Source organism: Paraburkholderia phenazinium (genome assembly GCF_900100735.1).
GTDB classification, from domain to species: domain Bacteria; phylum Pseudomonadota; class Gammaproteobacteria; order Burkholderiales; family Burkholderiaceae; genus Paraburkholderia; species Paraburkholderia phenazinia.
In genome coordinates, this window is sequence record NZ_FNCJ01000003.1 from 628,834 (window position 1) to 718,070 (window position 89,237).

Consider the following 89,237-nt stretch of genomic DNA (forward strand, 5'->3'; position numbering starts at 1 on the left):
TGGCCGTCGAGTAGTTGGTCTGCCCGAACTGGCCCTTCTGCCCATTCACCGACGAGATGTTGATCACGCGCCCAAAGCCGCGCTCGACCATGCCGTCGATCACCTGCTTGGTGACGTTGAACAGGCTCGTCAGGTTGGTGTCGATCACCGCCGTCCAGTCTTCGTGAGTCATCTTGCGGAACACGACGTCGCGCGTAATGCCCGCATTGTTGACCAGCACGTCGACTTCGCCGACTTCGGATTTCACCTTGTCGAACGCCGCCTTGGTCGATTCCCAGTCGCCGACGTTACCTTCCGAGGCGATAAAGTCGAAACCGAGCGCTTTCTGCTCTTCGAGCCACTTCACACGACGCGGAGAGTTCGGGCCGCAACCAGCGACGACCTTGAAGCCTTCCTTATGAAGACGTTGGCAAATGCTCGTGCCGATGCCGCCCATTCCGCCCGTTACATACGCAATTCGCTGTGCCATAAACCACACTCCATTATCGTTTTTCCGAGGCGCCGACCGGCAGCCCCTTTCCTCGCCTTTACTGCATCATCTCCACTGCCGCCGGGCGACCGGCTGGCGAGGCCGCCAACACACCGCGTGCCGCGAGCCGCTTCATCTCTTACCACGGATGAATCGCACGCGGCACCCCTGCTTCGCTCAGAAGCGTTCGACTGCCAGCGCCACGCCCATGCCGCCGCCGATACACAGCGAGGCCAAGCCCTTCTTGGCGTCGCGCTTCTGCATTTCGTGCAGCAGCGTGACGAGAATCCGGCAGCCGGACGCGCCGATCGGATGGCCGATTGCAATCGCGCCGCCGTTCACGTTGACCTTCGAGGTGTCCCAGCCCATTTGCTGGTGCACGGCAAGCGCCTGAGCAGCGAAAGCCTCGTTGATTTCCATCAGGTCGAGGTCGGCCGGCGTCCAGCCTGCGCGCTCGAGACAGCGGCGCGAAGCCGGCACCGGGCCCATGCCCATCACCTTCGGATCGACACCGGCGTTGGCGTAAGCCTTGATCCGTGCGAGCGGCTTGAGGCCGAGCGCTTCGGCCTTCTTGGCCGACATCACCACCACCGCAGCCGCGCCGTCGTTCAGGCCCGATGCGTTCGCCGCCGTCACCGTGCCTTCCTTCGAGAAGGCCGGTTTCAGACTCGCGAGCGACTCGGCCGTCACGCCGTGACGCACGAATTCGTCGGTGGCAAAGCGCAGCGGCTCGCCCTTGCGTTGCGGGATCTCGACCGGCACGATCTCGTCGTCGAAACGGCCAGCCTTCTGGGCCGCTTCCGCCTTGTTCTGCGACAGCGCCGCAAACGCGTCCTGCTGCTCGCGGGTGATGCCGTATTCCTTGGCGACGTTCTCAGCCGTCACGCCCATGTGGTACTGGTTGTACACGTCCCACAGGCCGTCCACGATCATGCTGTCGATCAGCTTGGCGTCGCCCATGCGGAAGCCGTCACGCGAGCCCGGCAGCACGTGCGGTGCGGCGCTCATGTTTTCCTGGCCGCCAGCCACCACGATGTCGGCGTCGCCGGCAATGATGGCGTTGGCCGCCAGCATCACGGCCTTCAGACCTGAGCCGCACACCTTGTTGATCGTCATGCCGGGCACCGACAGCGGCAGCCCCGCCTTGATTAGTGCCTGACGTGCAGGGTTCTGGCCCGAGCCTGCCGTCAGAACCTGGCCCAAGATGACTTCGCTGACCTGCTCGGGCTTCACGCCCGCGCGTTCGAGTGCAGCGCGAACCACCAGGGCGCCGAGATCGGGTGCGGCGATTTTCGCCAGCGACCCACCGAATTTGCCGACTGCCGTACGCGCGGCCGATACGATCACTACATCAGTCATTTCAATTTCCTCCGGACTTTGCGGCCAATCGCTCCGCCGCCCGTCAAGTTAAAAATCCATTCACCTGCACAGTGCCGCTCTAACCTACAAACCCTCTAACCGCTCCAGCCGCTCTAGCCGGCCACTACGCGGCCATTCGCATTCGGCGTGTCATTCGCGTTGCATCACATACCGCCCGGGCGCTGCCTCGATCACCGGGAAGTCGGTCGAGCCCGCAGTAGCGCGCGCCTTGACCTTCTTGCCACCATACTGATCGAGCCAGCGGGTCCACTCGGGCCACCAGCTGCCGGGTACTTCCGTTGCCTGTTCGAACCAGTCATCCGGATTCTCCGGCAAATGCTTGTCCTCCGTCTGCAGCACCCAGTAGTTACGCTTGTTCTTGGCAGGCGGATTGATCACGCCCGCGATATGCCCGGACGCGCCGAGTACGAACTCGAGCGGGCCGCTCAGCAACGGCACCGAAGCGTAGGCCGTGCGCCACGGCACGATATGGTCTTCGCGTGAACCGTAGATGAAGGTCGGCACATCGATCAGCGACAAGTCCACTTTCTCGCCGCACACCGTCAATGCATTCGCCTCGCGCAGACGATTCTCCAGATATGTATTGCGCAAGTACCAGACATACATCGGGCCAGGCAGGCTCGTCGAATCGCTGTTCCAGTACAGCAGGTCGAACGGCATCGGCGTGCGACCCTTTAGATAGTTGTCGACGACATAGTTCCATACGAGGTCGTTCGGGCGCAGGAACGAGAACGCATTGGCGAACTCGATGCCACGCATCAACCCCGGTTGCGCGCCGTTCTTGCCGCCGATGGTCTGCTCGCGCATCTGCACATGCGCTTCGTCGACGAACACATCGAGCACCCCTGTGTCCGAGAAGTCGAGCATGGCGGTGAGCAGCGTCATCGAAGCAGCCGGATGTTCGCCGCGCGCTGCGGCCACTGCGAGCGCTGTGGCCAGCATCGTGCCGCCGACGCAGAAACCGAGCGTATTGATCTGCTCGCGCCCGCTGATCTTGCGCACGGCATCGATCGCGGTGAGCACGCCTTCTTCGGTGTAGTCGTCCCACGTCTTATGCGCAATCGACGCATCGGCGTTGCGCCACGAAATCAGAAACACCTGATGCCCGGACTCGAGCCCGTGAGCGACGAGCGAATTCTCCGGCTGCAGATCGAGGATGTAGTACTTGTTGATGCAAGGCGGCACGATCAGGAGCGGCCGCTCGCGCACGCTCGCCGTGCGCGGCTTGTACTGGATCAACTGGATCAGGTCGTTCTCGAACACCACCGAACCTTCTGTGTTCGCGAGGTTCTTGCCGACCACGAAACGCGACTCGTCGGTCTGCGAAATCTTGCCGCGCTGCAGGTCGTTCAATAGATTGGCAACGCCTTGCCGCAGACTCTCGCCGCGACTCTCGAGCAAGGTCTTCTGCGCTTCCGGATTGAGGGCAAAGAAGTTGCTCGGCGAGGCCGCAGCCGTCCACTGCTGAACTGCGAAGCGAATCCGCTCACGCACCTTCGGCTCGGCGTCGAGCGCCTCGACCAGCTCCTGCAGATAACGTGCGTTGAGCAGATACCACGCGGCCGTGAACGCATGCGCCGGCGAGGCGCTCCATGCGTCCGCGCTGAAGCGGCGGTCTTTGAGTTCAGGAATCTTCGGCGTGGCGTCGCCCGCCTGCTGGATCAACTGCATCGCTTCGCGCGAATAGTCGGCTTGCAGCTTCTGCAGACGCTCCGTGGGAATCGCCGCCGTCGGCAACTTGAGACCGGCAAACGGCGCCATCGCTGCGGCAGCATTGCCGAAGTCGGGCATGGCTGGCATGGGCGGCATCTGGAAAGCGCCGGCATTGCCCGCACCGGGCACACCAAGGGCGCGCCATGCGCTCATCCATGCGTCGAATAACTGCAGCGGTCCGGCGGAGCCTGCACCGGCCTGCTGCTGGGTACGCTCCGTCGTGGAGTCCGTGCTTGAGGAAGTCGAGGAATGTTGAGATGCTGCCATACCTGCTTTTGACCGGTGAGTCCTGACGGACGGTTGAGAGGCAGGTTTCCAGCGCACGTGGGCGATTGCTCGCGACCTCGTCACGCCCTGTCCCGTGTGTGGGGGACATTCTTGCTCCCCATCGCAAGGCATGTCAATGCTTGTTCCCGATTTTGCCGCAGTGCGATAGTTTTTTAATTATCGTTTTCCCCATGTATTTCATCGCGCTATTGAGATGAGCTTGAACGAATGGGCAAGAAACGTAAAAGGCCCATATTACAGGGCCTTTTCTGGATTTAACGTGACGAATCGGGCCGATTCTCGATGCTTCCGATTCAGTCTGCTGCATTGGGCGCATGCGCTTTGGCGGCGCAACAAAAATGCCCGCTGCGCCCCCGAACAAACCCTTATGCGCCGTGCGTGCTCTGGGCGGCAGCGGTGCGCGCAGGGCCGCCCGTTAGTCTGCGAGCCAGATCATTGCAGCCATGCGGCCCGTCACGCGATCACGCCGGTACGAATAAAAGCGTTCGCGCTCAGTCACCGTACATGCGTCACCGCCGCTAATCTCCGTCACGCCGAGGCGCTGCAAGCGCAAACGCGCCAGCGCGGGAAGATCGGCGAGATATTTACCCGGCGCATCGGGCCGTGGCACGAATGCTTGCGCAGTGGCTTCACGTTGTGCAGCGTCGACGCCATTCATGAAGGCGTCACGCACGTCTGAACCGACCTCGAAGGTCTGCGCTCCGATGGACGGCCCAAGGTACGCGCGCAAGGAGCCGGCTTGCGTGCCGGCGAGTTCGGCCACGCGCTGCGCGGTCTTCTCGACGACACCCGCTGCGAGGCCGCGCCATCCCGCATGCGCGGCGCCCACCGCGCGGCCCTCGGCGTCGCACAAAAGAACCGGCATGCAGTCGGCGATCATCACCACGCAGATCGTGCCCGGCCGGTTGGTCACACTGGCATCGGCGCGCACGAGCGGCGCGCCCTCCCGGGCTCGCATCAGCACTTCGTGCGCATCGACAACCCCCGCGCCGTGGACCTGCTCGAGCCATGCCGCCTCGGCGCCACCCGTCAAAGCCATCAGACGTGCGCGGTTCTGCTCGACGCAAACCGGGTCGTCACCGGCCAGCCGGCCAAGGTTCAGGCCGCCCGGCTGATCGGCGCCATCGCGCCAGCGGCCGTACGGCGGCAAGCTTACGCCGCCGTTGCGCGTGGTCACCAGCGCGCGCACCCGTGGCGCGACCTGCCAGCCGGGTTGCAGCACATCGGCGAGCGTCAGCGCAGGCACCGTGGACTCATCCTGGGCGGACCCATGCAACGCCGCTTCGGGCCGGCTCGATTCAGGCTGCGTCATGCGCGGTCATCCTCATCGTCGTCTTCAGCATCGAGCCCCTCATCGAAAGACGCTTCGTAACCTTCCGCTTCCTCATCTTCGTAATACGACTCATCGAACTCGCCTTCATCGTCACGACCGAGTCCAAGCGCAGCCGACAACGCTGCCATGTCTTCCGGCACCTCGGCGCGCCATTGCATCTCGCGGCCGGTCTGCGGGTGAATCAGGCCAAGGCGCCATGCATGCAGCGCCTGGCGGGCGAAACCGTCCGGCAGCGGCGTGACCGAACGCTTGCCGCGCGCGCGTCCATAGACCGGGTCGCCCAGCAGCGGATGACCGATGTGCGCGCAATGCACGCGAATCTGGTGAGTGCGCCCCGTTTCCAGGTCGCAGTGGATCGCCGAGACCGGCTGGCGCTGCCAGATCGCCGTATCGACACGCCGGAAGTGCGTGCGCGCGGGTTTGCCCGATGCACTCGTGACGACCGCCATGCGGGTGCGCTCGCGCGGATCGCGGCCGATCGGCGCATCGATCGTGCCCTCGTCCGGCATGGTGCCCCATACCAGCGCCAGATAGCGGCGCTTGACGGTGCGGGCCTGCAATTGCCGCACGAGGTCGGTCTGCGCCTCGAGGGTGCGCGCCACCACCATCAGCCCGGAGGTTTCCTTGTCGAGCCGGTGCACGATGCCGGCGCGCGGCAAGCCGGAGGCCGCCTCGCCATAGCGATGCAGCAGGCCGTTCAGCACGGTGCCGCTCCAGTTGCCCGCGGCGGGATGCACCACCATGCCGGCGGGCTTGTTGATCACGACGAGCGTGTCGTCCTCGTAGACGACGTCGAGAGGCACAGGCTCTGGCGTAAACGCGAGCTGCTCGGGCAGCAGATCCGGCACGAGCTCGATGCTCGCGCCAAGCGGCACCGGCTGGCGAATCTTTGCGGGCACGCCATCCACCCGCACGCGCTCCTCCTCGATCCAGCCTTGCAGCCGGTTCCGGGAGAATTCGGGGAACACCTTGGCAAGCACCTTGTCGAGCCGCTCGCCGGCCATTTCGTCGGGCACGATCACCACGCGCGGCGTGTTGTCCACGGCTTTGCTGGCCACGGTCGGCACCTCGCTCGCGGCCTCTTCGGGCGCGAGCGCGTCGCCGTCGAGATCGTCGTCTAACGAATCACTACCCAACGCGTCGGAGGGGTCAGCGCTTGGGCTATAATCTTTGTTGCTATTCCGGGTACCAGTAGCGGGAACCGGATTATTTGAACGGGTCATTGAGTCTGGGTCACCTGGACGTAAAGCTAGACTGGAAAATGCGAGCCTTGAATATCATTACCGAATTGGCCCAAAAGACGGCGGCCCTAAAGACAGCGGCCCTGCAGACGGCCGCCCGGGCATCAGCCCGAAGCAGCGCCGCCCGAGTGGCGCGCTATTTTGCCTGTCTCGCGGCCGTCGCGGTTGTGGCGGCCTGTCATGGTCTGCCGGAAAAGACTGATGAGACGGCAACCTGGGCGAACAACAAATTATATACGGAGGCGCAGGATGCCCTGTCCGGTGGCGACTGGGGTAAGTGCGCGAAATATTTCGAGATGCTTGAGGGGCGTGATCCGTTCGGCCACTTTGCCCAGCAAGCGCAGATCAACGTCGCCTACTGTAACTGGAAAGACAGCGAAAACGACGCCGCCAACCAGGCTATCGACCGCTTCATCCAGTTGCACCCGGGTCATCCTGATATTGCCTACGCGTACTACCTGAAGGGCATGATCAACTTCAACGACGACCTCGGTCTGTTCGGCCGCTTCTCCGGCCAGGACATGAGCGAGCGCGATCCGAAGTCGCTGCGCGAATCGTATGACGCGTTCAAGGTGGTGGTCGACAAATATCCGAACAGCAAGTACGCACCGGATTCGGCACAACGCATGCGCTATATCGTGAACGCCCTGGCGTCGCACGAAGTCCACGCAGCGGACTACTACTACCGCCGTGGCGCGTACGTTGCGGCCATCAACCGCGCGCAGCTCGCCATCAAGGATTACCGCAATGCGCCGGCTATCGAAGACGCACTGCACATCATGATGCTCTCGTATCAGAAACTGAATCAGCCGCAACTGGCTGACGATACGAAGCGCGTGCTGGCCGGCACCTTCCCGGATAGCCCGTACATCACCGGTCACGCCCGGCCGGGTCAGCAAAAGTCGTGGTGGCAGTTCTAAGCCTCACGCCTGACAAACAAAAAACGCCACGATCCTGAAAATCGTGGCGTTTTTGTTTGTGCAGCGGTTTGTGCGGCGTTCGTGCGCAGGCGTGCGTGCGACTGACGGCCGCAGAGCCGTCAGCCAGTCACCCGGTCAATCGCGCTCGAACAGCGCAATCGACTCCACATGCGAGGTGTGCGGGAACATATTGACCACGCCCGCCCCCTTGAGCCGGTAGCCGGCTTCGTGGACCAGCAAACCTGCATCGCGCGCGAGCGTCGACGGATTGCAGGACACGTAGACGATGCGTTTGGGCAGCGGGCCGTCGCCGCTTTGGGCAATCTCGGCGAGCGCCTTCGACACCGCCAAGGCGCCTTCGCGCGGCGGGTCGATGAGGAATTTCTCGAAGTGGCCGAGCGCGCGCATATCGTCGGCGGTGACCTCGAACAGGTTCCGGCAGGCGAACGACGTGTGCCCCGCCACACCGTTTTCCTCGGCGTTCGCGAGCGCGCGCGTGGTCAGGACCTCGCTGCCCTCGATACCCACGACTTCCTGCGAGATCCGCGCGAGCGGCAACGTGAAGTTGCCGATGCCGCAAAACAGATCCAGCACGCGATCAGTGCGCGAGGGCGCCAGCAGGCGCAGCGCGCGGCCCACCAGCACGCGGTTGATCTGGTGATTGACCTGGGTGAAGTCGGTCGGCTTGAACGGCATGCGGATGTTGTATTCCGGCAGCGTGTAGTCCAGGCGGGCGTCGAGCGGATAGAACGGCGCCACCGAATCCGGTCCCTGCGGCTGCAGCCAGAACTGCACATTGTGCGCATCGGCGAACTCGCGCAGCAGTTGCTCGTCGGCTGCATTGATCGGCTCCAGAATGCGCAGCACCAGCGCCGTCACCGTCGAGCCGACCGCGAGTTCGATCTGCGGCATGCGCTCACGAATCGACAACCCCTCGACCAGCCGGCGCAGCGGCACCAGCATCGCCGAGACGTGCGGCGGCAGCACCTCGCATGTGGTCATGTCGGCAATAAAGCTACTCTTGCGCTCGTGGAACCCTACCAGCACACCGCCTTTCTTGGCCACGTAGCGCACGGTGAGACGCGCCCGGTAGCGATAACCCCATGACGGGCCGTGAATCGGCCTGTACACGGTCTCCGGCCGCAGCTTGGCCAGATGCGCCAGATTGTCCTCGAGCACGCGTTGCTTGACGGCGATCTGCGCCCTCACGTCGAGATGCTGCATCGAGCAGCCGCCGCAGGTGCCGAAGAACTGGCACTGCGGCTTGGTGCGGATCACGCTCTCGCGCAGCACATCGACCACTTCCGCCTGTTCGAAACTCGGCTTCCTGCGATAGCTCAAATAGGTGACACGCTCGCCGGGCAACGCGCCCTCGACGAAAATCACCTTGCCCGGCGTGCCGTCTTCGTTGACGGTCCGGCCTACGCCGCGCGCTTCCATGTCGAGCGATTCGACTTCGAGAATCGGGGCTATAACAGGCACGGCGGACGCGTTGGACGCACCGGCTCCGGCGGACGCTTTTTTCTTGCCTCTGGACGAGCGGTTCGAGGCACGATTGGGGGCAATCTGAGACACCTGCGGCTTCCTGACAGACTGTGGGGGAAGGCGAGATTGTAGACGAACCACAACCGGCGACGGAGATTTGACGATGCGACTGATGAACTGGAATGTCCAGTGGGGACGCAACGCCGCGGGCGAGGTGGACCTCGCGCGCACGCTCGCCGAGGCGCGCCGCCTGGTCGACTTCGACGTGCTGTGCCTGCAGGAAGTCACGCGCGGCTTCGGCGCGCTGCCGGGGCATCCGGGCGACGATCAGTTCGCCGAACTGGCGGCGGCCCTGCCCGGCTTTAGTGTATTCGAGGCGATCGGCGCCGATCTTCCGCCGCCCGCATCTAGCAAGGCTGCGGGCCTGCACCGCCGACAGTTCGGCAATGCGCTGGCGACGCGCCTGCCAGTCGAACGCGTCACCCGCCACGCGCTACCGTGGCCCGCCGACCCGGCTGCGCCGTCGATGCAACGCGCGGCGCTGGAAGTGATGCTGCAAGCACCGGGCGGCCCGCTGCGGGTGCTGGTGACGCATCTGGAGTTCTATTCGCTGACCCAGCGGCTGGCGCAAGTCGACGCGCTACGCAGACTGCAACAGGAGGCGGCGGGCCATGCTGCGCATCCAGCACAAGCGGAAAACGCCGAGGGGCCGTTCACGGACACCTCCCGGCCGGCCAGTGCGATCGTCTGCGGCGATTTCAACAGCGCGTTTGGGAGCGAGGCCTATCAGCGGATGCTGGAGCCGCTGCCGGGCAGCCCTGCTTTCATCGACACGTGGATAACACTGCATCCGGGCGAAACGCCTCCGCCGACGGCTGGGGTTTACGACAAGGTGCAGTGGTCATCCGGCCCGCTGACCTGTGATTTCGTCTTCGTCACCGAGGATCTGCGCGGCCGGCTGCGCCGCTGCGAGATCGACGGTATGACGCAGGCATCGGATCATCAACCGATCCTGCTGGAGCTGGATTAAAGACAGCGAAAAACGATAAGCGCCGGCTACTTGTCGAAGGCCGTCAGATACTCGGCCCAATGCGCCGCCGGCTCCTGCGCGAGCGAGCTTTTCACCAGTGCGATTTCGTCTGCGTATTCCTCAGGGGAAAAGCCGCCGCGCATCAACTGAAAGCGGCAATACAGCAGGTACGTGTTGACCACGTCGGTCTCGCAGTAATTGCGAATTTCCTCGATCTTGCCTGCCTGGAACGCATGCCACACCTGGCCGCCGTCCATGCCGAGCTTGCCGGGAAAACCGCATAGCTTGGCGAGCGCATCGAGCGGCGCGTTCGCGCGCGCCTGATACATTGCCAGCACGTCCATCAGGTCCGTGTGGCGCGCGTGGTAGCGGCTGATGTAGTTGTTCCACTTGAACTCGCGGTCGTCCTCACCCAGGTCCCAGAAGCGGCTCGCCGGAATCCCGTTGACCAGCGCGCGGTAGTTCAGCACCGGCAAATCGAAGCCGCCGCCGTTCCACGACACCAGTTGCGGTGTGTACTTCTCGATCACCCGGTAGAACGACTGCACCAGCGCCGCTTCGCCGTCTTCCAGCGTGCCGAGCGAGCGCACCCGAAAGCCGTTGTTGTCGCGAAACACACAGGAGATCGCCGCGATCCGTTGCAGGTGATGCGGCAGGAAATCGCTGCCGGTCTTTTCGCGGCGCGCGGCAAAGGCGTGCTCGGCGACTTCGGTGTCAGTGAGCGTGGCAGGCAAATCATCGAGGCGGCGAATGCCGGCGACATCGGGAATCGTCTCGATGTCGAAAACAAGAATCGGTGTCATCGGTTTTATAAAACGGCGTCCTTGCGCACACCGTTGGAGGCAAAGAAGCGCTTCAGGCGAACCAGTGCTTCCTGCTGGATCTGGCGCACACGCTCGCGCGTGAGGCCCATTTCATCGGCCAGCTCTTCGAGCGTGGCCGGCTCGATATGATTGAGGCCGAAGCGGCGCTCGATCACGTGGCGGTGCTTGTCGGACAGGCGGGCAAGCCACGCGCGCGTCAGCGTTTCCAGCTCGCGGTGCTGCACCTCGGCATCCGGCGACTGGCTCTGGTCGTCGGACAGCAAGTCGAGCAGGCTGCTCGCCGGATCGAGATCGAGCGGTGCGTCGAGCGATGCCGTGTGCTCGTTCAACGCGAGGATGTCCGTGACTTCGTCGGTCGTCTTGCCGGTCAGGTAGGCGATGTCGTCGATGCTGGCGTCGCGGCGGTCGGCCGCTTCGCCGGAGTTCATCGAGTTCTTTTCCAGATGGCGCTTGGCGCGCAACACCTGGTTGAGTTCGCGAATCACGTGCACCGGCAGGCGCACGGTGCGCGCCTGGTTCATGATGGCGCGCTCGATGCTCTGACGGATCCACCAGGTGGCGTACGTGGAAAAGCGGAAGCCGCGCGTAGGATCGAATTTCTCGATGGCGTGCATCAAGCCGAGGTTGCCCTCTTCGATCAGATCGAGCAGCGGCACGCCACGATTCAGATAACCTTTCGCGATACTGACGACGAGACGCAGATTGCGCTCGATCATCACTTGCCTCGCTTCGAATTCGCCGGCCTTGGCGAGCCGCGAATAACGCTGCTCTTCTTCCACCGTCAACAGCGGCTTGACGCTGATCCGGTTCAGGTAGTGCTGAATCGTGTCAGCGGTCAGTTCGGCCTGCAGCAGCGCACGGAAATCGTCGGCGTCGGGCACCGCATCGGCCACGCCTTCGCGCGCTTCGCCGCCCTCTTCTGCACCGCTTTGGCGCTCGTCGATGTCGCGTGCGTTGTCGAGATCGTCGACGCTATCGTCTTCGATCTCCGAAGCACCGCCGTCCTCCACCGTGACATGCGTGGCGCGGCTGATCTTCTCAGACTCGGCTTGCGGCGGGCGGCGCTTCGATTTCGGCATGGTCGTATCGCTTATTGCGGCGGCAAATACTTCAGTGGGTCGACAGGTTTACCCTGCCGGCGAACTTCGAAATGCAACATCACACGGTCCGAATCGCTATTGCCCATTTCGGCGATCTTCTGCCCCTTGGTCACCGCGTCTCCCTCTTTTACCATCAAAGCGCGGTTATGTGCATACGCCGTCAGATAAGTTGCATCATGCTTGATGATAATGAGATTGCCGTAACCGCGCAGCCCATTTCCAGCATAAACGACGCGACCATCGGCAGCCGCTTTCACCGGATCGCCGGCAGCCCCGCCGATATTGACGCCCTTGTTGCTCGAATCGTCGAACGTGCCGAGGATCGGACCACGCACCGGCCATGCGAACGCGAGGTTGCTGGCGGGTGCCGCGCTCGTGTCGCTGGCGCCGGTTTGCGGCGGGATCGTGGTGGCGCTCGAACCCGCGCCGTAGACCGGCGGCACCGAGGCCACACCAGCCGCACCGCCCGGGGCCGGAGCCGGCGAGCCGCCGAGCGGCGCCGTTTGCACAGCACCGCCGACAACTGGCGCAGTGGCCACGCCCGGCGTCAGCGCCGCGACGTTGGCGCCCGGCGGCGCCACGCGCAGCAACTGATCGACTTCGATCTGGTTCGGGTTGGTCAGGTTGTTCCACGTCGCGATGTCGCGATAGTTCTGGCCGTTCTCCAGCGCGATGCGGTACAGCGTATCGCCCGGTTTCACCCGGTAATAGCCCGGAGGCGGCGGGCCGAGCGGCACGGGTGCCGCCGGCTGCGCGGCCTGGGTGCCGAGATCGCCGGATTTATCGACGACCGGCGCGTTATCGAGCCGTGTCGCACAGGCCGTCAACAGGGAGAGCGCGACCACGCACACGCTACGCTGGGCTACGGTCAGGTGGACATTCAGGCTGGTTTTTTGCATCGCGCGCAACTTACTCATGGTCATCGGTTTCAGATCACTCCGGATTTTAAGGGTACAAAGAAAACGCGATCAAGCCGCGACTCGCGCCACTGCGCCGGTCCGGTGCGCTCGACGAGCGTGAGTACCTGCTGCGTCTGGCCGTCCTGCGTGCCGACCGGCGCGACGAGGCGCCCGCCGATGGCAAGCTGCTCGAGCAAGGCCTGCGGCACATCGAGTCCGGCCGCGGCGATCACGATCGCGTCGAACGGCGCCGCCGCCGGCAAACCGATGCGGCCATCACCGTAGTGCAGCCGGATGTTCGGAATGCGCAGCGGACGCAAGTTTGTCTTGGCGCGCTCGTAAAGCGGTTTGATGCGTTCAATCGAATAAACATCGCGTGCGACCTGGCTCAGCACCGCCGCCTGATACCCGCAGCCGGTGCCGATCTCCAGCACGTTCGTCAGCGTGCGGCCGGCTGCGGCAAGCTCGATCATCCGGGCCACCACCGAAGGCTTGGAGATGGTCTGGTGATGACCGATCGGCAAGGCCGCGTCCTCATAGGCCTGGGTGGCGAGTCCCGGATCCACGAACATATGGCGCGGCACCACCGACATCGCATGCACCACGCGCTGATCGGTAATGCCGTTTGCCCGCAGGCGTTCGACCATGCGTTCGCGAACCCGTTCCGAAGTCAGCGCAAGCGCGCCGTTCAACGGCACATTGGGCGCGGCGCTGCGTTCGGCAGGCCTCGCGCTCGGACGCGTCGCAAGAGGCTTGGGTGCGGGGCGGTTGCCGGGCGATGCGGCGGCCAAGGTCGGGCCCGCTTTGTTGACGGCAGATGCCGGCGTCTTTGCCCGCGCCCCGCTTGCACGCGACTCGGTGGCGGCGGCGAGATTCGCCGCGCGCACCTCGCCGGGACGCCCTTCGGGCCGGCGTGGCTCGCGCACCAGATCCTCGAGACCAAGCGGAAAGCGCTTTGCGCGCTCGTTGGTCATGAAGCGCCGCTCCCGGCGCGTAGCCAATCGCGCGCCGCGGGCAACATGTCGGTATGGGTCAGATCGAGTTGCAGCGGCGTGATCGACACGTGGCCGTTGGCGACAGCATGGAAGTCTGTGCCCTCGCTCGCATCGCGCGCAGCGCCGGACGGGCCGATCCAGTAGATCGGCTCGCCGCGCGGGTTGGTCTGGCGGATCACCGGCTGCGACGGATGCCGCTTGCCGAGACGGGTAATGCGCCAGTCGCCGATCTGCTCGTAGGGCAGATTGGGAATATTGACGTTCAGCAACGGGGTCCCGGGCAGCGGATGCTCGAGATAATGGCCGACGATTTCCGCGGCGACACGCGTCGCGGCATCGAGATGCCCCCAGTCCTTGTCGACCAGCGAAAACGCAATCGCGGGCACACCGAACATGATGCCTTCGGTGGCCGCGGCGACCGTGCCTGAGTAAAGCGTGTCCTCACCCATGTTCTGGCCGTTGTTGATGCCGGAGACGACCAGATCGGGCGTGTGGTCCAGCATGCCGGTCAGGGCGATGTGTACGGAATCGGTTGGCGTGCCATTCACGTAATAGAACCCCGTCGACGAGCGCAGCACCGATAACGGCCGCGAGAGCGTCAATGAGTTCGAGGCGCCGCTGCAGTTCTGCTCGGGCGCCATCACCGTGACATCGGCAAATGCCTTGAGCGCTTCATAAAGCGCAGCGAGGCCTGGCGCCAGATAACCGTCGTCGTTGCTGAGTAGGATTCGCATCCGGCGATTGTAACCGAGGAAAGAAGACGCGCGAACGACAGCCAGGGCATCGCGAATCAGCCGTGTGCTACGCGACAAAAACGCACGGTCGTTCGGCTTGATTTACACTTCAGAATAGCTTGCCGAACCCCGACCAAAATGGAGACAAAATGCGCGCGATTCGCTGCAACCAGTACGGCCCGCCGGAGAGCCTCGCGCTCGTCGATTTACCCGACCTCACGCCGCAGGCTGGCGAAGTCGTCATCGACGTCAAGGCGGCCAGCGTCAATTTTCCCGACGTGTTGATCATCGAGAATAAATACCAGTTCAAGCCGCCGCTGCCGTTTACGCCGGGCTCGGAAGTGGCTGGCGTGGTGCGCGCGGTCGGCGCCGGAGTGACGCAGTTTCAGCCGGGTGCGCGGGTCGTGGCGTTCACCGGTCAGGGCGGGTTCGCCGAGCAGGCTATCGCGCCCGCGGTTGCCTGTGTGCCGCTCGCCGAGGGTTTCGACTTTTCGGTCGCGGCGGCCTTCACGCTCGCATATGGGACATCGCACCACGCGGTGGTCGATCGCGGCGCGCTAAAAGCGGGCGAGACCATGCTGGTGCTGGGTGCGGCCGGCGGCGTTGGACTCGCGGCAGTGGAAATCGGTAAAGCGCTTGGGGCGCGCGTCATCGCCGCGGCCTCTTCCGCAGAAAAACTCGCCATCTGCGTGAAGCACGGCGCCGACGCGACCATCAACTACAGCACCGAAGACCTGCGCGAACGCATCAAGGCGTTGACCGACGGCAAGGGTCCGGACGTGATCTATGACCCGGTCGGTGGGATCTACGCCGAGCCGGCGTTCCGCAGTATTGGCTGGCGCGGCCGTTATCTCGTGGTGGGCTTTGCGAACGGCGAGATTCCCAAATTGCCGCTCAATCTGACGCTGCTCAAAGGCGCGAGTCTCGTCGGCGTGTTCTGGGGCGATTTCGCCAAGCGCGAGCCGCAACACAATGCGGCGGCGTTCAAGCAAATGACCGGATGGATTAGCGAAGGCAAGCTGCGGCCGTACGTCTCGGCGCAGTATCCGCTCGAGGAAACCGGGCGAGCGCTGCGGGAGATGGCCGAGCGCCGCGTGGTCGGCAAGGTGGTGATTACGCCGTAGGGTGGTGTGTGGTGGCCTGTGACCTGAGGCCTCGGTGCCTCGATGGCGCAGTGGCTCGATGGCGCGGTGGCTCCGTGGCTCTGGGCTCCGTGGCTCTGGGCTTGAGAGACCGCTGGCTCGTTGGCTTTTGCGCGCGGAAACGGAAAACGGCGTGCGCTCGTTTGAGCGCACGCCGTTCTTGTTCGCTCGCGCTCTCAGACAATCTGCTGCGCGTGCAAGCTGGCAATCTGCTCGTCGTCATAGCCGAGCGAGCGCAAGACCTCATCTGTGTGCTCGCCTAACTCCGGGCCCAGCCAGCGCGTTTCGCCGGGCGTCTCGGAAAGCTTCGGCGTAACCGACGGCAAGGTAATTTCCTTGCCGTCCTGCCATTTGAAGCGCTGGATCATCTGTCGCGCCATGAACTGCGGATCGGTGAACATATCCGCCACGCTATAGATACGGCCCACCGGCACATCAGCGGCATTCAGGACGTCGAGCGCCTCGTCGATCGTGCGGGTGGCCAGCCACGTAGCAATCGCAGCGTCGATTTCCAGGGTGCGCGGCACCCGGCCGTCGTTATGCGCAAGCGAGGGATCGTTGGCGAGATCTTCGCGTTCGATGGCGAGCATCAGACGCTTGAAAATCGGATCGCTATTGCCGCCGATCACGATGCTGCCGTCGCGGCACGGATACGTGTTGGACGGCACGATGCCCGGCAGCGACGCGCCGGTGCGCTCGCGCACCATGCCGTAGACGCCGTACTCGGGCACCACGCTCTCCATCATGTTGAAGACGGCTTCGTAAAGAGCGACATCGACCACCTGCCCTTTGCCGCCGTTCACCTGCCGGTGATGCAGCGCCATCAGCGCGCCGATCACACCATGCAGCGCGGCAATCGAATCGCCGATCGAAATGCCGATGCGCGGCGGCGGCAAATCCGGGTAGCCAGTGATGTGGCGCAGCCCGCCCATCGATTCGGCAATCGCGCCGAAGCCCGGGCGGTCGCGATACGGTCCGGTCTGCCCATAGCCGGACAGGCGCACCATCACAAGGCCGGGGTTTTCGGCCGACAGCACGTCGTAGCCAAGGCCGAGCTTCTCGAGCAACCCGGGGCGGAAATTCTCGACCACGATGTCGGCTTCTTTCGCCAGCCGCCGCACGATCTCCTTGCCCTCTTCGGCTTTCAGGTTGATCGTCACGGAGCGCTTGTTGCGGGCCTGCACGGCCCACCAGAGCGAGGTGCCGCCGACTTCCGGATACAGCTTGCGCCACTTGCGCAGCGGATCGCCGCCCTTCGGGTCCTCGATCTTGATCACGTCGGCGCCGAACTCGCCGAGAAAGCGCGCCGCGAACGGGCCGGCGATCAGCGTGCCGAGTTCGAGCACCTTCACGCCCGCGAGCGGGCCGGTAGGACGTGTCGCGTCAGGGGGTGCGCTCATGGTCTGTCCTCATTCTGTGCGAAGCGCGTGCTTGCGGATCGTGCCGGGTTCACGGCTTGAACGGGTGGCGCAGATGCTGCGTGCAGCGCGGGTTGCGGTGCCTGCCCGCTGCGTCGCGCTCCGCGCTACAGCGAGCGCCGGTCGAGCATGGCGCGGGCAATCGTGCCGGCGTCCACATACTCGAGTTCGCCGCCTACCGGCACGCCGCGTGCGAGGCGCGTCACGGCTAGCCCGCGAGCCTTGAGCGTCTGCCCGAGGTAGTGCGCCGTCGCTTCGCCTTCGTTGGTGAAATTGGTCGCGAGCACGACTTCCGTGACGATGCCATCGGAGGCGCGCTTCACGAGCCGGTCGAAATGGATCTCCTTCGGACCGATGCCGTCGAGCGGGCTCAGCCGCCCCATCAGCACGAAATACAGACCGCGATACGTCATGGTCTGTTCGAGCATGATCTGGTCCGCAGGCGTCTCGACGACGCACAGCAGCGTCGGATCGCGTTCCTCGTCGCTGCAGACCTCGCAAATCTGCGCCTCGGTGAAGGTATTGCACTTCTCGCAATGTTGCAGATGCTCGGTCGCGAACAGCAGCGAATGGCCGAGCTTTTCCGCGCCCTCGCGGTCATGCTGCATCAGATGATAGGCCATGCGCTGCGCGGATTTCGGCCCGACACCGGGCAGCGCGCGCAGCGCTTCGACGAGCGCCGACAAGGCGGAGGGTTGTTTCATGCGGAATCGGCGGCGTCGAAGTGGGTGTGACCTGGGTGTGACTCTGCGCTTAGAACGGCAGCTTGAAGCCCGGCGGCAGCGGCATGCCTGCGGTCATGCCACCCATCTTTTCCTGGGCGGTGGCTTCGGCTTTACGCACAGCGTCGTTGAATGCAGCGGCGACGAGGTCTTCCAGCATGTCCTTGTCGTCGGCGAGCAGGCTCGGGTCGATCGAGACGCGGCGCACGTCGTTCTTGCACGTCATCGTCACCTTGACGAGACCCGCACCCGACTGCCCTTCCACCTCGATCTGCGCGAGCTGGTCCTGCATCTTCTTCATGTTTTCCTGCATCTGCTGAGCCTGCTTCATCAGCCCGGCGAGTTGGCCTTTCATCATGGACGTGCTCCTTCTTGATAGCGTGAAATTTGACGGTGTGGCGCTATGATGCGCCGCAAATCAATGGGTTGTTGACGAGGGGCCGCCGGCAGCGTCGGGCGCGATCGGCCGGATCGAGCCGGGCACGATGCTCGCGCCGAACTCGCGGATCAGCGATTGGACGAACGGGTCGGCGCCAATCTCGCGCTCGGCGTCCTTCTGGCGCTGCGCGCGGGCGGCGGCATCGAACGTCGCGGCGGTGCGGCGCGCCGGCCCGACTTCGACCAGCACGTCGACTTCCTTGCCGAGCCGCTCGGCGAGCGCCACCTTGAGCTTGGCGACCTGCGAGGCTTCGGCGTACTGCGGGACCGGCACGTTCAGTTTGAGCGTGCCGCCTTCCAGCGCCATCAGTTCGCTGTTGAAGGCGAGCTGATAGGAAATACCTTTGAGCGCGAGGCCCACGGCGAGTGCCGGCCAGTCGCCGTCGAAGCCGATGGCGTCGAGCGGAATCGCAGGCGGCAGAGGGCGCGTGTCGACGGGCGCCGGCGCGGGCGTGGCGGCCGGCAGACGCACGTCGTCGGGGCCGACGTCGAAGACCGGCATGTAGCCGTCGTCAGGCGGGCCGAAGTAATCGTCCTCGGCCGACAGCGGCACGTAGTCGTCGGGCGGCATGTCGTCCCACGGCGCCACGGGCGGCAAGCTCTCCCCGGTCTGTCCACCATACGCGCCTTGCGCTCCGTTACGCGCAGCCGGCGCGGCCGGACCACGCGCGGGCGCGGCTTCCTGGGCGCGGCGTGGCGCACCGGGGGTCGGCACCGGCACGTTCACGCGCGGGGCGGCGGGCTTCGGCGCGGCGGCTGGCGCGGGTTTGGCCGCAGCGGCGGGCGCGGCGGACGGCGCACGGCCGCGATCGGAAGACACTTTCAGGCCCGCGCTGCGCAACACGTCGAGCGCGGCACTAGCGCCGCCAGCGCGGCGCGGCGCGGCTTCGGCGATGGGAGCGGCCTGGGCGGCGGACACGTTCTCGCGGGCGGCAGGCGTGACTGGCTCGGTCGGCGCGGCCGGGCGGGATACGGCCGCAACTGGCGCCTCAGCAACCGGGGCCGTCGGCACGTCCACATCAGGCGTTACCGACGCACTTGCAACCGGGCTGGCGGCCGGCGTTGCGGCGGCAGTCGCGAGCCCCGAATCTGCAGTTGCCGCTACGGCCGCGCTCGCGGCTACGTTGGCGGCAGCAGGGGCAGCGGAAGCCTCAAGGGCTGCCGCAGAAGCAGAGGCTGGGTCAGCCGGCGTATCGGCAGTAGCGAATTCCGTCGCGTCGCTTACCGCGCCTTGCTGCGTCGAGATAGCAGGCTCGCGGCTCGGCGCAGCTTGCACCGATGCGCTAGCAGCCACCGCAGGGCTTTCAGCTTGATCGTTGGAGGCACCCGGGATATCCCAAGGCGCCGAAACCTCGGCGGCACCCGCCTGCGTGTGCGGATGAGCGGCAATTTGATCCACAGCCTGCCCGGTTTCCTGAGCAGGTTCGGCAGCCGCTTCAGCGCGCGCCGTCGCAGGCGTTTCGACACTAACCTGCCCGGCGTGGGCGGACTGCGTCGGCGCGCCCTTCGCATTGACGCTCGAGGCGGCGGCGGCAGGCGCGGTTGGGGCCACCTCGAATGCCGCATTGCCCGCACCAGCAGCCTGCGCTTGCATAGGCGCCAGCGCTCGCGCTGCAGCCACAGCCGGCGCGCCGCTACGCTTCACACCACCCGCCCCCGGCGCACCCGCCGGACGTGCCGCGCCCGTTGCACCGCCGCCACCGCCGGTCGGCGCCGGCTCAAACGCCAGCATGCGCAACAGCGTCATCGTGAAGCCGGCGTATTCGTCCGGCGCGAGGCCAAGCTCGCTACGGCCAATCGTCGCAATCTGATAGAACAACTGCACCTGCTCGGCGCTCAGCGCCTCGGCGAAGCGCCGCAGATCGGTCGCCTCCGGCCACTCGTCCAGCACCGACGACGGCGCAAACTGCGCCCACGCGATCCGATGCAGCAAGCTCGCCAGATCCTGCAGCGCGGTCGAGAACGACAGGCTGCGCAGCGACATCTCGTCGGCGACCGCCAGCACCGCCGGACCGTCGCCGTCGGCAAGCGCGTCGAGCAGACGGATCAGATAACTCTGGTCGAGCGCACCGAGCATGCCGCGCACCGCTTCTTCGGTCACCTGGTTAGCCGAATAGGCAATCGCCTGATCAGTGAGCGACAACGCATCGCGCATCGAGCCGTCGGCCGAGCGTGCGAGCAAGCGCAAGGCCTGAGCCTCGAACGGAACGTGCTCTTCGCCGAGAATGTGCTCCAGATGCGACACGATGTGCCCAGCCGGCATCTGCTTCAGGTTGAACTGCAGACAGCGCGACAACACGGTGACCGGGATCTTCTGCGGATCGGTGGTGGCGAGGATGAACTTGACGTGCTGCGGCGGCTCTTCCAGCGTCTTCAACATGGCGTTGAACGCGTGGTTCGTGAGCATGTGCACTTCGTCGATCATATAGACCTTGAAGCGCGCATCGACCGGCGCATAAACCGCACGCTCCAGCAGTGCGGCCATTTCGTCGACACCGCGATTACTCGCCGCGTCCATCTCCACATAGTCGACAAAGCGCCCTTCGTCGATCTCGCGGCACGCGCGGCACACGCCGCACGGCGTCGAGGTCACGCCGGTTTCGCAATTGAGCGCTTTGGCAAAGATGCGCGAGAGCGTCGTCTTGCCGACGCCGCGGGTTCCGGTGAACAGATAGGCGTGATGCAGGCGCCCGCCGTCGAGCGCGTGCGTGAGCGCGCGCACCACGTGCTCCTGTCCGACGAGCGAAGCGAAATCCTTCGGCCGCCATTTGCGTGCGAGAACTTGATAGGTCATCAGGAAATTGTATCAGTAACGATAGCGCGCCAAGACGAATCGACCGCGCATAAACACACGCCGCCGCCTCATTGAAAACAGCTAGCGAAACGCCAGGAACAACCAGTGGGATGTGACACAGGATAAAGCGTGAAGTGCAGAAACGCGAAGCAGAGGCCGGAGCAATGCGACAAAGCGCATAAGACTGCGGAGTGGCAACAGCGGGTAACCGAAGCCGACTGCAAAAACGCTTGGGGAGAACAACAGAAAAAAGGAAGGTGACGAGCCCGACCCTCGGCACTGGTGGAAAACGGCTGTGGCTGCTTCGTTCCCGACCTGACCAGGTTGACCGCCCCTCCATGCGAGGAGGCCCGTCACGAAAGATTCTACCATCGGTCGGCACGCCGCGCGACTGTTAATGTGAACAAAGTTAGACTGAGGCCCACTTGTGTTCTCTCTCGCCACCACCAGATACGGTATGCAATCGAAGTGGGCACCCTACCGGCAGGCCTTGTCCCTACTGCCTGTATGAGTACTATCACCACGGGCAACACATAGCAATTTAGGCTAAACTGCCGTACGAATGTCCCGCAAAGCCGAGCATTCTGCGCATTCCGGAGCGCTTCGAGAGGATCGCCCGCGAGTGTTTGAGCGCGGCTCCCTTTGCGGCAACGCGAACGGAAGTTTTCTTAGTTTGATGTATCGTGGCAAGCAATCCAGGCGGCCTCGATCCGAGAGAGGTATTCATAAATGAGCGAACAAATCAAGCATATCAGCGACGCATCGTTCGAACAGGACGTCGTTAAATCCGACAAACCGGTGCTGCTCGACTTCTGGGCAGAATGGTGCGGTCCGTGCAAAATGATTGCGCCGATCCTCGACGAAGTCGCGAAGGACTACGCTGACCGCCTGCAGATCGCCAAGATCAACGTGGACGAACATCAGTCGACGCCGGTCAAGTTCGGCGTGCGTGGCATCCCCACGCTGATCCTGTTCAAGAACGGCGCAGTCGCGGCGCAGAAGGTCGGCGCCCTGTCGAAATCGCAACTCACCGCGTTCCTCGACGGCAACCTGTAATTTGCTTTAAACCAAAGCACCAGTTTGCGTGTTGTCGCCTGACAACACGCAAACTGAGAAGATGCTCATACGCCGCGCTGGCAGAAATCGGCCTGTGCTATGCTAGAATCCGCAAAACGTCGAAAAGACGCTTAAGTCCCTGAGCGGTTCCGCTCACTCTCCTCCCAGATTTCATTTCAGGTCGCACCTTCTCCTGCGGGTTCTCCGTATGCATTTATCCGAGCTTAAGACTCTGCACGTGTCCGAATTGATCGAGATGGCCAATGGCCTCGAGATCGAAAGTGCGAACCGCCTGCGCAAGCAGGAACTGATGTTCGCCATTCTTAAAAAGCGCGCCAAAACTGGCGAAACGATCTTCGGCGACGGCACGCTCGAGGTGCTGCCTGACGGCTTCGGCTTCCTGCGTTCGCCGGAAACCTCGTATCTGGCGAGCACGGACGACATCTATATCAGCCCGTCGCAAATCCGCCGCTTCAATCTGCATACCGGCGACACGATCGAAGGTGAAGTGCGCACGCCGAAAGACGGCGAGCGTTATTTCGCGCTGGTCAAGGTAGACAAGGTCAACGGCCAGCCGCCGGAAGCCTCGAAGCACAAGATCATGTTCGAAAACTTGACGCCGCTGCACCCGAACAAGGTGCTGCTGCTCGAGCGTGAGATGCGCGGCGAAGAAAACGTGACCGGCCGGATCATCGACATGATCGCGCCGATCGGCAAGGGCCAGCGCGGCCTGCTGGTCGCCTCGCCGAAGTCCGGCAAGACCGTGATGCTTCAGCACATCGCCCACGCGATCAAGCAGAACCATCCGGACGTGATCCTGTTCGTGTTGCTGATCGACGAACGCCCGGAAGAAGTGACGGAAATGCAGCGGTCGGTGGCCGGCGAAGTGATCGCCTCCACGTTCGACGAACCGGCTGCGCGTCACGTCCAGGTCGCCGAAATGGTGATCGAAAAGGCCAAGCGCCTCGTCGAAATGAAGAACGACGTGGTGATTCTGCTGGACTCGATCACGCGTCTCGCACGTGCGTACAACACCGTGGTGCCGGCTTCCGGCAAGGTGCTCACGGGTGGCGTCGACGCCAACGCGCTGCAGCGTCCGAAGCGCTTCTTCGGCGCGGCACGTAACATCGAAGAAGGCGGCTCGCTCACCATCATCGGTACGGCGCTGATCGAAACCGGCAGCCGCATGGACGACGTGATCTACGAAGAGTTCAAGGGCACCGGCAACATGGAAGTGCACCTGGAACGCCGCCTGGCTGAAAAGCGCGTCTACCCGTCGATCAACCTGAACAAGTCCGGCACGCGTCGCGAAGAACTGCTCATCAAGCCCGAGATCCTGCAAAAGATCTGGGTGCTGCGCAAGTTCATCCACGACATGGACGAAGTCGAGGCGATGGAATTCCTGCTCGACAAGATCCGCCAGACCAAGAGCAATTCCGAGTTCTTCGACATGATGCGTCGCGGCGGCGGCAGCTGATACTGCCCAACACCCGCTCTGCGCATTACCGGCACACGGCACGCTGCACGCGTTGCTCGAGCCGCAAAACCGCCCGCCTCCCGCGCGGGCGGTTTTTTTTCGCCCCTTGAAAACGTGGTGCCAGCGCAGCGGAACAGGCGCGCAGACCGATTGGGCGAATCACCGCGACAGGGCAGGCCCCGATCAACATGTACGTGAACGTACACGTTATACTATAATGGCTGCCACCTTTCCCAGCCTCACGCCATCATGTCGCAAGAGCCGCCTGTCCTGCTGACCGTGCGCGACGCCGCCGAGCGGCTCAACGTCACCCCGCGCACGCTGAAGTACTACGAGGAACGCGGCCTCGTAACGCCTACGCGCAGCGAGGGGCGTTACCGCCTCTACGACGAAAACGACCTCGAACGTTTCGGCCGCATTTTGCGGCTGCGCTCACTTGGCTTTTCGCTGCACGGCATCATGGAGATGCTCAAGCGCCCGCTCGAACCTGGCGAAGGCGGCCGCAACCGCTATTCCACCGAGTCGCTGCAGGAGATTCGCAACGCGCTCACGCAACAGGCTAGTGCGCTCGACGCACGCATCGAAGCCATGCGCCGTGAGTTGAAGGAAGCGCAAACCCTCAAGAGCGAACTCAGCCACGACCTCGACTATGTGGAGCGGCGCCTCGCTGGCGAAAACGCCGATACGCTACTCAAACAACGCCGCGAAGCCCACGCCAAGCGTGCATTGAAGAAGTCCAAAACGCGGGACGAACCGGCATGAGCGCCGCCGCGCCGCGCGCGCCGCTCTTTAGCGTGGAGAAGTTGCGCGGCGACTTCTTCCCCTGGGTGCTGGCGGTCGTCACCGGTCTCGACTATTTCGACAACGCGATCTTCTCGTTCTTCACCAGCTACATAGCCGGCGGCGTCAATGCCTCGCCCGATGAACTGGTGTGGTCCTCGAGCGCCTATGCCGTGGCCGCCGTGCTCGGCATCCTGCAACAGCAATGGTGGGTGGAGCGCCTCGGCTACCGGCGCTACGTGGCGGGCTGCATGCTGCTGTATTCGGCCGGCGCAGTCGCGGCGGCGCTATGCGAAACCTCGTTCGAACTGGCCTTTGCGCGCGGCTTCCAGGGCTACTTCATCGGTCCGATGATGGGCACCTGCCGCATCCTGATCCAGATGAGCTTCACGGCGCAGCAACGCCCCGCCGCCACTCGCGCCTTCCTGATCCTGATCGTGCTTAGCAGCGCACTGGCGCCGCTAGTCGGTGGGCAACTCGTCGCGCATTTCGACTGGCGCGCGCTGTTCGCCTGCACAGCCCCCGTGGGCGTGCTATTCGCCGTGCTGGCGCTGCTCGCGCTGCCCAATTCAGGCGACCGCCAGCCCGAAGAACGCGGCTCGGCGCACTTCTGGCCATACCTGATTTTCGCCTTCGCCCAAGGCGCGCTGCAGATCGTCATGCAGCAACTGCGCTTCCAGTTGTTCACCAGTTCGCCCGGTCTGATCCTGCTGACCATCCTCGGGGTCGGCGCGCTTGGCTGGTTTGCGTATCACCAATGGCATCATCCGAACCCACTCGTGCGTCTGCACGCACTGCGCGAGAAGACCTTCCAGGTCGGCATCGTGCTCTACATGTTCTATTATTATCAGTCGACCGCCTTCAGCTATCTGATCTCGCGCTTCCTCGAAAGCGGCCTCGGCTATCCAGTGGAAAACACCGGGCGCCTCGTCGGCGTGACCTCGCTGATTTCCGCCAGCGCCCTGTTCGTCTACCTGCGCTACTCCAAGCTGTTGCCGCGCAAGAAGTGGATCATCGTGCCGGGCTTTGCCCTCGCCGCCTTCGCCGCGGCATGGATGACGCGCATGGAACCCGGCGTTGGCGAAGAGGCGCTGCTCGTGCCGTTGCTGCTGCGCGGCCTGCTATTGCTGTTTATCGTGCTGCCGGTTGCCAATCTGACGTTTAGAATCTTTGCTATCGAGGAATTCACGCACGGCTACCGGCTCAAGAACATCGTGCGGCAATTGACGATCTCGTTTGCCACCGCGTCCATGATCATCATCGAGCAGCACCGTGAGGCGCTGCATCAGGCGCGCCTCGCCGAGTTCGTGAATCCGTTCAATCCGGTGTTCCAGAACACGCTTGCCACGCTGACCAACGGCTTTGCGGCGAGCGGCCGCTCGCTCGCCGAAGCGCATGCGCTGGCGCTCGGTCAGATCGCCCGGATGGTCGCGCAGCAGGCGAGTTTCCTGACTTCGCTCGATGGTTTCTATTACCTGATTGGCGTAGCAGTCTGCGGCGGGATTTTCGCCGCGTGGCAAACACAGATCGACTGAGCGATGCTATCCAAACTCACTAACTGGCTTGGCTCGCGCCGCCGCGAGCGCGCGCTGCGCAACCATCCGATTGATGAACCGCTGTGGCAGGCAACGCTGGCCGGCCTGCCGTTCCTGGCTTACCTGGAAGCCGCGGACCTTGCGCGGCTGCGCCAACTGACCAGCCTCTTTATCGCCCAAAAAGAATTCTCCACGGCGCACGAACTCGAGCTGACCGACGCGATGACGGTCGCGATTGCCACCCAGGCATGCCTGCCGGTGCTCAACCTGGACCTGGACCTGTATCGCGGCTGGGTGGGCGTGATCGTCTATCCGGGCGAATTCGTGATCCGCAAAACGGTCGAGGACGAAGACGGCGTGGTCCACGAAGTCGAGCACGACGCCAGCGGCGAAGCCTGGGAAGGCGGCCCGGTAGTGCTGTCGTGGGAAGACGCGCAGATGACGGACCCGGAGGACGAGAAGGACGCCTACAACGTGGTAATCCACGAGTTCGCCCACAAGATCGACATGGTGAGCGGCGAAGCCGATGGTCACCCACCGCTGTTTCGCCGCTGGCATGCGCCGCTCGACCCCGCCGCCTGGGCCGATGTGTTCGACCAAGCCTACGATCACTTCTGCAAGAGAATCGACGCCGTGCCCGAGCGCCGCTGGGCGCGCTTCGAGCGGGAATCGCTGATAGACCCGTACGCCGCGGACCATCCATCGGAATTTTTTGCCGTTTGCAGCGAGGCGCTGTTCGTCCAGCCGCACGCCTTCGAGGCCGAGTATCCGGAACTGTACCGCCTGCTGGCCCGCTACTACCGGCAGGATCCGGCGCGGGTGGGCGCGCTGCAGGGGCAAACCGGCTAGTCGCTGCTGGCCGGGCTGAGCGGCCGGGAGACCAAGGGGTCAGCGTCACCCCAGAATGGGAAAAAACTCCTCCGAAAGTCGTCAACCGCCTGATTTTCTGGCATAATCGCCGTTTTTCGACCTTAGGCAAGTGGCTCGCGCCAAAATGCTTTCGCAAATCAGGTGATCTTGCGGCTGCACGCGGGTTGGCTACCGCCAGACTAAAGGAATTACCATGAAAGAAGGCATTCACCCGAATTACCGCGAAGTCCTGTTCGTCGACATGTCGATCGACTTCAAGTTTGTGACCCGCTCGACCATCCAGACGCGCGAAACCGGCGAGTTCAACGGCAAAGAATACCCGCTCGCGAAGATCGAAGTGTCGTCGGAATCGCATCCGTTCTACACCGGTCAGCAAAAGATCATGGACACGGCAGGCCGCGTCGAGAAGTTCAACAAGAAGTTCGGCACGCGCGCTACCGGCAAGGCAGCCAAGTAATACCCGCCTCGTCACCGGCTGCACGCCGGACGGAAGCACAGAAGGGCAGCGTAAGCTGCCCTTTTTTGTCGCCTGCCTTTGTCGCTGGACATTGCGCAACATGTCCGCCCCGCTGGGCCCTTACCCGAACCCTTTGCGCATGGTTACCGAACTTCGCGCAACGTTGCGCTCTATTACCGGCGCGTGACGCGCGCTGCGCGCCACGTCTACAATGCCGGATGCCGCGAATCGGCCATGCTGCCGGGCACCCTGCCCGGCGCCGGCCGAAGCGCCTATCCGAGATCAACAAATCCGCATGAGATCAGTCGTTCGCCTCACTGCATCCGCCACGAGCGCCCTGCCGCGCTGGCTGTTGCTGACCATCTGTATTGTCTACGCAGCGTTCGGCCTGTTCGGCCGCGATCCGTGGAAGAACGAGGATGCGGCCGGCTTCGGCGTCATGTGGACGATGGCCAGCGGCAACGCCCACGACTGGCTCCTGCCGAATCTGGTCGGCAAATACCTCACTGACAACGGCCCGCTTGGCTACTGGCTCGGCGCCCTTTCGATTCGCGCGCTGGCGCCCTGGGTCGATGCGAGCGACGCCTCGCGCGTCTTCACGGGTCTGATGTTTTGCGGCGCGTGCGCGTTCGTCTGGTACGCCGCCTACCTGCTTGGCCGCCGCCCCGAGGTCCAGCCGTTCAAATACGCCTTCGGCGGCGAGCCGGAACCGCGCGACTACGGCCGCACCCTTGCCGACGGCGCGCTGCTGATTCTGCTCGCCTGCTTCGGCCTTGCCGAGCGCGGTCACGAAACCACCCCGCAACTCGCGCAGTTCGCCTGCATCGCGATGCTTGTCTACGGGCTGGTGCGGATGATCGACAAGCCGGTGCAAGGTGCGCTGGTGTGGGGCCTCGCGCTCGGACTGGTGGCGCTGGCCAGCAACCCGGTGCTGGTGGGCGCCTTGCTGGTCGGCACATTCGTGATGGCGATCGTGGTGCCCGAGGCGCGTACGCGCTGGCTGCTGCTCGCCGGCCTGCCGGTCGCCCTGGTGCTGTCGATGTCGTGGCCGGTGGCGGCCCTCTCCGCCTATCCCGAGGATGCCGTCTGGTATCTCAATCAATGGGTAAGCAGCAGTCTCAACGCGTTTGCCGGCCCGCCCGGCTCGGTGGCGCGCTATGCGCTGAAAAACCTGCCGCTCTTCACCTGGCCCGCCTGGCCGCTGGCGATCTGGGCTTGGGTTAGCTGGTCCGGCCTGCGGCGCGCGCCGCACGTGGCGATTCCGCTCTCGGTGATCGCGCCGCTCCTGATCCTCGTCGTGCTGCAGAGCCATCAGACCAACCTGCTGTTCATGCTGTTGCTGCCGGCCCTTGCGGTACTGGCGGCGTTCGCGCTGCCTACGCTCAATCGCGGCACCATCAACGCCATCGACTGGTTCGCGCTCCTCAGCTTTACGATCCTTGGCAGCACCGTGTGGCTGTTCTGGATCGCCGGCCTCACCGGCTTCCCGGCGCCGCTCGCCCGCAACATGGCCCGTTACGCGCCGGGCTTCGTGCCGCAGTTCAAGCTGCTCTCGTTCATCTGCGCGGTCGCGGTGACGGTGTGCTGGTTCGTGCTGGTGCGCTGGCGCCTCGCGCGCCACCCGAAAGTGCTATGGCGCAGCGTGGTGCTGTCCTCCGCCGGCACGACGCTGATGTGGGTGCTGGTGATGACGCTGTGGCTGCCCATCGTCAACTACAGCCGGACCTATAAGGACGTGGCCGAGCAGATCGCGAGCCACCTGCCGGACGACTATAGCTGCATCTCGCCGGTGCGCCTCGGCAATGCGCAGATCGCGACGTTTGCCTACTTCGGCCACATGCATTTTTCGTTCGATCAAGACTGCGATGTGATCCTGCGCCAGGACACGCAAGACTACGGCGAACCCAGCTCGATGTCGAACTTCGTCTGGAAGCTGGTGTGGGAAGGCCGCCGTGTGGCCGACCGTGACGAACGCTTCCGCCTCTATGTGCGCATCGACCGGCCGAAGCCGCCTGCCAAACATCGCGCCTGGCGCCCCCGACAAGCCGCTCCGGCCAACCAGGGCTGACGATGTTCGCCGATGTGCGCAAAATCGCCGGGCTCGCGTGGCCCGTGCTGATCGGCCAGTTGGCGATCATCGCTTTCGGCGTCATCGACACCGCGATGGTCGGCCGCTACTCGGCGGTCGATCTGGCCGCGCTCGGCCTTGGCTCGTCGATCTACATCTCGGTCTTTATCGGCCTGACGGGTATCCTCACCGCACTGCAGCCGATTGCCGCGCAGCTCTACGGCGCGCGCCGCTACACCGAGATCGGCGAGCAGGTGCGCCAGTCGCTATGGCTCGCGCTCGCGCTGATGACGCTTGGCTTCCTGGTCCTGTATTTTCCCGGCCCGCTGCTGCATCTGGCCCGCGTGCCGGCCGCGCTCTATGAACGCACGGTCGCGTATCTACAGATCCTCGCGTTCGGCTTGCCGGCGAGTCTCGCGTTTCGCGTCTACGGCTCGACTGCCAACGCGATCGGCAAGCCACGGCTCGTGATGATCCTGCAGATCGGCGCCCTGCTGCTGAAGATGCCGCTCAACACCTGGTTCATCTTCGGCGGCCTCGGCGTGCCGGCGCTCGGCGGCCCGGGTTGCGCGCTCGCCAGCATCATCATCAACTGGGTGCTGGCGGTAGTCGGCATGCTGTTGCTCAAGCGTCTGGACGTGTTCCAACCGTTCGAGATCTTCAAGCATTTCTGCTGGCCGGTGTGGCGGCTCCAGATCGCGCAGTTGAAACTCGGCATTCCGATGGGACTGTCGTACCTGATCGAAGTCACCTCCTACACCTTCATGGCGCTGTTTATCGCGCGCTTCGGCACCACGACGCTCGCGGGACATCAGATCGCGGGCAACGTGGGCGCCGTGCTGTATATGACGCCGCTGTCGATCGGCATCGCCACGTCCACTCTCGTGGCGCAGGCGCTCGGCGCGCATCGGCATGAAGCGGCACGCACCCTGGCGCGGCACGGCGTTCTGATGGCGGTGATGATCGCCTGTAGCTATGGGGTCATTGTGCTGGCGCTGCGCCCGTTCATCATCGCGGGCTACACGCCGAACGCCCAGGTCGTGGCTGCGGCCATGCCGCTCGTGTTGATCGTGGTGTTCTACCACGTGTTCGACTCGATACAGGTGACGACGGCTTTCGTGCTGCGCGCCTACAAGGTGGCGGTCGTGCCCACTGTGATCTATGCGGTCGCGCTATGGGGCGTGGGCCTTGGCGGCGGGTACCTGCTCGGCTTCGATATCGGCGGCTCGATCCCTGTCTGGTTGACCGGCGCACGCGGCTTCTGGGTCGCCAATATGGCGAGTCTCGCGATTGCCGGTTGCGGCTTGTCGCTCTACTTGCACAAGGTCAGCCGGCGCTATCTGCAGCCTGATCTGCAAGCGCAGGCAGATAGGGTGGCGTAGGGTTGGCGCAGGATCACCCCGCTATCAAGTTGCTTCGCTCAACGCCTCGCCGCAGCGCTCTTGCGCATCGTGCCGCTCGAACACCTCGCGCGCCGCAAACAGCGCATTCAGCGCCGCCGGAAACCCGGCGTAAAGCGCCATCTGCATAAACACTTCGACGATCTCGTCACGCGTACAGCCGACGTTGAGCGCCGCTTCGATATGCACTTTCAGTTGCGGCTGCGCACAGCCGAGGGTCGCCAGCGACGCAATCGTCGCAATCTCGCGCGCACGCAGATCCAGTTGCGGCCGGCTGTAGATATCGCCGAAACCGAACTCGATGAGGAGCCGCCCGAAATCCGGCGCGATCGGTGCGAGCGCGGCGATCACCATTTCGCCGGCAGCGCCGTCGATCTCCTTCAGCTTGTTCCAGCCCCGGGTGTAGCGGTCGTTTTGTGCGTATTCCATGGTGAGTCCCTATCTGGTTGAGTGTTGTCGGTCTGTCGTGTCACCGTGCGCTCAGCCGCCTCGTAGTACGCGATCTTGTCGACGATCGCGCCCAGGTTGGTCTGCAACTCCGCGATATGCGCGAGCACCGTATCGCGATGCGTCTCCAGCATTGCGCGCCGCGCGCCGATCGTCGCCTCGCCCTGGGCCCGCAACGCGGCGAACGCCTGCATTCCGGCGATCGGCATGCCGGTCGCCTTCAGGCGCATCACGAACTGCAGCCAGTCGAGGTCCGTGGGCGAATAGAGACGGTGACCTGCCTCGGTACGTCCGACGGCCCGGATCAGGCCCGCCTGCTCGTAATAGCGCAGCGTGTGGGTGGAGACGCCGGTGGTCGCGGCGACCTGGCCAATGGTGAGTGCTTGTGACATGACGGAACTCAGGTTAGGACTTCGAGTGCACTCTAAGTCAAGCGGCTTGTGATGTCATTCGTGATTCTCTACCGGGATGTCTGGAGGCCACACAAGGTTGGGGATACTGAGAATCGTCCGGTAGAATCGCCAGCAATCTGAAAGCAACAGGAGCGCAGTCGATGCGAAGCGGCACCCTCAAGCGGAAGTGGATGTGGGCAACGGTAGCGGCGCTCGGCTTGCTGGCCGCGTCTTCGTGGCGAGCTGATGCAGCACGCATCACCAGCGTCTCGCCGCAAGGCAAGGTCGCGCAGGTCCGGCAGGTGGTCGTCAAGTTCGACGAAGCAATGATCGCGTTCGGCTCGGCCGCGGCCCCCGCTCCCGCTCAGGTGCATTGCAACGACGCGGCTGCCAGCAGTGGCCAGGCTCATTGGGTCGACGACAAGACCTGGGCGTGGGATTTCGCTGCCGACCTGCCGCCCGGCCTCTCCTGCACAGTCGATCTCAACGACGGGCTGAAGTCGTTTGCCGGCCACGCCATCACGGGCCCGCACCGCTACGCGTTTCAAACGGGTGGTCCGTTCGTGCAGGAGATCCATCCGGACGACGGCGAGATCGAGGAAAATCAAGCGTTCGTGCTGCAGTTGAACGGACCGGCCACGGACGCATCGGTGCACGATCATGTGTGGTGCGAATCGAGCGGTCTCGGTAATCGCATCCCCGTCAAGAAACTCGACGACACTGCACGTGCGGCGCTGCTCAAGCACTTCCGCCTTAAGAAGGACGCCGCTCGCGTCCTGACACTGCAGTGTCAGCAGACGCTGCCCTCCGCCACCAAGATGCAACTGGTCTACGGCGTGGGCGTGGCGAGCCCGAGCGGCCTTGCAAATGACGTTGAGCGCCGCTTCGACTACACCGTGCGCGAACCGTTCGCGGCCAGCTTCTCTTGTGAGCGCGACAACGCCAAGGCGCCGTGCACGCCGCTGCGTCCGGTACAGGTACGCTTCAACGCGCCCATTAGCCGCGCCGACGCCGAAAAGCTCACGCTCAAGGGACCTGGCGGCACGATTTCACCGACCTTCAAGCCCGACGACAAGGATCCCGAAACATCGACGGTTGAGTTCGCCGCACCGCTGCCCGAGCATGCCGAACTCACCATCGACGTCCCCGGCAACCTGAAAGACGTCAGCGGTCGCGCGCTCACCAATGCCGACCTGTTCCCGCTCAAAACCACCACGGCGCCGATGCCGCCGCTCGCCAAGTTCTCATCGGGGACCTTCGGCATTGTCGAGCGTTTCGCGGAACCGGACATGCCCGCGCTCGTGCCGGTGACCTTGCGCAACGTCGAAGCCGACCTGCATGTGGCGGGCCTCAACGCAGGCAACGCGCAGTTCACCAAGCTGCGCGTCGATGCGGACACCGATATCCGCAAGTGGATGCGTCTGGTCGATCGCTTCGACGGCTATTCGATGAACCGCTCGCAGATCGACTCGGAGATGCCCGGACTGCTGCAACGCTCGAAGCATCCGGTGTATGTGCAGCGCTCGCCCGACGAAGCGGCCGACGACCAGAACAAGAAAGACCCCGAAATCGATATCCGCTCGCTGTCGCTGCTCGCCGGACAACGCGGCGTCGAAACCCTCGCATTGCCGAAGGAAGACCCGAAGGCCCTGCGTCCGTTCGAAGTGGTCGGCGTGCCGGTGACCAAGCCCGGCTTCTACGTGATCGAACTGGCCTCCCCCGCGCTCGGCGCCTCGTTGCTCGGCAAGCCAGCGCCTATGTACGTGCGCACCGCGGTGCTCGTCACCAATCTGGGCGTGCACTTCAAGCAGGGACGCGAAAACAGCGTGGTATGGGTGACCTCGCTCGACAAGGGCCAGCCGGTGCCGAACGCCGCCATCCAGGTGAGCGACTGCAACGGCGCCCTGCTCGCTACCGGCAAGACCGACGTGCACGGCGTACTGAACATCGACAAGGCGCTCGCGCCGGTGAAGGAATGCGGCGACGCGAGCTTCGAAGGCTACTTCGTCTCGGCGCGCGTCGACGACCCGAAGACCGGCGCGGACATGGCGTTCGTGCGCTCGGACTGGAATCGCGGCATCGAGTCGTGGCGCTTCAATGTGCCCACCGACACCAGCATCGAGCAGACGGTTCGCGCCCATACTATCTTCGACCGCACGCTGTTGCGCGCCGGCGAGACTGTGTCGATGAAGCACGTCATCCGCGTCGAGACGCTGCATGGTTTCGCCTATCCGCAGAAGTATCCGCCCCGGGTAACGATTCGCCATCTCGGCAGCGGCCAGACCTATCATCTGCCGCTCAAATGGGCGGCCGACCATAGCGCCGATTCGACCTTCACGATTCCCGTGGCGGCGAAACTGGGCGAATACAGCGTCACGCTCGACGATGGCGATCCGAACGCGACGGCGTCCGACGACGCTGCGAGCGGCAACAACGATGGCAACAGCGACGCTGGCGACGACAGCGACAACAGCGGCTCATCCAGCGCCTCGCCGCATATGAGCTACGACTCCGGCAGCTTCCGTGTCGAGGAATTCCGCTTGCCGGTTTTCAAGGGCACGATTGCCGTGCGCGACGAAAAGGCCCATCCGCTGGTCGCCGCGAAACAGGCGCCGCTCTCCCTGCAGATCGACTATGTGTCGGGTGGCGCGGCGGCGAATCTGCCGGTGCAGGTGTCGGCCTTGCTCAAGAGCACGACGCCCGGCTTCACCGACAATTTCCCCGACTTCAGCTTCACGCCCTACACGCCGCAAACCGGCGACGACACCTCGGCCTCGGACGACGAAGACAGCGACTCGCAACAACCCGCCGACGACGGCGCCAAGCTGATCGCCGACAAGGAAGCGCTCACGCTCGATCGCAACGGTTCCGGCGGCCTCACGCTGAAGAACCTGCCGCACGTCGACGCCCCCAAACGCCTCGCGCTGGAGGCGACCTTCGCCGATCCGAACGGCGAGGTGCAAACCATCTCCGGCGGCGCGACGCTGTGGCCTGCCGCCGTGGTGGCGGGCATCAAGTCGGGGCAATGGGTCTCGGTGGGCAACACAGTGCCGGTCAAGGCGCTTGCGGTCGACCTGCAAGGCAGGCCGCGCGCCGGCGTGGCGCTCGACGTGCATGGCTACGCGCGCATCACGACGACCGCGAGAAAGCGCATGGTCGGCGGCTTCTACGCCTACGACAACCATACCGAGACCAAGGATCTCGGGTCGCTGTGCAGCGGCAAGAGCGACGACCACGGCCTGCTCGCCTGTGACGCCAAGCTGCGCGACGCGGGCAACATCGACCTTGTCGTCACGGCCAAGGACGGCGACGGCAATGTGTCGACGGCAAGCAGTTCGGTTTGGGTCACGCGGGAAGACGAGTTGTGGTTCGGCGGCGAGAACACCGACCGCATCGACGTGCTGCCGGAAAAACCATCGTATGAACCCGGCGAGACGGCGCGCTTCCAGGTACGCATGCCGTTCCGCTTCGCCACCGCGCTGGTCGCGGTCGAACGCGAAGGCATTCTTGAAACGCACGTCGTGCAACTGGATGGCAAGGATCCGACCGTCGAGCTGAAGGTCAACGAGGCCTGGGGACCGAACGTGTATGTCTCGGTGCTGGCCTTGCGCGGCCGGATTCACGAAGTGCCGTGGTACTCGTTCTTCACGTGGGGCTGGAAAGCGCCGCTCGAATGGGCGCGCGCGTTTTGGTACGAGGGCCGTCAATACGAAGCACCGACGCCGCTCGTCGATCTGTCGAAGCCGGCCTTCCGCTACGGCATGGCCGAAATCAAGGTCGGCACGGCCGCGCACAAGCTGACGCTCAGCGTCACGCCGGATGCGAAGTCCTACACGGTGCGCGGCAAGGCGCACGTCAAGGTGCACGTGCAGATGCCGGGCGGCAAGCCCGCGCCGGCCGGTACGCAAATCGCCGTGGCGGCCGTCGACGAAGCCCTGCTCGAGCTGATGCCCAACGATAGCTGGGACCTGCTCGACGCGATGCTGGAGCGGCGCGCCTATGGCGTCGAAACCTCGACCGCACAGATGGAGATCATCGGCCGCCGCCACTTCGGGCGCAAAGCCGTGCCGGCCGGCGGTGGCGGTGGCCACAGCGCGACGCGCGAACTGTTCGACACGCTGCTGCTGTGGAACCCGCGCGTGACGCTCGATGCGAACGGCGACGCCACTCTGGACGTCCCGCTCAACGACGCGCTGACGAGCTTCCGGATCGTCGCGATCGCGGCGGTCGGCCCGGGCATGTTCGGCACCGGTAGCACCTCGATTCGCAGCACTCAGGATCTGCAACTGATCTCGGGCCTGCCGCCGCTGGTGCGCGAAGGCGACGTGTTCCGCGCGCAGTTCACGCTGCGCAACACGACCGCCCGCGCAATGAAAGTGGTCGTCACGCCGAACGTGCCGGGCTTGACGCTCGCCACGCAAACGGTGGATCTCGCCGCGGACTCGGCACGCGAAATCGCCTGGACCGTGACGCCGCCCGACGGCCTTGCGGATACGCCCGCCGGCGCCCTCACGTGGACCGTGACAGCAGCCGAGCAAGGCGGCCCGCATGCGAGCGATGCGCTGAAAATCGCTCAGCACGTCACCGCCGCCGTACCGGTTACCGTCCAGCAAGCGACGCTCGCACAAGTCGACGGCACGCTGTCGCTGCCGGTGGCCGCACCGCGTGACGCCAGTACGACCCAGGCCGGGGCGATCCGCGGCGGTATCGCGGTGTCGCTGCAGTCGAAGCTGTCCGACGGGCTGCCCGGCGTGCGCCGCTGGTTCGAACGCTATCCGTACAACTGCCTCGAACAGCAAACCTCGCGGGCCATCGGCCTGCGTGATCCGGCGCAGTGGCAAGCGGTGGTGGCGCGCATGCCGGTGTATCTGGACCGCGACGGCCTCGCCAACTACTTCCCGCCGAGCGACGACAGCGCCAACCACGGCAGCACGACACTAAGCGCCTATCTGCTCGCCGTCACCGACGAAACGGCCAAGCTCGATCCGCGCTTCGCGCTGCCCGACGATGTGCGTGGCAAACTCGAAGCGGGCCTCATGAGTTTTGTGCAAGGCAAGATCCAGCGCGATGCCTGGGCGCCGCGCAAGGACCTCGACCTGCGCAAGCTCGAAGCGCTCGAAGCCTTGTCGCGCTACGGGATGGCGCAGCCGAACATGCTCGAATCGATCGAGATCGCGCCGAACCAGTGGCCGACTTCGGCGCTGCTCGACTACTACGCGATCCTGTCGCGCGTGCAGGGCATTCCCCAGCGCGAGGACAAGCGCGCCCAGCTCGAACAGATCCTGCGCGCACGGCTCACCTATCAGGGCACCCGCCTCACCTTCTCGACCGAGGCCGACGACGATCTCTGGTGGCTCATGACCAGCACCGAAGACAACGCGGCCCGCACCGCGCTGACTTTCGTCGACGCGCCCGCGTGGAAGGACGAAATGCCGCGCCTCGTCGCCGGCCTGCTGGCGCTGCAACGCAATGGCGCGTGGCAGACCACCACTGCCAACGTGTGGGGCTCGCTTGCAGTGCAGCGCTTCTCGCAGGTCTTCGAGAGCACGCCCGTCACCGGGCAGACGAGGTTGCAACTCGGCACGCTCGACAAGACGATCTCGTGGAGCCAGAGCGCGGCGCCAGCAGCGAATGTAGATACATCCGCCGCCTCCGCCACCCCGGTCACGCAAACCAGGGACAGCCATAGCCAGCTTCTGCCGTGGCCAGCCGCGAACCAGGCCACCGCATCGCCGTTGACCTTGACTCACGACGGCACAGGCAAGCCATGGGCGACCATCGAAAGCCTCGCCGCCGTGCCGTTGAAAACGCCGTTCGCAGCCGGCTATCGCATCACCAAAACGGTCACGCCGCTCGACCCGGCCGTGAAGGGCGTCTACACGCGCGGCGACGTAGTGCGGGTGCATCTGGACATCGATGCGCAGACCGACATGACCTGGGTGGTCGTCAACGATCCGGTGCCGGCTGGCGCGACGATTCTCGGCTCGGGTCTGGGACGCGACTCGGAGGCGGCAACGCAAGGAGAAAACAGCGGCGCAGACGCCGACCGTGGCGCATGGCCGGCGTTTATCGAACGCGGTTTCGACGGCTACCGGGCGTACTACGACTATCTGCCGAAGGGCAAATTCTCGGTGGAGTACACGGTGCGGCTCAACAACGTCGGCGCCTTCGGCCTGCCGCCGACGCGCGTCGAGGCGCTCTATGCACCGTCGACCTTCGGCGCCTTGCCGAACGCGCCGCTCGTGGTGCAGCCTGCTGCGGGCACCACGCCTGCGGCTGCGAAGTGAGGCGAAGCGTGTCGCTCGTGCTTGCCCGCATGGCCGTGTGCGTCAGCCTCGTCGGCATCTCGGCGAGCGCGTTTGCCCTGCCCTCGTTCGAGCAGGTCCACGCCCGCTGGCGCAGTTCCGACTGGGTGCTGCTCGCACGCGACGGCGAACCGCTGCAGCGCACGCGCATCGACAACACCGAGCGGCGCGGCGACTGGGTCGCGCTCGCCGATGTCTCGCCGGCGCTGCGCGAAGCGATCGTGGTGTCGGAAGACAAACGCTTCTACGAGCATAGCGGCGTCGACTGGCGCGGCGCGGCCGGCGCCGCGTGGGCCAATCTGTGGAATACGCGTACGCGCGGCGCCTCGACCGTGACGATGCAGTTGACGGGTCTGCTCGACGACGACCCGCAACGTTCAGGACAACGTTCGATTGCGCAGAAAGCCGGTCAGGCGGTCAATGCGCTGTGGCTCGAGCGGACCTGGCGCAAGGACCAGATCCTCGAGGCCTATCTGAATCTGGTGCCGTTTCGCGGCGAGACGATCGGCTTGTCGGCGATCTCGATGACGCTGTTCGGCAAAGCGCCCTCCGGGCTCGACGAACGCGAAGCGGCGGTCGCCGCTGCGCTGATCCGCGCACCGAACGCCCCCTACGCAAAGGTCGGCGCACGCGCCTGCCGGATTCTGCGCGATATGCAGGCGGGCAGCCAATGCGCGAATCTCGGCGGCTTCGTGCAACTGGCATTCGCCCGTCCCGCCCCCGCTTCACTGTCGCTTGCAACCGACAACGAGTCGCTCGCGCCGCATTTCGCACGGCGCGTGGCGGCCGAGGTGCATCCGATGGCCGGCGACCGCGTCACGTCGACGCTCGACGCGAACCTGCAACGCTTCGCACGCGACACGCTCACCCGCACCCTGCTCGAACTGAACGCGCGCGCGCATCCACGCAACGTGCAGGACGGCGCGGTCGTGGTGCTCGATAACGCGACCGGTGAGGTACGTGCCTGGGTCGGCTCGTCGGGTGCGCTATCCGGCGCCCGCGAGGTGGATGCGGTACTCGCGCTGCGCCAGGCCGGCTCGACGCTCAAGCCATTCCTGTACGCTCAGGCGCTCGACGAGCGGCGGCTCACTACGGCGTCGCTGCTCAACGACGCGCCGCTCGATCTGGCCACCGGTGGCGGCCTGTACATTCCGCAGAATTACGACAAGGACTTCAAGGGCTGGGTCAGCGTGCGCACGGCGCTCGGTTCGTCGCTGAACGTGCCGGCGGTGCGCACGCTGGTGATGGTGACGCCGCACCGCTTTGCGAAGACGCTTACCGCACTCGGATTACCGCTCACGCAAAGCGGCGACTATTACGGCTTTAGCCTCGCGCTCGGCAGCGCCGACGTCACCCTGCTCGCGCTGACCAACGCGTACCGCGCTCTCGCGAATGGCGGTGTCGCTGCGCCCACCGTGGATCTGCCGCGCCGTCCCGGCGCGCCGGCTGACGGGCAGAATAAAGCAGGAGCGAAGACAAGCCAGCGTGTCTTCAGCGCCGACGCCAGCTATATCATCACCACCGTCCTCGCGGACAACAACGCGCGCACCCGTACCTTCGGCTTCGACAGCCCGCTCGCCACGCGCTTCTTCTCCGCCGTCAAAACCGGCACCAGCAAAGACATGCGCGATAACTGGACGATCGGCTTCACCTCCCGCTATACGGTGGGCGTGTGGGTCGGCAATGCGGACGGCACGCCAATGTGGGACGTCTCGGGTGTGACCGGCGCAGCGCCGGTGTGGGCCGCGCTCGTCGGTTATCTGCATCGGCGTTTGCCGAGCTCGCCGCCGGCCATGCCGCCCGGCGTGATCGAGACGCGTGTCACGTTTGAAAACAACGCGGAGCCCTCACGCAACGAGTGGTTCTTGCGCGGCACCGAGACCCCGCTGGTCGGACTGGCAGCGGATGCGGACGCCGCCGCGCGCCGGGTCTCGACACGCGGCGCGGCGCAGATCGGCACGCCGACCGACGGCACGATCTTCGCGCTCGACCCCGATATTCCCGCGGCGCGCCAGCGTATTTCATTCGAGCGCGCGAGCGGCGCCTCGACGCTCAGTGCATGGCGGCTCGACGGCAAGACGCTCGGCCATGCCTCACGGGTGCCGTGGCTGCCCTGGCCTGGGCATCACCTGCTGGAACTCGTCAATGCCGATGACAGCGTCGCCGATGCGGTGCACTTCGAAGTGCGCGGCGCGGTGGCGCGCACCGCCCAGGCACCCGGCGCATCAAAACCGCCTCCAAAATAGGCAAAAGGTTTAAATACTGTCCAAGTGATTTACTTGTCACGAATCGATCGGTATAAATCGTCGGCTTTCGTCAAAAGGGTGGGCAATTTATCCTATGCTTAAGCGCAGTCTGCCTGAGCATCGCCCTGCCGTATCGCGACACCCCTGCCGCACTACGTCCGCTGCCGCGCAACCGCGCGGCGTTTTCACCCGCCGGCGTCTGAACAGAACGCTGGCATTCAAGAGAGACCGTCATGAGCCTACTCGACACCCTCGGATCCCTGCTCGGCCAGTCGCCCGAAGGCGGCGGCAACCAGCAGGCCCTCATCAGCACCGCGCTTGAATTCGTCAACAATCAGCCGGGTGGCCTGAACGGCCTGATCCAGCAGTTCAAGGACAAAGGCGCCGGCGACATCATCAGTTCGTGGGTCGGCAACGGCGAAAATCAGCCGATTTCGGCGGATGCGCTGCATAGCGTGCTCGGCTCGGATACGGTTGCCAATCTCGCGGCCAAGGCCGGCGTGCAGCCCGACCAGGTCACGGGACTGCTGTCGCAGATCCTGCCGCACGTCGTAAATGCGGCCACGCCCAATGGCGAAGTGCCCGCCGCAGGCCAGGTGGATACCAGCAACGTGCTCGGCGCGCTCGGCAGCCTGTCGTCGCTGTTCGGCAAGGGCAACGCGTAACGCCGAATGTATAGACCGCGGCTGCGCCGAGTCAGGCGCGCGGCGGCAAATAAAAAGGGCAACGAATCGCAAGACTCGTTGCCCTTTTTCATGCGTCAGTCAGACGCGGCTCAATCACTACCGCCCTGGCGAACCTGCGGAACTTGCCATACGCGCCACAGATGTAACGCGTGTCGCTCAACCCCGCTTAGTGCACCACGCGGTCGAACACCAGCTTGCCGTCGTCCACTTCGACCGGAATCACATCCTTCGGGCCGAACTTGCCGGCCAGAATCAGCTTCGCGACCGGATTCTCGATCTCCTGCTGGATCGCGCGCTTCAACGGCCGGGCGCCGAACAGCGGGTCGTAGCCGACCTTGCCGATCAACTCCAGCGCTTCATCCGACACCACCATTTGCATGTCGAGCTTCGCGAGCCGCTCTTGCAGCCGTTGCAACTGAATCTTCGCAATCGACTGGATGTTCGAGCGATCGAGCGCATGGAACACCACGACGTCGTCGATCCGGTTGAGGAATTCGGGGCGGAAATGCAGCTTCACTTCTTCCCACACCGCATCCTTCACGGCTTCCTGCGGCTCGCCGACCATCGACTGGATCACCTGCGAACCGAGGTTCGAGGTCATCACGATCACCGTGTTCTTGAAGTCCACAGTACGACCCTGGCCATCGGTCATGCGGCCATCGTCGAGCACCTGCAGCAGCACGTTGAACACATCCGGGTGAGCCTTCTCGATCTCGTCGAGCAGGATCACGCTGTACGGTTTGCGGCGCACGGCTTCGGTCAGGTAACCGCCTTCCTCATAGCCGACGTAGCCCGGCGGCGCGCCGATCAGCCGCGCGACGCTGTGCTTCTCCATGAACTCGCTCATGTCGATGCGGATCAGGTGATCTTCCGAATCGAACAGGAACGACGCCAGCGCCTTGCACAGTTCGGTCTTGCCCACGCCCGTCGGGCCGAGGAACAGGAACGAGCCGTACGGACGGTTCGGATCGGCGAGACCCGCACGCGAACGGCGGATCGCATCGGCCACCGCCGAGATCGCTTCGTCCTGGCCGACCACGCGGTCGTGCAGTTTTTCTTCGATCTGCAGCAGCTTTTCGCGCTCGCCCTGCATCATCCGCGACACCGGAATGCCGGTTGCGCGCGACACCACTTCGGCGATTTCCTCCGCCCCCACTTGCGTGCGCAAGAGACGCGGACGGGTCGGATTGTTCTGCTCGCGCGCTTCGGCCTGGGTGACTTCCTTCAGTTGCGCTTCGAGCCCCGGCAGCTTGCCGTACTGCAGTTCGGCGACCTTCTCCAGCTTGCCTTCGCGTTGCAACCGAATGATTTCCGCGCGGGTCTTCTCGATCTCTTCCTTCAGTTGCGCACTGCCCTGCACCGCGGCCTTTTCGGCGGTCCAGATTTCTTCGAGGTCCGAATATTCGCGGTTCAGGCGCTCGATTTCTTCCTCGATGAGTTGCAGGCGCTTCTGCGACGCTTCGTCCTTTTCCTTCTTGACGGCTTCGCGCTCGATCTTCAGCTGGATCAGACGGCGGTCGAGCCGGTCCATCTCTTCGGGCTTCGAATCGATTTCCATCTTGATCTTCGAGGCAGCCTCGTCGATCAGGTCGATGGCCTTGTCCGGCAGGAAACGGTCGGTGATATAGCGATGCGACAGTTCCGCCGCCGCGACGATTGCCGGGTCGGTGATATCCACGCCGTGGTGCAGCTCATATTTTTCCTGCAAACCGCGCAGAATGGCGATGGTCGCTTCCACCGAAGGCTCGTCGACCAGCACTTTCTGGAAGCGCCGCTCGAGCGCCGCGTCCTTCTCGATGTACTTTCGATATTCGTCGAGCGTGGTGGCGCCAACGCAGTGCAGCTCACCGCGCGACAAAGCCGGCTTGAGCATGTTGCCCGCGTCCATGGCCCCTTCGGCCTTGCCCGCGCCCACCATGGTGTGGATTTCGTCGATAAAGACGATGGTCTGGCCTTCGTCCTTGGCGATATCGTTGAGCACGGCTTTCAGGCGCTCTTCGAATTCACCGCGGTACTTGGCGCCGGCCAGCAATGCCGCCATATCGAGCGAGAGCACGCGCTTGCCCTTGAGCGTCTCCGGCACTTCGCCGTTGACGATACGCTGCGCGAGCCCTTCGACGATGGCGGTCTTGCCCACGCCCGGCTCGCCGATCAGCACCGGATTGTTCTTGGTACGGCGCTGCAGGATCTGGATCGACCGGCGGATCTCGTCGTCACGGCCAATCACCGGGTCGAGCTTGCCCGCGCGGGCGCGCTCGGTCAGATCGACGGTGTACTTCTTCAGCGCTTCGCGCTGGCTTTCGGCGTCCTGGCTGTGCACCTGCGAACCACCGCGCACGGCGGCAATCGCCGATTCCAGCGACTTGCGCGACAGGCCATGCTGACGCGCGAGGCGCCCGGCCTCGCCCTTGTCGTCGGCGACCGCGAGCAGGAACATCTCGCTGGCAATAAACGTGTCGTTGAGCTTCTGCGCTTCCTTGTCAGCCTGATTTAGCAGGCCAGTCAGATCGCGGCCAATCTGGACGTTGCCATCCGTGCCCTGGACCTGCGGCAAACGTGTGATGGCGTCATTCAGCGCGGTTTGCAGCGCCTGAACATGCACCCCAGCGCGCGATAGCAGCGAGCGCGCCGAGCCGTCCTGTTGGGCGACCAGCGCCGCGAGCAGGTGGACCGGCTCGATGTACTGATTGTCATGGCCGACGGCCAGACTCTGCGCATCCGCCAACGCTTCCTGGAATTTAGTGGTGAGCTTGTCGACTCTCATCAAGAGACCTCCAATTTTCGAATATCACCAAAATGAGGCGTTTTTTGCGGGTTTCAAGCGCTTTTTTGCATCCGACAACAAGTATTTAACAATTGAGACGAACAACCGCCTGTTCCGGTCAATCGGCCGGCGCCGCCTCGCCGTCGCCGGGAACGGCCAGCGAGATCGGAATGATCGGCCCAATGCCGAGCAGCGCCGCCAAGGGACCTTTAGGCTCAGCCAGCTCCCCGATCGTATGCCGGTCGAGTTCGGACAGAAATGCATGGCGTGCCACCTCCAGCACCCCCTTCAAGCGGCATTGCGACTGGATCACGCAATGCCGGTGGCTGCCGCGCTCGTCGGGAAAACAGCCCACCAGCGCGAAATCGCTTTCGGTTGCCCGCACTACCTCGCCCACCGTCAGCGAGCCCGAGTGCTCGAAGAGCCGCAGGCCGCCGTTGCGGCCGCGCACGGTTTCGACCCAGCCGAGTTCGCCGAGCCGTTGTACGACCTTCATCAAATGGTTTTTCGAAATGCCGTATGCATCCGAGATATCCTGGATCGTCGACAAGCCTTCGCCGCGTACTGCCAGATATAGCATGACGCGTAGTGAATAATCCGTGTAGTCGGTCAGTCTCATAGTTGCACAGTCTTGAAGGGCGACGACGATCCGCTAGAAGACCTTGTCGGCGCGAGGGTTGTCGGCCTGGCCGCGACGCCATAACATGCGGGAGTTGTGCATGTTAAATCGCGGACTTTCCGTAATCTTTCTCATTCTGAATGGTATCGTTTGCGAGCGCGTTGTTTTTCTGATTAACGCGATTGGAACACGTATTTTCGTGAGGCCCCTCGCGTCCGAGTTTCTCCGTGGTCACCGCATGAACCCAACCTTTACGCCAGCGGCTGCTGCGCCGCGACACGCCGTACCCGACGAAACCAATATCCGCGAACTCGTGTACGCGTTTTACGACCGGGTGCGTGCCGATTCACTGCTCGGTCCGGTCTTCGAGCAAACACTGGCAGGACGCTGGGACGAGCATCTGCCCAAGATGTGCACGTTCTGGGCGAGCCTCGTGCTCGGCGCGAAACAATATCGCGGTAATGTGCAACAGGCGCACCAGCCGTTGCCCGGCATCGAGCCGCAGCATTTCAGTCACTGGCTGTATCTCTTTCTCGATACGGTGGAGTCACGCTACGAACCCGCGGCCGCGATCCGTTTCATGGAACCGGCTTTGCGCATCGCACAAAGCCTGCAATTGAGCCGCTTTGGGTGGGACTACACGATACCGGCGGAGCAACAGGCATTGCTGGAGCGGGTTGCGCCGCCCAAACGCGAGCGCGACGAACATGTCCGCGCACACGCTGCGGCACAACCAGCGGCAAGCACGCGCGGCGAGCCGTTTCCGGCGAAGATCATCGGGCAGTCAAGCGGGGACTGAAGCAGCGCGACGCCAGCGAACTCGGCGCGCCGCGAGACGCGTTATTCGGTCTTCGCGGTCTTCGCGGGCTTCGTATCGATCGGGGCAATACCCCAACGCGCGAGCGCGGCGTCATCGGTGACGCGGGCGTCGACCCAGCGCTCGCCCTGCTCGGTCTTTTCCTTCTTCCAGAACGGCGCCGCGGTTTTCAGGTAGTCCATCACGAACTCGCACGAGGCAAACGCATCGCCGCGATGCGCCGCGGTGGTCGCCACCAGTACGATCTGATCGAGCGGCAGCAGCTTGCCGACCCGGTGGATGATCAGCACCTCGATGCCCGGCCAGCGCCCACGTGCGGCCTCGACGATCGCCGCAAGCGACTTCTCCGTCATGCCCGGATAGTGCTCGAGCTCCATGGTTTCCACGGCGCTGCCGTCGTTCAGATCGCGCACCGTGCCGACAAAGCAGGCCACCGCGCCGATCTTCGGGTTTTGCGCGCGCAAGGCCGCCACTTCAGTGGTGAGGTCGAAGTCTTCTGTCTGGACGCGAACGGTCATGGCATCTTCCCTTATTAGCCCTTAGCCGCCGGTGACAGGCGGAAAGAACGCCACTTCGCAGCCGTCGGTAATGCGCGTGCCGGCGTCGGTCATCTCGTGGTTGCAGGCCATGCGCAGCGCGCGGCCCTCGGCGAGCGTCTCCGCCCAGATGCCGCCGCGCACGCGCAGCCACATCCGCACGTCGCCCACGGTGGCGACGCTGTCGGGCACCTGGACCGTCTCTTCGGCCGTACCGAGCGCTTCGCGCACGCTGGCAAAATACTTCAGATCAATCTTCATTGGGCTCGCCGCCGGATGCTACCGGCGTCAGTTCAACAGTTCGGAAAACGGAATAAAGCGCACGGTCTCGCCAGCGCTGATTGCGTGATTGGGTGGATTATCGATCAGGCCGTCGCCCCACACCGTCGAAGTCAGCACGGCCGAGCTCTGGTTCGGAAACAGATCGAGACCGCCCGCCGGATTGACGCGCGCGCGCAGGAATTCGTTGCGCCGGTCGGCTTTGGATTGCGTGAAATCGGCGCGCAGCGACAGCGCGCGCGGTGTGACGGTGCGCACACCGGACAGGCGCAGTACGAACGGCCGCACGAATAGCAGGAAGGTGACGAAGCTCGACACCGGATTGCCCGGCAGGCCGATGAAGAAGGTTTCGGCCGCACCCTCAGCGCCCGCTGCACGCCGCACCGCGCCGAACGCGAGCGGCTTGCCCGGCTTCATGGCGATCTGCCACATCGACAGGCGCCCTTCCGCCTCGACGGCCGGCTTGACATGGTCTTCCTCGCCCACCGAAACGCCGCCGCAGGTGAGGATCAGGTCGTGCGCCTGCGCGGCTTCGCGCAAGGTCTCACGGGTCGCGTCGAGCCGGTCGGCGACGATGCCGTAATCGGTCACGTCGCAGCCGAGCTTTTCGAGCAGCCCGCGCAGCGTGAAGCGATTCGAGTTGTAAATGGCGCCGGGCTTGAGCGGCTCGCCGGGCATGGTCAGCTCGTCGCCGGTGAAGAACACCGCCACCTTGACGCGCCGTACCACCGGCAGTTCCGCGCAACCGACCGATGCCGCCAGCCCCAAAGCCTGCGGGGTCAAGCGCGTACCCGCCGGCAAGATCACCGAGCCGCTGCGGATGTCCGCGCCCTGCGCCGTGATCCACTCGCCGGCCTTCGGCATATGCAGGATCGTCACCGCGTCGCCGCTGGCTTCAGTCTGCTCCTGCATGACGATCGCATCGGCGCCCGGCGGCACCGTCGCGCCGGTGAAAATGCGTGCTGCCGTGCCGGCCGCGAGCGGCTGCGGCGCGTGACCGGCCGGGATGCGCTGCGAGACCGGCAAGCGCCGCTCGCCCTGGGTGAGGTCGGCAATCCGCACCGCGTAACCGTCCATCGCGCTGGTGTTCATCGGTGGCACGTCGAGCGGCGAAATCACGTCGGCGGCCAGCACGCGGTTCAGCGCAGCCAGGGTAGGCACCGTTTCTGTGCCGGCCACCACGGTCGCTGCGCCGAGCAGCGTGGCGAGGGCGTCGGCAGTCGAGAGCATCGGGGCGCGGGGCGCGGCAGGCGCGGATGAAATGGGCGTGGACATCGAGGGGAAGGCCCGCAGAACGGAAAAGAATATTGTAGCGGGCTGTGGGGATAGCCGGGGTGGCCCCGCCTTATGGACAGGTTTTGCAAAGGCGCCGGGAAAGCGGGGGCCGCGCCAAAAGCACAACGGCCATGGCGGGCGTCCCTGCCAGCAGGGGCTGCACCATGGCCGTCGTATCAAGCGTGTCCGAACGAGCAGAGACATCGCGCCAAGCGACGCCTCGTACGGGAGGACGCGAAGCGACCGCCAGGCCGCCTCGTTATGGTCCCGCCACCGCCCCTTGTCGGAGCGTTAAGCGCCCGTATGCGCCACCACGAAGTCCTTCACACGCTGCACGTCCGCCGGCAGCACTTCGAAGCGCTGCGGCAGCGATTCGATCCCGGAGAACGCCGCCGGCCGCTCCGGCTCGCGCAGCAGCGCTTCGCGGATCGTCTCGCCGAACTTGATCGGCTGCGCCGTCTCCAGCACGATCATCGGGATGCCCGGCTGCAGATGCTCGCGCGCCACCTTCAGGCCGTCGGCCGTATGGGTGTCGATCATCGTGTCGTAGCGCTCGAACACGTCGCGGATCGCCTCGACGCGGTCCGCATGGCTGCTGCGGCCCGACACAAAGCCGAACTCCTGGACCCGCGCGAAATCGCCGCTTGCCGCCAGATCGAAGCCGCCCTTCTCTTCGACATCGCGGAACAGTTGCAGCACCCGCGCCGGATCGCGCCCCAGCAGATCGAACACAAAACGCTCGAAGTTCGACGCCTTCGAAATGTCCATGCTCGGGCTGCTGGTGTGATATGTCTCGGCCGCCTTGCGAACACGGTAGATGCCGGTGCGGAAGAACTCGTCGAGCACGTCGTTTTCGTTGGTGGCGACCACCAGCTTCTCGATGGGCAAGCCCATCATCCGCGCAATGTGACCGGCGCAGACATTGCCGAAGTTGCCCGACGGCACCGTGAACGAGACCCGCTGGTCGTTCGACCTGGTCGCAGCGAAATAGCCCTTGAAGTAGTACACGACCTGAGCGACAACGCGCGCCCAGTTGATTGAATTGACCGTGCCGATCTTGTACTTCGCCTTGAACGCGTGATCGTTCGAGACCGCCTTGACGATGTCCTGGCAGTTGTCGAAATTGCCTTCCACAGCCAGGTTGAAAATGTTCGGATCCTGCAGGCTGTACATCTGCGCCGTCTGGAACGCGCTCATCTTCAGGTGCGGCGACAGCATGAAGACGCGAATGCCCTTCTTGCCGCGCATGGCGTATTCGGCCGCGCTGCCGGTATCGCCCGAGGTGGCGCCGAGGATGTTCAGCGTCTCGCCGTTCTTCTCCAGCGCGTACTCGAACAGGTTGCCGATCAACTGCATCGCCATGTCCTTGAACGCCAGCGTCGGACCGTTCGAGAGTTCGAGCAGCGAGAGCGGCGCGCCGTTCTCGACACCCAGCGTCTTGAGCGGCGTGATCTGCTCGGCGCTTTCGTCGTCGCGCACGTTGCAGTAAGTCGCCGCCGTGTAGGTGCGGCGCGTGAGCATGCGCAGGTCTTCGGCGGGAATGTCGTCGCTGAATTTCGACAGAATCTCGAAGGCGAGATCCGCATACGGCAGCGTGCGCCAGCGCGTCAGTTCGTCGGCCGTTACCCGCGGATATTCCGCGGGCAGGTACAAGCCGCCATCGCTGGCGAGACCGCCCAGCAGGATGTTGGAAAACGTATGGCGCTCGCCGGCTCCGGCGCCGCGCGTGGAAAGGTAGTTCATATCAGTCTCTGGCCTAGTTCAGCGCTTCCATGCGCAGCTTGGTCACTTGCGAAACGACGGTCTTCAGTGCTTCGATGTTCTTGATGGCCGCGTTCACGTGCTTTTCGACGGTTTCGTGCGTGATCAGGATGATGTCGGTCTCGCCCTTGCCGTTGGCGTCGACCTGCTCCGACTCCTTCTGCAACAGCGCGTCGATCGAGATGCCCGTGTCGGCGAGGATGCGGGTGATATCGGCGAGCACGCCGGTCACGTCCGCCACCCGCAGGCGCAGGTAGTAGCCGCTCGTCACTTCGTCGATCGGCAGGATCGGCGTGTTCGACAGGCTGTCCGGCTGGAACGCCAGATGCGGCACGCGATGCTCCGGGTCGGCGGTATGCAGACGCGTCACGTCGACCAGATCCGCCACCACGGCCGAAGCCGTCGGTTCAGCGCCCGCGCCCTTGCCGTAGTACAGCGTGGTGCCGACCGCGTCGCCATGCACGACCACCGCGTTCATCGCGCCTTCCACGTTCGCCAGCAGGCGTTTTTCCGGAATCAGCGTCGGATGCACGCGCAGTTCGATGCCTTTATCCGTGCGGCGCGCAATGCCCAGCAGTTTGATACGGTAGCCGAGTTCTTCCGCATATTTGATGTCGATCGCCGCCAGCTTGCTGATGCCCTCGACGTAAGCCTTGTCGAACTGCACCGGCACGCCGAACGCGATCGCGCTCATGATGGTCGCCTTGTGGGCGGCGTCCACACCTTCGATATCGAAAGTCGGATCGGCTTCGGCGTAGCCCAGTTCCTGGGCGGCCTTCAGCGCGGTCGCAAAGTCGAGCCCGCGGTCGCGCATCTCTGACAGGATGTAGTTCGTCGTGCCGTTGATGATGCCGGCAATGTACTGGATCCGGTTGGCCGTCAGCCCTTCGCGCAGCGCCTTGATGATCGGAATGCCGCCGGCTACCGCCGCTTCGAACGACACCATCACGCCGTTGGCGCGCGCCGCTTCGAAGATTTCGGTGCCGTGCACCGCGAGCAGCGCCTTGTTGGCCGTCACCACGTGCTTGCGGTTGGCGATGGCGCGCAGCACCAGTTCGCGCGCAATGCCCGTGCCGCCGATCATTTCCGCGACGATGTCGATCGACGGATCGTTCACCACGGCGTCGAAGCTATCGGTGATCTCCACCGTGCCGGCCGCGCTGCCGAGCGCCGCCGTGGCCTTGGCCGGATTGCGCACGGCAATGCGCACAATCTCGATGCCGCGCCCGGCGCGTCGTTTGATTTCTTCCTGGTTGCGGCGCAGTACCGTGAAGGTGCCGCTGCCCACCGTGCCGAAGCCCAGCAGTCCAACTTTGATCGGTTCCATGCAGCGTGTGTTTTCGAGTAAGGATTAAGGGAAACGTTTGTCAGCGTCTACTGTAGTCAGGCCGCGTGACGTTTGCGGTAGCCGTCGAGGAAGCGGGCGATCCGGTTGATCGAATCGGCCAGGTCGTCGACATTCGGCAAAAACACGACACGGAAGTGATCCGGCGTCTTCCAGTTGAAACCCGTGCCTTGCACGAGCAGCACCCGTTCGGCCAGCAGTAGCTCCAGGATGAACTGCTGGTCATCTTCGATCGGATACATTTTCGGGTCGAGGCGCGGGAACATGTACAGCGCCGCTTCCGGCTTCACGCAGGTGACGCCGGGAATCGCCGTCAGCATGTCATACGCGAGTTGGCGCTGTTTGTACAGGCGGCCACTCGGCACGATCAGGTCGTTGATGCTCTGATAGCCGCCCAGCGCGGTCTGGATCGCATACTGGCCGGGCACGTTCGGGCACAGGCGCATCGAGGCGAGGATGCCGAGTCCCTCGAAATAATCCTTGGCACGGCGGCGGTTGTCGCCCGTCAACCCGGAGATGAACATCCAGCCGGCGCGATAGCCGCACGAGCGGTAGCTCTTGGACAGGCTGTTGAAGGTCACCGTCAGCACGTCTTCGGAGAGCGCCGCCACCGACGTGTGCGTCTTGCCGTCATAGACGATCTTGTCGTAGACCTCGTCGGCGAAGATCACAAGGCCGTGCTGGCGCGCAATCTCGATCAGGCCGAGCAGCAGTTCGTCCGAGTACAGCGCGCCGGTCGGGTTGTTCGGGTTGATGACCACCAAAGCGCGCGTGTTCGGCGTGATCCTGGCGCGGACATCGTCCAGATCCGGCATCCAGCCGTTCGATTCGTCGCAGATGTAGTGCACCGGCGTGCCGCCCGACAGGCTCACGCCGGCCGTCCACAGCGGATAGTCCGGCGCGGGCAGCAACACTTCGTCGCCGTCGTTGAGCAGGCCCTGTAGCGCCATCACGATCAGTTCCGAGGCGCCGTTGCCGATGTAGATATCGTCCAGCTCGACACCATGCACGCCCTTTTGCTGGGTGTAATGCATGATCGCCTTGCGTGCGGCGAACACCCCTTTCGAGTCGGAATAGCCCGACGAGCCCGGCAGATTCAGGATCATGTCCTGAATGATCTCGTCGGGCGCCTCGAAGCCGAACGGCGCGAGATTGCCGATGTTCAGCTTGATGATGCGATGGCCTTCTTCTTCGAGCCGCTTCGCATGTTCGAGGACAGGCCCGCGGATGTCGTAGCAGACGTTCAACAACTTGTTGGATTTTAGAATCGGTTTCACGGCGGGCACTTCATCCTGGGTGAGTAAGGGGCTGCCAGCAACACCGGTTGCGGGCTGGGAAGCATCTGAATGCGGAGCGGCCGATTCATGCGCGCTCCCGCGGACTTGTCTGATTGGCGCTCGCGGCGGATTGCGCCGGGTGCGGCCAAGGTGCTGAAAGGGAAATATCCAGGGCACCCTAAGGGGTCTCAGGGAACCCTCAGGGAACCTTAAGCGGCGCCTGGTAAGCTGCCTGGCGATGCGCTGACCCGGTGCATTGCCCAGTGTCGGGCAGCAGCTTCGAGTGCGGCTTATGGCGGCACACGAAGCGGGGGGCGCCGCTCCCCGGCTAAAAAGTTATAATTTAGCGGATTTTGGCCGACTTCCGCAATGCACCAAGTGCATGCGGAAGCCCTTTCGGCCCCCTCGTATCCATTGCGCGACGCCTTTCCGACAGGTTTTGGGGGCACTCAACTCGGCAAGAACGACTTCGGAACACGAATTTGAAATTACACCAGGATTCGAGCGGCGCCCTGAACACTGTGACCGGCTACGGCGCCGGCTATGTCGAAATCAATCTGCAGCGCCACCAGGGCAGCATCCTCGTGATGCCCGAGGCAGCCGTCATTCCTTGGCCGGTGGCTTCGTTCGAAGCGCTGACCCCGGAGCATTTCGCGATGCTGGTCGAACCAGCGCCCGAAGTGGTCATTTTCGGCAGCGGCGAACGGCTGCGTTTTCCACATCCGCGGCTCACCGCGGCGCTCGCGGCTCATCGGATCGGTGTCGAGACGATGGACTTCAAGGCCGCCTGCCGCACCTACAACATTCTGATGGCCGAGGGCCGCAAGGTTGCGGCCGCCTTGCTGATCGAAGCGTAAGCGGCGCAATTCACCTGCTGCCTGATCGCGCGGCGCCGCGTCAGTATCGTAAACTGCGCGTCAGCCGCCGACGGTGGGCCTTGGCAGATCCCGCCGCGCGACTCGCCGTCCGCAGCCGGCCGAAAGCGGCCCTCCGCAGCCGGTCGCCCGCAACAGGCGCTCCGCTCCTAACAACACCGACACGCCGCGTGAGCGGCGTCGCAAAAGAACAGGCTAACCACCCATGAACGATACGCCGTCCCGGCTACCGCTCAACCGCACCGCCCTCCTGCTGCTGGTGCTCGCCCTTGCCCTGATCTGGTTCGTGCCGCTCGGCTGGCGCCATCTGCTGCCGAGCGACGAGGGCCGCTACGCCGAAATGGCGCGCGAGATGTTCGTCACCGGAGACTGGATCACGCCGCGCTACAACGGCTACAAGTACTTCGAGAAGCCGCCGCTGCAAACCTGGTTGAATGCGCTGACCTTCGCGTGGTTCGGCATCGGCGAATGGCAGGCGCGGCTCTACACGGCGCTTACTGGCTTCGCGGGCGTCCTGCTGCTCGGCTACACCGGCGCACGCGTGTTCAACGCCGCCACCGGTGTGTTCGCCGCGATCGTGCTGGCGACCTCGCCGTACTGGAACCTGATGGGCCACTTCAACACGCTGGACATGGGCCTGTCGTTCTGGATGGAGCTGACGCTGTGTGCGCTGTTGCTGGCCCAGCGCCCCAACCTGCCTACCGGGCAGGTGCGCCTGTGGATGTGGATCTGCTGGGCGTCGATGGCGCTGGCGGTGCTCTCCAAGGGCCTGATCGGCGTGATCCTGCCGGGCGCGGTGCTGGTGCTGTACACGCTGATCGCGCGCGACTGGGCGGTCTGGAAACGCCTGCACCTGATCGGCGGCCTGATCCTGTTCTTCGCGATCGCCACGCCCTGGTTCGTGCTGGTGCAGCAACGCAACCCGGAATTCCTGAATTTCTTCTTCATCGTTCAGCAGTTCAAGCGCTATCTGACACCGGAGCAGAACCGCCCGGGCGCGTTCTACTACTTCGTGCCGGTGATCCTGGTGGGCTTCCTGCCGTGGCTGTCGGTGAGCGTGCAGAGCCTGCGTCACGCATTGCGCCTGCCGCGCCAGCCGAACGGCTTCGCCCCGGTCATCATGATGCTGGTGTGGACGGTGTTCATCTTCCTGTTCTTCAGCGCGTCGCATTCGAAGCTGATCTCCTACACGCTGCCGATCGCCCCGGCGCTGGCGCTCCTGATCGGCATGTACCTGCCGCTCGTCACGCCCGCCATGCTGCGCCGCCACCTGGTGGGCTACGCCGTGTTTCTGCTGGTCGCGGCGCTCGGAGCCATGTTGTTCATGGGCCGCCTCGGCGACGCCCGCAACCCCACCGAGCTGTACGTCGCCTACCGTGGCTGGGTAGTGGCCGCGCTCGGCGTGGGCTTCGCGCTCACGCTCGCCGCGCTCTGGCTGAACCGCCGCAGCCGCGGCGGGATCGGCGGCGCGGCCGCCATGTTCGGCGCCGCCTGGCTGCTGCTCGCCACCATCGCCGGCACCGGTCACGACGTGTTCGGCCGCCTGAGTTCCGGCGCCCCGCTCGCCCCGGCCATCAAGGCGGCGCTCGCCAAACTGCCGCCTGACACGCCGTTCTACTCGGTCGGCGTGCTCGATCACACGTTGCCGTTCTATGTCGACCACACGATGATCATGGTCGAACATGCCGACGAGCTGGCATTCGGCGTCTCCGTCGAGCCGCAAAAGTGGGTGCCGACGGTGGCCCAATGGGTGCAGCGCTGGGACGCCGACCGTTATGCGCTCGCGCTGATCCCGCCGGATCGGTACGAACAGCTGCTGGCTCAGCATGTGCCGATGCAGGTCGTCACGCGCGATTCGCGGCGCGTGATTGTCGAAAAGCCCGGCGTCGCCCAGACTGGCGCCGCACCAGCCGATGCGGCCAGCCCGGCCCTGGCAAAACCGCAGCAATGACCCCATATCAGGACCTGAACCCTTGATGAATCCGATTTCGCTCTTTTGTATCCTCGCGGGCGTCGCGCTGAACGCCTGCGCGCAGTTGTTGCTGAAGGCCGGCACGAATGCCGTTGGACACTTCGAATTCACCCGTGCGAACATCCTGCCCATCGGCCTCAAGCTGGCCACGCAATTGCCGATCATCGGCGGGCTGGGCTGCTACGTGATCAGCGTGGCGGTGTGGGTGGTCGGGTTGTCGCGTGTGGATGTGTCGATTGCCTATCCGATGCTGTCGCTCGGTTATGTGGTCAACGCGATCGCCGCCTGGTATCTGTTCGGCGAGGTGCTGTCGATCCAGCGGCTCGTCGGTATCGGCATCATCCTGATCGGCGTGGTCGTACTGGCGCGCAGCTAGGCTGCTACGCCAATGCCGGCTCGCGTGGGCTTATGTCAACGTGGCATGCTGTCTATTACCGTTTATTGCCGGCGAGGCATGCGGCAGGCGTAAGGGGCTGTAAGCACGACGCGCGGGGGACTTAAACTCTCGCATAACGCCGTCCCGTCCTGCCGAAGTATCCTTGCCGGTTTGTCGCCCTTTTTGGTGCCGCCCTATTTCTTTCGAGCGAAGCATTCATGAGCCAGTCATCAGTCCCGTTTTTGCCGTTTGTCCGTCCGGAAATCGATGAAGAGACCATCCAGGGCGTCGCCGAGGTGCTGCGCTCCGGCTGGATCACCACCGGTCCGCAGAACCAGAAGTTCGAAGCCGCGCTGTCGGAATTCTGCGGCGGGCGCCCCGTGCGCACCTTCAATTCCGGCACGGCCACGCTGGAAGTCGGTCTGCGCATCGCCGGCGTAGGCGCTGGCGACGAAGTCATCACCACGCCCGCCTCGTGGGTTTCCACCAGCAATGTGATCTACGAAACGGGTGCGACGCCGGTGTTCGCCGACATCGATCCCATTACCCGCAACATCGATCTGGATCTGCTCGAGAAGGCCATCACGCCGCGCACCAAGGCGATCATCCCGGTGTATCTGTCCGGCCTGCCGGTCGACATGGACCGCCTCTACGCGATCGCCCGCGCCCATAACCTGCGCGTGATCGAAGACGCGGCCCAGGCATTCGGCTCGACCTGGAAAGGCGAGCGCATCGGCAAGCTGGGCGACATCGTCTCGTTCAGCTTCCACGCCAACAAGAACCTGACTTCGATCGAAGGCGGCGCGCTGGTGCTGAACAACGAGGAAGAAGCCATCCTCGCCCAGAAGTACCGCCTGCAGGGCATTACCCGCACGGGCTTCGACGGCATGGACTGCGACGTGCTCGGCGGCAAATACAACCTGACAGATGTGGCCGCGCGCGTCGGCCTTGGCCAGATGCCGCATCTGGAGCGCTTCCTCGCGCAGCGCAAGAAGCTCGTGCGCGCCTACTTTGCGGGTTTCGAAGGCGGCACGGCAGTCAAGCTGGGCATGGGTCTGCCGCTTGCTGACTTTGAAAACAGCAACTGGCACATGTTCCTGATCACGCTGCCGCTCGAAAGACTGTCGATCGACCGCGCCGGTTTCATGGGCCAGTTGAAAGAACGCGGCATCGGTTCGGGCGTACATTACCCGGCGATCCACCTGTTCTCGCTGTACCGCGCGCGCGGCTTCAAGGAAGGGATGTTCCCGCACGCCGAGCGCTACGGCGCCACCACGGTCACGCTGCCGCTCTTCACGCTGATGAACGAAGGCGACGTGGCGCGGGTCTGCCACGCGGTCAATGAAATTTGCGAACAATACGGAAAATAAGCGGAAATGAGTCAAACGGAACATCGCTCTCCGATGTCTGATACGCCGGAAGTCTCGGTCATCATCCCGGTGTACAACGAGGAAGCCGGGCTGGCGGCGCTGTTCGAGCGCCTCTATCCGGCGCTCGACGCGCTCGACACCGGCTATGAAGTGATCTTCATCAACGACGGCAGCCGCGACAAATCCCCCCTGCTGCTGGCCGACCAGTTCCGCAAGCGGCCGGACACCACCCGCGTGATCCTGCTGAACGGCAACTACGGCCAGCACATGGCGATTCTTGCGGGCTTCGAACAGTCGCGCGGCGAGATTGTCATCACGCTCGACGCCGACTTGCAGAACCCGCCGGAAGAAATCGGCAAGCTGGTCGAGAAGATGCGCGAAGGCTACGACTATGTGGGCACGATCCGCCTTCAGCGTCAGGACACCCTGTGGCGCCGCAAGGCTTCGCGTGCGATGAACCGTCTGCGCGAGCGCATCACCCGCATCAAGATGACCGATCAAGGCTGCATGCTGCGCGCCTACAGCCGCCACATCATCGACACGATCAACCGCTGCGGCGAAATCAACACGTTCATCCCGGCGCTGGCCTACACGTTCGCGCAGAACCCGGTTGAGATCGAAGTCGCGCACGAAGAACGCTTTGCCGGCGAATCGAAGTATTCGCTGTATTCGCTGATTCGTCTGAACTTTGACCTCGTCACCGGCTTCTCGGTCGTGCCGCTGCAGTGGCTGTCGTTCATCGGCGTGATCCTCTCGCTCGGCTCCGCTGCGCTGTTCGTGCTGCTGCTGATTCGCCGCTTCATCATCGGGGCGGAAGTACAGGGTGTGTTCACCCTGTTCGCTATCACGTTCTTCTTGCTCGGCGTGATCATCTTCGCGCTCGGGCTGCTCGGCGAGTACATTGGCCGGATCTACCAGCAGGTGCGCGCCCGCCCCCGCTATCTGGTGCAAAAGATTCTCGAACAGCGCAACGGCGCCGCCGTCGCCGAGGCGCCGCGGCAGACCCTGGTGCAGGCCGTCCAGCCCGCGCCGTTCATCGATCAGGGACCGAACTCATGAAGCCACGCGCGGTGGTATTCGCGTATCACAACGTCGGCGTGCGCTGCCTGCAGGTACTGCTCGCGCGCGGCGTCGACGTGGCGCTGGTCGTCACTCACGAGGACAGCCCGACCGAGAACATCTGGTTCGGCAGCGTCGCCTCGGTGGCGGCAAGCTACGGCATTCCCACTGTGACCCCAGCGGATCCGAAGAGCGATGAACTGCGCGCCGCGCTCAGCGCCGCGCGGCCCGACTTCATCTTCTCGTTCTATTACCGCCACATGCTGCCGGTCGAGCTGCTCGCGCTGGCCGCGCGCGGCGCCTACAACATGCACGGCTCGCTGCTGCCCAAGTACCGCGGCCGCGTGCCGACCAACTGGGCGGTGTTGAAGGGTGAAACCGAGACCGGCGCGACCCTGCACGAAATGGCCGCCAAGCCCGATGCGGGCGCGATCATCGCGCAAACGCCGGTGCCGATCCTGCCGGACGACACGGCCGCGCAGGTATTCGACAAGGTGACGGTGGCCGCCGAGCAGACCCTCTGGCGCGTGCTGCCCGCGTTGCTCGCCGGTGAAGCGCCGCATCTGCCGAACGATCTGGCGCACGGCAGCTACTTCGGCGGGCGCAAGCCCGAAGACGGCCGGATCGACTGGAGCCAGCCGGCCCAGGACGTGTACAACCTGATTCGCGCGGTGGCGCCGCCCTATCCCGGCGCCTTCACCGAGATCGACGGCCAGCGGTTTATCGTCGCGCAAGCGCGTCTCGCCCGTCCCGGCGCGCTCCGCTCGGATTTGCCCCTGGGCCTCCACGTAAGCGATAATGCCGTTTTTGCGGTGTGCGGCGATGGCCGCGCCATCGCCATCCACGAATTGCGGCGCCAGCACGATGGCCAAGAGTCCGTCGTCTCCCCTGCCGAATTCACCCAGCTCATTCAATCTTCCCGTCATTCATGAAAAAAGTCCTGATTCTGGGTGTCAACGGCTTCATCGGCCATCACCTGTCCAAACGCATTCTCGAAACGACCGATTGGGAAGTGTTCGGCATGGACATGCAGACCGAGCGCCTCGGCGACCTCGTCAATCACGAGCGGATGCATTTCTTCGAAGGCGATATCACGATCAACAAGGAGTGGGTTGAGTATCACGTCAAGAAGTGCGACGTGATCCTGCCGCTCGTCGCCATCGCCACGCCGGCGACCTACGTGAAGCAGCCGCTGCGCGTGTTCGAACTGGACTTCGAAGCGAACCTGCCGATCGTGCGTTCGGCTGTGAAGTACGGCAAGCATCTCGTGTTCCCGTCCACCTCCGAGGTGTACGGCATGTGCACGGACGAGCAGTTCGACCCGGAAGAGTCACAACTGTCGTACGGCCCGATCAACAAGCCGCGCTGGATCTACGCGTGCTCGAAGCAGTTGATGGACCGCGTGATCTGGGGCTACGGCATGGAAGGCTTGAACTTCACGCTGTTCCGTCCGTTCAACTGGATCGGCCCGGGCCTCGACTCGATCTACACGCCGAAGGAAGGCAGCTCGCGCGTGGTCACGCAGTTCCTCGGCCATATCGTGCGCGGCGAAAACATCAGCCTCGTCGACGGCGGCGCGCAAAAGCGTGCCTTCACGGATATCGACGACGGCATCGGCGCGCTGATGAAGATCATCGAGAACAAGGACGGCGTCGCCACCGGCAAGATCTATAACATCGGCAACCCGACCAACAACTTCTCGGTGCGTGAGCTCGCGCACAAGATGCTGGCGCTCGCCGCGGAATTCCCGGAATACGCGCAAACCGCCAAGCAGGTGCAACTGGTCGAAACCTCGTCGGGTGCGTACTACGGCGCAGGCTATCAGGACGTGCAGAACCGCGTGCCGAAGATCGACAACACGATGCAGGAACTCGGCTGGGCGCCGAAGTCGACCTTCGACGAAGCGCTGCGCAAGATTTTCGAAGCGTACCGCGGCCATGTCGCGGAAGCGCGCGCTCTTGTCGAACAGCAATAATTAAAGGGCTGATCCTTGGCTCGTATCGTTCTGAAGATCGACGTCGACACGCTGCGCGGCACCCGCGAAGGCGTGCCGAATCTCGCCCGCATCTTCGACCGCTTCAAGGCGCGCGCCACCTTCCTGTTCAGCCTCGGGCCCGACCACACCGGTTGGGCGATGCGCCGCGTGCTGCGGCCCGGGTTTCTGCAGAAGGTGTCGCGTACCTCGGTGGTCGAGCATTACGGGATCAAGCAGTTGATGTATGGCGTGCTGCTGCCGGGGCCGGATATCGGTGTGAAAAGCGCCGCGGAAATGCGCGCGATTCACGAAGCCGGCTTCGAATGCGGCATCCACACGTGGGACCACGTTTATTGGCAAGACAACGTGCGTTCGCAAGACCGCGAGTGGACCATCAAGCAGATGCAGAAGAGCTACAACCGGTTCGTCGCGATCTTCGGCGCGCCGCCGGTCACGCACGGTGCGGCGGGCTGGCAGATGAACGGGCATGCATTCGAGCAGATCGACGCGTGGGGCATGCATTACGCGTCCGACGGGCGCGGTCACTCGCCGTATCTGCCGGTGGTCGGCGGCAAGCAACTGTCGCACGTGCAGATGCCCACCACGCTGCCCACGCTCGACGAAGTGCTGGGCGTGGATGGTGTCGATGAGCACAACGTCGCTGCATCGATATTGAAGCGCACCGAAAACAATCCGCACGATCAGGTGTTCACGCTGCACGCGGAACTCGAAGGACAAAAGCTCGCGCCGATTTTCGAGCAACTGCTGGACGGCTGGCGCGCGCAAGGTCACACGTTTGCGACGATGGGCGACTATCACGCCACGCTGGACCGCGACACGCTGCCATCGTACCCTGTCACCTGGGGTGAAATTCCTGGCCGTTCCGGCGAGTTGATCGTCCAGCCGTCGTGAGCCGGTCGCGGTAGACCGGCTCGACTGGCGCCGCTACCTCACAACTAGTCACCTCCCCCTAGCCTCGATGCCAGGTCCGACGATGTCGCCGCAAGGCGGTGTCGCCGGCCATAACAACCGGAGAACCACACGTGCCCATCGCAGTCGACCAACCCGTCCCCGACTTTACCGCCCCCGCAACCGGTGGCGATATCACGCTGTCCAGTCTTCGGGGCAAGAAGGTGGTGCTGTATTTCTACCCGAAGGACAACACGCCGGGCTGCACGACCGAAGGTCTCCAGTTCCGCGACCTGTATCCCAAGTTCAAGAAGGCCGGCGCCGAAATCCTCGGCGTCTCGCGCGACAGCCTGCGCTCGCATGACAATTTCAAGGCGAAGCTCGAATTACCGTTCCCGCTGATCTCCGATCCGGAAGAAAAGCTCTGCACGCTCTTCAACGTCATCAAAATGAAGAAAATGTATGGCAAAGAAGTACGGGGAATCGAACGATCCACGTTTGTCATCGACAGCGAGGGCGTCCTGCGCCAGGAGTGGCGTGGCGTGAAAGTACCAGGTCATGTCGATGAAATTCTGGAGGCTGTACAAGCGCTGTGAGGCGCGTTATATTGGGCTGCAATGAGTGCCTGCCCACCCCATTCTTTCCGCGGCTGCGCCGCATATCACGCCTCTGTGGTTGAGGCAGTGAGGCGCAACGCGATGACCGAAGTCGAGCCGCTTGCCCCGTTTGCCGGGGCGGCGGCTTTTTTAATTGCGCGAAGCCGTTCATTTCTTCGGCCACGCGCTCTCGTCAAGGAGCCGATCGAAAACCAGGCGAACCGGCATTTCTAGACCGAAAGCGCGCCTCCGGGCGCAAACTGCGTGAGCCTACCCGGCTCACCGGCAGAATGCGACAGGCGGCGCACGATATGTGACCCGATTATTTCGAGGGAAACCATGCCTTTGCCTACCGCACCCAGCAAGCTCGGCAATCTCTTACCGGCTGACGAATACAAGGCCAAAGCCACGCCGGCCCGCTCCGCCAAAAAACAGGCGGTCGAAGGGGAGCAAGCAGAGTCGGCCGATTTCGGCCAAGCCAGCGTCGCCACGCCTATGGCACGCGCGGCCAACGCCGCCACTACCCTGCGGCCGGTTCCAGCCTCTTCTCCTGCCGACACCGTCGAGCAGGCCGCTCCCGCACGCAGCCGCAAAAGCAAACAGACCGCCGCGTTGCTGCAACCGGTGCCGGCGCCTGCAGCCCGTCAGGAATCGGCACGTGCCGAGCCCGCCCAACCTGCAACGGCCGAACCGGTCGTGGCACGCGCCGGCAAGCAGCCGGCCACGAGCGCCACGGCAACCCCGGCGGCAGCGACCCGCGGCAGCGCCAAAAAGCGCAGCGGCGGGGCCGATCAGGTCGAAACCCGCAAGCTGTTCGTGCTCGACACGAACGTGCTGATGCACGATCCGACTTGCCTGTTCCGTTTCGAGGAACACGACGTCTATCTGCCGATGATGACGTTGGAAGAACTCGACAACCACAAGAAGGGCATGTCGGAAGTCGCGCGCAACGCGCGTCAGGTCAGCCGCACGCTGGACGCACTGGTCGCCAACGGCGGCAATATGTCGGACGGCATTTCGCTGTCGCGTCTCGGCAGCCGCGAGGCCGCCGGACGCCTGTATTTCCAGACCAAACTGACGGATATCGAGCCGGTTGAAGGCCTGCCGCAAGGCAAGGCGGACAACCAGATTCTCGGTGTGGTGCGCGCACTGCAACGCGACCGCTCGGACCGCCAGGTCGTGCTGGTGTCGAAAGACATCAACATGCGCATCAAGGCGCATGCGCTGGGCCTGCCCGCTGAAGACTACTTCAACGACCAGGTTCTCGAAGACAAGGACCTGCTCTATTCCGGTATCCGTGCACTGCCGCAGGATTTCTGGACCAAGCATGCCAAGGGCATGGAGAGCTGGCAGGACACCAAGACGGGCACCACGTATTACCGTGTGACCGGGCCGCTGTGCGCCTCGATGCTGGTCAACGAGTTTGTCTATCTGGAGCCGCAGAACGGCGAGCCGGCGTTTCATGCGCTGGTGCGCGAGCTGAACGGCAAGACCGCGTTGCTGCAAACCTTGCGCGACTACGGCCACCACAAGAACAACGTGTGGGGCATCACGGCGCGCAATCGCGAGCAGAATTTCGCGCTCAACCTGCTGATGAATCCGGAGATCGATTTCGTCACGCTGCTTGGCCAGGCCGGTACCGGCAAGACGCTCGTCGCGCTGGCGGCGGGTCTCGCGCAGGTGCTCGACGACAAGCGCTACAACGAGATCATCGTGACGCGGGCGACCGTGCCGGTCGGTGAGGACATCGGCTTTCTGCCGGGTACCGAAGAGGAAAAGATGCAGCCATGGATGGGTGCATTCGACGACAACCTCGAAGTCCTGCAGAAGACCGACGATGCGGCCGGTGAATGGGGGCGTGCAGCCACCCAGGAACTGATCCGCTCGCGCCTGAAGATCAAGAGCATGAACTTCATGCGCGGCCGGACTTTCGTCGACAAGTACCTGATCATCGACGAGGCGCAGAACCTGACGCCCAAGCAGATGAAGACGCTGGTCACGCGCGCCGGTCCGGGCACGAAGATCATCTGTCTGGGCAACATCGCGCAGATCGATACGCCGTATTTGACGGAAGGCAGTTCGGGGCTCACCTACGTGGTGGATCGCTTCAAGGGCTGGGCGCATAGCGGGCATGTGACGCTGGCGCGCGGCGAGCGTTCGCGCCTGGCGGATTACGCGTCCGATATTCTGTAAGCTGCTGAGCGTTTTACGGCTTGGGTTGTACAAAAGCCGCGCCTGGGTCACACCAGGCGCGGCTTTTTTTTCGTCTGTAGTTCGGCCAGTGCGCGGGCTTTGGAGAGGGGCGGAGGACCAGCGGTTACGCCCCTGCCAAACCACACTTAGCGCGTAAACTTCAAGTAATTTATCAACTTTTCTTGCCTAGGCTATGCTGGAGCAGCTACCATCCCGACATCGTCCGCTTTAAGCGAGTGTTTACGCTCGCCTTGTCTGTATGCGCCGACTTGGGCTTTCGCTGCTGATCCTTCTGCTGCTCGCCGCGTGTTCCAGCGCGCCGCAGCGGATTTCGCGCAGCTCGAATGGCTCTTCGTCCGCGTCTAACGGCGCCTGGCGCACCACCCCGCCCGGTTTCCCGAACTTCGTCGATCACAGTGTCGGACGCGAGGAAATCTCCATTCAGGCCATGAGCCTCGTCGGCATTCCATACCGCTGGGGCGGCAATACGCCCGATAGCGGTTTCGATTGCAGCGGCCTGGTTCGCTATGTCGTGGCGCGCGCGGCCTCGGTGAATCTGCCGCGCACCACCGCGGACATGAGCGGGAGCGGTGAATCGATCGAGCCGGATGAAGTGGCCCCCGGCGATCTGATCTTCTTCAACACCACCGGACGCCCGCATTCGCATGTCGGCATTTATGTCGGCAAGCTGCGCTTCGTCAATGCGCCGTCGACGGGCGGCACGGTGCGCATCGATTACCTGACCAATCCGTATTGGGCGAAGCACTTCGACGGCATTCGCCGGGTCGCTGCGCCGACCCACGCGCCGACGCCGTTCGAAACGCCGACCTATCAGGCGTCGAATCCGCCGGAGAAGATCGCGCCGGTGGTGCGGCAAGCGTCTTATGCCGGTGCGGCGGTGATCCCTGCGCAGCAGGCGGCGGAGCCGCAACCTGCCTATGCGGCGGCCGCGCCTGCGGCTGGCGTCCCGATGCAGCAACAGCAGCAACAGCGAGTTGCAGCCACGATGCGCGCCCCGCTGACGACGACTGCCGCCCAACCGGCTATCGCGCCTGCGGCGGCCCCTGCCGATGCATTCGAGCCGCCGCCTCCGGTGATGAGCGCCGCGCAGATGCAGGCGCGTGACGCCGGCGCCGTCGCACCGGCCACGGTTCCTGCCGAACGGGCGCCGGCCGACGCAGATGCCATGGCCGCGGCCTCTTCCTCGGGCTACGCACCCGTGCGCTCCGCCGCGCCCGCAAGCGTGGCCCGCGCCCCGGACGCGATCGATGCTGCGGCCGACGCCTTCGAACCACCGCCACCTGCCTCCGTCGCGGTTCGCCAGGAGCAGCAAGCCGGCACCGCTGGCTCGTCCGGCGGCGTGCAGATCATGCGGGCGTCGACCGGCTCGCGCGGCGTCCCAGCCCCCACGCAGTCCAGCGACGACCCTATCGCGCATTTCGCCAACGGCAACTTCTGACGCCCTCAAGCGCGCAGCAAGGCTGCGTCAAGCGTTCGACTGGTACAGATCGGTGCCTGGATCACTTCAGCAATGCACCGGGCGCCCGTCCCGTTTTTGATGGCTTGGCTGGCTGCAAACGCATATCTGAATAGTCGCCAAACGTTTGATCGCAATCCGGCGCCCATCAGGCCAAACCTGCGACAATTCGGGCTTCCCGTTTTGCAGCCCGGTTATGAAGTGGTTCAAGATACTGCAACAAGGTCACATTGAGGTATCAGGTGTGACCTACAACCTTGCGCACCTGCTGGCCAGCTCCTTCACGCTGGCCATTCCCGCTTCATCTAGATATCCCGCAGCCGTCGCCACCCTTCAGGTTGAGTACACGTCACATTGCGTCTCGTTCGGGCCAGAGAACGAACATACGCCGCTCGACTTCAAGGTGCTCGATGGGGACCGTCGAATTCTCGATCACCGGGAGATCGCCCGCGCTTTCTGTTTCGACCGTCATCGCTGATCGCTAAGGTTGCCCGCCATCGTCACGCAGTTGAAGGACCAAAAATGTTACTTCACTGGCCATGCCAACTGGCTGGTCATCGAAGATATTCAGGACAACGGCATAAGGGTTGAGTACGAGGTGTTTTTTCGTCTGCGTCGCGCCGATACAAAAACCTTGCGTCTCGTCATCGGGAGCGCGTATGTGCGCGATCCGGCAAAGACATTGCGAGGGGAAGCTATCCGTAATCCCAGCCACAATCAACGATGAACTGGGCACGGCAGGCCAGAAATAGGTGAGGCCCCGCGTGGGGGCCTTATAACATCGCGAGCGCTCTCGTCGGCCAAGCCAACTTAACCAGCACGGCTGGTCCCCGGTTCAGGTTTCTTTCCAAAACGATTCCCAAGGGGCAGATGGACGCCCTTGCGGGCCTCGATATATCCATCTGCGGACATCATAGACTTTTTTATATCCATTAGTAACGGTTTGGTCAGTATCTATTACTTCTTCCGCCGGGCGAAAACCCAAGGATACCCCCGCGGGCAAAGCCCGCTTTCCTGACCGCACCTGTTCAGCTTGCTCCCTGGAGGGACTGGCGGGGAAACCAGACTACCTTTCCAAGCCACTCACCTGCCTTTGCGCGCCGTGCCGGCGCTGCGCGCTCCCGCTTGCCAGTCCAGACCGACGCCCCCCTCCGAGCAGCCATTCGCCCCCGTCGAACACGCAAAACACCCAGAGCACGCAGGACTGAGCTATCTGCTATCGTCTCCGATATTCCTTAGACGGCGGGTGCTCACGATGGAACTTGGACTGAAAGACAAAGTGGTGCTGGTCACGGGCGGCAGCAAAGGGATCGGTCTAGCCTGTGCACGAGCCTTCGCGCTGGAGGGCGCCAAAGTCGCGATCGTCTCGCGCGATCCGGCCAATCTCGCCCGCGCCCGCGAGCAACTGGCGAGCGAGGGTCTGCAGGTGCATCTGACGCGTGCGGACCTGCACGAGGCGCATGGCGCGGCCGATATCGTCGAAGAAGTCAGCTCCGCGGTGGGCCCGATCGACGTGCTTATCAACAGCGCCGGCGCTGCCCGCCGCTACGACCCGGAAACGCTGGACGCCGCCGCGTTCCGGGCGACCATGGAAGCCAAATACTTCCCCTACATTTACCCGCAGCAGGAAGTACTGCGCCGGATGGCCGAACGGGCGAAAGCGGACCCCAGCGCCGAGCCGGGCACGATCGTCAACATCATCGGCATGGGCGGCAAGATGGCGAGCGATATCCATATCGCCGGCGGCGCCGCCAATGCCGCGCTGATGCTGGCGACGGTCGGCCTCGCGCATTACTACGCCCGCTACGGCATCCGCATCAACGCGATCAATCCGGGCGCGACCTTGACCGAGCGCGTTGAGGAAGCGCTGAAACTGGACGCCGACAAGCAGGGGGTGGATACGGCGGAGGCGCTGGCGCGCGGTCAGGCGAAGGTGCCGCTTGGCCGTTACGCCAAACCCGAGGAAATCGCCGACGTTGCGCTGTTTCTGGCAAGCCGCCGCGCGAGCTATGTGACGGGCGCGATCGTGCCGATGGACGGAGGCAGCACGCCGCTCATCTGAACACGGCGCGCCAGCCTCGCAAGGAACGTCAAATCACAGGAAGTGGTGACCGAGCCACCAGCCCGCGGCGGCGAGCGCCGCTGAGGCAGGAATCGTCAGAATCCACGCCCAGACGATATTGCCGGCCACGCCCCAGCGCACCGCGCTGAGTTTCTGCGTTGCGCCGACGCCGACAATTGCGCCGGTGATCGTATGGGTGGTGGACACCGGGATACCGAGGAACGAGGCGACAAACAGCGTAATCGCCCCACCCGATTCCGCGCAAAAGCCGCCGACGGGTTTCAGCTTGGTGATCTTCTGGCCCATCGTACGCACGATGCGCCAGCCGCCGAACAGCGTGCCCAAGCCCATCGACAGATAGCAGCCGCCGATCACCCACAGCGGCGGCGCATCGGCAAGCGACGACGCGTAGCCCGTGGCAATCAGCAGCATCCAGATGATGCCGATGGTTTTCTGCGCATCGTTGCCGCCATGGCCGAGGCTATACATGCCCGCCGAGATCAGTTGCAAACGGCGAAAACGTCCGTCGACCTTGCTGGGCGGAGTGCGAAAGTAAATCCACGACACCGCCAGCATGAAGAACGAGCCGAGCACGAAGCCGAGCAGCGGCGAGATAAAGATGAACGCGACGGTTTTCATCAGCCCGTCGAAGTTGAGCGAGTGCCAGCCCGACTTCGCCAGCGCCGCGCCCACCAGGCCGCCGATCAGCGCATGCGACGAGCTCGACGGGATGCCGTAGTGCCAGGTGACGATGTTCCAGCCGATCGCGCCGACCAGCGCGCCGAAAATCACATAGTGGTCGACGATGGCCGGGTCGATGGTGCCCTTGCCGACCGTTTGCGCCACTTTCAGGTGGAAGATGAAATAGGCAATGACGTTGAACGCCGCCGCAAAGGCAACCGCCTGTTGCGGCTTGAGGACGCCGGTCGAGACAACCGTGGCGATCGAATTCGCCGCGTCGTGAAAGCCGTTCATGAAGTCGAACACCAACGACACGGCGACCAGGAGGGCGACCGCCCAGATGGCAAGTTGTATCGCTTGCATTATGCGTTTTCCAGCACGATGCCTTCGATAATGTTCGCCACGTCCTCACATTTGTCGGTGATGGTTTCGAGCAGCTCGTAGATTGCCTTCAGCTTGATCAGCGTCTTGACGTTGTCTTCCTCGCGGAAGAGCTTCGACATGGCCGAGCGCAGCACGCGGTCGGCTTCCGATTCGAGACGGTCGATGTCTTCACAGGCCTTCAGGATCTGGCTCGCCTGCTTCATGTCGGACAGCAGGCTGACGGCGAACTGCACGCGTTCGGTGGCCGCGGTGCAGATATGCGCCAGCTGGCTCGCCTCGGACGTCACGGCCTGCACGTCGTACAGCGAAATGGCGGTGGCGACGTCCTCCATCAGGTCGAGGATGTCGTCCATCGTGGTGATCAGTTTGTGGATTTCGTCGCGGTCGAGCGGCGTGATGAAAGTCTTGTGCAGCAGGTCGATCGCTTCGTGCGTGAGCTTGTCAGCGGCCTTTTCGGCGACCTGCACCTTCTGCTTATGCGTCTCGGCGTCCTGCAGGTTGTCGATCAGCAGCTCGAGTTCGTGGCTGGCCGAGAGGATGCACTTTGCGTGCGCATTAAAAATTTCAAAGAACTTGCCCTCGGTGGGCATGAATCGACCGAACATAGGAGATAGGATATCGAAGTTATATTCAATTTAATCAGATAGTTACCGAAGCACCCCATCCCAGCCCCACCTGCTGTACGGAGTCGGTACGAAATTCAATACGAATCGCATCTGACTGTGACAAATTTGTGATAGACGGGATTCTATAGGAAAGCGACTGCGGCAGCCCTATGACTTGCGACGCACGCGCGGAGCCCTAGTGCTGGTCTTCGCGTATCCGAAAGCATCGTTCATCGTTGTCTTAATCACGCTCGCACTGACAAACTCGACCGGGTCTACTTGCAATATGACTATGCGAGCGAAATGGAAGGCGCGTGGCGGTTACTCCGTGAGCGACTTGCGACCTTGATGCGCAACGAATGTGCAGCCGTTGTTCCAACATAGGCTGCCACGTGTTTCGTGGGTTGCTGCCAAAACTACATTGCTCGCGAAATGGTGCGCAAAGATTAGGTCGCCCCCCCACTGCCCGCGTGGAGTCTGCGACGCCGAAGTTGCGCACAGCATCAAGCGGCTTATGCCCGTGGCGCTCTGTTTAACAAGCCCGCCGCTCTGATGCAGGACTGGGCAGCATTCACACTAGCGAGTAGCCAGCCAGCTTCCTGACGCCCCATCGATCACTGTTGTCTCAATGCAAAAGTCGGGTTTTGGCAAGATTGCCTGAATGCCAAAAGACGGTAGAATCTGACTCCTGCCTAACGCGGTCGTCTGCGGATACGACCGGCGTTGAAGACCTCGCAGCCAAGGAATTGGGTCAGGCACAGTAATTCCTGTATCACTCACCCGCTGTACGCGCGGCAACGATATGCGCAGTACAGCTCCAGGTGTTTCAGTAGAGCGGCCGGACGCGCTCACATGCCACTCACGAGTCAGTGAGCGATGGCATGTGCCTGAGTGATACAGGATGAAACTCGCGTCTGGAAATAATTGTCGGCATATCACTTCGATGCCATCCCAATTCCTGAACGCGATGCGCACACCCAAACACACTGCTGTAACGCCGCCTGTTTGTGCGGCCCCAATCTACCGCGATGCAAATTCCGCGTCGGCTGACGTACCGCCGACGATCAACGTCGTGTCCGGCACGGCCCAGACTCCGGTCAAGTTCGACGACCTGCCGCGCGACATGCGCCGCCGCATCAATTCGAATGAGCGCCCGAAAAATCCCATGTCGGACAAAAACATGGCGGCGAGCAAAACGCCGACTCTGTCCGCATCGGACCGCATCATCCGCTTGCCGGAACTGCTCGCGATTTTGCAGATCAGTCGCACTGTAGTCTACGATTTGCAGAAGAAAAAGATACTGCCGCATTCCGTTTCGATCACCGGTGGACGTGCGGTTGGCTGGAAACTTAGTGATATCGACCGCTACCTCGCTTCATTGAGCAAGGAGGCGCGCGATGACTGATGCGACTAACGTCGATGGTAAGTCGGTCAGCGGCGAACCCAAGACGGACATATCCCCAGCATCGGTATCTGAGTCGGTGCCGGGCGGCAACCGCAATGCCGAAAAGCAGGAAAATACCAGCGCGGCGCAATCAACGCGCCAGCCTGACGTCGAAGCGATCGCAACCGCGTACAACCCGCAGGGCCAGCAACCGCGTTGCGTAGTCGACTTCAACCACGGTTCCGGCTACCGCGCGCGCCGTCTGTTGCCGGTGCCCGCGTTCGCATCAGCCAAGCGCGCACGCGACGCCTTGGCCAAGGCGGGCATCCCGCTCGCCATTGCGTCTGATGACGCGATGCTGGCGGCGATTGTCAATGGACCGCCCCAGGCCACTGGCATGTACAACGTGCAGCATGGCTGGTCGCATGGTTGCGATGTAGGCGCGATTTATCGGTATGGCGATACGGCGTATTCGTCGTCAGGGCCAATCACCGTCTACGCCGATGGCCTCGTGCCCGAACCACAGCAAAACAGCGACATCAGCAAGCTGACGGAGGCGTTGATGGCCGACTGCTCGCTAGGCACCGTCATTGTGATGGCGATCCACCTCGCGAGCCCGCTAGTGCATCTGCTCGGCTGCAAACCCATCGTGATCGTTGTATCCGGCGTATCGATTCTGGAAGCTGAACGCCTCGCGGCGCTTGCGGACTCCGCATTCGATACCACGCCCACGGCTATACACGCGCGCCGCAAAGATGCGGGCGATGCGCTCGTTCAGTTCGTGAGCGTGAAGTCGCGCAAGCAGGCATTCGCTCATGCGCAGACCCCGCTCGAAGCTGGCGCAACTGGAAAAGGTCGTGACAACAAGATCGGTCGCACGCACGCGCCGGTTACGCTGATCCTCGCGACGGAGACGGACTCGCCTCGCAATCTAGCGTCGCCGACGCCGCCGCCCGGCTGCATCGAGATTCACCTCGGCGCGTCGAGTCCGGATGTCCCGAGTGAAACCGCACACGCGCCCTCGCATAAGGCCGTGCAATGCAAAGTGGGCGCAACCAAAGCGTACATCGAGGCCGTACTCCGCGTGCAAGACGCAGTCGCTCGCAATGCCGATACGAAGTTGCCGAAATTCGTTGAACGCTATTGGGGAATGGTGAAGGGCCAGCCAAACGATGGTGCCGTTTCCGCCGCCATTCACGTGTTCGCGGTGCTGCGCTATGCGCTCAGGTGTGGTAGCCGGTTGAACATTCTTCCGTGGAGCGGCGAGACTGTTGACCGCGTCATGGATGCGAGCGTGAAGCAATGGGCAGAACGCCGTCGTGAGCGCGTGACAGCGTTCGATTGCCATGTGATCAATGCTGTAAAGAAGCTGGCCAATCCGGGCAACCCCAGTCAGCGCGCAACGTTCAACGACCGCGAAGTCTGCTTTAACACCGTAAGCGGTCGCGACCTGATGTTGATAGAGCCCGGCACTTTCGACACGTATGTCGTCGCCACTCTCGACAAGGCTCGTGTACTCGACACGCTCCGAAAGCGTAGGCTGCTCGTGACAAATGGTGACGGCGCGCAGTTCCAGAAGCGCGTCGGCAGCGGTCGTCCGCGCTTCTACGCCATCGATGCATTGGCCCTCCAAAAAACGTAAGCGCCCAAAGGCGGTCGTATGGCCGCCCCCTTCCTTCCTAACCAATACGGCCAGTGCTCCGGCGGCGATGCGTCCTTGACGTCTTCGACGCATCGCCTTTCGGACCCGAATTCGATGAAAACACTTGAAGAAAAATCGCACGCCAAACTACCCGTCGAGGTGCGCAGCGCGTTAGACGCCATCATGCGCAGCGTCATGGCCTTCGATCGCCTGACGCTCTGGATTGACCATCCAGCTCCCGACGTACCGGTTGCCCGCATTGCGCCCCACTGCAAAGAAATACAGGTCCTCACCTGCCAGTCGTTACGGTTCCAACCCACGTGGCAGACGCAAGTCAGGCTTCTGCAACCGGGCCGTCAAGCCCTGATTGAACTGCTGCATGCGCTCAGAAGCCGTCATCGCGCGCGCCTGAGCTATATCGAGCCCGCGCTCGACTGGCCGGTCGCGGATCGCCCTACCGCGCAAATGCTTGAACGCTTCTTGCTCAAGCATCTGCGCGTGACATATATGCGCCAGGCCGTCGAGTTCGAAGAGGGCACCGCCTACTTCGCGCGCCGCGCCGATCACGACGGCATGAAGAACGCGCGCAATATCGTTCTGTATGCCGATCGCAAGAGCAAGCTCTGGCCCGCGCGCGATAGCAACTCCTCGTGCTGCCATGTTGAATATCGGTTCCAAGGTTTCGGCACGCTCGCCGAACAAGGGCTTGCAAGCCTCGAAGATTGCATCAACTTTGACCATTACACGTTCTGGGTCGAAAATCTTCGCCTCTTCCGCTTGCCATCCAACGTCGAACTCGGACGCTGGCTCAACCCCAAAAATCCTGAAGTAACCGGCAGTGCACTGGGCAAGCGCGCAAACCTGTTCCTTGACAACTACCGGCACGGCAACGCCTTCGTGCTGCAAAACTGCTGGCGCGAAAACGCGTTCATCGCTAATGCAGTAACGCCTCTCGACAACACCTTGTTTCTGAAGCATGTGACGCTGTGACAACGTGACAGGAAGAGATTCGGGAGCGCAATGATATATAGCCCGAATATTCTCTTACTATCCTTCATTCACACCTCATCACAAAACCCATTTTTAGCGATATGTATAGCGTTTTATGCATCTTCGGACCTGCTCCGCAGCACATTTTCAAGCGGAATATTCACAACCTCACGCCCAGTAACCGCCCCTTGATGCATGTCACGCTGTCACATGTCGCGGGCGAATAATCATGAAAAAAGTCACGTTCACCGCCGAGCAGACCGCGATCATCACAACGACGAACGCGCGCGCAATTGTGCGGGCCTGCCCCGGTAGCGGTAAGACTTACACCCTATGCGCGCGCGTTCGTCGTCTCGTTGATCTTGGCGTGCCGCCGGAATTCATCCTCGTGCTGTGCTTTTCGAACGCTGCCGTTGACGAGTTAAAGCAGCGCCTGCCTGATGGCGTACGCGTGCAGACATTCCATGCGTACGCGCTGAGCCTCGTGCGCAACGCTGCCAGTACGAAAAGTCGCCATCCGGTATTGCTTACGCCAACCCGCAGCGTGCAATTGCTGTCGAGCGCGCTGAAATCATGTCCGAATGCTTGTAGTTCGGTTCGCCAGAAAGCAGGCATCACGCTGCGTTCTCTTGTCGAAACTAAAGGGCTCGCGGCATTCATTCGACAGTGCAACGGTAGCGACGAAGTTGCCGCGCGTCTCGTTCAGGACGGCAAGTTTTCGCCCTACGCGGACGTGCTTGCCGAGTTGCGCACAATTCGTGGCGCGTACGACAAGCTTGTCGAGAAAACGGGCGCTGTTGACTATCCCGGTATGCTGCGTCGCGCGCAGTCTTTAGTTCAAACCGCCCCGCTTCGTTATACGCATTTGTTCGTGGACGAATCGCAAGACATGGACGCGGCGCAGGCCCAATTGCTGATGGGGCTCGCGGCCCAGATACAAAACTTGATGGTGTTCGGCGATCCGAATCAGGCCGTGTTCGGTTTCATCGGCGGCAAAGCGCGCGACATGGGCGATGTGATGCGTGACGCCGTGACAATGCGGCTTACCCGTTCATTCCGGTTAACGCATGAAAACGCAGCGCTTGCCAACGCGATAATGGAAGGCGGTGGCAGTCAGATTGTTGGCGTCCGTCACGGTGTCACGCCGTCACTGGTTGCATGCGATTCCGTGATCGCGCAGGAAGATAAGGTCGTTAATCTGGTTGAGCAACTGAAAGCCAACCGCCCCGGCGAGAGTATCGCAATACTGACCCGAACGAAAGCGCCGGTCCGCGCCGCAGAGCAGGCGTTGCTTGCCGCCAATGTCGAGACCGATTCAATGTACAGTCCGCGTCTACCTATGCATGTGGACCGGGTTCTCGACATGCTGTCGCTGGTCCAGATGTGCGTCTTCACCGCAAAAGCCGGTCGCAAACCGAAGAAAATCTGGCGCACGCGTCGTCTGCAAGAAGTCATTGGTCAGCCCGTACGTCCTGTCGTTGTCGCCGACTGTTTGCGCATGCTGGCGAAAGCGGCTCGTATCCCTTCGTTTGAAGGCCGCTACGTCATGGCAACGCGCATCTATCTGCGTCTGGCGAGAGCAGCAGGCGACATGCCGAAGAATCTGGCGAGCGAACTTGGCCGGTGGCAGGCAACCAGTCGACGGTTCCGGACGGTTGCGGCGCTGCGTGCCCACATCAGCGAACTGCGTGAGCAGGAGCCTGTTGTGACGTCAACCATACACGGCGCGAAGGGCCGCGAATGGGACCACGTGATCGTTCTCAACGTCACTGAGGGTTCGATTCCTTTCTACCGCGAGGTCGATCGAAACGAAACCGATGAAGAACGAAGGCTCTTCTACGTGGCCGTGACACGTCCGCGGAAAACTTTGCATCTGCTGCAGGCACCGTTTGCTCATGCGCCGTCAAGAAAGCAACATGCTGAGCCGTCACGCTTCCTGACGGAATCGGTGCTGGAAACGCTGTCTTAACGCGGAGATCGTGCCGCGACCGACTACGAGCCAAGGCGCGCTCACTAGCAACGGACTAGTGAGCGCGCCTTGGTCCGCTTTGACTCACAACCACGATTCTCGACAGGACGTTCAAGTGCTTCCATGGGTAGTGGGTCACGTGGTGTACCGTGTACGCCGGGTCGGCCCGTCGAGCGAAGCCACTCATCAAGGAGCGCGATCTTGGTTGGAGACGAATTCTTCGTCGATTGTCCGACATAGTGATAGGCCAGGTCGGCTATTTCTCCTGGCGCTTCAACAGCATTCCGTCCCCAGTACCAGAACGGGTCGAAAACCAGCCCGTTCACCCCGTTGCAATCGCGAGCACGGCTATCTTCCTCGCTGTGGTATTCCGGCAGGAGCGAGATAAAGGCGGTCTGCCCGTCGGCGAGAACTTCTGCCCTGTATACCGCGTCCCGTCTGCCTCGATATCTTTTCTCGTAGTCACCCAAGGGGAGCACCGCTGAAACCTGACCAGCGTACGCGACCTTGCCTCCGAGCGCCGTTGGCTCGAAAGCGACGACCCACTCGCCGACCTTTGCGTATCTCCGAATAATCGGCTTACAGCAAGTCAAAGTCAGCATACCGTCTTCACTACACGGTGCCATGCCGTTGTCGGTTCTAAGCACATATCGCCAGACGCGGCTCATTGAATGTTCTCCGTTAATAATGCTGTGAGCCAAGCATGAACTTCAGGGCTGGGCTCCGGATTGGCGACAAATTCCTGCCCGCGCGCGGCGCATCGGACTATCCCATCCGCCGACCATCGTTCCGGGCTGTGGTACGTCATCCCGCATCCGCCTTGCAACGGATTTAGCCAATCCGGAGAACGCCAAACCGATGGCGTCGCGCTACCGTGTGACAACCTGTATCCCTTATTGAGGGTGCCGCATCCCGCAAGCGGGAGTTCTTTGCTTCCGATCACAAGTTGATCGGCGGCGACGTAGAGGACGTTCTGTGCATTCCATCCGGCACGGACATGCGGGTGATCCACGAGCCACGGCCTATCATTTAACGCGTGCGATCCATCGGGGCCGAGATCAATAACCTCCCCAACCTGCAACCATCCCCAAACGCGGTGCTCGCGTTCGCCGACAAAGGTCCATCGCTGGCGATGCTCAACGGGCCGGAACAACCCCCAAAAGATGAACAGATCGCCGACACCAACCACCTGCTTCGCGAGGTGCCCTTGCGCGGCAGCTACCTGGCCAAGCGCGCCGCGCCATCCGGGGCGACGCGGAAGGGTGTCTTGCACTATGTCAGGGTCGAGATGACACCAGCTTGCAGAAGACAACCGCCCACCAGTCAGGTCAGTAACCAGTGCGCCATACGCTCCATCGAGGTCGCCGAACCGCGTTGGCGTCGGCATTTTCGACGGAATCGGTAGCGACAATGGTTGTCCGTCAACAATAGGGCTTGGACACCCTCCAGCGGTGCCGTCAAAACCCTTACGACTGAAGATAATTTTCAAGAAATACTCCCCCGGTCAACCACCTGTTTTTCGACAAGAAGCGAAAGAACCTGAGCGAATTCGGCGCGAGTGAGCAAAATACACAGGTCGAGGCACTGCTCCGTGAGGAGCGGCCAATGCTGCAGCTAGATTAGACAAAACCGTGGGAAAGGACCGTTGACTCACCGGCTATTTATAGACGATGTGCGCGAGCCATTCGACGCTGGTTGGTTGCGCGCTCGCCCGAAGAAGCGATCGGGCGTATCGCTTCTTCGGCAGTCCCGGGCTGATTTCATGCGACCATGGTCTAGGCGGCGATGATACGAGTATGCGCGTCGTCAAATGGCTCGTCGAGACAGACCTAGATTCGGGTCGCAAATTCACCGCGCACGACTTTCACTTCATTGTGCACAGCGCGAACCCTGTCGGGCGGGAAAACATCAAGGGATTACTAGATTCCTACCTGCGCTCACAAGCCTCACTTCGCTTCCCGCGCGCTCGACACGCTAACGTATTTCGAGAAGTCTCCGGAATAGGTTGCAGGGCCGCTGATGGAATTGCCGAGCACCTGCTCTTTCGGCACGCTCAGTGTGACGCACGCTAATGCGTCGGCCTTGGCGGGATCATCGGCACGCAGTTGTTCCAGCAGCATCGAATTACACCGATACCAACTCGCGATATGTTTTTCCGCTAGCGCGTCGGCTGGCAGCGCCAGCGTTCTGTATTTCACTTGTGGCTCCACCACCGTGGTGACGCCAGACGCCTGTTGACTGAACTGCGCCGTTTTCGGCAGTTTCGAGGGCTCTGCAGTTTTTCGCACCTGCAATTCGACCAGAACCGTTGATCCGAGTCGATTCAGAATGTTGACATTCGTGATGCCGATGCTGGTGTCCTTCTTCGCATCACAGTAGACGCCATATGAAGCTAGCGTCGAACATTCCAGACCCGAAAATGCAATATCCGTTGCATGCACGTTTCCGAAGCCGAGCGACTTGACGACGATCTTCGGAAGAAGTGTCGCATTGTCGCTCTGAAGCGGGACAATAACGAAAACGATGGCGAACGTTGCGACGCAGAGCCAGGCGCGTTGCCCCCAATCCCGTGCGGCAAACGCACCACAGTTGAGCATGATCAGGTAACTCCCGCCAACAAATGCGGTCACAGTCTGCGTGTGAAGCGGACTGGCATCGACAACAATGCCAAAGAACAGAAATATCATGAATGAGCAAAAGCAGAAGACAAACGAGGCAGCGATCTTCGCGGCCACTAGCTTGCACGAGTCGTTCTTGAAAAACGGGCGCGGCGTGCCTCCCGATCTGTTGGCGCTTCGGCGCGCGCGAGTAATACGAGCCAGAATGGGCGCGCCGGACGCGGCAGCAATTGCGACTGTCAGTGCCGTGACGATGAGCCAGTCTCCCAGCAGGCGCGCGGATGTATCGCTTACCCAGACGCTCACGTCGCGGAACGAATCAGACGTGGAGGAAGGCTGCATCTGAACAGTAGGTGACTGGACCGCGTAGCCGTCCAAGTAAGCGATCGCCAATACGGTGAGAAACGCAACCGAACCCGCGAGAGACGCAAACAGCGTGTATTTCAGAAGGCGCCATCCGCGTCGCCAGTCGACCAGCACCAGCAGAGCGACCGAGGAGAGCGAGAGCGCATAGGCCCACCGCGCGATGCCCGGATGCTGCGGGGCCAACCAGCTATCGAAAGATTTCGTCGCTAGGCCAAACCATGACAGCACGCTGAAGATCGTCACGCCGACAATAAAGTTACCCCTGATCAGGTAGTGATGGGTATCCAGCGCGACGGGTGACGGAGCATTGCTACTGTCCGACACTGCGATGTGCGGATCGGGATAGAAGCCGTTCACTGCTTTCCGGGCTGCAAACCCGGCGAAAAGCAGATAGACGACCATTACGGTTCCAACGATCATCTCTGTAAGGAAAGATGCGATGAGCACTCCCGTCAGGTCGCCTAGCGAAAAATCCGGCAGTTGACCAATGCTCATTGAATATATGTACAGTGGAATTGCGCCGAGCAATGGCACTGCGATCGAAAGCGCCCATATTTTGTTCTCTCGTGCGAAGTCCGAAAACCAAGTTATCAATCGTTTTGAGTTCGCCATTCCGTGCTCTTTTAGAGATTTCTAACCTAGATGGGATCGCCGCGATCTGCCGCCGTGCGACAACACTTCCGATCCACTGTCAGGCCTGAAGACACGCGCCGTACCCGAAGACGGCGAGATTTCAAGCCATGTTGCCCATATTCGCCTTGCATATAGAAATCGCGAAATGGCTGGCAGCTTCCACACTGTTCTGTTTGCCAATCTGGCATTGAACTCTGCAAAGATGCGCAACCGACGCAGATAACTGGAAAGGCAGGCCCGACCGATATAACGGACTTAATCGCGACATTCTTTAGCAATGCGCTGGAATTCAACCCGCGCAGTGCTCAGTGAATCGTGGGTAGATACCGGAGCCACTACGCTCCAAGGTAAATCGGCGTAAAGCTCAACCCATAGCGATGAGGCAGTCGCGCCGCTTTCCGGACCGTTATGTTAGGTCGATGGTGCTTTACCATGTCTACGATCTCCTGCCCCCCGGGGCACGAGCAACCGACAACGATTGCCGTCAAGGCTCCATCGGAAATATCTAAGTGACCGCCCTTCGTGACTACCAGTCCGCGCGTGCCATATCCTTCTCTATTGGCTATCAACCGCCGCTCCTCCTCGTATGACCACGCCGATGACTTTGTCAGAAGCGCCGTTTCCGCAGTGGCATCGTCATCTGCCGTCAGGGGCGCGCGCGGCAATTCCGCTTCGTATTTAACTTTGTAAAGCGCCCGAGCAATGGACGGTGCGCGCGCGTCAAACTGCAGGCATATCCCTTTGTGTGATTCACCATAGTGCGACCACATCAAAAGGTTGGCGTCAGATGGTGTCAGGCAGTACACCCGGTACTCACGGTCAATCTGTTCAGCCATTTCACTAGCGCAGTCAACTACCATTTTCTGGAGGAACAAGGGATTGTCACGCATAAATTGGGCGCGGTTAGGATCGGTGTCGTTTCCAAGTCGCATGAAGTATTCGATGTGTTCGTCGCGAATCTTTGGGTCTTCGAGGCACTTGAGGTCAAAGAACGGCTTGCAGTCCCACGGATCGTTGAACTGACCAGGTATTGAAAGATAGATGGTCTGATCGCGCAACGTAGCTTCAAGACGTTCTTTGCACTTTGGATCAGTCCATGCCTGATAGTGGAACAGGTCTTGGCTGTCCGGAACGTCGATCGTGAGTGACATGGATACTCCCGTGCCGCATGATGGGGCATTTGCGATGACCTACGGACGTTCAACCATGTAGCGCTGAACGTCTCCGGATAGCCGCGTCTCGTTCGTTGAAAATGTCGCCAAGTGTTGGGGGTGCTTTAGAGGATGCGCAAGTTGCGGATTCGTCCAATCGTCGGCGAACGCTGCTGAATAAGATCGGCGAGGAATTCGGGTAGCAAGGCACGTGGCACGGTCACAGGAACATCGGCGACCAACTGCGACGGCACCTGAACGATGAAGTCGTTCGGTGCGCTCGCGAGGCTGTGCTCGTAGGAAACTTGATAGTCCAAGGTGGCCCTGAATCCAGTCTGGTTACGGGGGGCTGGGCTTACGCAATCGTTGCCCGGATGCTACCTCCATTATCACATTGCCGGTAGATCGCCGAGGACTGAATATACTGGAGAAGCCCCCGGTAAAATGACTCGCATTGAGCAGGGGGTACCGTGCAGAAACTCGTTTCGTTGATCTTGCTGGTTGCGTCGGCAACGGCATTTTTCCCAACAACCGCGGAGGCGCATCCGGGCGTCGTGTGCAAGCGCGTCTGGTATCGGGGACATCTGGTTCGCCGCTGTAGGCACGTGCCGCCACCGCGTCATCATCGGCCACCGGTTCGCCACGCAACCTATGTGTGACCTTCGGGAACCGGGCGTTACACCACAATGCATCTCCGCGCCGGACACCTGAGTGGCTACCGGGGGTAGCTATTAACTACCATGATTGCGCCGGTGTTCGCGACAGCGGCGAGACACAACCTGTGAAGTACCACCGGCCGCATTGGATCGACGACGATCAAGGCAACGGAGCAGGTTTCGGACTGCCAACCATTTGAAAACACCTAGACACGCAAATTTTGCTTAAAAAATAAGCAAAACGGTCCAATCTTTCACGGCAGAACGTGACGGGGTGGCGATTGCGGCGGCGCAGCATTTCTTGCAATTCCGCCAACTCCAAAAATCCGGGCCATAGCGCCCCGCATGGTCTTACCCTTCTCAAACCCCTGACCAAGGGATTCCAAGCCGCTGGCGGCAGGGAAAGCGGGCCACAAGAGCATTTCTGCGGTCCCGGAAGCGTCGGGAATGCCACGGCTCCGTTGAAGTGGCAAAAATTACCGATTTGCGGCCGGTTGATCTGGCTCGTTTATCAATTGTTCGTGATTTGTGTTACATTTTCACCAACGAATTGCAGTTCGATTACTGTTTTTGTCGAATTTCTGGAAAAAACACGTTTTTATCGCCTCTACCTTGCTGTTGCCTGCGCTAATTCTTGTTCTCCCTCGGTTCGCGTCTTGAACTGCGCTGACGACCTCTCTTGTAGCACCCCGTTTTCCTGAAACGCATCCGCAGCAGCCTCGCGTTTGCAGTCTTTCCACTCCAGCGCCCGCAACCGGATAGTCATCCGCTGAAGACACTCGCCTCAAATATTAAGGATACCTAAACCATGAAATCCAGTGCTGCACCCAATAGTCTGCCACATCCACTATTTTCGCTCGGGCAGGTCGTGGCCACACCCGGCGCAATCGATGTCTTGGATCGGACCGGTACCAATGTCACGACTTTGTTGTGGCGTCATCAGAACGGCGATTTCGGAAGTCTCTGTACAGCGGATGTGCGACTCAATCTCGAAGCGATTGTTACCGGCTTACGCATTCTGTCCTGCTACGAGATTGGCGTCTCGCGGGAACGTGTCTGGATCATCACGGAGCGTGACAGAAGTGTCAGCACCGTGCTCCTGCCGGGTGAATACTGATGCGGGGGTTCGTCGTGCAAAGACTCCATCCCCGTCTCACGCCCGGACAGACGCTACGGGCAGGATCGAAATTCGCTGTTCACTCTTTTCAGGGGGCCTGGAGTGCGGCGTGTGCGCTCCACTCAATAGCCAGCGCTTTCGCGATACTCGGACGCATCGCCGACCCGGCTGCCGTGTCGTGGCGACGCCGGGGCAAGGAAGCCGATCTCTGGAGCCGGGCTGCGCCGCTGTACTTCACGGGTGCGACCCTCACGGAAGTCGCTGGAGTCATACGGGATTGTGACTGGGGCCTGCAACCCGTCGTTATCGAAGCTGCTCACCGCAATGTGGTCGACTTCAGCGAACAGGAACTGTCGCGTGGGCACCTAGTGATCGCGAGCTGGCGACCGATCGGGCAGTCCCTTTCGCACGCCGTGCTGGTCGTGGGCAGCGAGGGCCGCACGCAGGGTTGCAGATTCCGGCCCCATGCGCTGCTGATCCTCGACCCGGCGGAGCGCGATGCACCCATGGCGACGTGCAACGCGCGCCTCGATTACGCGAACCCTGCTACCGGCAAACGCGCCCGGTATGGAACCTACATCACGGCGCGAGAAACGTTCTCCGTGGTGCTCGACGGCGCAGTGTCGATCCGCGAGAAACGCTCCTCGAAGCCGCCGTAGTTACCTCAACCGTCTCCCTCTCCGGGCGCAACGGCGTTCGCCCGGCGCGTATCGACATCTGTACTTCACTGTCTATCAACAAGGATTAAACATGGAAACCAGCAACAACCAAGCTAGTAGCCCTGTCAGAAAAAGCCGCCTCGGCGCGGTGCTCTGGACGATCATCGCCATCCTGATCTCATTCATGGCAACGGCAGCCAATATGCCACAGCACACCCAGCACCTGGCGCTCAAGTTCGTCTTCGTCTGGATTGCTGGCGCACTGCTGGGCGTAGTCGGCGTGCGAATCGGCAATGTGATTCGCCGTGCAGCGAAACCGGACATCATCATCACCAGCGGTGGCCTGCAGGGAATGCTCGGGGCAAAGATTTTCTGGAGCGTCGGGCCGCAGACTGTCGGGCTGCTGATCGGCACGGTGGTCGGTTGCAGCACCCTGATGGGCTGGGTCGCCTGATCCATCCAGATTTGCGCGCCGTCAACCGCATGCTTCACGCCGGTTGACGGTCGCGCAACAACCCACCGGCAGATACCCGGAAACGGGTCTAGCAGAATCTGGGGCGTTGATTTCAGGGGGCGTCGCCGCGCTCGCTGGTCGGCGCAGGCGAAGCATCACCGACAACACTCAGGGCAGTTGCCGCAGACGCTCAGGTTCCTTTCGTACTGGGCCTTGAGCCGCTACGGGATTGACGACGGGCTGCTGGCACATCTAGTAGCGCGATGGCGTCATCCACAAGCCGTTCTATGGCTTCCTGCTGCGCGGGCGACAAGGGCGAAAGTTTTTCGTGAATTCTGATTGCCCGATCAAGCGGTGAAGTTCCCGCAGTGCTCAATAAATCCGCAAGGCGACATTGCAGTATTTCCGCGATACCAGCAAGACGTTCAATGTTGGGAACAAGCGTGCCGCGCTCTATCCGAGAGAGCGACGGCTGTTCTATTTCGATTAGCTCAGAAAGCTTTTCCTGGGTCATTCCGAGTGCCTTGCGGCGAGCGGCAATAGCCGAACCAATCGACCGCGCGAGCTGCTTCATATCGCTCAAACCTTGTGCTCCCTCTGTTGACGAGGAAGTGTCTGGTTTCAGCAAGGACGATTGAAGGGCGCAGTGTGGAATAATATTCGTCCTGACGAATATTATGGCGTGATGTGAGTCGGCTTTCCTGACTAGCTCCATGCGAAACCATGACTAAAACCCTTCCCGAAGCGGCCGCTGCGGTCGCCCGTTCGCACGCTTACCGCGCCGATATCGACGGACTCCGCGCGCTTGCTGTCCTTGCAGTCGTTATCTTTCACGCGTTTCCTGCCGCATTGCCGGGCGGCTTTGCCGGTGTCGACGTGTTTTTCGTTATCTCCGGCTATCTGATCACGGGCATCCTGCTTGCCGACATGCGGGCGGAACAGTTTTCGCTGGCCCAGTTCTATGCTCGCCGCATCCGGCGGATATTTCCCGCACTCGTGACCGTGCTGCTCGCGACGTGGACGATGGGCTGGTTCTGCCTGACCGGCGACGAATACCGCGAACTTGGAAAACACGTGCTCGCGGGCGCGGGATTCGTCTCGAACTGGGCGTTCTGGACGGAGGCCGGATACTTTGACCAGACTGCATCCGCCAAGCCTCTGCTTCATCTCTGGTCGCTCGGCGTCGAGGAGCAGTTCTATATCGTGTGGCCGGTCCTGATGTACGTCGCCGTTCGGCTGCGTCGGGTCGCGCTGGTCTGCGCAGTGACCGGATTGTTGTCGTTCGTATCGGCCATCTGGCTGGTCCGGTATCACCCGAGCGCCGCTTTTTACTGGCCGACAAGCCGCATGTGGGAACTGGCCGCAGGCGCCGGCCTTGCAATCACGGCTTCCGGTAGACGCGTGGTGCAAAACGACAACGCCCATAGTGCATCCTCGATCGGTCTGTTGCTGTGCGCGATCTCGTTTATCGTGCTGAATTCCCGGTTGCCCTTTCCGGGATGGTTTGCGGTACCGCCGGTGCTAGGCGCGGTGGCGTTGATTGCAGCAGGTCCGAAAGGTGTGGCAAACCGGCTGCTGCTCGGCAATCCGGTCGCGGTGTGGTTCGGCAAGATCAGCTACGCGCTGTACCTGTGGCACTGGCCGCTGCTATCGCTATGTTTCGTCCTTGCGGGCGGCGAACTGCCGGTGGGGGTGCGGATTGGCATTATCGCCGTGAGCATCGTGCTGGCGTGGTTGACGACCGTGCTAATCGAGCGACCAATCCGTCTCGGGGCTCCGGCCAGATGGAAACTCATCACGCCATGCATACTGATGCTCGGCGTCGCGTATCTCGGTGGCATGACGTACCAGCGTCACGGACTGGGATTCAGGAAAGGGTACAGCCCGGATGCGGATGTCACCACGGCGACGCTGGGCGCGGGTCACGAATTCGTTGATCTCACGTGCGGCGTACCATCTGCCGACCGGCACCTGTTTCAGTTCTGTGCAACCGACAAACGAGCAACGTCCCATTTCGCGGTGTGGGGCGACAGCAAGGCCGATGCGCTGTACTGGGGACTAGTTCGAAAGTCAACGCCCGGCATGAGCTGGACGCTGGTTGCGCGCGCAAGCTGTCCGCCGATGGCTGGCGTCCATGAAATCAAAGCGAATGCGGCGGACGACGGGGAGGAGTGCCCCGAGGCGAATAAGGCCGCGTTGCGCATGCTGCTCGGCAATCCGGCGTTGACGGCTATCGTGCTGGTTGCGGCCAGCCGGGATATTGTCGGTCCGCAGTTCGCATATGACGGTTCATCACAGGCGACGATCTCCGCCGCGGGCGACGGGCTGGATAATGCGGTTGCCGTTCTGCTGCACGCAGGCAAGCGCGTCGTGCTCGTGCTGGACAATCCCGAACTACGCGATCCCCGGCAGTGCATGGATCGACGACCGCTCGCATGGCCGTTTGTGCGTCACCTACTCGGCGTATCAGACATCAACGCTACGCAACGTTGCGCAATCAGCTATCGCAGTTATCTCGACGGCACCTCCGCTTACCGGAGCATCGTTGACCAAATAAAGGCGCACCATCCCGATCTGACTCTCTACGATCCTACGTCTGTGCTGTGTGACTCGCAGCGGAACGTATGTCCGATGACGATGAACGGAAAATATCTTTATAGCTATGGCGATCATATGTCCGACTACGCGAATGGACTTGTCGCCGGACAATTTCTGGCGCTCCTACGCCGCGGACCTTAAACGCTCGTTCGCAGCAAATCCCGATGTGCTCCCGGACTTCCGATGACTATCCGTCCGGAGACCGACATCGTGCTACCCCCTGCCGGGCCATGGGAACAGCCACCGTCCCTTCGCGAGCTGCCGTATCCGCTTTCGCGCGCTGTCCATAATGTAAACGGGTGCGGTTGCGAACTGCCGGTCGTAGAAACACAGCAGCCCAGCAAGATAGCCTCGTCGGCAGATTCAATATTCCAGGCGTCGCTGCCCAATGTGGGCGCAACACAACGTTCCAGCGCCCCCTGCACATCGTGATAGAAGGAGTCGGGTTCATCGCCGAAGCCCGCTTCTCGCAGAAACCAGCTCATGCTTGCCACGATGAACAGTTCACCGAGAATCTCCGTGCTTCCTGCGTTGCTGCGACACGCAGCAAGCGCAAGGTGATTACGCAGGGAAGTCTCTCGCGCCGATCCGGCCCAGTTTGTCTTTCGTCAATACGGCACGCGGGCTGCGTCGTGGCGTTCTCTTTTTTGCCGATCGGGGTTTCACGGAAGCTGTCAGGTGTGAAGGCAGGATGTGTTCGTCGCGGCCTAGTTGACTGCTGCTTCGAATTATATCCGCCCCTTGGAACCGGTCAGACCAAGCTCGAAATCAGGTGGCAGCCGCAGGTAGCCCGGTGCCCGTGACGGGCAATCGGGACGCCACCATCGGTCATCGATGTGTCTCCTTCCTCGATCACGTTGGGCGATACGTCAAGGTGTCGAGGACACGACACCCGATCACCCTTGCGCGCGACATAGCGGCCTTCGAAACGCATTGTCGTTGAGCCGGTCAACACCTTGCCGCCGTGGTCAGTGTCGTCACCGACGCGAATCAAGTTGATCACGACTTCTGCCCCTTCAATTAAATTGAATCGTTCGAAGCTTTTTCCGGATCGAGGCTGCATCCTTGAACGGATAGGATAGCGGCTTGCCGTTTCTATCCGAACCATTCCATCCCGGCGGAAAATTCCTCATTGAGGAGTCGTCTCGTGTAAGCATCGACTTATCAGACACGCGGCTATATCGATAAATGAAGACCTTATAGTAGTCCCCTTCATAGTCAGCAGCTTGCGAATTTGTTGGCCACTTGACGAGTACGATGATACTTCTATTTTTCCAATAAAAAACCGTAGTCACCTCCGGACTTGATCCATTAATTTCGTATTTGTCGATAGGAAACTGTTCGCCGTCATTGCATCGCCAGTTTGCCAAAATGTCAAATGGCGGTGTGCTTAGCGGATCATCAGCTACAGGATGAAGTTCTTTCGAAAACGATATGAAGCAGCCACGCCGAATCGGGTCAGCGGATATCTGATCTGGCGACTCCCCTGCGGCGTAAGATGAGGTTGGCAGATAAACTGCGAACAACAGTGCTAACGTAAAGATAATTTTTCTCACCACCCATTCTCCGTTATTGAGGTCGAAGCCCAATCGTTGCTGCAAGGTTGCTGACCTTTGTTCAATTGCACGAAAGCTTTTTTGGCTGCAGCCTTTCGTCGTGCAAAATCCTTTAATGCTGGATTGATGATTTTGGTTACGCCTTTCACATTATTCTGATCAGCTTTTTCGTTTATAGACCGCGTATTCCAAAACCAAGCCGATGAGTCTGCGGCGATAGATGGATCATTTTGGACTTGAGCCGGATCAGTGACCACATCGTTTCCACTAGCTTGTTTGTACTCTTTATATGTGTCGAGCCATGTCATATGCAACAGGCCACGCCCGCGATAATCTCGCCCTGGGTACTCACTATCCCCAAACAGTACTTCTCCGAGGCCGCTGTCATTGTGCGTTAGATGAGTCTTTGAATAGTCTTCTATCTGCGCTGATGTCCATTCAGGATGAGACTTATGCAGCCCTGCTTTCAGGGCTGAAGGATACGTTGCCCACAAATGGTCTCCATCCGTGTAATTTAGATTCTCACGGAACGCGGTGAATCCACCGCATTCGACTTCACACTGACCCAAGAAATGCGAGGCGCGGTTACACGTGTTGATTCCGTATTTAATGAAAGCGGTTGTGACCGCCGTAGAAAATCGACCTGCATTATCGGTTGTGATATTCGGAAAGATCGCTTTGAGTATCGTCGCCGTGATAGTGAGGTCGCTGCCACAATGCAAACACGTCAGTCCAGCGTTCACATTAAAGTTGCTGACGAGCCCAATCGGATGGAAATACCACGGCGCGTGGTCTTTCGGAAAGCCCTCAATCCCATTTGCCTGTTCCCACCACTGTAGTTTGCCGATGCGCTCGAGCTCCGAACTCCAGAGCGATTGCAATGTCCCCATCAGCGGCGACAAAGCTTGCCATTTGCCCAAGCCACCACCCCATTCGCTTTCGTCACGCACGATTAGATGTGAGATGGCCTCAGCAAACCAAGGCGTCTGTTGCGCAATCTTCAGTTCCTGCGCAGTGATCGTACCGTCTTTATTCGTGTCGATAGCCCTTTCCAGCGCTGCGACGAGTGCGCCCTCATTCACGACCGATGCGCTTGGTTCGAACTCGGTCTTTGCTTCGCCTTCGATCAGTTGATCTGTCACGTGCAGATACCGCTTCAGCATATCTACCGGTTTGATGCCGCTGTGGTCGATTAGATCAAAACCAGGCCAGTCCCACGGGCCACACATGCGCGTTTGCGCATGCCCCTTTTCACAGACCCACCCCTGGCGTGTTGCGCCGTCCTTGGTGCCGATGGTGACGTTCCACCAATGCTGTCCCTTGTCGTCCTTGGCAATATTCTCTGCGCCCAGCTTCTCAAGATCGATACGGCGGAACACATCCCGGAAATCCGCGCCTGGTGCTGACGCGTTTGAAACTTTGAGCGGAAAATCCGTCCAACCCTTCACTACGCCATCTGTAACCTTGTTCGCCTGACTTGCATCGACCCATAGCGCGGGGCCAACGTTATGAAGCGGCGCGGGATGCGCTGCCTTGGGTTGAACTTTGATCCAGCGCGATCCCTGCGCATCCCCAACCGGCACCAGTTTTAAGCCAATCTGTGTCAGCGTCTGGTCTGGGTCAGGCACGGTCATGACAAGCTGTGCGCCTACCGAGATTTCAAGAAACGCATTGGCTGGCGGCAATTGCTTTGCGCGCTCGCGGCTGCGGGCAATGAAGTCGGATAGATCAGGTCCAGCAAACGTTTCGAGGTGCAGCATCGGATGCGTGCGGCCTGGTGGTAACGCGCTCGAATCGGTGTATTCCTGATACTGACCCATATGGCCGATCACTGTGCCCGCAGTGACAGCGTAAGGTGTCTTGAGCACCACGACTGTGTTGAGCGGCTGAGGATCGGACACGGCATCAAGTTCGTTGATAAACACATAACAGTAAGGTGCGTGAGGCGACACACTATGACCGACGGTTGCACTTACCGGCTCGCCGCTTTTGATGCTACTGATTTTTCCCCATCCCTTCTTAACTGGATCGGGAGTCAGGGTCAATTCCGATCCGGTTGGCAGCAGACCGATTATTTTCCCGTCAGGCAGATCACGGATATGGATGCCAGTGAGGGGTTGCGGCGTGGCGCTGCTGCCGTCATCCGATTGAAACGGACTGATCGCATTGGCTGTCTGAAACGGGTTGTCTAGTTCCTGCGACAGCTTCGGCAAGTCCTGTTTGTCCTTCGACTTATCCCCCACCCGGTAGTAGCGAGAGCCTTCCCAATACAACGGCTCGTCAATCTGCGGCTTGTTTTTGTCGGCGGATTGCTTTGCCGCGTTGTAGCCTTCCAGGTCCATCGTGTGCATGTACACGCTGAAAAAGACGAGCGTGTCAGCAGCAGTCTGCTCGGAAGGTTGCGCGGACGCTACGTTGGGCGTGGCTGGCTGCTGTGCCGGTGGCACGGGTGGCAATTGCAGCTTGTGACGGATCAGAACGAAGCCGGTTGAATAGAGGACAGAGCGGTCGCCTTGATATTTGAGTTCGGGATATTTCGAATCGAGCCGGTACGCCACGACTTCGCCATCGGCAATCGCACAGATTCCACCATCCTGCTTCAGTGCAGTCCCGGTCTGCGAATCGAAATGAATGCCTCCGTGCCACAGGCCGTTCGAACCAAGAGGATAAAAGCCACCCGTGGCATTTCCGAGTGCTTTCATGTACGCCATCGGATCGCCCGCATCGTCCTTGCTTGCAGGAGAGAACGGAAATGCCCACTTCAGTGGAGTGTAAGCGGGGGGAACAGGTGCTGCAGCCGGTGCCGGATGATTGTGAGAATCTGCCATGATTTATTTTGTTCGATGTAATTACCCAGAAAACCGCATGCCCCGGCCCCCCTTGTCCGCCACTGGCGTGGCCTGCAACGGATCGCTGATGGTCGCACTTGCCCCGCTCGGTTTGTCCCACGATGCACAGCGCTCCAGAATGTGTCCGGTCGTGACGTTCTCGATTCCTGCGCCCTTGATGCTGATGTACGAGCCGCCCGCGCCAAGCCACACTTCCGTTTTCGCCGTCAGAACCAGCCGTCCCGTCGCACTCTCGACCTTGAGATCGAGCTGCGAAAGCAGGTTCATCGCATCGCTGAGCGCCTGGATGTCGATCTTTCCCTTGCTCGCAATGAGCTTGATGCCCAGGTTCTGCGCGAACAGGCTGATGCCGTCCATCACGCTTGCCAGCAACGATTTGCCCGCCGCAAGAATGACGTTTTTCCTCGCGACCGTGTTGACGTGCTGGTCAGCCGTCAGGTGAATGGACTGCTGCGTGCTCGCCGCAATGCCTTCAGGACTGGACAACACCAAGACCGGCTTCGAAAAACCGTTCGCATTGCCCGTCCCACCACCCGCGGTGCGGCCACCCTTGCCGACCGAGCCCGCCACGCTGTGCTGGGTCGCATCGGTGAACGTCTTGAGCGCATCATGCCCATCCTGCAGACTCTCGCCACGGTTCGTCTCGCTCGCCTTCGAGACAGTTTCGAGGACGGCCTCAGCACCCGCCAGTTGCCCGGTCGCCGCTGTCACGTTCATCGGCTGCGTGGCGACCGGTTGCGTCGA

General features: G+C 62.3%; 75 protein-coding genes, 1 other RNA gene and 1 pseudogene (1 of these 77 running past the window's edge). 39 read left to right on the top strand and 38 right to left on the bottom strand.

Annotated elements, in window-relative coordinates; translation table 11 throughout:
- From BLQ92_RS09940 to BLQ92_RS09960, 5 genes are all read right to left on the bottom strand, one after another.
- Positions 1-469 carry the 5' portion of a 3-ketoacyl-ACP reductase gene (locus tag BLQ92_RS09940; RefSeq protein WP_090683855.1) on the bottom strand. Its footprint begins 272 nt before the window's first position, so only the first 469 of its 741 coding nucleotides appear in the window; the start codon lies at positions 467-469; the stop codon falls past the left edge of the window.
- A 177-nt stretch (positions 470-646) separates the two neighbouring features.
- Positions 647-1,828 (bottom strand): acetyl-CoA C-acetyltransferase, encoded by a 1,182-nt coding sequence (locus BLQ92_RS09945; RefSeq protein ID WP_090683856.1) that lies wholly within the window; start codon positions 1,826-1,828, stop codon positions 647-649.
- 150 nt (positions 1,829-1,978) lie between these two features.
- Complete coding sequence (phaC, locus tag BLQ92_RS09950; protein ID WP_425194916.1) at positions 1,979-3,715, bottom strand: class I poly(R)-hydroxyalkanoic acid synthase; 1,737 nt, start codon at positions 3,713-3,715, stop codon at positions 1,979-1,981.
- 550 nt (positions 3,716-4,265) lie between these two features.
- A complete protein-coding gene (gene pgeF, locus BLQ92_RS09955; protein ID WP_090683860.1) occupies positions 4,266-5,162 on the bottom strand; it encodes a peptidoglycan editing factor PgeF in 897 nt (298 codons plus the stop codon).
- The gene (locus BLQ92_RS09960; RefSeq protein ID WP_090683862.1) at positions 5,159-6,406 is read right to left on the bottom strand and encodes an RluA family pseudouridine synthase; all 1,248 of its coding nucleotides are present in this window, start codon (positions 6,404-6,406) and stop codon (positions 5,159-5,161) included. Before BLQ92_RS09960 ends, pgeF begins: the two co-directional genes overlap by 4 nt.
- A gap of 38 nt (positions 6,407-6,444) precedes the next feature.
- Between BLQ92_RS09960 and BLQ92_RS09965 the strand changes: the two genes are divergently transcribed.
- Positions 6,445-7,344, top strand: coding sequence for an outer membrane protein assembly factor BamD (locus BLQ92_RS09965; protein ID WP_090683864.1), 900 nt, complete (start codon positions 6,445-6,447; stop codon positions 7,342-7,344).
- A 135-nt stretch (positions 7,345-7,479) separates the two neighbouring features.
- Here the strand turns inward: BLQ92_RS09965 and rlmD are convergent, their stop codons facing one another.
- A complete protein-coding gene (gene rlmD, locus BLQ92_RS09970; RefSeq protein WP_425194917.1) occupies positions 7,480-8,784 on the bottom strand; it encodes a 23S rRNA (uracil(1939)-C(5))-methyltransferase RlmD in 1,305 nt (434 codons plus the stop codon).
- Between the two features lie 208 nt (positions 8,785-8,992).
- Here rlmD and BLQ92_RS09975 point away from each other — a divergent pair, with 208 nt between their 5' ends.
- The gene (locus BLQ92_RS09975) at positions 8,993-9,859 is read left to right on the top strand and encodes an endonuclease/exonuclease/phosphatase family protein (protein ID WP_090683868.1); all 867 of its coding nucleotides are present in this window, start codon (positions 8,993-8,995) and stop codon (positions 9,857-9,859) included.
- 26 nt (positions 9,860-9,885) lie between these two features.
- Here the strand turns inward: BLQ92_RS09975 and BLQ92_RS09980 are convergent, their stop codons facing one another.
- The 5 genes from BLQ92_RS09980 to surE are packed head-to-tail and all read right to left on the bottom strand — an operon-like array spanning position 9,886 to position 14,411.
- On the bottom strand, positions 9,886-10,662 hold the full coding sequence (locus BLQ92_RS09980; protein WP_090683870.1) for a 3'-5' exonuclease: 777 nt from the start codon (positions 10,660-10,662) through the stop codon (positions 9,886-9,888).
- A 5-nt stretch (positions 10,663-10,667) separates the two neighbouring features.
- Entirely contained in the window at positions 10,668-11,762 is a 1,095-nt protein-coding gene (rpoS, locus tag BLQ92_RS09985) for an RNA polymerase sigma factor RpoS (protein WP_090683871.1), read from the bottom strand.
- A gap of 11 nt (positions 11,763-11,773) precedes the next feature.
- Positions 11,774-12,700 carry a peptidoglycan DD-metalloendopeptidase family protein gene (locus BLQ92_RS09990; RefSeq protein ID WP_090684056.1) on the bottom strand — a complete coding sequence of 309 codons (927 nt, stop codon included), beginning with the start codon at positions 12,698-12,700 and terminating at the stop codon, positions 11,774-11,776.
- An 11-nt stretch (positions 12,701-12,711) separates the two neighbouring features.
- Positions 12,712-13,656 (bottom strand): protein-L-isoaspartate(D-aspartate) O-methyltransferase, encoded by a 945-nt coding sequence (locus tag BLQ92_RS09995; RefSeq protein WP_090683874.1) that lies wholly within the window; start codon positions 13,654-13,656, stop codon positions 12,712-12,714.
- Positions 13,653-14,411 (bottom strand): 5'/3'-nucleotidase SurE, encoded by a 759-nt coding sequence (gene surE / locus BLQ92_RS10000; protein ID WP_090683875.1) that lies wholly within the window; start codon positions 14,409-14,411, stop codon positions 13,653-13,655. Before surE ends, BLQ92_RS09995 begins: the two co-directional genes overlap by 4 nt.
- Positions 14,412-14,560: 149 nt before the next feature.
- Between surE and BLQ92_RS10005 the strand changes: the two genes are divergently transcribed.
- Positions 14,561-15,535: an NADPH:quinone oxidoreductase family protein gene (locus BLQ92_RS10005; RefSeq protein ID WP_090683877.1), complete on the top strand. Its 975-nt coding sequence runs from the start codon at positions 14,561-14,563 to the stop codon at positions 15,533-15,535.
- Between the two features lie 194 nt (positions 15,536-15,729).
- On the opposite strand, the gene BLQ92_RS10010 is transcribed toward BLQ92_RS10005, so the two are convergent.
- The 5 genes from BLQ92_RS10010 to ffs all read right to left on the bottom strand — a co-directional run bounded on the left by BLQ92_RS10010 (position 15,730) and on the right by ffs (position 21,280).
- Complete coding sequence (locus BLQ92_RS10010) at positions 15,730-16,953, bottom strand: CaiB/BaiF CoA transferase family protein (RefSeq protein ID WP_090683879.1); 1,224 nt, start codon at positions 16,951-16,953, stop codon at positions 15,730-15,732.
- A gap of 125 nt (positions 16,954-17,078) precedes the next feature.
- Positions 17,079-17,675, bottom strand: a complete 597-nt coding sequence (gene recR, locus BLQ92_RS10015; RefSeq protein ID WP_090683881.1) for a recombination mediator RecR — start codon at positions 17,673-17,675, stop codon at positions 17,079-17,081.
- A 49-nt stretch (positions 17,676-17,724) separates the two neighbouring features.
- A complete protein-coding gene (locus BLQ92_RS10020; protein ID WP_090683883.1) occupies positions 17,725-18,051 on the bottom strand; it encodes a YbaB/EbfC family nucleoid-associated protein in 327 nt (108 codons plus the stop codon).
- Positions 18,052-18,111: 60 nt separating this feature from the next.
- The gene (gene dnaX / locus BLQ92_RS10025) at positions 18,112-20,925 is read right to left on the bottom strand and encodes a DNA polymerase III subunit gamma/tau (protein WP_090683885.1); all 2,814 of its coding nucleotides are present in this window, start codon (positions 20,923-20,925) and stop codon (positions 18,112-18,114) included.
- Positions 20,926-21,181: 256 nt separating this feature from the next.
- Positions 21,182-21,280: signal recognition particle sRNA small type (ffs, locus tag BLQ92_RS10030), an RNA gene on the bottom strand.
- A gap of 374 nt (positions 21,281-21,654) precedes the next feature.
- Between ffs and trxA the strand changes: the two genes are divergently transcribed.
- The 8 genes from trxA (at position 21,655) to BLQ92_RS10070 (ending at position 30,550) form a co-directional block, all read left to right on the top strand.
- Positions 21,655-21,981 (top strand): thioredoxin TrxA, encoded by a 327-nt coding sequence (gene trxA / locus BLQ92_RS10035; protein ID WP_006048864.1) that lies wholly within the window; start codon positions 21,655-21,657, stop codon positions 21,979-21,981.
- 208 nt (positions 21,982-22,189) lie between these two features.
- Positions 22,190-23,458, top strand: coding sequence for a transcription termination factor Rho (rho, locus tag BLQ92_RS10040; RefSeq protein WP_074298516.1), 1,269 nt, complete (start codon positions 22,190-22,192; stop codon positions 23,456-23,458).
- A 249-nt stretch (positions 23,459-23,707) separates the two neighbouring features.
- Complete coding sequence (locus BLQ92_RS10045; RefSeq protein WP_090683887.1) at positions 23,708-24,220, top strand: MerR family transcriptional regulator; 513 nt, start codon at positions 23,708-23,710, stop codon at positions 24,218-24,220.
- Positions 24,217-25,773 (top strand): MFS transporter, encoded by a 1,557-nt coding sequence (locus BLQ92_RS10050; protein ID WP_090683889.1) that lies wholly within the window; start codon positions 24,217-24,219, stop codon positions 25,771-25,773. The genes BLQ92_RS10045 and BLQ92_RS10050 overlap by 4 nt, the downstream gene beginning before the upstream one ends.
- Before the next feature lie 3 nt (positions 25,774-25,776).
- Positions 25,777-26,622 carry a M90 family metallopeptidase gene (locus BLQ92_RS10055; protein WP_090683891.1) on the top strand — a complete coding sequence of 282 codons (846 nt, stop codon included), beginning with the start codon at positions 25,777-25,779 and terminating at the stop codon, positions 26,620-26,622.
- A 214-nt stretch (positions 26,623-26,836) separates the two neighbouring features.
- Entirely contained in the window at positions 26,837-27,100 is a 264-nt protein-coding gene (locus BLQ92_RS10060) for a type B 50S ribosomal protein L31 (protein WP_090683893.1), read from the top strand.
- Positions 27,101-27,395: 295 nt separating this feature from the next.
- Positions 27,396-29,168: an ArnT family glycosyltransferase gene (locus tag BLQ92_RS10065; RefSeq protein WP_090683895.1), complete on the top strand. Its 1,773-nt coding sequence runs from the start codon at positions 27,396-27,398 to the stop codon at positions 29,166-29,168.
- Positions 29,169-29,170: 2 nt separating this feature from the next.
- Positions 29,171-30,550, top strand: a complete 1,380-nt coding sequence (locus tag BLQ92_RS10070; RefSeq protein ID WP_090683897.1) for an MATE family efflux transporter — start codon at positions 29,171-29,173, stop codon at positions 30,548-30,550.
- A gap of 24 nt (positions 30,551-30,574) precedes the next feature.
- On the opposite strand, the gene BLQ92_RS10075 is transcribed toward BLQ92_RS10070, so the two are convergent.
- Both BLQ92_RS10075 and BLQ92_RS10080 read right to left on the bottom strand, forming a co-directional pair.
- The gene (locus BLQ92_RS10075) at positions 30,575-30,997 is read right to left on the bottom strand and encodes a carboxymuconolactone decarboxylase family protein (RefSeq protein WP_090683899.1); all 423 of its coding nucleotides are present in this window, start codon (positions 30,995-30,997) and stop codon (positions 30,575-30,577) included.
- On the bottom strand, positions 30,949-31,407 hold the full coding sequence (locus BLQ92_RS10080) for a MerR family transcriptional regulator (protein ID WP_090683901.1): 459 nt from the start codon (positions 31,405-31,407) through the stop codon (positions 30,949-30,951). The genes BLQ92_RS10075 and BLQ92_RS10080 overlap by 49 nt, the downstream gene beginning before the upstream one ends.
- Positions 31,408-31,568: 161 nt before the next feature.
- Between BLQ92_RS10080 and BLQ92_RS10085 the strand changes: the two genes are divergently transcribed.
- From BLQ92_RS10085 to BLQ92_RS10095, 3 genes are all read left to right on the top strand, one after another.
- Positions 31,569-37,694 (top strand): alpha-2-macroglobulin family protein, encoded by a 6,126-nt coding sequence (locus tag BLQ92_RS10085; protein ID WP_090683904.1) that lies wholly within the window; start codon positions 31,569-31,571, stop codon positions 37,692-37,694.
- A gap of 29 nt (positions 37,695-37,723) precedes the next feature.
- Complete coding sequence (gene pbpC / locus BLQ92_RS10090; protein ID WP_090684058.1) at positions 37,724-39,958, top strand: penicillin-binding protein 1C; 2,235 nt, start codon at positions 37,724-37,726, stop codon at positions 39,956-39,958.
- A gap of 233 nt (positions 39,959-40,191) precedes the next feature.
- Positions 40,192-40,623: a YidB family protein gene (locus BLQ92_RS10095; protein ID WP_090683905.1), complete on the top strand. Its 432-nt coding sequence runs from the start codon at positions 40,192-40,194 to the stop codon at positions 40,621-40,623.
- 187 nt (positions 40,624-40,810) lie between these two features.
- Here the strand turns inward: BLQ92_RS10095 and clpB are convergent, their stop codons facing one another.
- Together clpB and BLQ92_RS10105 are read right to left on the bottom strand one after the other, a co-directional pair.
- A complete protein-coding gene (gene clpB / locus BLQ92_RS10100) occupies positions 40,811-43,408 on the bottom strand; it encodes an ATP-dependent chaperone ClpB (RefSeq protein ID WP_090683907.1) in 2,598 nt (865 codons plus the stop codon).
- 118 nt (positions 43,409-43,526) lie between these two features.
- Positions 43,527-44,027 carry an Rrf2 family transcriptional regulator gene (locus tag BLQ92_RS10105; protein ID WP_090683909.1) on the bottom strand — a complete coding sequence of 167 codons (501 nt, stop codon included), beginning with the start codon at positions 44,025-44,027 and terminating at the stop codon, positions 43,527-43,529.
- Between the two features lie 238 nt (positions 44,028-44,265).
- On the opposite strand from BLQ92_RS10105, the gene BLQ92_RS10110 reads away from it, so the two are divergent.
- Positions 44,266-44,826, top strand: coding sequence for a group III truncated hemoglobin (locus BLQ92_RS10110; protein WP_090683911.1), 561 nt, complete (start codon positions 44,266-44,268; stop codon positions 44,824-44,826).
- 41 nt (positions 44,827-44,867) lie between these two features.
- On the opposite strand, the gene BLQ92_RS10115 is transcribed toward BLQ92_RS10110, so the two are convergent.
- From BLQ92_RS10115 to BLQ92_RS10140, 6 genes are all read right to left on the bottom strand, one after another.
- Entirely contained in the window at positions 44,868-45,362 is a 495-nt protein-coding gene (locus BLQ92_RS10115; protein ID WP_090683912.1) for a molybdenum cofactor biosynthesis protein MoaE, read from the bottom strand.
- Between the two features lie 21 nt (positions 45,363-45,383).
- Positions 45,384-45,641, bottom strand: coding sequence for a molybdopterin converting factor subunit 1 (moaD, locus tag BLQ92_RS10120; RefSeq protein ID WP_090683914.1), 258 nt, complete (start codon positions 45,639-45,641; stop codon positions 45,384-45,386).
- A 27-nt stretch (positions 45,642-45,668) separates the two neighbouring features.
- Positions 45,669-46,889, bottom strand: a complete 1,221-nt coding sequence (locus BLQ92_RS10125; protein ID WP_090683917.1) for a molybdopterin molybdotransferase MoeA — start codon at positions 46,887-46,889, stop codon at positions 45,669-45,671.
- A 336-nt stretch (positions 46,890-47,225) separates the two neighbouring features.
- The gene (gene thrC, locus BLQ92_RS10130) at positions 47,226-48,677 is read right to left on the bottom strand and encodes a threonine synthase (RefSeq protein ID WP_090683919.1); all 1,452 of its coding nucleotides are present in this window, start codon (positions 48,675-48,677) and stop codon (positions 47,226-47,228) included.
- 13 nt (positions 48,678-48,690) lie between these two features.
- Entirely contained in the window at positions 48,691-50,022 is a 1,332-nt protein-coding gene (locus tag BLQ92_RS10135) for a homoserine dehydrogenase (RefSeq protein WP_090683921.1), read from the bottom strand.
- A 56-nt stretch (positions 50,023-50,078) separates the two neighbouring features.
- Positions 50,079-51,326 carry a pyridoxal phosphate-dependent aminotransferase gene (locus BLQ92_RS10140; protein ID WP_090683923.1) on the bottom strand — a complete coding sequence of 416 codons (1,248 nt, stop codon included), beginning with the start codon at positions 51,324-51,326 and terminating at the stop codon, positions 50,079-50,081.
- A 473-nt stretch (positions 51,327-51,799) separates the two neighbouring features.
- On the opposite strand from BLQ92_RS10140, the gene BLQ92_RS10145 reads away from it, so the two are divergent.
- The 15 genes from BLQ92_RS10145 to BLQ92_RS10205 all read left to right on the top strand — a co-directional run bounded on the left by BLQ92_RS10145 (position 51,800) and on the right by BLQ92_RS10205 (position 66,181).
- The gene (locus BLQ92_RS10145) at positions 51,800-52,174 is read left to right on the top strand and encodes an Mth938-like domain-containing protein (RefSeq protein ID WP_090683925.1); all 375 of its coding nucleotides are present in this window, start codon (positions 51,800-51,802) and stop codon (positions 52,172-52,174) included.
- Positions 52,175-52,397: 223 nt separating this feature from the next.
- Positions 52,398-54,143 carry a glycosyltransferase family 39 protein gene (locus BLQ92_RS10150; protein ID WP_090683927.1) on the top strand — a complete coding sequence of 582 codons (1,746 nt, stop codon included), beginning with the start codon at positions 52,398-52,400 and terminating at the stop codon, positions 54,141-54,143.
- Between the two features lie 25 nt (positions 54,144-54,168).
- Entirely contained in the window at positions 54,169-54,540 is a 372-nt protein-coding gene (locus BLQ92_RS10155; protein WP_090683929.1) for a DMT family transporter, read from the top strand.
- Positions 54,541-54,758: 218 nt separating this feature from the next.
- On the top strand, positions 54,759-55,910 hold the full coding sequence (locus tag BLQ92_RS10160; protein ID WP_090683931.1) for a DegT/DnrJ/EryC1/StrS family aminotransferase: 1,152 nt from the start codon (positions 54,759-54,761) through the stop codon (positions 55,908-55,910).
- A 6-nt stretch (positions 55,911-55,916) separates the two neighbouring features.
- Entirely contained in the window at positions 55,917-56,969 is a 1,053-nt protein-coding gene (locus BLQ92_RS10165; RefSeq protein WP_090683933.1) for a glycosyltransferase, read from the top strand.
- Positions 56,966-57,901, top strand: coding sequence for a formyltransferase (locus BLQ92_RS10170; protein ID WP_090683935.1), 936 nt, complete (start codon positions 56,966-56,968; stop codon positions 57,899-57,901). The genes BLQ92_RS10165 and BLQ92_RS10170 overlap by 4 nt, the downstream gene beginning before the upstream one ends.
- Positions 57,898-58,944, top strand: a complete 1,047-nt coding sequence (locus BLQ92_RS10175) for a bifunctional UDP-4-keto-pentose/UDP-xylose synthase (RefSeq protein WP_090683937.1) — start codon at positions 57,898-57,900, stop codon at positions 58,942-58,944. Before BLQ92_RS10170 ends, BLQ92_RS10175 begins: the two co-directional genes overlap by 4 nt.
- Before the next feature lie 15 nt (positions 58,945-58,959).
- Complete coding sequence (locus BLQ92_RS10180; RefSeq protein ID WP_090683938.1) at positions 58,960-59,856, top strand: polysaccharide deacetylase family protein; 897 nt, start codon at positions 58,960-58,962, stop codon at positions 59,854-59,856.
- A 131-nt stretch (positions 59,857-59,987) separates the two neighbouring features.
- On the top strand, positions 59,988-60,449 hold the full coding sequence (locus BLQ92_RS10185; protein WP_090683940.1) for a peroxiredoxin: 462 nt from the start codon (positions 59,988-59,990) through the stop codon (positions 60,447-60,449).
- 102 nt (positions 60,450-60,551) lie between these two features.
- Entirely contained in the window at positions 60,552-60,683 is a 132-nt protein-coding gene (locus BLQ92_RS41070) for a hypothetical protein (RefSeq protein ID WP_279607915.1), read from the top strand.
- Positions 60,684-60,788: 105 nt separating this feature from the next.
- On the top strand, positions 60,789-62,642 hold the full coding sequence (locus tag BLQ92_RS10190) for a PhoH family protein (protein ID WP_090683942.1): 1,854 nt from the start codon (positions 60,789-60,791) through the stop codon (positions 62,640-62,642).
- Between the two features lie 259 nt (positions 62,643-62,901).
- Positions 62,902-64,101: a C40 family peptidase gene (locus tag BLQ92_RS10195; RefSeq protein ID WP_090683944.1), complete on the top strand. Its 1,200-nt coding sequence runs from the start codon at positions 62,902-62,904 to the stop codon at positions 64,099-64,101.
- Between the two features lie 214 nt (positions 64,102-64,315).
- Positions 64,316-64,597, top strand: a complete 282-nt coding sequence (locus tag BLQ92_RS10200; RefSeq protein WP_090683945.1) for a hypothetical protein — start codon at positions 64,316-64,318, stop codon at positions 64,595-64,597.
- Positions 64,598-64,606: 9 nt separating this feature from the next.
- Positions 64,607-64,846, top strand: coding sequence for a hypothetical protein (locus BLQ92_RS39295; protein WP_143016554.1), 240 nt, complete (start codon positions 64,607-64,609; stop codon positions 64,844-64,846).
- A gap of 528 nt (positions 64,847-65,374) precedes the next feature.
- The gene (locus BLQ92_RS10205) at positions 65,375-66,181 is read left to right on the top strand and encodes an SDR family NAD(P)-dependent oxidoreductase (RefSeq protein ID WP_090683947.1); all 807 of its coding nucleotides are present in this window, start codon (positions 65,375-65,377) and stop codon (positions 66,179-66,181) included.
- A gap of 33 nt (positions 66,182-66,214) precedes the next feature.
- Here the strand turns inward: BLQ92_RS10205 and BLQ92_RS10210 are convergent, their stop codons facing one another.
- Complete coding sequence (locus tag BLQ92_RS10210) at positions 66,215-67,225, bottom strand: inorganic phosphate transporter (RefSeq protein WP_090683949.1); 1,011 nt, start codon at positions 67,223-67,225, stop codon at positions 66,215-66,217.
- Complete coding sequence (locus BLQ92_RS10215) at positions 67,225-67,851, bottom strand: DUF47 domain-containing protein (protein ID WP_090683951.1); 627 nt, start codon at positions 67,849-67,851, stop codon at positions 67,225-67,227. Before BLQ92_RS10215 ends, BLQ92_RS10210 begins: the two co-directional genes overlap by 1 nt.
- Before the next feature lie 901 nt (positions 67,852-68,752).
- Between BLQ92_RS10215 and BLQ92_RS10220 the strand changes: the two genes are divergently transcribed.
- From BLQ92_RS10220 to BLQ92_RS10235, 4 genes are all read left to right on the top strand, one after another.
- The gene (locus BLQ92_RS10220) at positions 68,753-69,256 is read left to right on the top strand and encodes a helix-turn-helix transcriptional regulator (RefSeq protein ID WP_090683953.1); all 504 of its coding nucleotides are present in this window, start codon (positions 68,753-68,755) and stop codon (positions 69,254-69,256) included.
- The gene (locus tag BLQ92_RS10225) at positions 69,249-70,877 is read left to right on the top strand and encodes a hypothetical protein (RefSeq protein ID WP_090683955.1); all 1,629 of its coding nucleotides are present in this window, start codon (positions 69,249-69,251) and stop codon (positions 70,875-70,877) included. The genes BLQ92_RS10220 and BLQ92_RS10225 overlap by 8 nt, the downstream gene beginning before the upstream one ends.
- Positions 70,878-70,895: 18 nt before the next feature.
- Positions 70,896-71,867 carry a hypothetical protein gene (locus BLQ92_RS10230; RefSeq protein WP_244896632.1) on the top strand — a complete coding sequence of 324 codons (972 nt, stop codon included), beginning with the start codon at positions 70,896-70,898 and terminating at the stop codon, positions 71,865-71,867.
- 229 nt (positions 71,868-72,096) lie between these two features.
- Entirely contained in the window at positions 72,097-73,836 is a 1,740-nt protein-coding gene (locus tag BLQ92_RS10235; protein WP_090683957.1) for a UvrD-helicase domain-containing protein, read from the top strand.
- Between the two features lie 44 nt (positions 73,837-73,880).
- On the opposite strand, the gene BLQ92_RS41375 is transcribed toward BLQ92_RS10235, so the two are convergent.
- Together BLQ92_RS41375 and BLQ92_RS39300 are read right to left on the bottom strand one after the other, a co-directional pair.
- Positions 73,881-74,504: an Nmad2 family putative nucleotide modification protein gene (locus BLQ92_RS41375; RefSeq protein ID WP_090683958.1), complete on the bottom strand. Its 624-nt coding sequence runs from the start codon at positions 74,502-74,504 to the stop codon at positions 73,881-73,883.
- Entirely contained in the window at positions 74,501-75,325 is an 825-nt protein-coding gene (locus BLQ92_RS39300) for an Nmad3 family putative nucleotide modification protein (protein WP_028645985.1), read from the bottom strand. Before BLQ92_RS39300 ends, BLQ92_RS41375 begins: the two co-directional genes overlap by 4 nt.
- 181 nt (positions 75,326-75,506) lie before the next feature.
- On the opposite strand from BLQ92_RS39300, the pseudogene BLQ92_RS41380 reads away from it, so the two are divergent.
- Positions 75,507-75,701: pseudogene (locus tag BLQ92_RS41380) on the top strand (hypothetical protein); the annotation flags it as partial.
- An 81-nt stretch (positions 75,702-75,782) separates the two neighbouring features.
- Here the strand turns inward: BLQ92_RS41380 and BLQ92_RS10245 are convergent.
- From BLQ92_RS10245 to BLQ92_RS10255, 3 genes are all read right to left on the bottom strand, one after another.
- Positions 75,783-77,432 carry a hypothetical protein gene (locus tag BLQ92_RS10245; RefSeq protein WP_143016555.1) on the bottom strand — a complete coding sequence of 550 codons (1,650 nt, stop codon included), beginning with the start codon at positions 77,430-77,432 and terminating at the stop codon, positions 75,783-75,785.
- A gap of 356 nt (positions 77,433-77,788) precedes the next feature.
- The gene (locus BLQ92_RS10250) at positions 77,789-78,604 is read right to left on the bottom strand and encodes a DUF2971 domain-containing protein (protein WP_025527578.1); all 816 of its coding nucleotides are present in this window, start codon (positions 78,602-78,604) and stop codon (positions 77,789-77,791) included.
- Between the two features lie 125 nt (positions 78,605-78,729).
- The gene (locus tag BLQ92_RS10255; RefSeq protein ID WP_025527577.1) at positions 78,730-78,921 is read right to left on the bottom strand and encodes a hypothetical protein; all 192 of its coding nucleotides are present in this window, start codon (positions 78,919-78,921) and stop codon (positions 78,730-78,732) included.
- 1,147 nt (positions 78,922-80,068) lie between these two features.
- Here BLQ92_RS10255 and BLQ92_RS10260 point away from each other — a divergent pair.
- The 3 genes from BLQ92_RS10260 (at position 80,069) to BLQ92_RS10270 (ending at position 81,490) form a co-directional block, all read left to right on the top strand.
- Entirely contained in the window at positions 80,069-80,377 is a 309-nt protein-coding gene (locus tag BLQ92_RS10260) for a hypothetical protein (RefSeq protein ID WP_090683962.1), read from the top strand.
- 173 nt (positions 80,378-80,550) lie between these two features.
- A complete protein-coding gene (locus tag BLQ92_RS10265) occupies positions 80,551-81,036 on the top strand; it encodes a hypothetical protein (protein ID WP_143016556.1) in 486 nt (161 codons plus the stop codon).
- Positions 81,037-81,127: 91 nt separating this feature from the next.
- The gene (locus BLQ92_RS10270; RefSeq protein ID WP_090683965.1) at positions 81,128-81,490 is read left to right on the top strand and encodes a hypothetical protein; all 363 of its coding nucleotides are present in this window, start codon (positions 81,128-81,130) and stop codon (positions 81,488-81,490) included.
- A gap of 190 nt (positions 81,491-81,680) precedes the next feature.
- Here the strand turns inward: BLQ92_RS10270 and BLQ92_RS10275 are convergent, their stop codons facing one another.
- Entirely contained in the window at positions 81,681-82,064 is a 384-nt protein-coding gene (locus tag BLQ92_RS10275) for a helix-turn-helix domain-containing protein (protein WP_090683967.1), read from the bottom strand.
- Positions 82,065-82,213: 149 nt separating this feature from the next.
- Here BLQ92_RS10275 and BLQ92_RS10280 point away from each other — a divergent pair, with 149 nt between their 5' ends.
- Positions 82,214-84,229: an acyltransferase family protein gene (locus tag BLQ92_RS10280; RefSeq protein WP_090683969.1), complete on the top strand. Its 2,016-nt coding sequence runs from the start codon at positions 82,214-82,216 to the stop codon at positions 84,227-84,229.
- 610 nt (positions 84,230-84,839) lie between these two features.
- Here BLQ92_RS10280 and BLQ92_RS10285 read toward each other — a convergent pair.
- From BLQ92_RS10285 to BLQ92_RS10295, 4 genes are all read right to left on the bottom strand, one after another.
- On the bottom strand, positions 84,840-85,091 hold the full coding sequence (locus tag BLQ92_RS10285) for a PAAR domain-containing protein (protein WP_090683971.1): 252 nt from the start codon (positions 85,089-85,091) through the stop codon (positions 84,840-84,842).
- 13 nt (positions 85,092-85,104) lie between these two features.
- Positions 85,105-85,644 (bottom strand): hypothetical protein, encoded by a 540-nt coding sequence (locus BLQ92_RS39305; protein WP_143016557.1) that lies wholly within the window; start codon positions 85,642-85,644, stop codon positions 85,105-85,107.
- The gene (locus BLQ92_RS10290) at positions 85,641-88,472 is read right to left on the bottom strand and encodes a glycoside hydrolase family 19 protein (RefSeq protein WP_090683973.1); all 2,832 of its coding nucleotides are present in this window, start codon (positions 88,470-88,472) and stop codon (positions 85,641-85,643) included. The genes BLQ92_RS39305 and BLQ92_RS10290 overlap by 4 nt, the downstream gene beginning before the upstream one ends.
- A gap of 21 nt (positions 88,473-88,493) precedes the next feature.
- Positions 88,494-89,237, bottom strand: a 744-nt coding sequence (locus BLQ92_RS10295) for a DUF2345 domain-containing protein (protein ID WP_143016558.1), incomplete at its 5' end; no start/stop codon positions are given.

Coding starts and splice junctions, on each gene's coding strand:
- BLQ92_RS09945 (WP_090683856.1), bottom strand. CDS start 1,828: ATGACTGATGTAGTGATCGTATCGGCCGCGCGTACGGCAGTCGGCAAA.
- phaC (WP_425194916.1), bottom strand. CDS start 3,715: ATGAGCGCATGGCGCGCCCTTGGTGTGCCCGGTGCGGGCAATGCCGGC.
- pgeF (WP_090683860.1), bottom strand. CDS start 5,162: ATGACGCAGCCTGAATCGAGCCGGCCCGAAGCGGCGTTGCATGGGTCC.
- BLQ92_RS09960 (WP_090683862.1), bottom strand. CDS start 6,406: ATGACCCGTTCAAATAATCCGGTTCCCGCTACTGGTACCCGGAATAGC.
- BLQ92_RS09965 (WP_090683864.1), top strand. CDS start 6,445: ATGCGAGCCTTGAATATCATTACCGAATTGGCCCAAAAGACGGCGGCC.
- rlmD (WP_425194917.1), bottom strand. CDS start 8,784: ATGGAAGCGCGCGGCGTAGGCCGGACCGTCAACGAAGACGGCACGCCG.
- BLQ92_RS09975 (WP_090683868.1), top strand. CDS start 8,993: ATGCGACTGATGAACTGGAATGTCCAGTGGGGACGCAACGCCGCGGGC.
- BLQ92_RS09980 (WP_090683870.1), bottom strand. CDS start 10,662: ATGACACCGATTCTTGTTTTCGACATCGAGACGATTCCCGATGTCGCC.
- rpoS (WP_090683871.1), bottom strand. CDS start 11,762: ATGCCGAAATCGAAGCGCCGCCCGCCGCAAGCCGAGTCTGAGAAGATC.
- BLQ92_RS09990 (WP_090684056.1), bottom strand. CDS start 12,700: ATGAGTAAGTTGCGCGCGATGCAAAAAACCAGCCTGAATGTCCACCTG.
- BLQ92_RS09995 (WP_090683874.1), bottom strand. CDS start 13,656: ATGACCAACGAGCGCGCAAAGCGCTTTCCGCTTGGTCTCGAGGATCTG.
- surE (WP_090683875.1), bottom strand. CDS start 14,411: ATGCGAATCCTACTCAGCAACGACGACGGTTATCTGGCGCCAGGCCTC.
- BLQ92_RS10005 (WP_090683877.1), top strand. CDS start 14,561: ATGCGCGCGATTCGCTGCAACCAGTACGGCCCGCCGGAGAGCCTCGCG.
- BLQ92_RS10010 (WP_090683879.1), bottom strand. CDS start 16,953: ATGAGCGCACCCCCTGACGCGACACGTCCTACCGGCCCGCTCGCGGGC.
- recR (WP_090683881.1), bottom strand. CDS start 17,675: ATGAAACAACCCTCCGCCTTGTCGGCGCTCGTCGAAGCGCTGCGCGCG.
- BLQ92_RS10020 (WP_090683883.1), bottom strand. CDS start 18,051: ATGATGAAAGGCCAACTCGCCGGGCTGATGAAGCAGGCTCAGCAGATG.
- dnaX (WP_090683885.1), bottom strand. CDS start 20,925: ATGACCTATCAAGTTCTCGCACGCAAATGGCGGCCGAAGGATTTCGCT.
- trxA (WP_006048864.1), top strand. CDS start 21,655: ATGAGCGAACAAATCAAGCATATCAGCGACGCATCGTTCGAACAGGAC.
- rho (WP_074298516.1), top strand. CDS start 22,190: ATGCATTTATCCGAGCTTAAGACTCTGCACGTGTCCGAATTGATCGAG.
- BLQ92_RS10045 (WP_090683887.1), top strand. CDS start 23,708: ATGTCGCAAGAGCCGCCTGTCCTGCTGACCGTGCGCGACGCCGCCGAG.
- BLQ92_RS10050 (WP_090683889.1), top strand. CDS start 24,217: ATGAGCGCCGCCGCGCCGCGCGCGCCGCTCTTTAGCGTGGAGAAGTTG.
- BLQ92_RS10055 (WP_090683891.1), top strand. CDS start 25,777: ATGCTATCCAAACTCACTAACTGGCTTGGCTCGCGCCGCCGCGAGCGC.
- BLQ92_RS10060 (WP_090683893.1), top strand. CDS start 26,837: ATGAAAGAAGGCATTCACCCGAATTACCGCGAAGTCCTGTTCGTCGAC.
- BLQ92_RS10065 (WP_090683895.1), top strand. CDS start 27,396: ATGAGATCAGTCGTTCGCCTCACTGCATCCGCCACGAGCGCCCTGCCG.
- BLQ92_RS10070 (WP_090683897.1), top strand. CDS start 29,171: ATGTTCGCCGATGTGCGCAAAATCGCCGGGCTCGCGTGGCCCGTGCTG.
- BLQ92_RS10075 (WP_090683899.1), bottom strand. CDS start 30,997: ATGGAATACGCACAAAACGACCGCTACACCCGGGGCTGGAACAAGCTG.
- BLQ92_RS10080 (WP_090683901.1), bottom strand. CDS start 31,407: ATGTCACAAGCACTCACCATTGGCCAGGTCGCCGCGACCACCGGCGTC.
- BLQ92_RS10085 (WP_090683904.1), top strand. CDS start 31,569: ATGCGAAGCGGCACCCTCAAGCGGAAGTGGATGTGGGCAACGGTAGCG.
- pbpC (WP_090684058.1), top strand. CDS start 37,724: ATGGCCGTGTGCGTCAGCCTCGTCGGCATCTCGGCGAGCGCGTTTGCC.
- BLQ92_RS10095 (WP_090683905.1), top strand. CDS start 40,192: ATGAGCCTACTCGACACCCTCGGATCCCTGCTCGGCCAGTCGCCCGAA.
- clpB (WP_090683907.1), bottom strand. CDS start 43,408: ATGAGAGTCGACAAGCTCACCACTAAATTCCAGGAAGCGTTGGCGGAT.
- BLQ92_RS10105 (WP_090683909.1), bottom strand. CDS start 44,027: ATGAGACTGACCGACTACACGGATTATTCACTACGCGTCATGCTATAT.
- BLQ92_RS10110 (WP_090683911.1), top strand. CDS start 44,266: ATGAACCCAACCTTTACGCCAGCGGCTGCTGCGCCGCGACACGCCGTA.
- BLQ92_RS10115 (WP_090683912.1), bottom strand. CDS start 45,362: ATGACCGTTCGCGTCCAGACAGAAGACTTCGACCTCACCACTGAAGTG.
- moaD (WP_090683914.1), bottom strand. CDS start 45,641: ATGAAGATTGATCTGAAGTATTTTGCCAGCGTGCGCGAAGCGCTCGGT.
- BLQ92_RS10125 (WP_090683917.1), bottom strand. CDS start 46,889: ATGCTCTCGACTGCCGACGCCCTCGCCACGCTGCTCGGCGCAGCGACC.
- thrC (WP_090683919.1), bottom strand. CDS start 48,677: ATGAACTACCTTTCCACGCGCGGCGCCGGAGCCGGCGAGCGCCATACG.
- BLQ92_RS10135 (WP_090683921.1), bottom strand. CDS start 50,022: ATGGAACCGATCAAAGTTGGACTGCTGGGCTTCGGCACGGTGGGCAGC.
- BLQ92_RS10150 (WP_090683927.1), top strand. CDS start 52,398: ATGAACGATACGCCGTCCCGGCTACCGCTCAACCGCACCGCCCTCCTG.
- BLQ92_RS10155 (WP_090683929.1), top strand. CDS start 54,169: ATGAATCCGATTTCGCTCTTTTGTATCCTCGCGGGCGTCGCGCTGAAC.
- BLQ92_RS10160 (WP_090683931.1), top strand. CDS start 54,759: ATGAGCCAGTCATCAGTCCCGTTTTTGCCGTTTGTCCGTCCGGAAATC.
- BLQ92_RS10165 (WP_090683933.1), top strand. CDS start 55,917: ATGAGTCAAACGGAACATCGCTCTCCGATGTCTGATACGCCGGAAGTC.
- BLQ92_RS10170 (WP_090683935.1), top strand. CDS start 56,966: ATGAAGCCACGCGCGGTGGTATTCGCGTATCACAACGTCGGCGTGCGC.
- BLQ92_RS10175 (WP_090683937.1), top strand. CDS start 57,898: ATGAAAAAAGTCCTGATTCTGGGTGTCAACGGCTTCATCGGCCATCAC.
- BLQ92_RS41070 (WP_279607915.1), top strand. CDS start 60,552: ATGACCGAAGTCGAGCCGCTTGCCCCGTTTGCCGGGGCGGCGGCTTTT.
- BLQ92_RS10190 (WP_090683942.1), top strand. CDS start 60,789: ATGCCTTTGCCTACCGCACCCAGCAAGCTCGGCAATCTCTTACCGGCT.
- BLQ92_RS10195 (WP_090683944.1), top strand. CDS start 62,902: ATGCGCCGACTTGGGCTTTCGCTGCTGATCCTTCTGCTGCTCGCCGCG.
- BLQ92_RS10200 (WP_090683945.1), top strand. CDS start 64,316: ATGAAGTGGTTCAAGATACTGCAACAAGGTCACATTGAGGTATCAGGT.
- BLQ92_RS10205 (WP_090683947.1), top strand. CDS start 65,375: ATGGAACTTGGACTGAAAGACAAAGTGGTGCTGGTCACGGGCGGCAGC.
- BLQ92_RS10210 (WP_090683949.1), bottom strand. CDS start 67,225: ATGCAAGCGATACAACTTGCCATCTGGGCGGTCGCCCTCCTGGTCGCC.
- BLQ92_RS10215 (WP_090683951.1), bottom strand. CDS start 67,851: ATGTTCGGTCGATTCATGCCCACCGAGGGCAAGTTCTTTGAAATTTTT.
- BLQ92_RS10220 (WP_090683953.1), top strand. CDS start 68,753: ATGAAACTCGCGTCTGGAAATAATTGTCGGCATATCACTTCGATGCCA.
- BLQ92_RS10225 (WP_090683955.1), top strand. CDS start 69,249: ATGACTGATGCGACTAACGTCGATGGTAAGTCGGTCAGCGGCGAACCC.
- BLQ92_RS10230 (WP_244896632.1), top strand. CDS start 70,896: ATGGCCGCCCCCTTCCTTCCTAACCAATACGGCCAGTGCTCCGGCGGC.
- BLQ92_RS10235 (WP_090683957.1), top strand. CDS start 72,097: ATGAAAAAAGTCACGTTCACCGCCGAGCAGACCGCGATCATCACAACG.
- BLQ92_RS41375 (WP_090683958.1), bottom strand. CDS start 74,504: ATGAGCCGCGTCTGGCGATATGTGCTTAGAACCGACAACGGCATGGCA.
- BLQ92_RS10245 (WP_143016555.1), bottom strand. CDS start 77,432: ATGGCGAACTCAAAACGATTGATAACTTGGTTTTCGGACTTCGCACGA.
- BLQ92_RS10250 (WP_025527578.1), bottom strand. CDS start 78,604: ATGTCACTCACGATCGACGTTCCGGACAGCCAAGACCTGTTCCACTAT.
- BLQ92_RS10260 (WP_090683962.1), top strand. CDS start 80,069: ATGAAATCCAGTGCTGCACCCAATAGTCTGCCACATCCACTATTTTCG.
- BLQ92_RS10270 (WP_090683965.1), top strand. CDS start 81,128: ATGGAAACCAGCAACAACCAAGCTAGTAGCCCTGTCAGAAAAAGCCGC.
- BLQ92_RS10275 (WP_090683967.1), bottom strand. CDS start 82,064: ATGAAGCAGCTCGCGCGGTCGATTGGTTCGGCTATTGCCGCTCGCCGC.
- BLQ92_RS10280 (WP_090683969.1), top strand. CDS start 82,214: ATGACTAAAACCCTTCCCGAAGCGGCCGCTGCGGTCGCCCGTTCGCAC.
- BLQ92_RS10290 (WP_090683973.1), bottom strand. CDS start 88,472: ATGGCAGATTCTCACAATCATCCGGCACCGGCTGCAGCACCTGTTCCC.